Annotated in this window: 114 protein-coding genes, 1 tRNA gene and 2 pseudogenes (2 of these 117 only partly in view); 79 read left to right on the top strand and 38 right to left on the bottom strand. The window is 64.5% G+C overall.

What is annotated here, in order from left to right; all coding sequences use genetic code 11:
* The 4 genes from ACQCSW_RS15745 to ACQCSW_RS15730 form a co-directional block, all read left to right on the top strand.
* Positions 1–225: the 3' portion of an FAS1-like dehydratase domain-containing protein gene (locus tag ACQCSW_RS15745; RefSeq protein ID WP_426987323.1), read on the top strand. Its footprint begins 243 nt before the window's first position; 225 of the gene's 468 nt are visible here — the last part of the coding sequence; the start codon falls outside the window, past its left edge; the stop codon is at positions 223–225.
* A 2-nt stretch (positions 226–227) separates the two neighbouring features.
* Positions 228–665 (top strand): MaoC family dehydratase, encoded by a 438-nt coding sequence (locus ACQCSW_RS15740; protein ID WP_426987321.1) that lies wholly within the window; start codon positions 228–230, stop codon positions 663–665.
* 74 nt (positions 666–739) lie between these two features.
* Complete coding sequence (locus ACQCSW_RS15735) at positions 740–1,966, top strand: MFS transporter (RefSeq protein WP_426987319.1); 1,227 nt, start codon at positions 740–742, stop codon at positions 1,964–1,966.
* Between the two features lie 23 nt (positions 1,967–1,989).
* The gene (locus ACQCSW_RS15730) at positions 1,990–3,057 is read left to right on the top strand and encodes a UDP-N-acetylmuramate dehydrogenase (RefSeq protein WP_426987317.1); all 1,068 of its coding nucleotides are present in this window, start codon (positions 1,990–1,992) and stop codon (positions 3,055–3,057) included.
* A 2-nt stretch (positions 3,058–3,059) separates the two neighbouring features.
* On the opposite strand, the gene ACQCSW_RS15725 is transcribed toward ACQCSW_RS15730, so the two are convergent.
* Positions 3,060–3,560 (bottom strand): hypothetical protein, encoded by a 501-nt coding sequence (locus ACQCSW_RS15725; protein ID WP_426987315.1) that lies wholly within the window; start codon positions 3,558–3,560, stop codon positions 3,060–3,062.
* A gap of 37 nt (positions 3,561–3,597) precedes the next feature.
* Between ACQCSW_RS15725 and ACQCSW_RS15720 the strand changes: the two genes are divergently transcribed.
* Positions 3,598–4,740 (top strand): winged helix DNA-binding domain-containing protein, encoded by a 1,143-nt coding sequence (locus ACQCSW_RS15720; RefSeq protein WP_426987313.1) that lies wholly within the window; start codon positions 3,598–3,600, stop codon positions 4,738–4,740.
* A 33-nt stretch (positions 4,741–4,773) separates the two neighbouring features.
* On the opposite strand, the gene asd is transcribed toward ACQCSW_RS15720, so the two are convergent.
* The 15 genes from asd to ACQCSW_RS15645 form a co-directional block, all read right to left on the bottom strand.
* A complete protein-coding gene (asd, locus tag ACQCSW_RS15715; RefSeq protein WP_426987311.1) occupies positions 4,774–5,916 on the bottom strand; it encodes an aspartate-semialdehyde dehydrogenase in 1,143 nt (380 codons plus the stop codon).
* A gap of 291 nt (positions 5,917–6,207) precedes the next feature.
* Entirely contained in the window at positions 6,208–6,696 is a 489-nt protein-coding gene (locus ACQCSW_RS15710) for a hypothetical protein (protein ID WP_426987309.1), read from the bottom strand.
* Positions 6,686–7,336, bottom strand: a complete 651-nt coding sequence (locus tag ACQCSW_RS15705; protein WP_426987307.1) for a hypothetical protein — start codon at positions 7,334–7,336, stop codon at positions 6,686–6,688. The genes ACQCSW_RS15710 and ACQCSW_RS15705 overlap by 11 nt, the downstream gene beginning before the upstream one ends.
* A 32-nt stretch (positions 7,337–7,368) precedes the next feature.
* Positions 7,369–8,334 (bottom strand): WXG100 family type VII secretion target, encoded by a 966-nt coding sequence (locus ACQCSW_RS15700; RefSeq protein ID WP_426987305.1) that lies wholly within the window; start codon positions 8,332–8,334, stop codon positions 7,369–7,371.
* A 127-nt stretch (positions 8,335–8,461) separates the two neighbouring features.
* Positions 8,462–8,680 carry an NF038396 family protein gene (locus ACQCSW_RS15695; RefSeq protein ID WP_354250515.1) on the bottom strand — a complete coding sequence of 73 codons (219 nt, stop codon included), beginning with the start codon at positions 8,678–8,680 and terminating at the stop codon, positions 8,462–8,464.
* A 1-nt stretch (position 8,681) separates the two neighbouring features.
* A complete protein-coding gene (locus tag ACQCSW_RS15690; RefSeq protein WP_426987303.1) occupies positions 8,682–9,266 on the bottom strand; it encodes a dihydrofolate reductase in 585 nt (194 codons plus the stop codon).
* Positions 9,263–10,066 (bottom strand): thymidylate synthase, encoded by an 804-nt coding sequence (locus ACQCSW_RS15685; RefSeq protein ID WP_426987301.1) that lies wholly within the window; start codon positions 10,064–10,066, stop codon positions 9,263–9,265. The genes ACQCSW_RS15690 and ACQCSW_RS15685 overlap by 4 nt, the downstream gene beginning before the upstream one ends.
* The gene (locus tag ACQCSW_RS15680; protein ID WP_426987299.1) at positions 10,044–10,379 is read right to left on the bottom strand and encodes a hypothetical protein; all 336 of its coding nucleotides are present in this window, start codon (positions 10,377–10,379) and stop codon (positions 10,044–10,046) included. The genes ACQCSW_RS15685 and ACQCSW_RS15680 overlap by 23 nt, the downstream gene beginning before the upstream one ends.
* 27 nt (positions 10,380–10,406) lie before the next feature.
* Entirely contained in the window at positions 10,407–10,511 is a 105-nt protein-coding gene (locus ACQCSW_RS15675; RefSeq protein ID WP_426987297.1) for a DUF1648 domain-containing protein, read from the bottom strand.
* A 74-nt stretch (positions 10,512–10,585) separates the two neighbouring features.
* Positions 10,586–10,975: a GntR family transcriptional regulator gene (locus tag ACQCSW_RS15670; RefSeq protein ID WP_426987295.1), complete on the bottom strand. Its 390-nt coding sequence runs from the start codon at positions 10,973–10,975 to the stop codon at positions 10,586–10,588.
* The gene (locus ACQCSW_RS15665) at positions 10,972–12,630 is read right to left on the bottom strand and encodes a hypothetical protein (protein ID WP_426987293.1); all 1,659 of its coding nucleotides are present in this window, start codon (positions 12,628–12,630) and stop codon (positions 10,972–10,974) included. Before ACQCSW_RS15665 ends, ACQCSW_RS15670 begins: the two co-directional genes overlap by 4 nt.
* Before the next feature lie 98 nt (positions 12,631–12,728).
* Positions 12,729–13,697: an NUDIX hydrolase gene (locus tag ACQCSW_RS15660; protein ID WP_426987291.1), complete on the bottom strand. Its 969-nt coding sequence runs from the start codon at positions 13,695–13,697 to the stop codon at positions 12,729–12,731.
* A 10-nt stretch (positions 13,698–13,707) separates the two neighbouring features.
* Entirely contained in the window at positions 13,708–15,957 is a 2,250-nt protein-coding gene (locus tag ACQCSW_RS15655) for an RNA degradosome polyphosphate kinase (RefSeq protein WP_426987289.1), read from the bottom strand.
* Between the two features lie 148 nt (positions 15,958–16,105).
* Positions 16,106–17,077, bottom strand: coding sequence for a mycothiol synthase (gene mshD, locus ACQCSW_RS15650; RefSeq protein ID WP_426987287.1), 972 nt, complete (start codon positions 17,075–17,077; stop codon positions 16,106–16,108).
* Positions 17,078–17,300: 223 nt separating this feature from the next.
* Entirely contained in the window at positions 17,301–17,999 is a 699-nt protein-coding gene (locus ACQCSW_RS15645; protein WP_056344481.1) for a winged helix-turn-helix transcriptional regulator, read from the bottom strand.
* A 347-nt stretch (positions 18,000–18,346) separates the two neighbouring features.
* On the opposite strand from ACQCSW_RS15645, the gene ACQCSW_RS15640 reads away from it, so the two are divergent.
* The 6 genes from ACQCSW_RS15640 (at position 18,347) to ACQCSW_RS15615 (ending at position 23,807) form a co-directional block, all read left to right on the top strand.
* Positions 18,347–19,114 (top strand): permease, encoded by a 768-nt coding sequence (locus ACQCSW_RS15640; RefSeq protein WP_426990713.1) that lies wholly within the window; start codon positions 18,347–18,349, stop codon positions 19,112–19,114.
* Between the two features lie 170 nt (positions 19,115–19,284).
* The gene (locus ACQCSW_RS15635) at positions 19,285–19,899 is read left to right on the top strand and encodes an FABP family protein (RefSeq protein ID WP_426987285.1); all 615 of its coding nucleotides are present in this window, start codon (positions 19,285–19,287) and stop codon (positions 19,897–19,899) included.
* 74 nt (positions 19,900–19,973) lie between these two features.
* Positions 19,974–20,696, top strand: a complete 723-nt coding sequence (locus ACQCSW_RS15630; protein ID WP_426987283.1) for a flavodoxin family protein — start codon at positions 19,974–19,976, stop codon at positions 20,694–20,696.
* 79 nt (positions 20,697–20,775) lie between these two features.
* Complete coding sequence (locus tag ACQCSW_RS15625) at positions 20,776–21,858, top strand: YgfZ/GcvT domain-containing protein (RefSeq protein WP_426987281.1); 1,083 nt, start codon at positions 20,776–20,778, stop codon at positions 21,856–21,858.
* Positions 21,858–22,298 carry an ankyrin repeat domain-containing protein gene (locus tag ACQCSW_RS15620; protein ID WP_426987279.1) on the top strand — a complete coding sequence of 147 codons (441 nt, stop codon included), beginning with the start codon at positions 21,858–21,860 and terminating at the stop codon, positions 22,296–22,298. The genes ACQCSW_RS15625 and ACQCSW_RS15620 overlap by 1 nt, the downstream gene beginning before the upstream one ends.
* Positions 22,299–22,301: 3 nt before the next feature.
* Positions 22,302–23,807, top strand: coding sequence for a DHA2 family efflux MFS transporter permease subunit (locus ACQCSW_RS15615; protein WP_426987277.1), 1,506 nt, complete (start codon positions 22,302–22,304; stop codon positions 23,805–23,807).
* A 7-nt stretch (positions 23,808–23,814) separates the two neighbouring features.
* Here ACQCSW_RS15615 and ACQCSW_RS15610 read toward each other — a convergent pair whose 3' ends face one another.
* From ACQCSW_RS15610 to ACQCSW_RS15585, 6 genes are all read right to left on the bottom strand, one after another.
* Positions 23,815–24,531, bottom strand: a complete 717-nt coding sequence (locus ACQCSW_RS15610) for a GNAT family N-acetyltransferase (protein ID WP_426987275.1) — start codon at positions 24,529–24,531, stop codon at positions 23,815–23,817.
* Between the two features lie 91 nt (positions 24,532–24,622).
* Positions 24,623–25,648 (bottom strand): ATP-dependent 6-phosphofructokinase, encoded by a 1,026-nt coding sequence (locus ACQCSW_RS15605; RefSeq protein ID WP_426987273.1) that lies wholly within the window; start codon positions 25,646–25,648, stop codon positions 24,623–24,625.
* 97 nt (positions 25,649–25,745) lie between these two features.
* Positions 25,746–27,203, bottom strand: a complete 1,458-nt coding sequence (locus tag ACQCSW_RS15600) for an ATP-binding cassette domain-containing protein (protein WP_426987271.1) — start codon at positions 27,201–27,203, stop codon at positions 25,746–25,748.
* 148 nt (positions 27,204–27,351) lie between these two features.
* On the bottom strand, positions 27,352–27,603 hold the full coding sequence (locus tag ACQCSW_RS15595; RefSeq protein ID WP_426987269.1) for a PspC domain-containing protein: 252 nt from the start codon (positions 27,601–27,603) through the stop codon (positions 27,352–27,354).
* A 3-nt stretch (positions 27,604–27,606) separates the two neighbouring features.
* A complete protein-coding gene (locus tag ACQCSW_RS15590) occupies positions 27,607–27,897 on the bottom strand; it encodes a hypothetical protein (protein WP_354250532.1) in 291 nt (96 codons plus the stop codon).
* 1 nt (position 27,898) lies between these two features.
* The gene (locus ACQCSW_RS15585; RefSeq protein WP_426987267.1) at positions 27,899–29,449 is read right to left on the bottom strand and encodes a PspC domain-containing protein; all 1,551 of its coding nucleotides are present in this window, start codon (positions 29,447–29,449) and stop codon (positions 27,899–27,901) included.
* A 124-nt stretch (positions 29,450–29,573) separates the two neighbouring features.
* On the opposite strand from ACQCSW_RS15585, the gene ACQCSW_RS15580 reads away from it, so the two are divergent.
* Positions 29,574–30,995, top strand: coding sequence for a PspC domain-containing protein (locus ACQCSW_RS15580; RefSeq protein WP_426987265.1), 1,422 nt, complete (start codon positions 29,574–29,576; stop codon positions 30,993–30,995).
* Complete coding sequence (locus ACQCSW_RS15575; protein WP_181577268.1) at positions 30,992–31,675, top strand: LuxR C-terminal-related transcriptional regulator; 684 nt, start codon at positions 30,992–30,994, stop codon at positions 31,673–31,675. Before ACQCSW_RS15580 ends, ACQCSW_RS15575 begins: the two co-directional genes overlap by 4 nt.
* Positions 31,676–31,757: 82 nt before the next feature.
* Here ACQCSW_RS15575 and ACQCSW_RS15570 read toward each other — a convergent pair whose 3' ends face one another.
* On the bottom strand, positions 31,758–32,975 hold the full coding sequence (locus ACQCSW_RS15570; protein WP_426987262.1) for a pyridoxal phosphate-dependent aminotransferase: 1,218 nt from the start codon (positions 32,973–32,975) through the stop codon (positions 31,758–31,760).
* Between the two features lie 275 nt (positions 32,976–33,250).
* On the opposite strand from ACQCSW_RS15570, the gene ACQCSW_RS15565 reads away from it, so the two are divergent.
* The 9 genes from ACQCSW_RS15565 to rplL all read left to right on the top strand — a co-directional run bounded on the left by ACQCSW_RS15565 (position 33,251) and on the right by rplL (position 39,788).
* Positions 33,251–33,323, top strand: a tRNA-Trp gene (locus ACQCSW_RS15565).
* Positions 33,324–33,404: 81 nt separating this feature from the next.
* On the top strand, positions 33,405–33,689 hold the full coding sequence (secE, locus tag ACQCSW_RS15560; RefSeq protein WP_426987260.1) for a preprotein translocase subunit SecE: 285 nt from the start codon (positions 33,405–33,407) through the stop codon (positions 33,687–33,689).
* A 115-nt stretch (positions 33,690–33,804) separates the two neighbouring features.
* The gene (gene nusG / locus ACQCSW_RS15555) at positions 33,805–34,662 is read left to right on the top strand and encodes a transcription termination/antitermination protein NusG (RefSeq protein ID WP_426987258.1); all 858 of its coding nucleotides are present in this window, start codon (positions 33,805–33,807) and stop codon (positions 34,660–34,662) included.
* 130 nt (positions 34,663–34,792) lie between these two features.
* Positions 34,793–35,224: a 50S ribosomal protein L11 gene (gene rplK, locus ACQCSW_RS15550; RefSeq protein ID WP_024365990.1), complete on the top strand. Its 432-nt coding sequence runs from the start codon at positions 34,793–34,795 to the stop codon at positions 35,222–35,224.
* A gap of 129 nt (positions 35,225–35,353) precedes the next feature.
* A complete protein-coding gene (gene rplA, locus ACQCSW_RS15545) occupies positions 35,354–36,061 on the top strand; it encodes a 50S ribosomal protein L1 (protein WP_426987256.1) in 708 nt (235 codons plus the stop codon).
* A gap of 115 nt (positions 36,062–36,176) precedes the next feature.
* Entirely contained in the window at positions 36,177–37,295 is a 1,119-nt protein-coding gene (locus ACQCSW_RS15540) for a GNAT family N-acetyltransferase (RefSeq protein ID WP_426987254.1), read from the top strand.
* 8 nt (positions 37,296–37,303) lie between these two features.
* The gene (locus ACQCSW_RS15535; RefSeq protein ID WP_426990712.1) at positions 37,304–38,422 is read left to right on the top strand and encodes a GNAT family N-acetyltransferase; all 1,119 of its coding nucleotides are present in this window, start codon (positions 37,304–37,306) and stop codon (positions 38,420–38,422) included.
* 296 nt (positions 38,423–38,718) lie between these two features.
* Entirely contained in the window at positions 38,719–39,330 is a 612-nt protein-coding gene (gene rplJ, locus ACQCSW_RS15530) for a 50S ribosomal protein L10 (RefSeq protein ID WP_354250539.1), read from the top strand.
* A gap of 80 nt (positions 39,331–39,410) precedes the next feature.
* Complete coding sequence (gene rplL / locus ACQCSW_RS15525) at positions 39,411–39,788, top strand: 50S ribosomal protein L7/L12 (protein ID WP_160673147.1); 378 nt, start codon at positions 39,411–39,413, stop codon at positions 39,786–39,788.
* Between the two features lie 135 nt (positions 39,789–39,923).
* Here rplL and ACQCSW_RS15520 read toward each other — a convergent pair whose 3' ends face one another.
* Positions 39,924–40,421 carry an aminoacyl-tRNA deacylase gene (locus ACQCSW_RS15520; RefSeq protein ID WP_426990711.1) on the bottom strand — a complete coding sequence of 166 codons (498 nt, stop codon included), beginning with the start codon at positions 40,419–40,421 and terminating at the stop codon, positions 39,924–39,926.
* Positions 40,422–40,438: 17 nt separating this feature from the next.
* Positions 40,439–41,638 (bottom strand): acetyl-CoA C-acetyltransferase, encoded by a 1,200-nt coding sequence (locus tag ACQCSW_RS15515; protein ID WP_426987251.1) that lies wholly within the window; start codon positions 41,636–41,638, stop codon positions 40,439–40,441.
* A gap of 222 nt (positions 41,639–41,860) precedes the next feature.
* On the opposite strand from ACQCSW_RS15515, the gene ACQCSW_RS15510 reads away from it, so the two are divergent.
* The 9 genes from ACQCSW_RS15510 (at position 41,861) to ACQCSW_RS15470 (ending at position 59,711) form a co-directional block, all read left to right on the top strand.
* Positions 41,861–42,331, top strand: coding sequence for a hypothetical protein (locus tag ACQCSW_RS15510; RefSeq protein WP_426987247.1), 471 nt, complete (start codon positions 41,861–41,863; stop codon positions 42,329–42,331).
* Between the two features lie 397 nt (positions 42,332–42,728).
* Positions 42,729–46,238 (top strand): DNA-directed RNA polymerase subunit beta, encoded by a 3,510-nt coding sequence (gene rpoB / locus ACQCSW_RS15505; protein WP_426987245.1) that lies wholly within the window; start codon positions 42,729–42,731, stop codon positions 46,236–46,238.
* Between the two features lie 118 nt (positions 46,239–46,356).
* Positions 46,357–50,256: a DNA-directed RNA polymerase subunit beta' gene (locus tag ACQCSW_RS15500; RefSeq protein WP_426987243.1), complete on the top strand. Its 3,900-nt coding sequence runs from the start codon at positions 46,357–46,359 to the stop codon at positions 50,254–50,256.
* Between the two features lie 335 nt (positions 50,257–50,591).
* Positions 50,592–50,966: a 30S ribosomal protein S12 gene (gene rpsL, locus ACQCSW_RS15495; RefSeq protein ID WP_011692814.1), complete on the top strand. Its 375-nt coding sequence runs from the start codon at positions 50,592–50,594 to the stop codon at positions 50,964–50,966.
* Between the two features lies 1 nt (position 50,967).
* Complete coding sequence (gene rpsG, locus ACQCSW_RS15490) at positions 50,968–51,438, top strand: 30S ribosomal protein S7 (RefSeq protein ID WP_011692813.1); 471 nt, start codon at positions 50,968–50,970, stop codon at positions 51,436–51,438.
* A 69-nt stretch (positions 51,439–51,507) separates the two neighbouring features.
* A complete protein-coding gene (gene fusA / locus ACQCSW_RS15485; RefSeq protein ID WP_426987241.1) occupies positions 51,508–53,622 on the top strand; it encodes an elongation factor G in 2,115 nt (704 codons plus the stop codon).
* 263 nt (positions 53,623–53,885) lie between these two features.
* Positions 53,886–55,076 (top strand): elongation factor Tu, encoded by a 1,191-nt coding sequence (gene tuf, locus ACQCSW_RS15480; RefSeq protein ID WP_111906637.1) that lies wholly within the window; start codon positions 53,886–53,888, stop codon positions 55,074–55,076.
* Between the two features lie 468 nt (positions 55,077–55,544).
* A complete protein-coding gene (locus ACQCSW_RS15475; protein ID WP_426987239.1) occupies positions 55,545–59,555 on the top strand; it encodes a hypothetical protein in 4,011 nt (1,336 codons plus the stop codon).
* Positions 59,556–59,585: 30 nt separating this feature from the next.
* Positions 59,586–59,711 carry a hypothetical protein gene (locus ACQCSW_RS15470; RefSeq protein ID WP_426987237.1) on the top strand — a complete coding sequence of 42 codons (126 nt, stop codon included), beginning with the start codon at positions 59,586–59,588 and terminating at the stop codon, positions 59,709–59,711.
* Between the two features lie 37 nt (positions 59,712–59,748).
* Here the strand turns inward: ACQCSW_RS15470 and ACQCSW_RS15465 are convergent, their stop codons facing one another.
* Positions 59,749–61,200, bottom strand: a complete 1,452-nt coding sequence (locus ACQCSW_RS15465) for a GH1 family beta-glucosidase (RefSeq protein ID WP_426987235.1) — start codon at positions 61,198–61,200, stop codon at positions 59,749–59,751.
* Positions 61,201–61,634: 434 nt separating this feature from the next.
* Between ACQCSW_RS15465 and rpsJ the strand changes: the two genes are divergently transcribed.
* From rpsJ to map, 23 genes are all read left to right on the top strand, one after another.
* The gene (gene rpsJ, locus ACQCSW_RS15460) at positions 61,635–61,943 is read left to right on the top strand and encodes a 30S ribosomal protein S10 (protein WP_038464699.1); all 309 of its coding nucleotides are present in this window, start codon (positions 61,635–61,637) and stop codon (positions 61,941–61,943) included.
* A 17-nt stretch (positions 61,944–61,960) separates the two neighbouring features.
* Complete coding sequence (rplC, locus tag ACQCSW_RS15455; RefSeq protein ID WP_056344391.1) at positions 61,961–62,611, top strand: 50S ribosomal protein L3; 651 nt, start codon at positions 61,961–61,963, stop codon at positions 62,609–62,611.
* A gap of 4 nt (positions 62,612–62,615) precedes the next feature.
* Entirely contained in the window at positions 62,616–63,239 is a 624-nt protein-coding gene (gene rplD / locus ACQCSW_RS15450) for a 50S ribosomal protein L4 (RefSeq protein ID WP_056344389.1), read from the top strand.
* Entirely contained in the window at positions 63,236–63,541 is a 306-nt protein-coding gene (gene rplW, locus ACQCSW_RS15445; protein ID WP_018773664.1) for a 50S ribosomal protein L23, read from the top strand. The genes rplD and rplW overlap by 4 nt, the downstream gene beginning before the upstream one ends.
* A 29-nt stretch (positions 63,542–63,570) precedes the next feature.
* Positions 63,571–64,410 (top strand): 50S ribosomal protein L2, encoded by an 840-nt coding sequence (gene rplB, locus ACQCSW_RS15440; RefSeq protein WP_056344386.1) that lies wholly within the window; start codon positions 63,571–63,573, stop codon positions 64,408–64,410.
* Positions 64,411–64,422: 12 nt separating this feature from the next.
* Entirely contained in the window at positions 64,423–64,704 is a 282-nt protein-coding gene (gene rpsS, locus ACQCSW_RS15435) for a 30S ribosomal protein S19 (protein WP_011775591.1), read from the top strand.
* A gap of 38 nt (positions 64,705–64,742) precedes the next feature.
* Positions 64,743–65,108, top strand: coding sequence for a 50S ribosomal protein L22 (gene rplV, locus ACQCSW_RS15430; RefSeq protein ID WP_056344381.1), 366 nt, complete (start codon positions 64,743–64,745; stop codon positions 65,106–65,108).
* Positions 65,109–65,951: a 30S ribosomal protein S3 gene (gene rpsC / locus ACQCSW_RS15425; protein WP_354250550.1), complete on the top strand. Its 843-nt coding sequence runs from the start codon at positions 65,109–65,111 to the stop codon at positions 65,949–65,951.
* Positions 65,952–66,368, top strand: a complete 417-nt coding sequence (gene rplP / locus ACQCSW_RS15420) for a 50S ribosomal protein L16 (RefSeq protein WP_056344375.1) — start codon at positions 65,952–65,954, stop codon at positions 66,366–66,368.
* Positions 66,369–66,370: 2 nt separating this feature from the next.
* Positions 66,371–66,700, top strand: a complete 330-nt coding sequence (gene rpmC, locus ACQCSW_RS15415; RefSeq protein ID WP_058931719.1) for a 50S ribosomal protein L29 — start codon at positions 66,371–66,373, stop codon at positions 66,698–66,700.
* Entirely contained in the window at positions 66,697–67,005 is a 309-nt protein-coding gene (gene rpsQ, locus ACQCSW_RS15410; RefSeq protein ID WP_056344371.1) for a 30S ribosomal protein S17, read from the top strand. Before rpmC ends, rpsQ begins: the two co-directional genes overlap by 4 nt.
* A gap of 386 nt (positions 67,006–67,391) precedes the next feature.
* Positions 67,392–67,760, top strand: a complete 369-nt coding sequence (gene rplN, locus ACQCSW_RS15405) for a 50S ribosomal protein L14 (RefSeq protein ID WP_024366126.1) — start codon at positions 67,392–67,394, stop codon at positions 67,758–67,760.
* Between the two features lie 3 nt (positions 67,761–67,763).
* Positions 67,764–68,123 carry a 50S ribosomal protein L24 gene (gene rplX / locus ACQCSW_RS15400; RefSeq protein WP_185261221.1) on the top strand — a complete coding sequence of 120 codons (360 nt, stop codon included), beginning with the start codon at positions 67,764–67,766 and terminating at the stop codon, positions 68,121–68,123.
* Positions 68,123–68,704 carry a 50S ribosomal protein L5 gene (rplE, locus tag ACQCSW_RS15395; protein ID WP_185261220.1) on the top strand — a complete coding sequence of 194 codons (582 nt, stop codon included), beginning with the start codon at positions 68,123–68,125 and terminating at the stop codon, positions 68,702–68,704. The genes rplX and rplE overlap by 1 nt, the downstream gene beginning before the upstream one ends.
* Positions 68,705–68,782: 78 nt before the next feature.
* A complete protein-coding gene (gene rpsH, locus ACQCSW_RS15390; protein ID WP_111906629.1) occupies positions 68,783–69,181 on the top strand; it encodes a 30S ribosomal protein S8 in 399 nt (132 codons plus the stop codon).
* Positions 69,182–69,199: 18 nt separating this feature from the next.
* The gene (gene rplF / locus ACQCSW_RS15385) at positions 69,200–69,736 is read left to right on the top strand and encodes a 50S ribosomal protein L6 (RefSeq protein ID WP_426987230.1); all 537 of its coding nucleotides are present in this window, start codon (positions 69,200–69,202) and stop codon (positions 69,734–69,736) included.
* A 2-nt stretch (positions 69,737–69,738) separates the two neighbouring features.
* Positions 69,739–70,122, top strand: a complete 384-nt coding sequence (gene rplR / locus ACQCSW_RS15380; RefSeq protein WP_056344358.1) for a 50S ribosomal protein L18 — start codon at positions 69,739–69,741, stop codon at positions 70,120–70,122.
* Entirely contained in the window at positions 70,119–70,856 is a 738-nt protein-coding gene (gene rpsE, locus ACQCSW_RS15375; protein ID WP_160673099.1) for a 30S ribosomal protein S5, read from the top strand. The genes rplR and rpsE overlap by 4 nt, the downstream gene beginning before the upstream one ends.
* Before the next feature lie 3 nt (positions 70,857–70,859).
* Complete coding sequence (gene rpmD, locus ACQCSW_RS15370; protein WP_056344352.1) at positions 70,860–71,066, top strand: 50S ribosomal protein L30; 207 nt, start codon at positions 70,860–70,862, stop codon at positions 71,064–71,066.
* Entirely contained in the window at positions 71,067–71,549 is a 483-nt protein-coding gene (gene rplO / locus ACQCSW_RS15365; RefSeq protein WP_426987228.1) for a 50S ribosomal protein L15, read from the top strand.
* Positions 71,550–71,767: 218 nt separating this feature from the next.
* Positions 71,768–73,078, top strand: a complete 1,311-nt coding sequence (gene secY, locus ACQCSW_RS15360) for a preprotein translocase subunit SecY (RefSeq protein ID WP_426987226.1) — start codon at positions 71,768–71,770, stop codon at positions 73,076–73,078.
* 5 nt (positions 73,079–73,083) lie between these two features.
* Positions 73,084–73,653 carry an adenylate kinase gene (locus ACQCSW_RS15355; RefSeq protein ID WP_354250610.1) on the top strand — a complete coding sequence of 190 codons (570 nt, stop codon included), beginning with the start codon at positions 73,084–73,086 and terminating at the stop codon, positions 73,651–73,653.
* Between the two features lie 71 nt (positions 73,654–73,724).
* Complete coding sequence (map, locus tag ACQCSW_RS15350; protein WP_426987224.1) at positions 73,725–74,552, top strand: type I methionyl aminopeptidase; 828 nt, start codon at positions 73,725–73,727, stop codon at positions 74,550–74,552.
* A 98-nt stretch (positions 74,553–74,650) separates the two neighbouring features.
* Here the strand turns inward: map and ACQCSW_RS15345 are convergent.
* Positions 74,651–74,881 (bottom strand): annotated as a pseudogene (locus ACQCSW_RS15345) (ABC transporter substrate-binding protein); the annotation flags it as partial.
* Between the two features lie 363 nt (positions 74,882–75,244).
* Between ACQCSW_RS15345 and ACQCSW_RS15340 the strand changes: the two are divergent.
* The 8 genes from ACQCSW_RS15340 (at position 75,245) to ACQCSW_RS15305 (ending at position 80,619) form a co-directional block, all read left to right on the top strand.
* Complete coding sequence (locus ACQCSW_RS15340; RefSeq protein ID WP_426987222.1) at positions 75,245–76,201, top strand: P1 family peptidase; 957 nt, start codon at positions 75,245–75,247, stop codon at positions 76,199–76,201.
* 179 nt (positions 76,202–76,380) lie between these two features.
* Complete coding sequence (gene infA, locus ACQCSW_RS15335) at positions 76,381–76,602, top strand: translation initiation factor IF-1 (protein WP_009358723.1); 222 nt, start codon at positions 76,381–76,383, stop codon at positions 76,600–76,602.
* Positions 76,603–76,671: 69 nt separating this feature from the next.
* Complete coding sequence (gene rpmJ / locus ACQCSW_RS15330) at positions 76,672–76,785, top strand: 50S ribosomal protein L36 (protein ID WP_009358722.1); 114 nt, start codon at positions 76,672–76,674, stop codon at positions 76,783–76,785.
* A 176-nt stretch (positions 76,786–76,961) separates the two neighbouring features.
* Positions 76,962–77,336: a 30S ribosomal protein S13 gene (rpsM, locus tag ACQCSW_RS15325; RefSeq protein ID WP_111906619.1), complete on the top strand. Its 375-nt coding sequence runs from the start codon at positions 76,962–76,964 to the stop codon at positions 77,334–77,336.
* A 51-nt stretch (positions 77,337–77,387) separates the two neighbouring features.
* Complete coding sequence (gene rpsK / locus ACQCSW_RS15320) at positions 77,388–77,789, top strand: 30S ribosomal protein S11 (protein ID WP_018769149.1); 402 nt, start codon at positions 77,388–77,390, stop codon at positions 77,787–77,789.
* 132 nt (positions 77,790–77,921) lie between these two features.
* On the top strand, positions 77,922–78,932 hold the full coding sequence (locus ACQCSW_RS15315; RefSeq protein WP_056344331.1) for a DNA-directed RNA polymerase subunit alpha: 1,011 nt from the start codon (positions 77,922–77,924) through the stop codon (positions 78,930–78,932).
* A 77-nt stretch (positions 78,933–79,009) separates the two neighbouring features.
* Positions 79,010–79,693 (top strand): 50S ribosomal protein L17, encoded by a 684-nt coding sequence (rplQ, locus tag ACQCSW_RS15310; RefSeq protein ID WP_354250557.1) that lies wholly within the window; start codon positions 79,010–79,012, stop codon positions 79,691–79,693.
* Positions 79,694–79,725: 32 nt separating this feature from the next.
* Positions 79,726–80,619 carry a tRNA pseudouridine synthase A gene (locus tag ACQCSW_RS15305; RefSeq protein WP_426987219.1) on the top strand — a complete coding sequence of 298 codons (894 nt, stop codon included), beginning with the start codon at positions 79,726–79,728 and terminating at the stop codon, positions 80,617–80,619.
* A 45-nt stretch (positions 80,620–80,664) separates the two neighbouring features.
* On the opposite strand, the gene ACQCSW_RS15300 is transcribed toward ACQCSW_RS15305, so the two are convergent.
* A complete protein-coding gene (locus ACQCSW_RS15300; protein ID WP_426987217.1) occupies positions 80,665–80,889 on the bottom strand; it encodes a GIY-YIG nuclease family protein in 225 nt (74 codons plus the stop codon).
* Positions 80,861–81,766, bottom strand: a complete 906-nt coding sequence (locus tag ACQCSW_RS15295) for a hypothetical protein (RefSeq protein WP_426987215.1) — start codon at positions 81,764–81,766, stop codon at positions 80,861–80,863. The genes ACQCSW_RS15300 and ACQCSW_RS15295 overlap by 29 nt, the downstream gene beginning before the upstream one ends.
* Positions 81,767–82,021: 255 nt before the next feature.
* Between ACQCSW_RS15295 and ACQCSW_RS15290 the strand changes: the two genes are divergently transcribed.
* Positions 82,022–82,825 (top strand): response regulator transcription factor, encoded by an 804-nt coding sequence (locus tag ACQCSW_RS15290; RefSeq protein WP_426987213.1) that lies wholly within the window; start codon positions 82,022–82,024, stop codon positions 82,823–82,825.
* Positions 82,826–82,829: 4 nt separating this feature from the next.
* Here the strand turns inward: ACQCSW_RS15290 and ACQCSW_RS15285 are convergent, their stop codons facing one another.
* The gene (locus tag ACQCSW_RS15285) at positions 82,830–82,973 is read right to left on the bottom strand and encodes a hypothetical protein (protein ID WP_426987211.1); all 144 of its coding nucleotides are present in this window, start codon (positions 82,971–82,973) and stop codon (positions 82,830–82,832) included.
* Positions 82,974–83,073: 100 nt separating this feature from the next.
* Positions 83,074–83,772 carry a TIGR03089 family protein gene (locus ACQCSW_RS15280; protein WP_426987209.1) on the bottom strand — a complete coding sequence of 233 codons (699 nt, stop codon included), beginning with the start codon at positions 83,770–83,772 and terminating at the stop codon, positions 83,074–83,076.
* A gap of 410 nt (positions 83,773–84,182) precedes the next feature.
* Between ACQCSW_RS15280 and ACQCSW_RS15275 the strand changes: the two genes are divergently transcribed.
* The 3 genes from ACQCSW_RS15275 to ACQCSW_RS15265 are packed head-to-tail and all read left to right on the top strand — an operon-like array spanning position 84,183 to position 89,675.
* Positions 84,183–84,728 (top strand): WhiB family transcriptional regulator, encoded by a 546-nt coding sequence (locus ACQCSW_RS15275; protein ID WP_426987207.1) that lies wholly within the window; start codon positions 84,183–84,185, stop codon positions 84,726–84,728.
* A gap of 29 nt (positions 84,729–84,757) precedes the next feature.
* Complete coding sequence (locus ACQCSW_RS15270) at positions 84,758–88,090, top strand: glycosyltransferase family 2 protein (RefSeq protein ID WP_426987205.1); 3,333 nt, start codon at positions 84,758–84,760, stop codon at positions 88,088–88,090.
* A complete protein-coding gene (locus ACQCSW_RS15265; protein WP_426987203.1) occupies positions 88,083–89,675 on the top strand; it encodes a DUF5719 family protein in 1,593 nt (530 codons plus the stop codon). The genes ACQCSW_RS15270 and ACQCSW_RS15265 overlap by 8 nt, the downstream gene beginning before the upstream one ends.
* Positions 89,676–89,679: 4 nt before the next feature.
* Here ACQCSW_RS15265 and ACQCSW_RS15260 read toward each other — a convergent pair whose 3' ends face one another.
* A complete protein-coding gene (locus ACQCSW_RS15260; RefSeq protein WP_111906290.1) occupies positions 89,680–90,195 on the bottom strand; it encodes a metallopeptidase family protein in 516 nt (171 codons plus the stop codon).
* Positions 90,196–90,316: 121 nt separating this feature from the next.
* Here ACQCSW_RS15260 and ACQCSW_RS15255 point away from each other — a divergent pair, with 121 nt between their 5' ends.
* The 4 genes from ACQCSW_RS15255 (at position 90,317) to ACQCSW_RS15240 (ending at position 93,940) form a co-directional block, all read left to right on the top strand.
* Positions 90,317–90,706: a DUF3499 domain-containing protein gene (locus ACQCSW_RS15255; RefSeq protein WP_426987201.1), complete on the top strand. Its 390-nt coding sequence runs from the start codon at positions 90,317–90,319 to the stop codon at positions 90,704–90,706.
* A 78-nt stretch (positions 90,707–90,784) separates the two neighbouring features.
* Positions 90,785–91,057 (top strand): Trm112 family protein, encoded by a 273-nt coding sequence (locus ACQCSW_RS15250; RefSeq protein WP_426987199.1) that lies wholly within the window; start codon positions 90,785–90,787, stop codon positions 91,055–91,057.
* 93 nt (positions 91,058–91,150) lie between these two features.
* Entirely contained in the window at positions 91,151–92,638 is a 1,488-nt protein-coding gene (ahcY, locus tag ACQCSW_RS15245) for an adenosylhomocysteinase (RefSeq protein ID WP_426987197.1), read from the top strand.
* A 63-nt stretch (positions 92,639–92,701) separates the two neighbouring features.
* Positions 92,702–93,940, top strand: coding sequence for an Ig-like domain-containing protein (locus tag ACQCSW_RS15240; RefSeq protein WP_426987195.1), 1,239 nt, complete (start codon positions 92,702–92,704; stop codon positions 93,938–93,940).
* A 24-nt stretch (positions 93,941–93,964) separates the two neighbouring features.
* On the opposite strand, the gene ACQCSW_RS15235 is transcribed toward ACQCSW_RS15240, so the two are convergent.
* The gene (locus tag ACQCSW_RS15235; protein ID WP_426987193.1) at positions 93,965–94,765 is read right to left on the bottom strand and encodes an RDD family protein; all 801 of its coding nucleotides are present in this window, start codon (positions 94,763–94,765) and stop codon (positions 93,965–93,967) included.
* Positions 94,766–94,832: 67 nt separating this feature from the next.
* Between ACQCSW_RS15235 and ACQCSW_RS15230 the strand changes: the two genes are divergently transcribed.
* Positions 94,833–95,825, top strand: coding sequence for a stage II sporulation protein M (locus ACQCSW_RS15230; RefSeq protein ID WP_426987191.1), 993 nt, complete (start codon positions 94,833–94,835; stop codon positions 95,823–95,825).
* 123 nt (positions 95,826–95,948) lie between these two features.
* A complete protein-coding gene (locus tag ACQCSW_RS15225; protein WP_426987189.1) occupies positions 95,949–97,043 on the top strand; it encodes a TIGR01906 family membrane protein in 1,095 nt (364 codons plus the stop codon).
* 38 nt (positions 97,044–97,081) lie between these two features.
* Here the strand turns inward: ACQCSW_RS15225 and ACQCSW_RS15220 are convergent.
* Positions 97,082–98,503: pseudogene (locus ACQCSW_RS15220) on the bottom strand (AMP-dependent synthetase/ligase); the annotation flags it as partial.
* A 67-nt stretch (positions 98,504–98,570) separates the two neighbouring features.
* On the bottom strand, positions 98,571–100,253 hold the full coding sequence (locus ACQCSW_RS15215; RefSeq protein ID WP_426987187.1) for a dolichyl-phosphate-mannose--protein mannosyltransferase: 1,683 nt from the start codon (positions 100,251–100,253) through the stop codon (positions 98,571–98,573).
* 46 nt (positions 100,254–100,299) lie between these two features.
* Between ACQCSW_RS15215 and rsmI the strand changes: the two genes are divergently transcribed.
* Both rsmI and ACQCSW_RS15205 read left to right on the top strand, forming a co-directional pair.
* Positions 100,300–101,259: a 16S rRNA (cytidine(1402)-2'-O)-methyltransferase gene (rsmI, locus tag ACQCSW_RS15210; RefSeq protein WP_426987185.1), complete on the top strand. Its 960-nt coding sequence runs from the start codon at positions 100,300–100,302 to the stop codon at positions 101,257–101,259.
* A gap of 173 nt (positions 101,260–101,432) precedes the next feature.
* Positions 101,433–102,932: an NAD-dependent succinate-semialdehyde dehydrogenase gene (locus tag ACQCSW_RS15205; protein ID WP_426987183.1), complete on the top strand. Its 1,500-nt coding sequence runs from the start codon at positions 101,433–101,435 to the stop codon at positions 102,930–102,932.
* An 82-nt stretch (positions 102,933–103,014) separates the two neighbouring features.
* Here ACQCSW_RS15205 and ACQCSW_RS15200 read toward each other — a convergent pair whose 3' ends face one another.
* The 3 genes from ACQCSW_RS15200 to ACQCSW_RS15190 are packed head-to-tail and all read right to left on the bottom strand — an operon-like array spanning position 103,015 to position 108,024.
* Positions 103,015–105,501: a transglutaminaseTgpA domain-containing protein gene (locus ACQCSW_RS15200; RefSeq protein ID WP_426987181.1), complete on the bottom strand. Its 2,487-nt coding sequence runs from the start codon at positions 105,499–105,501 to the stop codon at positions 103,015–103,017.
* Positions 105,498–106,901, bottom strand: coding sequence for a DUF58 domain-containing protein (locus ACQCSW_RS15195; RefSeq protein ID WP_426987179.1), 1,404 nt, complete (start codon positions 106,899–106,901; stop codon positions 105,498–105,500). The genes ACQCSW_RS15200 and ACQCSW_RS15195 overlap by 4 nt, the downstream gene beginning before the upstream one ends.
* A 13-nt stretch (positions 106,902–106,914) precedes the next feature.
* Positions 106,915–108,024 (bottom strand): AAA family ATPase, encoded by a 1,110-nt coding sequence (locus ACQCSW_RS15190; protein ID WP_426987177.1) that lies wholly within the window; start codon positions 108,022–108,024, stop codon positions 106,915–106,917.
* A gap of 164 nt (positions 108,025–108,188) precedes the next feature.
* Between ACQCSW_RS15190 and ACQCSW_RS15185 the strand changes: the two genes are divergently transcribed.
* The 5 genes from ACQCSW_RS15185 to ACQCSW_RS15165 form a co-directional block, all read left to right on the top strand.
* A complete protein-coding gene (locus ACQCSW_RS15185; RefSeq protein ID WP_426987175.1) occupies positions 108,189–109,124 on the top strand; it encodes a TatD family hydrolase in 936 nt (311 codons plus the stop codon).
* 258 nt (positions 109,125–109,382) lie between these two features.
* Positions 109,383–110,558 (top strand): ubiquitin-like domain-containing protein, encoded by a 1,176-nt coding sequence (locus ACQCSW_RS15180; protein ID WP_426987173.1) that lies wholly within the window; start codon positions 109,383–109,385, stop codon positions 110,556–110,558.
* 184 nt (positions 110,559–110,742) lie between these two features.
* A complete protein-coding gene (gene rsmA, locus ACQCSW_RS15175; RefSeq protein WP_111906305.1) occupies positions 110,743–111,615 on the top strand; it encodes a 16S rRNA (adenine(1518)-N(6)/adenine(1519)-N(6))-dimethyltransferase RsmA in 873 nt (290 codons plus the stop codon).
* Positions 111,612–112,574 carry a 4-(cytidine 5'-diphospho)-2-C-methyl-D-erythritol kinase gene (locus ACQCSW_RS15170; protein ID WP_426987170.1) on the top strand — a complete coding sequence of 321 codons (963 nt, stop codon included), beginning with the start codon at positions 111,612–111,614 and terminating at the stop codon, positions 112,572–112,574. The genes rsmA and ACQCSW_RS15170 overlap by 4 nt, the downstream gene beginning before the upstream one ends.
* Positions 112,575–112,612: 38 nt before the next feature.
* A protein-coding gene (locus ACQCSW_RS15165) for an ABC-F family ATP-binding cassette domain-containing protein (RefSeq protein ID WP_426987168.1) crosses the window boundary here: on the top strand, positions 112,613–113,434 show its 5' end (the start). 1,005 nt of this gene lie beyond the right edge of the window; only the first 822 of its 1,827 coding nucleotides appear in the window; its start codon is at positions 112,613–112,615; its stop codon lies beyond the right edge, outside the window.

Below are 113,434 nucleotides of genomic sequence, written 5' to 3'. Positions count from 1 at the left end.
TCCCGCGTGGTCCACGCCGACCAGCGATTCATCCACCACCGCCCCATCGTTGCCGGCGACCGCCTCGTTGCCGAACTGCACGTTGACGGCGTCCGCGCCATGGGCGGCGGGGCCATGATCACCACCCGCCAGGAAATCTTTGCCCTGACCGACGGCGGCAACAAGTCGCGCGAGGCAGTCGCCACCACCACGTCATCCATCCTCGTCCGCGGAGAGGGACAGTAACCATGAGCCCCAGCATCCACGAACTCAGCGCCGGCCAGGACATCGGCAGCCGGACCATCGAGGTCACCCGCACCGACCTGGTCAAGTACGCCGGCGCGTCCGGCGACTTCAACCCCATCCACTGGAACGAAGCCTTCGCCACCGGTGTTGCACTGCCCGGCGTCATCGCCCACGGCATGTTCACCATGGGCGCTGCGGTGCAGCTGGTGACCGACTGGGCAGGCGACCCCGCCGCCGTCGTCGATTTCCAGACCCGCTTCACCAAGCCCGTCCTGGTGGCAGACACCACCGGCACGCCGGAACCCGGGGCCACCATCGAGGTCAGCGGCGCCATTGGCAAGCTCGACGCCGATTCCGGCACCGCCCGCGTGGACCTCACCGTGGTCTCGGCGGGCCAGAAAGTACTGATGAAGGCCCAGGCCGTCGTCAGGCTGGCCTGAACAGAGGCAAGCCGCTGACTGCTGGCTCCCCGGCTGTCAGCGCGGCAGCCGAGGTCAGAAGCTGGCGCAACGCCGTGGTGGTTGCCTACGGGGCCAGCGGGTTGGCGTTCGCATCCTGGGTTTCGCGGCTGCCGGCTATTCGCGACGGCCTGGACCTGACCCCCGGCAACATCGGTCTGCTCCTGCTCTGCATGACGCTGGGCTCCTTTATCTCGGTGTCCGCATCAGGTCTGATCGTCCTCCGGCTGGGCTCCAAGCGGACCATCAGGACCGGCAGCATCATGGTGGGCTGTGGCCTCGCCATAGCCGGCTTCGGCACGTCTGTGCTGGCCACCCCGGTGGCAGTGGCAATCGGCCTGGCTATCATCGGTCTGGGCACGGCCAGCTGGAACACTGCGTCCAACGTCGAGGGTGCCGCGGTGGAGCGCGCAGTGGGCAGGCACATCATGCCCCGGCTTCACGGAGCCTTCAGCCTGGGCACGGTGGCCGGCGCCGGGCTGGGAGCCTGGGCTGCGAGTTTTTCGCTTCCGGTCTTCTGGCACCTCGCGGCGGCGGGTGCCGTGGTGGCCGTCTCCGTGACGACGGCGGCAACCTGGTTCCGCGCGGATGTGACCCCCATCGAGGGGGAACGGAAGTATGTCCCCGATCACTTCGAGGATCCCTCCACCGGGCCGCTGCCCATCCTCACCCCGGGGTCCGGGCAGGGCGAGGGCTCCGAGGTTCCGCTGGACAACAAACGAAAGATCGCCCAGGCCTGGCGGGACCGGCGTACCCTGCTGATCGGGGTGATGGTCCTTGGACTCGCGCTGGCGGAGGGGGCGGCCGGCGACTGGGTGGCTTTGGCCCTCGCCGATGGCCACGGGCAGACCGACGCGGCAGGCGCAGCCGGTTACGGCCTGTTTGTCACCTTCATGACCATCGGCCGCTTCGCCGGCACACTGGTCCTGGACCGCTTCGGCCGCGTCCCGGTGATGCGCTGGTGCGCCGCGCTGGCGGTCTTCGGGCTCGGCCTGTTTGTGTTTGCCCCCGTTCCCTGGCTCGCCTTTGTGGCCCTCGCCATCTGGGGACTTGGTGCCTCGCTGGGTTTCCCAGTGGGAATGTCCGCTGCGGCCGACGATCCCGCCAAGGCCGCCGCGCGTGTCTCGGTGGTCTCCACCATCGGCTACGGCGCCTTCCTGTGCGGACCGCCATTGCTGGGCCTGCTGGCAGAACACGTGGGCATCCTGCACTCCCTGCTTGCCGTCATGGTGATGCTGGTGGTGAGCTTCCTGCTCTCGCCCGTTGCCCGGAAAATACCCTAGCTTTCCCCAGTTAAGCTGGAGAGGTGACCCAAATACTGCTCTCCCACCTGACCACGGCCGCCGTCGGAGGCCCCGCTGGCAAATACATCGAGGCCAGGACCGAAGCGGAGATCATCGATGCCGTCCGTTCCGCTGACGCTGCGGGCGAGCAGGTGCTCATCATCGGCGGCGGCTCCAACCTCCTGATTTCCGACGACGGGTTCCCCGGAACCGTGGTCAGGATCGCTTCGGAAGGGTTCGACGTTAACGCCCCGGACTCGTGCGGCGGGGTGGCGGTGGTGGTCCAGGCCGGGCATAACTGGGATGCCCTCGTGGAGCATGCTGTGCTGCACGCCTGGTCCGGCATTGAGGCCCTCGCCGGCATTCCCGGTGCCACCGGCGCCACCCCCGTCCAGAACGTCGGGGCCTACGGCTCGGACGTTTCGCAGACCATCGCCGCGGTACGCACCTGGGACCGGACCCGGAACGCCGTGCAGACCTTCACCAACTCAGAGCTGAAGTTCGGCTACCGGGATTCCATCCTCAAGCAGACCACAGTCAACGGCTCCCCCCGCTACGTGGTGCTGACCGTGGAGTTCCAGCTCCCGCTGGGCCGCATGAGTGCCCCCATCCGGTATGCCGAACTCGCCCGTTCCCTAGGTGTGGAACCGGGCAAACGGGCGTACTCGAACGATGTCCGCCGTGAGGTGCTGAGGCTGCGGGCCTCCAAGGGCATGGTGCTGGACCCTGCTGACCGGGACACCTATTCCACCGGATCCTTCTTCACCAACCCCATCGTCCCGGCGGACGTGGCCGCGGGCCTGCCTGATTCTGCGCCGCAGTATCCGGCAGGGGAGGACGGCCTGGTGAAGCTCTCAGCCGCCTGGCTGATCGACCAGGCCGGGTTCGGCAAAGGCTACGGCCTTGAGGAAGGAAGCATATCCGGCGGCCGGGCCTCGCTTTCCACCAAGCACTCGCTCGCCATCACCAACCGCGGTGCGGCCAGCGCCGAGGACATGCTGGCTGTCGCGCGCGAGGTGCGCGCCGGCGTCGTCGAACGCTTTGGTATTGAGCTGCACCCGGAACCGCTGCTTATCGGCCTGGCGCTGTAGCGTCAGCTGGCTCGTGTGACTGGCGCCAAGGGCCCGTCCACGTGGCCTATCAGCCGGACGTTCGCGGCCATGCCCAGCAGGGCGGCGGCCCAGCCGGTCAGCGCCAAGTATGGACCCATAAACAGCCAGACCAGGAGTCCCGGAACCGCCGGGTTGGTGGCGGCAGCGAGGACGCAGGCCACTAAACCGATCACGGCGGTGGCATGGGCGAGGATCCAGAGCAGCCGTCCGCTGACCGGATAGAGCTTCCAGTCGCGCACAATGTGGACCTTGCCGCGGCCCACCCGGATGCCGGGAAACAGCACCGCGTACCCGCCGCCCAGCGACAGGAACAGGGAAGGCAATAAGAGTTCCAGGGGTGCTTCGCCGCCGCCTCCCGCGGGCTGGAAACCAATGGCCGGGGCCAGCCCGATGGCCACGCCGGCCAGGACCGAAACGGTCCCTGCCACCAGCAATACCTGTGTTTCGCGCGCGAACAACGGCCACAAACTCCCCAAAGTCATGCTTCTACCCTAACGGGCCAAGTTCTACGATGAGGACATGGCAGCGAACCGCGTAAACCGCAAGGTGATGGGCAGGCTCCGGCTGGCCTCCCAAGGATTGCTTGGCCCTGGACTTGGCTCAGTTGAGAACGCGGTCCGCTGGATGACGGCCACGCAGGCGCAGGACCTGCAGGCAGCGCTCTGGGCCATCGGCGTCCGCGTTCCGGGCGCAGGGTTGGCTGACGTGCGCGCTGCACTGCACAGCGGCAGTGTGGTCCGGTCCTGGCCGATGCGCGGCACGCTGCACTTCGTGGCTCCGGATGACCTGCGCTGGATGCTGGACCTCACCACCGAGCGCCTCAGCCGCATCATTGCCGGCCGGCATCGGGAATTGGACATCACGCCGGCGGACATCGAAAAGTGCCGCGACGTTGCCCTGGAGCGGATTGCGGCCGGCGGTCCTGTGAGCCGGACCGAACTCTTCGAGGTGTTTGAGGCGGCCGGCCAGCCAACTACCGGCCAGCGGGGGATCCACATCCTGGGGACATTGTGCCGGCACGGCTGGTTGGTTCAGGGCCCATTGGCCGGGAACCAGCAGTTGCTGGTGGCGTTCGATGACTGGATTCCGGTGTCGCGGGACCTTGAACAGCAGGAAGCGATCGCCGAGTTCATGCTGCGCTACTTCCGCAGCCACGGACCTGCCACCGTCCGCGACTTTGCCTGGTGGACGCAGATTCCCCTGACCGACGTGCGGGCAGCGTTTGAGCTGGTCAGTGGGCAGCTGGTGGAGCTGGAATTCGGGGGTGCCAGCTATTGGATGTCACCGGAGACTGCGTCAATGCTCGACGACGGTGTGCCCGGACAGCGGTCCGTCCTCCTGGTGCCGGGCTTCGACGAGTTTGTGCTGGGCTACATGGACCGGAGCCTTGTGCTGGCCCCGGAGCACGCCAACAAGATCGTCCCGGGCGGCAACGGGGTGTTCAAGAAGACCGTCGTGGCAGGGGGAGCGGTGATCGGCACGTGGGGGCGGGCCGGAACGACCCGGAGCGCCGCCGTCGTGCCTGAACTCTTTGACGAAACCACGCCCCTCGGCGCCGGAGCGCAGGCCGCGTTCAGCAAAGCCGCCGAACAGTACCTCGCATTCCTGGACAGCAACGCGGGGTCACTTTCGGTCCATCCGCGGGTGCGGAATGGGCCGTAAGTGACCCCGCGCTGCTGTTTAGTGGCGGGGGAGTTACAGGTTCCCGGTGGCGATGTTGAGCATGCGGCGCAGCGGCTCGGCGGCGCCCCAGAGCAGCTGGTCACCCACGGTGAAGGCGCTGATGTATTCCGGGCCCATTTCCATCTTGCGGATGCGGCCCACGGGGATGTCCAGCGTGCCGGATGCGGCCACGGGGGTCAGGCCTGCCATGGAGTCTTCCTTGGTGTTCGGGATGACCTTGGCCCACTCGTTGTCCTCGGCGAGAAGCTTCTCGATCTCGGCCACGGAGAGGTCCTCGCGGAGCTTGAGCGTGAGTGCCTGGGAGTGGGAGCGCATGGCGCCGATCCGGATGCACAGGCCGTCCATGATGATCCGGTTTTCGTCCGAGGTGCCCAGGATCTTGTTGGTTTCAACCCCGGCCTTCCACTCTTCCTTGGACTGTCCGTTGCCCAGGTCCGCATCGATCCACGGGATCAGGGAGCCGGCCAGCGGCACGCCGAACTGGGTGGCGTCGATGTCGGAGCGCTGGTGGGCCAGGACCTTGCGGTCAATTTCCAGGATGGCCGACGCCGGGTCGTCCAGTTCCGAGCTGACTTCGGCGTTGAGCGTGCCGAACTGGCTGAGCAGTTCGCGCATGTGGCGGGCGCCGCCGCCGGAGGCAGCCTGGTAGGTCATGGACGTGCCCCATTCGACGAGGCCGTTCTTGAACAGTCCACCGAGGCCCATGAGCATGCAGGAAACGGTGCAGTTGCCGCCGATGAAGTCCTTGGTGCCGTTGACCAGGCCCTTGTCGATAACGTCGCGGTTGATCGGGTCCAGCACGATGATCGAGTCGTCGTTCATGCGCAGCGTGGAGGCGGCGTCGATCCAGAGGCCGTCCCAGCCGCGGCTACGCAGCTCGGTGTGCACGCGCTTGGTGTAGTCCCCGCCCTGGGCGGTGACAATGATGGGCAGCTTCGCCAGTGTGTCGACGTCGAACGCGTCCTCAAGTTTGCCGGCCGCACCAGCGGCAGCACCGGCAACAGTCGGTGCGGCACCTCCCGCGTTTGACGTGGAGAAGAACACCGGGTTGATGTTGGCGAAGTCGCCCTCGTCCTGCATGCGCTGCATCAGGACGGAGCCGACCATGCCGCGCCATCCGACCAGGCCGACGGAGGGGGTAGCTGCTGTAGTCATTCGTACAGTTTAGACTCCGGAACCGGCACGGCGCAGTCGGTTACATCACTGCCAACGTACGACGGCGTGCAGGCAGTCCCAGCGTCAGTCGAACTGCGAGGGGTATAGGCGTGAATCATGTCGCCCGTGCCGTAGCCGTAGAAATAGGGGCGCAGAGGTATGACGGCGTTTTTTCCTTGCGCCAGTCATCGGAGAGAACCAATCCGTCCGTATGTCTTAGTGCACCTGGCGGGAGAGCCCTCGCCCTGGGCCCGCGGCGTTTGATCGCGGGAGCCACGCGATCACACAGCGTCAGTAGTTTGCTTCGTCCGGGAATGGACGCGTGCTGTCGGGAAAGTTTTCGCGGGTGATTGCAATCCCGGACGGGTTTGCTTCGAACCAACTGCGGGCCTTGTCGTCGTTGAGTGCGAAACGGGGCTTGGGCAGGCCCCTGAGGCGCCGTAGCTTGGACGCTTGCCGCTCCCGATGCAGGTTACGGATCCCGAATAGCCAGCCTCCGGTGAAGAGCACGGTGCACACCAGCGCGAGCAGGCCAACAATGAGGTTGAGGCTGGCCACCGCGACAATCAAAAGTAGGGGCGCAAAAATGGCGGGAATGGTCATAAGGATCGTGACGATGTACAGGCCCGTGGCGGTATGGACCGAGTAGTTGCCGGATGGCTGCGACCCGCCGATGCCCCATTCGTCCCTCGTGAAGGCATGGACTTTTCGTTCCATCCCTGTGGCGTAGTAGTAGGGACGGTCCAAGAAGGTTCGCCGCACCGTGGGTTCAGTTGCCATCAGTTGCTCCGGCGTCGGCTCTGAAAGCTGCGAGTGCGGCGGTAAGGTCCTCGTAGCTCTGGACTGATGTATCAGCTCCAACTACGTCATCCAGGGCCACAGCGTGCACCCAGCCGTGATTGTCCTTCCGGATGAGCAACTGTCGTGGGCTGCGGTGCAGTCCTGACCGGATTCGGACGCCACCCTCCGGGTTCTGGGCCAAATGGTCGCGGACGATGAAAGCTTCAGCGGCTTCCGCGGAAATATTTGGGTCCTGCGGAAGGACGAACCAACTCATCATCGTCCTTGGCTGAAGAATCAGCGTTGTTCGATCCGACTCAGCGTGCAGTACTGAGTCGCCTCCTTCAGCATCCAGGAGCAGATCCAATTGTGTCCACCTCAGGGCGTTGGCAAGCGTGTAGACGGCGACATCCACCCGCCTATCGAACCCAACCTCGGAACCATTCACCGTTGCCAGGCCTCGGGCGATGAGCGAGGAAAGGCCGGCACTGATCAGGTCCTGGTTCTCGGATTCTTCGCTGAGACGTAGCCAGGAGGCACTGGCCCGCGATCCCGTCGTCGGTTGCAAGTGCAAGAGGTAGGCCATTTCAGCCAGGCCAAATCCGACAGATGTGTCTGCCTCTGTTTGTGGTGCAGTCATGTTTATCATCCTTTGAGTGAGGTAAGGAGGGGCTAGAAGCCGAAGAAGTCCTTGACGCCCTCGCCGATATTCTCTGCCGCATCTTCGGTAAAGTCTCCGACCGCGTCGAAGGCGTGGTCAATCGAATCCTTGGCCCCCGGGATCAGCTCGACAGCCGCCCATGCGCCGCCGACCACCATGCAGGTAACACCCACCGGTGGCGGAAAGAATGAGCCGACGCCGAGGGCAGTCTTTAGTCCCGACTTGAGGGCATCTCCAGTCTCCCCATTGCGGATTGCATTGACGGTGTCGAGGCCATCCAAGCCGACGCTTATCCCGCCAAGGACGTGTCCCGCAGAGTTCAGGCCAAATTTTGCCCACGGACCAAGGTCAGCTGCCCCGGCCCCACGGGCCATGTCGGTGAAGTCGCCGAATCTGCCGCTGAGCAGGTCAGAGGTACCGGAAAATGCGCCGCGCAGACTGTCCGAGCGGGCCGCTGCTTCCCAAAGGTCCTTGTTGAAGATCCGATTCAATGCGGCCAGGTCGTTCCCGGCTCCGAGCAATGCGTTTACTTCGCCGCCGTGCCGAGCGGCAAACTGAGAGATGTCCCTGAGCCCGAGGGGAACGGTCTTGAGGCCGAGGACGCCATTGTAGGCGTCCCAGCCCTTGCGGAAAGGTGAATCTCCGTCCGACAGCCAGTCCGGGCCCCAGGGAACGAACGGTGTGGCGGGAACGCCTGCGGAGACTCCCGTCCCTCCACCGTTGCTCGCCTTCTCCTGCTCGTTGGCGTTCTCCAGCAGCTTCCTGGACTCCTGCTTGAGCGCGGAAGCCGCTTGCTGAAGCATTGCCTTGTGGGTCCCGTTCCAATCCGACCGGAACACGACGGCGTCCTGGCCCTTCCATGAAGGGTTGTTGTCGATCTGGTTGCCCAGCTGCGTTGACTGCTGAAGCAGCGAGTCGGACGCCTTCCCGAAGTGGTGCGCCAGCGTCCGGAGCTCGGCGACGTCAGCGCCCCACATGTTTCCTGCCACAAGGCATCATCCCCCAAATGTCTCTGCAGCAATCTTCCTCAGGCTGCCCGCACAACTCTAGTCTTGGAACCGGTGGGCTGCGATGGGGTGTCCTGCCCATGTGGTCCGAAAGCGGCTACACGTGGTCGCGCTCCTCCAGCACCGCGGCTTTGCGGAGTCGCAACGCGTAGAAGGCGCCGAAGGCGAACACCTGCGTCACCACCACCAGCACGATGGCGCCGGCGATTTTGTTGCCGCCCAGGATCATGGTCAGGCCAACAATCGCAGACAGCAGCGCGAGCAGCGGCAGCAGCATGTAGCCCAGTACAAACAGTGTTTCTGGTTTCTTCAACATCTCAGCCCTGCGTCCTAACCCATTTGGTAAACCTGTAGCGCGTTCCATTGGCTGCCGTTAGCCACCCGTCTGGCGGGACGGACGCCGCCGCCTCCCAGGTCTCATCGAGCTCCGGAGCGAACGTATCGCCGTCGGCCTCCACATCGATGGTGGTGACCACGGCGACGTTGGCGAGTTTGGTGGACTGGCGGAAGACTTCCCCGCCGCCCAGGATCCACACGGTCCCGCCGCCGTCGACGAACTGCGACTCAAGGAGGGCATCATCCAAGGAGGGGACCACGACGGCGCCCTCCGCCTCAGGCGATCCACCCCAGTTTTTCTGCCGCGTGATCACAATGTTCGTCCGGCCAGGTAGGGGACGGTACTTGTCCGGGAAGGACAGCCACGTCTTGCGGCCCATGATCACCGGGTGCCCCATGGTGAGCCGGTTGAAGTGCTTCAGGTCCTCGGGTAGGTTCCACGGCATGTCGCCGTCCTTGCCGATCACACCCCCGGACGTCTGGGCCCACACCAGGCCGACGCCGGTCACGGAACCGGCAAGCTCATGCGTGAAGTCCTGGGGGTCTGCTGCGTTCTCGGTGCTCATACGGCGATCGGGGCCTTGATCGTGGGGTGGTGCCGGTAGCCCACCACGTCGAAGTCCTCGAGCGTGTAGTCGAAGATCGAGGCCGGCTTCCGGGTGATCCTCAGCTGCGGGTATTCATAGGGTTCCCGGTCCAGCTGCTTCAGGACCTGGTCCATGTGGTTCTCGTAGATGTGGACGTCGCCGCCTGTCCATACAAACTCGCCAGGCTCTAGCCCCACCTGCTGCGCAATCATGCAGGTGAGCAGGGCGTAGGAGGCGATGTTGAAGGGCACGCCCAGGAACATGTCCGCCGAGCGCTGGTACAGCTGGCAGGACAATTTGCCGTCGGCCACATAGAACTGGAAGAACGCGTGGCACGGGGGCAGTGCCATGTCCTTGAGCTCGGAGACGTTCCACGCAGAGACGATGTGCCGGCGCGAGTCCGGGTTCTTTTTGAGGTTGTCCACCAGCTCGGCGATCTGGTCAATATGGCCGCCGTCAGGGGTGGGCCAGCTGCGCCATTGGACGCCGTATACGGGACCCAGTTCGCCTTCCGCGTCAGCCCACTCGTTCCAGATGCTCACGCCCTGGTCCTGCATCCACTTCACGTTCGATTCGCCGCGCAGGAACCACAAGAGCTCCACCGCCACGGACTTGAAATGCACGCGTTTTGTGGTGATCAGCGGGAAGCTCCGGCCAAGGTCAAAGCGCAGTTGACGGCCGAAGACGCTGGTGGTTCCGGTGCCCGTGCGGTCGGATTTGTGCGTGCCATGGGCCAGGACATCGCGCAGGAGGTCTTCATAAGGCGTCGGGATGCTCACGGCTAAAGTCTACCGGCGTGGTTGGGTGGCCGCCGCCGAAGACATCGCCCGAAAAGCCAATGAACGTCATGTATGCCATGAGTGCCACCGCCGGGATCCAGATGACGGCCGGCCCGGTCAGTCCCAGCCAACCCAGCAGGCTCAGCCAGCAGAACAGTGCGGCCAACCCCGGGGCCAGCCAGGCAATGATCCCGCGGCCAGCCCGAGCACTGGCATCCGCAGGCGCAGAATCCTGCACGCCGACGTGCAGGGAGCGCGATGGCAGGATCCGCTGCAGCAGCCACAGGGAAACCACAACGCCGGTCCCGAACATCAGGGGCGAAAAGACTGCGAGTGCCGACTACGTGGCAAACCCGTCCGGCTGGCCGGCGGCATCCCAGTGGACCGGGACGGGGTCCGCCATGCCGGGATACAGCCAGGCGCCAAAGGCCGCGGTGGCAAGCAACAGCAGCAGCGACGGGATAAACCATGTCCTGTAACGGCGCGGGCTTACGGTGCCCGTCGAATCATTCTCCTTCCTCAGCCCTTCCTCAGCTTGCCGCGGACCAGATCGAGCAGCACCTGATCGGTGAGCCGGGCGTCCCGCCCGGCGTTGACCAAAAGGTCGACGGCGGCAGCCACCGCTTCCGGCACCGGCCCGCCTGCGTGCTTGACGCCGCCCGGTGCCGGCTGCGCGACGACGGTGCCGTTCCGCCGTCGGGATTCAATGAGTCCGGCAGCCTCAAGTTCCTTGTAGGCGCGGCCCACCGTTCCGGCGGCGATGCCCAGATCGGCGGCCAGGCTGCGGACGGTGGGCAGCCGGCTTCCGGCGGTGAGTGTTCCGGTGGCGATCAGGGAGCTGATCTGCGAGCGGATCTGCTCATACGGCGGAGTTGCCGAGCGCAGGTCCACGGAGATACCGGCGTTCACCGCACACCTTCCGGGACAGGCCTCACCGGGGCGGCCGGAACCCGGGCAAAACCCTTGACCGGGATAACGGCGATCACCACTCCGGCGGCCGCAAGCAGCGCCCCGGCAATGACTGCCGGCTGCCACGTGGCGGCCCAGGTTGTCGCCGGCAGACCCAGCAGCGGCGGCCAGGCCTTGCTTCCCGTCATCAGCAAGACGCCGCCCTGGGCTGTGCAGTAGGCCGCGAACGTCCGCACCACACGATGGACCGTGATGGCCCGCAGGGCGGCGTCCAGGCCGGTGATGCCGGTGGAAATACTGCGACGCAGCCGGGCCGCAACAACCGGCAGGATCGCGATGATTCCGACGGCCGCCGTCGACACCGCTGCGATCACCCCGCCCCGGGATGCGTCGAGCCCGGCCTCGCGCAGCTTCCACTCGCCCGCAACGGTCACCACCGTGATCGCTGAGAAAAGCGCGACGGCGGCGATCGCCGTGGTGAGCAGCGCCGGGCTGACCGCCTGCCGCGGCCAGGTCCTGGGCACTCCGGGGGAGCCATAGTTGCGTTGCAGCAGGAGCTCGCCTGCCGCTGCCACCAACAGCACGGCTGCTGCCATCAGCGCAACCAGTATGACCGGCTGCCCCGGAAGATTGGCGCCGGGAAGAAAGAATCCCAGCGCGGCGGCGACCAGCGGGGCGAGCCCCATGGCTGCCCCGAGTGAAACCGACAGCCGCGTCGCCGGATGTGCGGCGGCAGGAGATTCCACTACCCCTGTGCCGGCGCCTCCCACCTCCGCGCTCGGTAGTTTCGGTGGAGCCCACCCCCACATGACCAGCAGCACCACGAACGCCACTAGTCCGGCCGGGTTGGTCCAGCTGCTGACGCCGGCTGAAGGATCAGGCCGTGCAGCGAAGTTTCCCGCCACCGCTGCGAGCCCTGCGGCGATGGTTGCGACCGTCCGCAAGAGCCTGTTCATGGCGATGGTCCGCAGCAGGTCGTTCTCCGCCGCGTCCAAGGCCTCGAGCTGACGTCGGCGGCTGATGAGCGTCAGCACCAGGGCGGTGCCCACGGCCAGCGCCAGCCATCCGGCGCCCAGGCAGGCAGCCAGGACCGAACCCTGGATGCGGCCGTCCCCGCCGATCCTGCTAAAACCCTGGTTCCGTTCCTCCAGCACGCTGAACGGAATGGCTTCATACCCGGGAAGCGTGGCCACCCAGCCAATCTGGACAGCCGAGACCGCGAAGACCGCCACCACCGTCCACGCGAGGGCACGCGGCAGGAAGTCCCGGACGCGGCGGATCTCCAACGAGGCCAGCCTGCGGGGGAGCCGGGGTCCGGGATAGCTCAGCTGCCCCACGGCATGGACCGCGAGGCAGCCCAGGACCGGCCACGCCAGGGCTCCGAGGATGCTTGTTGGCGTGGCCAGGGTGGGCGACGTGTTGCCCGCCGGAAGGATGCCCGCAGGCCCCGCGGCCTGCAGGGAGCTCGCCAACCACCCGATCACGCCGATCCACAGCGCATGCTGGGAAACCGTCACAGCGTTGGTCCCGCCGCCCGGGGCCCTGATCACCCACCGCAGCAGCAGGTACAGGCCAGCGGCCAACAGGAAGGGCCACAGCAGGACCATGGGCGGCACGTTGTGGACCGCGATTTCGAAGCCGTCGACGCCAGGCACATCATCCCCCAGATTTTGCGCATCAATGTACTAAGTATTTGATACAAACATCTCCGGGTCAACCGGGGTGAGGGCCTGGCGGCCGGGCGCTGAAAACCTCAGTCGTCGAAGGGCTTGAACTGCTCCACGGCCACGATGCGGTGCTTGTTGTCGACGGCCACGTGGCACACCACCATCTCGCCCGGGGACAGATAAGGCTCCGAGTCCGGCAGGACCGCGCGCAAACGGCCTGGCATGTGCTTGCCCAGCTGGCCCAGGACTGTGGGCAGTGCAGGACGGTGCGTGCAGACGGCGACGGGCCGTGCCTTCTCCAGGAGGGACTCAATGGTGGCAGCGGTTTTTTTGGGCGTCCTGGCGTGCTTGTGTTCTGTCAGCGCGTCCACCAGTTTGACCTTGGCCCCTGTTGCCCTCAGGTACGGCGCCACGGTTGACACGCAGCGCTGCCAGGGACTCGTCACCACGCGCGGCGGCTTCCAGGCCTGCAGCAGCCGGCCGACGGCCCGCGCCTGCCTGATTCCCGTCGCGGCCAGGGGCCGTTCACCCTCGGCTTTGGACCAGGACGAGCGCGGCTTGGCCTTTGCATGCCGCACCACGATCAGCGGCCACGTGTTCAGTTCACCGCGGTTATGGGCCGCCTGCAGGTGTTCCAGGGGAACAACGTCGGACGGGTTGGACAGCAGCCCTGCGGCCGTTTCAGGGGCGCACCACACCACGCGGTCCACCTCCTTGCCGTCGGGAACGAGGCGGGCGCCGTTGACGTGGACCGCCCAGTAGTGGACCACCTTCAGTCCGGACGGCACGTGGTAGTGGATGGGCGGCAGCGGGATGCCCAGCGGCGCGGCAAGTCCGATCTCCTCCTGCACCTCACGTGCCGCGCATTCGGGAATGGTCTCGCCGGCGTCGATCTTGCCCTTGGGCCAGGACCAGTCGTCATACCGCGGACGGTGGATCAGCAGGACTTCAAGACCGTCCGAGTTGATACGCCAGGGCAGCGCCCCGGCCGCGACGACGGCAACTGCTTCGCCGGGATGGTCTGTCTGGTCTGCTACGAGGATGTCGCTCGCCAACGCCGTAGCCCTACCGCCGGCTCAGGCTGCGCTGGCGGGTGCGCGACGCCAGCAGCCAGGACTGGATGTCGTCGAGGTGGCTGCCGTCGTCGGCAATGTGGTGCCGGTTCCACAGGCCCTGGTTATCCAGATGCCAGCTGGCTGTCTCCGGATCCAAGTAGCGCTGCAGCAGGTCAAGGACGTAGCGGATGTCGTCGGGATTGGACAGCTGGACCAGGGCCTCGACCCTGCGGTCCAGGTTCCGGTGCATCATGTCGGCCGAGCCGATGTAAACCACAGGATCGCCGCCGTTGGCAAAGGCGAACACCCGGGAGTGTTCCAGGAAGCGGCCCAGCACCGAGCGCACAGTGATGTTGTCGCTGAGGCCCGGGACGCCGGGACGAAGCGAGCAGATGCCGCGCACAATGACGTCCACCATCACACCGGCCTGGGAAGCGCGGTAGAGGGAGTCGATGATGGCTTCATCCACCATGGAGTTGACCTTGATCTGCACCCTGGCGGCCATCCCGGCCCGGGCGTTACGGATCTCGGTTTCGATGCGGTCGATCAGTCCGGAGCGGACGGAACGGGGTGCAACGAGGAGCCGCTTGAACGTGGACTTCGGCGCATAGCCGGAGAGCTGGTTGAACAGTTTGGAAAGGTCCTCGCCCACCTGGTCGTTGGCGGTCAGCAGGCCAAGGTCCTCGTAGTAGCGGGCCGTGCGGGGGTGGTAGTTGCCGGTGCCGATGTGGCAGTAGCGGCGCAGCCCGTCCACTTCCTGGCGGACCACCAGCGACAGCTTGCAGTGGGTTTTCAGGCCCACGATGCCGTAGACCACATGGACGCCCGCCTGTTCCAGCTTGCGGGCCCAGGAGATGTTGGCCTGCTCGTCGAACCTGGCCTTGATCTCCACGAGGGCCAGCACCTGCTTGCCGGCCTCGGCGGCGTCGATCAGGGCGTCAACGATGGGGGAGTCGCCCGACGTCCGGTACAGGGTCTGCTTGATGGCCTGGACCTTGGGGTCCGCGGCCGCCTGTTCCAGGAACGCCTGCACCGAGGTGGAGAAGGAATCGTACGGGTGGTGGAGCAGGATGTCTCGGCGGCGCATGGCCGAGAAAACGTTGGCGGCCTTGGACGTCTCGGACTCGTTGAGGAACCGGGACGTGTGCGGCAGGTGCTTGGGGTAATGAAGGTCGGCACGGTCAATGCCGGCAATGACGGACAGCCCGCGGAGGTCCAACGGAGCCGGGAGGGAGTACACCTCGGACTCTTCCACTCCGAGCTCACGGATGAGCAGGGCCCGGATGTTGGGGTTGATGTCGTGGGTGACCTCGAGGCGGACGGGAGGGCCGAACCGGCGGCGCAGCAGTTCCTTCTCCAGCGCCTGCAGGAGGTTCTCGGCGTCGTCCTCTTCCACTTCGAGGTCCTCGTTACGGGTGACGCGGAAGATGTGGTGCTCCAGGACTTCCATGCCGGCGAAGAGCTTGTCCAGGTGGACGGCGATGACTTCCTCCAGCGCGATAAAACGCGCCACGCGTCCCGCGACGGCCCCGGCCCGCGGACCGTCGATGGAGATCAGGCGGGGAAGCTGGTCCGGAACCTTGAGGCGGGCGAAGAGTTCCTTGTCGCTCACAGGGTTGCGCACCACCACGGCCAGGTTCAGGGAGAGCCCCGAAATGTAGGGGAACGGGTGTGCCGGGTCCACGGCCAGCGGCGTCAGGATCGGGAAGACCTTTTCGGCGAACATGGCGCTGAGCTGCTGCTTGGCGGCGTCGTCCAGTTCGTCCCAGTGCATCAAGTGGATGTGCTCATAGGCCAGGGCGGGGCGGATCTGTTCGGCGTAGACCTGGGCATGGCGCTGCTGGAGGCGGTGGGCTTCGTCGCCGATCTTCTCCAGCACCTCCACAGGGCTGAGGCCGGCAGGGGAAGGAACGGCGAGGTTGGTGGCGATGCGCCGCTTCAGGCCTGCCACGCGGACCATAAAGAACTCGTCCAGGTTGGACGCGAAGATGGACAGGAAAGCCACGCGTTCCAGGAGGTGGAGCGTGGGATCTTCGGCGAGTTCCAGGACGCGGGAGTTGAAAGCCAGCCAGCTGAGCTCGCGGTCCAGGAAACGGTCCGGCCGGATGTCCCCTTCGGGCACAAGGTTGGGCGCAAACTCGGGGATGTCGATCCGGTCCTGCGTTGCACGCGAGGCAGGGACTTCAGACGAGCCGAAGCGCGCGCGCACCGGCACTGAAGCGCCCTCGGACGTGACTGTTCCGGCGGGTTCCGGTTTCATGGTCTCTCCTCTTACCTGGCGCTTGATGCTGGCCCTTGGCCGGCGCGGTTCTCTATCAACCTTACAATCAATCAGCGTCCACAAGCCCTAGGTTTCGGCCCATCCGAAGCCGTTAGTCATACGAGTGGGCTAACACACCCGGGTGCCACTAGGCGGAGGCCAGCGGGCCGTACATCACGTCCATATCCCAGCGTGTGAAGCCCAAGCCCCGGTAGAGGGTAACGGCCGCGGTGTTGTCGGCATCCGTGTAGAGCATGACGGCGTGAAGCCCCAGGCCCTGCAGATGCCTGATGCCAGCCACTGTGAGGGCTTTGCCCAGGCCCATACCCTGCGCGGCCGGTGTGACGCCCACCGCGTAGACCTCGCCGATCGCCGGGTGGGCGCCGTGGCGCGGATGCACCTTGGTCCAGTGGAATCCCAGCAGCCGGTCCTCGGCGTCCATCGCCAGGAGGAAGCCGGCGGGATCAAACCAGTCCTCGGTTATTCGGGCATCCAGGTCCGCGCGGGACATGGAGCCCTGCTCGGGGTGGTGGGCAAACGCGGCGCGGTTCGCAGCCAGCCAGCGGTCCTCGTCCTTGCCCGGCACAAAGGCGCGGAGCGTGACGCCGTCCGGCAGGCCGACGTCGGGCAGTTCCGCAGTGGCGGTAGTCAGCCTCATCTTCCAGAGTTCGCGCACCGGACCGTAGCCGTAGCGGGCTGCGAGGTCCGCTGCTGCCTCGTGGTTGCCGTGGGACCAGGCCTTCAGTCCGTCCAGGCCGCGCCCGGACTTGAGTGCGCCGACAAGGCGGTCCGCCGCGCCTTGGTTGCGGTAGCTGGGATGGACTGCAATTTCCAGGACTCCGCTGCCGTCCGCGTCCTCCACAACAACCGCAAACCCGGCCAGGTCCTGACCGGAGGAGGGGTCGGAATCCTCGTCCGGCGCGTAGAGCGCGAGGGTCAGGAGGGAATGCTCTGCCGAGTCCCCGGCGCGGAGCGTCACCACTGTTTGCTCGGAAAGCGAGGGATTGCCATCAGACTCCTCGGCAGCTGCCAAGAGCGCCACGCAGTCCTTCAGCAGTTGTTCTTCCACGCCGCCGTGGACAACAAGGACGGGCCATTTTTCCGGGTGCGCAGGACTCATGAGGCTAGGCTATACGCCCCGGCCGGAAGGCGCTCCGATTTGAAGGCCCCGGGGCAGGCACGTATAGTCGATATCTCACCCGCCGGTCACGGTGGGAACGAGGGGGATCCACCAGTGGGGTGGCCTCGATACGTTCGACCCGTATGTCCTCCACCAATTGATCTTCGCTAATACAGGAACAGCCCCGGACCAATGGCCCGGGGCTGTTCCTGTCTGAACGATGTCAGGCTTCCGTCAGTTCGTCTTCCTGCTGCCGTACCAGGGTCAGGCGGTAGCCGACGTTCCGGACCGTGCTGATCAGGTTTTCGTGGTCGGCGCCGAGTTTGGCACGCAGCCGCCGGACGTGGACATCCACGGTGCGCGTGCCGCCATAGTAGTCATAGCCCCACACCTCGGTGAGCAACTGCTGGCGGGTGAACACACGGCCGGGGTGCTGGGCCAGGTATTTGAGGAGTTCGAATTCCTTGAACGTCAGGTTCAGGGGCGCACCGTTGACACGGGCCGTGTAGCTCGCTTCATCGATGACCACGCCTGCCGCCCGGATCTCCGTGGGGGCGTCATCCTTGTCCGGAACTGCCCGCGCCACGGAGAGCCTGATTCGGGCTTCCACTTCGGCGGGACCGGCTGAATCGAGCACGATGTCATCTACAGCCCAGGCCGAAGAAACAGCTGCCATGCCGCCTTCGGTCAGGATCAGGACCAAGGGTGCGCTCAGGCCGGTGGCTTTCAGCAACTGGGTGAGGGAGCGGGCGCCCACCAAGTCCTTACGGGCGTCCAGGAGCACAATATCGCAGGGATCTGTCTCCAGCAGGGCTGTGGGTTCCGCGGCGAGGATATGCACGCGGTGGTTCAGTAATTCCAGGGCAGGCAGAATGTCTACCGAAGAACCGGTGCTGTTCGTCAATAAAAGGATGTGCGACATTGTTCCTCCAAGGGGCGTCCGCGCATCTTCGGGCGACTGAACCGGGTTTTCACCGGCCGGTACTATCTCACTGCAGCGGACTGGCCGACTAAGGATCTATCCGGCCGGCATCCGCAGCAGGAAGCGTAGCTGAACTTTGAGTATACCCATCGGCCTGCACGACGGCATGGATTCCGCCCCTGCAAACCTTCGTTTTGCGACATATCCGGGTCATATAAGGCAGGATTGAGCCGTGGGGCAGAACGCCCTGACGCGGTAGGCAGAGCCGCCGGGTCCACAGCCAGAATGGGATGCCACGAATTGAGTGCAGAGTCGAAGCCGCCGCGACCCGGCCAGCCGGGTCCCCGATGACCGCCGAGGTGGAAGCCCCGGCAAAGTCACTGGGCTCCTGGGTCATCGGTGTTGTCGGGGTGGCGGGTCTCGTGGCGATCATCGCCGGCGTATACGTCTCACGCGAGGCACTTATCGGCGTCGCCGCGGTGATTGCTGTGGCGGTAGGCATCGGCTGGCCTCACTTCCTCCGCATCCCCGCGAAGAAGACCCTGGCCGCCGTCATTGCGCTGTCCGGCGTCGGATCGGCGCTCGCTGCCGGTTTCGTCCCGGCCCCGGGTGTCCTGGACTGGACGCCTGCCTTCATGGCGCTGGGAATGATGGCCGTGTTTGTGGTGCAGCTCATCCGAGGCACTGGCCAGGCCCAACGGCTTGAATCCACCCTCGGCTGCTGCGCAGGTGTGCTCCTCTCGTGCCTGGGAGCAGGCTGGATCGCCGGCGGACGCTTCAACGGCGTGCGCGAGATGCTCCTGGTGGCAGCCATCAGCGCTGCCGTGGCACTGTTGGCCGGCCTGATCCGTTGGCCGGACAGCATCGTGGCCCCCCTCGGCATCGTGATGGCAGGACTTGCCGGGCCGCTCGCTGGCCTGGTCTTCTCCGACATTGCTGTTCTGCCGGCCGCGATCTTCGGCGTTGTGGTGGGCGCCGTACTGGTCAGCTTCCGCCGCCTCGTAACACTCCGCGGCGGTCCGCTGAATCTTTTGGCTGCGGTTAGCATGGGGCTTGCGCCGGTTTCGGCCGTGGGCTCCCTGGCTTACTTCATAGACAAACTACTCATCTACTAACCGGTTAGGATGGCATCATGTCCGTACTTGCAATTGAAATCTTCTTCCTCGTCCTGCTCGGCACCGCCAGCCTGTCCATGGCCTGGTTCGCCGGCTTTGTGGTTTACCGCCTCTTCAAAGGCCAGAAGTAAACGCGTTCAACGAGCTAGCATTTTCCTGAGGTAATTGCCGTGCCGATAGAAATTCCTACAGACCTGACACCGGAACTTGTTCCGCTTTCCTGGCTCATTGGTGAGTGGGAAGGCAGCGGCCGGCTCGGCAGCGGGGACGAGGACTCGGAACACTTCCTCCAGCATGTGTCCTTCAGGCATAATGGCCTGCCGTATCTTCAGTACCGCGCGGAGAGCTGGTTAACTGACGACGACGGCACGCGCCTGCGGCCGCTGACAGTTGAGACCGGTTTTTGGGCGCTGGAGCGCAAACAGCTTGATGCCGATGGCGGACCGGGCCTGATTCCGGCCGATATTGTTCCCGCACTCAAAAGCGCCGACGAAGTCGAAGCGCTGCGCAATAAAGACGGCGGGTTCGATATCTCGGTGTCCATCTCGCATCCCGGCGGGATCTCTGAGCTCTACTACGGGCAGATCAAGGGCCCGCAGGTCCAGCTCACCACCGACATGGTGATGCGCGGCAGCCATTCCAAGGACTACAACGCGGCCACCCGGATCTTCGGTCTGGTGGACGGCAACCTGCTCTGGCGCTGGGACGTGGCCACCGGCGGAACATCCCAGCCTGGCAAGGGCCTCGAAGCACACGCCTCGGCTTTCCTGAAAAGGGTTTCCTGACGGCCTGCCGCGGCACCGGACATCAGTAGACTTGGGATCCTAGGCTTCACCCACAAGTGAATCAAGGGAGCGTCATGGTGGCACCGCAGGACTCCACGGACTACAGCGACCTGAAGGCTGTGTTCTTCAACGGGACCCTTAAACGGTCGCCGGAAACCAGCAACACCGAGGGCCTGATCAACGTCAGCCGCCTCATCATGGAGAAGCAGGGCGTCAGCACCCGCGTGATCCGAACTGTCGATCACGACATCGCCAGCGGTGTTTACCCGGACATGACCGGGCACGGCTGGCCGTCCGATGAGTGGCCGGAACTTTACCCGGCTGTTGAAGAAGCCGACATTGTGGTGTTGGCCGGTCCCATCTGGCTGGGCGACAACTCCTCCCAGACCAAGAAGCTGATCGAACGGCTCTACGCCCATTCGGGGGAACTCAATCACAAGGGCCAATGGGTCTTTTACCCTAAGGTTGGCGGCTGCCTGATCACCGGCAACGAGGACGGCATCAAGCACTGCTCCATGAACGTGCTGTACAGCCTGCAGCACATCGGCTTCACTATCCCTCCCCAGGCCGACGCCGGGTGGATCGGCCCGGTTGGACCCGGCCCGAGCTATCTCGACGAAGGCTCCGGCGGCCCCGAATCCGACTTCACCAACCGCAACACCACGTTCATGACGTGGAACCTGCTGCATTTCGCCCGGATACTCAAGGACGCCGGCGGGATTCCCGCGTACGGCAATCTTCCTGAAGAATGGAAAGCCGGAACACGCTTCGACTTCGAGAACCCGGAATACCGCTGACGCCGCCCCGGTGGTCGAGCTTGTCGAGGCCCGCTGCCCGAGACCGGAATACCTACTGACCTAAGGACGTTCCCCCAGTATGACTACTCCCAGCCCCCTACTGTCGCGCCCTGGCGCCGTCGAGGCCACCGGTGCGGACGCCGGCGTCGCATCCCACTACGGTGAGCCGCTGCGTGAGCAGCGCGCACTCGCGGCAGGCACCGCCGTCGTCGACCTCTCCCACCGCGGCGTGGTGACCGTCAGCGGTCCGGACCGGCTGACATGGCTGAACACCCTGTCTTCCCAGCAGGTCACCGGCCTGCAGCCGGGGGAGTCAAGCGAGCTGCTGTTGCTGAGTATCCAGGGCCGGATCGAGTTTGACGCCTGCGTAGTGGACGACGGCGGGACCACCTGGCTGATTGTTGAGGCTGCCGAGGCTGCACCGCTGGCTGAGTGGCTGAACAAAATGAAGTTCATGCTGCGCGTCGAGATCACCGACGTCTCCGCCGACTGGGCCGTGCTCGGGTCCACAAGGGCTGTGGAGGAATGGTCGGGACTGCTGGCCTGGCGGGATCCGTGGCCGAACGTCGGTGCCGGCGGTTACTCCTACGCTGTGGTTCCGGAGGACGGGCACCCCGGGCTGGAGCGGCCCTGGATCGAGTACCTGGTGCCGGTCGCTGAACTTGAGGAAACTTTGGCGGACCGCCCACTCGCCGGCGTTATGGCGGCGGAAGCCCTCCGCATTGCTGCGTGGCGCCCCAGGCTGGGCGCGGAAACCGACGACAAAACCATTCCGCACGAACTGGACCTCCTCCGTACCGCCGTGCACCTGTCCAAGGGTTGCTACAAGGGCCAGGAGACCATCGCCCGCGTGCACAACCTGGGCCATCCGCCGCGGCGCCTGGTGTTCCTGCAGCTGGACGGGTCGCAGCACACCATGCCCGCGCCTGGCAGCCAGGTCATGCTCGGCGAGCGGAAGGTCGGGACAGTAACGTCCGTTGCCCAGCACTACGAAATGGGCCCGGTGGCGCTGGCCGTCATCAAGCGGTCCGTCGCACCGGATGAGATGCTGACGGTGCTGGACGGCGAGGAGCCTTACATCGCTGCCCAGGAAGTAATTGTTGCTCCCGACGCCGGCCAGGTAGTGGGGCGCCAGACTGGATTCCTGAGGGGGACCCGCTGATGACCGAGAACACCGCACCCGACGCCGCTTCACCCGACGTCGCCAAAGCCGGCGCCACTGCGCCCGACGACGAGGCCGTGGCTTTGGCCCACCGGCTCTTCCAGGCTGCCCGGGAGGGGGACACCGGACTCCTGCGCACGTATCTGGACGCCGGGGCGCCCGCCACCATGACCAACACCGCGGGCGATTCCCTGCTGATGCTGGCCGCCTACCACGGCCACGCGGAGGCGGTGCAGCTGATCCTTGAGCACGGCGGAGAGGCCAATGCGGCCAACGACCGCGGCCAGACACCCTTGGCCGGTGCAGCATTCAAGGGGTATACGGACGTGTCCCGGGTATTGCTGGACGCCGGTGCAGATCCCGACGCCGGCAGCCCCTCCGCCCGGGCTGCCGCGCAGATGTTCGCCCGCACGGACATCCTCGATCTGCTGGGGAACTGACGCTTGGAAAATGTAGCGCGGCCTTGGCCAGCCCTCTGGTCCCTGGTCATCGGGTTCTTTATGATCCTGATCGACACCACCATCGTTTCGGTGGCCAACCCCAGCATCATGAAAGGGCTGGAAACGGACATCAACGCCGTGATCTGGGTGACCAGCGCGTACCTGCTGGCCTACGCGGTACCGCTGCTGATCACCGGCCGGCTCGGCGACCGTTTCGGACCCAAGAAGCTCTACCTATCCGGCCTCGTGGTCTTCACGCTCGCCTCCCTCTGGTGCGGGCTGGCCGGTGACGTCCAGACGCTGATCACCGCACGGATCTTCCAAGGTTTGGGTGCCGCCATCATGACCCCGCAGACCATGGCGGTGATTACCAGGATCTTCCCGCCGGACCGCAGGGGCGCCGCGATGGGCCTGTGGGGCGCCACCGCGGGCCTTGCAACGCTGGTGGGTCCAATCCTGGGCGGCCTGCTGGTCGACAGCCTCGGCTGGGAATGGATCTTCTTCATCAACATACCGGTCGGTATCGTCGGATTTATCCTCGCCTGGCGGTTCGTCCCCACCCTCAGCACGCACCCCCATAAGTTCGACATCCCGGGCGTGCTGCTCAGCGCCGTCGGGCTTTTCCTCCTGGTGTTCGGCATCCAGGAAGGCGAGACGTACAACTGGGGGACCATCGTTGGACCCATCAGCGTCTGGAGTCTCATCATCGCCGGGGTAGTGGTGCTGGGGGCGTTCATTCTTTGGCAACGCTTCAACAAGGGCGAGCCGCTCTTGCCGCTGGACCTGTTCCGGGACCGGAACTTCTCCCTGGCCAACATAGGGATCACCACCGTTGGCTTCACGGTCACCGCCTTCGCGCTGCCACTCATTTTCTACTACCAGTTGGTGCGGGGCATGACGCCCACCGAATCGGCGCTCATGATGGTTCCCATGGCCCTCATCTCCGGTGGCCTGGCTCCCGTGGTGGGCAAAATAATCGACCGGGTCAATCCGAAATACATCACTGCCGGCGGGCTGGTCCTGATGGCTGTGGCGCTGTTCTGGAACTCGGCCCTGATGCACCCGGATACACCCATCCTGCTCTTCCTCCTGCCCAGTGCTGTCCTGGGGTTCGCGAATGCCGGCATCTGGGCGCCCCTGAGCTCCACTGCTACGCGCAATCTCCCGCCGCGCCAGGCTGGGGCAGGTTCCGGGGTTTACAACACCACGCGCCAGATCGGCGCGGTACTGGGCAGCGCGGCCATTGCCGTGCTCATCCAGGCGCGCCTGGCCGCCGAGCTCCCCGCGCAGGGTCCCGGGGCGGGCGGAATGGAATTCTCCGGCGTGCTGCCTGAGGCGCTCCATGAGGGATTCTCGACGGCGATGGGCCAGTCCATCCTGCTTCCTGCCGGTGTGATCCTGGTGGGCGCAGCCGTGGCACTGTTCTTTGCCAAGCCCAAGGTGATGGCGGGCTGGGGCGGTCAGCCGGCGGCTCCTGCGGCTGCAGAGGGCGCCAACCGGGCGTCCTAGGGAGGCGTCAGCCCAGGTGCACGCTCGTCTGGATGCCGCCGGCGGACAGGCCCAGTTGCCGCGCCAGGGCCACTGCCCCGGTGTTGCTGACTTCGGCGCGCCACTGGACGGTAAGGCCTGCCGCGAGGGCCTCATGGGCGGCGATGGATGCGGCCACGGATCCAAGCCCGCGGCGCCGCCACTCGGGGTCCACCAGGACTCCCATCTGCGCGAGAAGTCCTTCCCATTCCCCGTACGCCCCGCATGCCACCGGAAGGCGCCGACCGTCCACCTCGCGGAGGATTGTGTACCGGTTCTCGAGTTCTGACAGATGCACTTCGTTGACGTCGTCCGGCGGGCACAGGCCTTCGAGCTCGATCGCCTCCGGATTTCCGTGGGACACGGTGAGCTCTTCGGGGGGCTGGCGCAGGGGCAGATCGTCGGCGAAGAACAACGCCGCCGCACCCAGGCCGTGGCCTCCGTGGGCCCGGGTCAGGGTCAGGAGGGTCACATGCTGGGCCATCTCCCCATCCGGAATTCCTGCGGCGGCGTCAATGACCCATTGCGGCCCCACCAGTGCCGAGCTGCCGAACAGCCTGACGAACTCCACAGTCTCTGCAGCGTCGTCGGCCCTGACCATCCGCTCGCCGGAACTCAGCGAAGCGGCGAAGGCGCCGTCGTCGAGCCCCAAGTGCCGGGCCCAAGCGAGCTGGATGATGGTGGCGGAACCGGGGTCAAGAGTCATATCCCCAGCCTACCCAGCACAGGGAAGCGCGAACGGACACTTGAGGCCTCACAGCGGAGGGGCCTCAAGTGTCCGTTCGCGCTTAGACGGTTTAGCCGAACAGGACCGCAGCCTCGTCGTAGCGCTTCTGCGGAACAGTCTTGAGCCGGCCCAGGGCCTTATCGAAGCTCACGTGTTCAATGTCGGTGCCCTTGAGCGCCACCATGGTGCCCCAGTAACCCTCCACCACGGAGTCGATGGCGGCCATGCCCAGGCGGGTGGCGAGGACGCGGTCGAAGGCGGACGGGACACCGCCGCGCTGGATGTGCCCCAGGATGGTGGCACGGGTCTCGATGCCGGTGCGGGCTTCAATCTCGGGGGCGAGCCGGTCCGCGATGCCGCCCAGGCGCGGCCGGCCGAACGTGTCCAGGCCGCGCTCGGAGTGCGGGGATTCCATGTGGTCCGGAACAAAGCCCTCGGCCACAACAATCAGCGGCGCGCGGCCACGGTCGTGGGCTTCCTGGACCCATTCGGTGATCTGCTCGATACTGACCTTCTGCTCGGGGATCAGGATGGCGTGGGCACCGGCGGCCATGCCGGCGTGCAGGGCAATCCAGCCCACATGGCGGCCCATGACCTCGGCGATCATGCAGCGGTGGTGGGATTCGCCCGTGGTCCGGAGCCGGTCGATGGCCTCGGTGGCGATCTGCACCGCCGTGTCGAAACCGAAGGTGTAATCCGTGGCGTCGAGGTCGTTGTCCACGGTCTTGGGGACGCCCACAATCTTGAGGCCGGCATCCGTGAGGCGCTTCGCGGCAGCGAGGGTCCCTTCGCCGCCGATCGCGATGATGGCGTCGATGCCGAGACGGTCCATGTGGGCCTTGATGACCTCCGGCCCGCCGCCGTTTTCAAAGGGGTTGGTGCGGGAGGTGCCCAGGATGGTGCCACCCTGCTTGGCGATGCCGCGGACCATGGTGCGGGGGATATCGATGATGTCGCCTTCGACGACGCCGCGCCAGCCGTCCAGGAACCCGACGAACTCGTGGCCGTGGATGGCGATGCCCTTGAGGACGGCTCCGCGGATGACAGCGTTCAGTCCGGGGCAGTCGCCGCCGCTGGTAAGAATTCCAATTTTCATGTTTCGGCTCAAATCCTGGTGTGAGGGTATACAGGCAGAGCGCCACGCTGAGCTCACCTAGATTGTAGTCGGCGGTGTGCGTTACGACACAAACCGGTTACAAAAGACCCCGTTCCATGGCAAGGACCACGGCACGGGTCCTGTCGTCCACGTCCAGCTTGTTGAAGACCCGCAGCAGGTGGGTCTTGACCGTTGCTTCGGCAATGTGGAGCGCGGTGGCCACCTCGGGATTGCTCAATCCCTGTGCCACGCAGCGAAGGACCTCCACCTCCCGGGCCGTCAGTCGCGGCAGTTCAGGCGCGCGCATTCGCGAGACCAGACGTGCCGCCACCGGCGGAGCGAGAACTGTCTCGCCGCGCGCTGCAGCGCGCACGGCCTCGATGATGCGGTCCCCGGCGGTGTCCTTCAGGAGATACCCCACCGCCCCGGACTCCACGGCGCGCATGATGTCGGAGTCGTCGTCGTACGTGGTCAGCACCAGCACCTTGGTGTCAGGAAACCGGTCCCGGATCTGCGCCGTGGCGCCGGCGCCGTCAAGGACGGGCATCCGCAGGTCCATCAGGACGACGGCGGGGCGCAGCCGGCTGACTGCGTCCACCGCCTCCTCGCCGTTGGCCGCGGCGGCCACCACGTCGATGCCGTCCGCAGTGTCCAGCGGCGCAGCAAGGCCGCTCCGGACCACGGGTTGGTCGTCGGCCAGGACCACGGTTACAGTTTCCGGGGCGCTCATGCCGCGGCTCCGGGCATGGTTGCGCCCGTGCCGCGGGTTCCTGGCCCGGCGTCCGTGCCGCCGGGCCCTGGAGCCGCGGTGGGGAGCATCGCCACCAGTCGGGTGGCGCCGGAGGCCCGGGCCGCCGATGTCCTGCGGGCTGCCTTCGGCGATCAGCCGCCCGTGGTTGATGACGCCGATCCGGTCCGCCAGCTGCTCTGCCTCGTCCAGGTAGTGCGTGGTGAGGACAATGGTGGTCCCGCCGCTGCTCAGCTGGCGGATGAGGTCCCAGAACTGCCGCCGGGCCTCGGGATCGAACCCGGTGGTTGGTTCATCCAGGAACAGGACCTCCGGGTTGCCGATGATCCCCAGCGCCACGTCCAGCCGGCGCCGCTGGCCGCCCGAAAGGGTTGAGATCCGGACGCCGCCCTTGCCGCCGAGCCCCACGGCGTCAATGACTTCGTCCACTGGCCGGGGCGCCGGGAAACAGGAAGCAAGCGAACGCAGCGCCTCGGAAACCCTCAATTCGCCGGAGTCGGTGGCCTCCTGGAGGACAATGCCGATCCGGGCACGGAAGGACGGAGCAGCCTTCCAGGGGCGCGTTCCCAGAACCATGACCTCGCCGCTGTCCGGTTTCCGGTGGCCTTCCAGGATCTCGATGGTGGTGGACTTGCCGGCGCCGTTGGGACCCAGGAGGGCGTACGTTTCGCCGGCACGGATGGTGAGATCCAGCTGGTCCACGGCCGTGAGGGTCCCGCCTTTGGGCAGGCCGTACGTTTTGTTGAGGCCGCGGACGGTGATGGCATCAGGGGCTTGCCGCTGCCCGGGGCTGAGGGAAGTGTTCATGCTTCCAGCGTGACAGTCCCGGGGTGCCGGCCAACAGGCCCGGCCGGTTGAACCTGTTGTCCACCGGCCGGTGGACAAGGGCGGCAGAAAGGCCCCCGCTCCCGGGACGATTCCGGGGGAGTGGGGGCCTTGCGGTTCTTGCATGAGGTCAGCTGATGGAGCGGCGGTCCAGGAAGTTCTGCAACGGGATGGAGTTCCGCTGGTCCGGAAGGACCAGCCAGGCCGCGATGTACAGGACGACGGCGGGGCCGGGAAGGAGGCAGAAGACCAGGAAAGCGATCCGCACGAATGCCACATCCACGTTGAGCTTTGCTGCGATTCCGCCGCACACACCGCCCAGCCAGCGTTCGGGTCCACGTTTCAGGCCGAAGCCCCTGACGATGCTGAAGAACTTGTCCATGGTTCAAGACTTCCCTGTTGTGGGTTCGTTGTCACGTTTCCGGGCCGAAAGCAGCCCGCCGATCACCAGTGCGGCGCCAGCGCCGATCATAAGGCCGATCAGTACGTACGTGCCGTTCAGGGTCACTACACCCAACTGGGCGATGATGATCAGGGCGGCCAGCGCCGTCACGATGAGGCCCCAGACCACGGTTCCGACGCGCGTGGCTGACTGTGTTGCGTCGGCCCCCGGGTGGCCGGCCGCCGTCGTGCTTTCCGGAGAGTACGGCTCGGGTGACGGATTGACGTTGCTCATGTCAGTTCCCTTCCTGGATGGTGACGTTGCTGAAGGTGCCGTTGATCTCCACGATCAGCTTGGCGCCGGGCTTGTCGGTGTTGTAGCTGCTCTCGCGTGTGGAGATTCCGCTGCGGTGGTCGCTGCCTTCGGTGAGGTTGCCCATGGTCATGTCGGCCCTGATGTCCACGGGGACGTTGTCCGGGATGGCTACCGTGACGTTGCTGGCAGTGATGTCCAGGGGGACTACGACGTCGGACGCCAGCGGGGCGGTGACGTTCAGCCCCGTGAGGTCAACAGTCCCGCGGCCTGCGGTGACGTCGAAGCCGTCCCTTGCCTGTTCGATGCTGACGGGTGCCCAGTCGACCTGGGTGAAGCGCACCCTGTCGCCGTTGCCCACAACGTTGAAGATGCCGCCGATCACCAGGGCAACAACGGCGAAGAAGCCAAGGATTCCGGACGTCCTGCCGCGCAGGCCCGCGATGAGGATGCCCAGGCCCAGGACTGCTGCGCCGCTGGCCCAGACGATCGCGTTGGCGGCGTCACCGAGGTTGATGACGTTGCCGGCGTCCAGGGCTTTGAGGCTGCCACCCACCAGGAGTGCTGCTCCGGCTGTAATGGCTACGGCAGGGGCGCCGGGGCCGGAGGGGCGGACCTTGGGTGCCCGGGCCGGGCCCTGCGGTGGCTGGTAGCCACCGTAGGCACCGCCGTCGCTACCGCCCCCGCCGTAGTTGGCGCCGCCGCCGTAGCTGCCGCCGCCGTAAGGCGGGTTGACGCCCGACGGCGGGACCGGAAGGTAAGGTGCGCTGCCGGGCATGCCGGGCATGCCGGACGTGCGGGACGTGCCGGACGTGCGGGTCGAGGCGGAATCCGTGGCCGCAAACGGCGAGGCATAGGGGGTTGTGGGGTAGGCGGCCGAGTAACCGGAGTTTCCGCCGGCCGGTTGCGGTGTGGCGTTCATGGGGGCTCCATTCCGGGCCTTGTTGCGTTGGGTCAGGTAGTAGATGAAGTAGATGGCGCCGCCCACCCAGAAGACGGTCCAGAGGAATCCGCCGAAGCCGTTGCGGCTCCAGCCCCAGAATCCGCCGCCGAGCCCGGTGAGCCCCACCACGGTGGTGATCAGCGCGCCTGTCATACCGCTGGACCAGCGGCCGGCGCCGGCTTCCTGGACGTGGATGCGCCCGTCGGGTTCGGGCAGGAATGCCCAAGCCAAGCCGTAGAGCAGGACGCCGATTCCGGCGAAGAGGGTGAGGACAATGAAGATGCCGCGGACAATCAGCGGGTCGATGCCCATCCGGTGCGCGATGCCGCTGGAGACACCGCCGATCCACCGGTCGCGTCCACGCTGGATGCCGTGGCTCCGGATCCAGGTGAAGAAGTCACTGGACTGGCCCGGCACTTTGGCGCTGGCATACGGGCTTGCGTACGGACCGTCATAGGGACCGGCGGCCGGGGGAGTGTCCTGCGGGGAAGCCGGGGGCGGCAGCAGGGGTTCGGTCGGCTGGTCCGGGTCGCGTGGTGGGAGCGGTTCCGTGGGCTGGCCGTCATCGGGGGTGGGGGTCTGGGAGTTCATACTTCGATCCTGCCGTCCGGGGCGGCGGAGCTCTACTGGGGAACACCCTGACTCGCCCCTGAGTTACCCCCGGTTCAGGCCGGAATCTGGTCCGGGGAACCCTGATCCGTGCTTGGATTGACACATGACCACCGCCCTCACCCGCCCACCGCTTGTCCGCAGCAGCGACCGCGTCATCGCGGGCGTATGCGCCGGCCTCGCAGCGCATCTGGGCTGGCCGGTGAAAAACGTGAGGATCGGTATGGCGCTCGCAACCCTCGCCGGCGGCGCCGGGCTGGCCTTCTACGCGTGGCTGTGGATCATGGTCCCCACCGCCGACGAAAGCGCCCGGCGCAACGCCAAGCGCCCGGCGTCGCCCATTGCCCCGGCCGTCACCCTTGACCCGGCATTCAGCGCTGTGCCTCCGCCCGCGTCGCCGTCGCCGGGTCCGCCCGCGGCCGCTCCATGGTGGGGAACTCCCGACGCCGGTGCTTTCGCCCGTGGGGGTGTTTCCGGCGGTGTTTCCAGCGGCGGGCCCGGTGCCGGCTACCGGGACGCCGTGCGGCCGCCGTGGTTCCGGGTCCGCAGCATGCGCCACGGCAAGGAAATGCTGCTGGGCGCCGGCCTCCTCCTGGTGGCGGGCATCATGATAGCCCAGCTCCTGGGCGTGGACGTGCCCCTGGGGACCCTCATCCCCGCCGCTGCCGTGCTGGGCGGTGCAGCCATCGCCTGGATGCAGCTCGACGAAACCCGCCGCGCGGGGCTCGTGGACAAAACCAAGGCCGATCAGGCAGGCGGCTGGGCGCGCCTGGCCGCCGGATTGGCGCTGGTGGTCGCCGGCGTGCTGGTGATGGTGTCCGGCTCCGGATCCTGGGAACAGACCTGGCTGGCGCTGCTGGCATCGGTGGCGGTGCTGGGCGGCGTGGTTCTGGTGCTTCTACCGTGGGCACTCAAATTCTGGCGGGACCTGGAAACGGAGCGTGCGGGCCGGATCCGCGAAACCGAGCGTGCCGAGATCGCGGCCCACCTGCACGACTCCGTCCTCCAGACTCTTGCCCTGATCCAGCGGCGGGCGGGGAACGAGCACGACGTGGTGCGGCTCGCCCGTGCCCAGGAACGCGAACTCAGGAGCTGGCTGTTCCAGGACCCAGGTAAGGAGGCGGGACAGCTTTCGGACCGTATCAAGGCGGTGGGTGCCGAGGTGGAAGACTCCCTGGGTAACGCCGTGGAGGTGGTGAGCGTCGGGGACACAGCCATGACCGAATCCCACGAGGCGCTGGTCCAGGCCAGCCGTGAGGCGATGCTCAATGCGTCCCGGCACGGCGGCGGGACTGTCTCCGTCTACCTGGAAGTTTCCGATGGGCGCACAGAAATCTTCATCAAGGACAGGGGGCCGGGCTTCGACCTGCCGGATGTACCCGAAGACCGGCTAGGTGTCCGCGAATCGATCATCGGACGCATGAAACGCCACGGCGGGACCGCCTCCATCACCAGCACGCCGGACGGCACCGAGGTGCGGCTGGGAATGCCGGCGCTCCAAACGGACAACGCGGAAGGGAAATCATGAACAACGTACAGGGGACCGGGCCCATCCGCCCCGCGCAGCCGGTCCGGGTGGTGATCGTGGACGACCACGCCATCTTCCGTTCGGGACTCAAAGCCGACCTCGATGAGAGCATCCACGTAGTCGGTGAAGCAGCCACGGTTGAGCAGGCCATCGCCGTGATCGCGCAGGAGCATCCGGAAGTGGTGCTCCTGGATGTGCACCTGCCGGGCGGCCTCGGCGGTGGTGGCCGGGAAGTCATCGCGGGTTCCGCGGCCCTCCTGGGCACCACCAAGTTCCTGGCCCTGAGCGTCTCCGACGCCGCCGAGGACGTGGTGTCGGTCATCCGCGCCGGCGCCCGGGGGTATGTCACCAAGACCATCTCCGGTGCCGAAATCACCGACGCCGTGTTCCGCGTGGCTGGGGGCGACGCCGTGTTCTCGCCCCGGCTGGCCGGCTTCGTACTGGACGCCTTCGGCACCGCTCCCGCCGACATTGCCGACGACGAGCTGGACAGGCTTTCCGCCCGTGAGCTCGAAGTGATGCGCCTGATCGCCCGCGGCTACAGCTACAAGGAGGTGGCCAAGGAGCTGTTCATCAGCATCAAAACGGTGGAAACGCACGTGTCAGCGGTGCTGCGCAAGCTCCAGCTCTCCAGCCGGCACGAGCTGACCAAGTGGGCAGCCGAACGCCGCCTGCTCTAGCCCAAAGATGCGCTATCACTTTGAGTCGTTAAACAGCATCCATAACGACTCAAAGTGATAGCGCATCCGGGTTAAGGGAGGGTTACTTGGCCTGGCCCAGGAAGTCCTGGAGCCGGGCGACGCCGGTGGCCAGGTCCTCGTCGCCCAGGGCGTAGGAGAGCCGCAGGTAGCCGGAGGGCCCGAACGCCTCGCCCGGCACCACGGCTACTTCAACCTCATCCAGGATCAAAGCAGCCAGTTCGGCGGAGGTCGACGGCGTTGCGGTACCTGCCGCCGTCGGGAATTCCTTCCCCAGCAGCGCACGGACGTCCGCGTAGACGTAGAACGCACCCTTCGGCGTCGGGCATTCAACACCGTCGATCGCGTTCAGGCCGGCAACGATCGCCTTGCGGCGACGGTCAAACGCCACCTTCATCTCGTCGACGGCGGTCAGCGGTCCGGAGACGGCGGCGAGGGCTGCAATCTGCATGATGTTCGAAACGTTGGACGTGGCGTGTGACTGCAGGTTGGTGGCCGCCTTGATGACGTCGGCCGGGCCGATCATCCAGCCCACACGCCAGCCGGTCATCGCGTAGGTCTTGGCGACGCCGTTGAGGATGACCACTTTGTCGCCCAGTTCTGGGGCGGCCGTGGCGATGGAGGTGAAGGGCACGCCGTCGTAGGTCAGGTGCTCATAGATCTCGTCGGTGACCACCCAGAGCCCCTTTGCGGCGGCCCACTTGCCGATCTCGGCCACCTGCTCCGGGCTGTAGACGGAGCCCGTGGGGTTGGACGGCGAGACAAACAGCAGGATCTTGCTCTTGTCCGTCACGGCTGCCTCAAGCTGCTCAACGGTGACCAGGTAGTCCTGCTCAGGTCCGGCGAACACCTCAACCGGGACACCGCCGGCAAGCCTGATGGCCTCCGGGTAGGTGGTCCAGAACGGCGTGGGAACAATCACTTCGTCACCCGGATCCACCAGCGTGGCGAAGGTGTTGTACACGGCCTGCTTGCCGCCGTTCGTCACCAGGACCTGGGACGGGTCCACGGCGTAGCCGGAGTCGCGGAGAGTCTTCTCGGCGATAGCCTTCTTGAGCTCCGGCAGGCCGGCGGCGGGGGAGTAGCGGTGGTACTTGGGCTGGCTGGCGGCCTCAATGGACGCCTTGACGATGTAGTCCGGAGTGGGGAAGTCCGGTTCCCCTGCCCCGAAGCCAATAACCGGCCGGCCAGCTGCCTTCAGCGCCTTGGCCTTGGCATCAACAGCCAGGGTTGCGGATTCGGCAATTGCGGAAATGCGCTTGGAAACGCGGGCGGCAGACATGGCAGGGTCCGTTCTTCGCTTGCAGCCCGGAAGGCTGAATGGTGGAATTCGACGTGATCTACTCTATGCTGTTCAGCGGATCGTTCGGGCTGCCCGCGTGGATGTGACTGCAGGTCAACTCACCCGCCAGGGCGGATTGGACGGTCCGGAAAGAGGCTGGTTCGACGTAGACGAAGTTGTTGCGTAGACTGGTTCTCCGGTGTTGAAAACACGGATGATGACGTGCGCCCCAGTGAAAACTGCGGAAGTTTGTCAGGATGCTGTTTTCGATCCATAGGGTAGTGGCGCAATTGGTAGCGCAGCGGTCTCCAAAACCGCAGGTTGCAGGTTCGAGTCCTGTCTGCCCTGCGCAAGCTGTTCCGGCGGAATGCCGGAGCAAGCGCAGCAACCATGGTTCTGATCAGGACCGGGTAATCCAACATTGCAAAGATGAGCGAGGACCAGGTGACCGAAACAGCTGCCAGCAGCTCCAAGGGCCGCCCAGCTAAGAAGGACGCCAAGGCAAACTTCTTCGCTCGTATTGCACTCTTCATTCGCCAGGTCATCGGCGAACTGAAGAAGGTTGTTGCACCAACCCGCAAGGAACTGATCAATTACACGCTCGTGGTGCTGGTGTTCGTGGCCATCATGATGGTGATCGTCAGCCTGCTGGACATCGGTTTTGGAACCGCGGTCAGGTGGGTCTTCGGCGGGATCGCTCCCACGGACCGCTAAAGCATATCGTCCGCAGGCCGCGTGGCCTTGTCCGGGTAACCGGAAGAATCCACGCGGTGTGCGGAATTGAGCCATTTAAATAGGCATGTTAGGCAATGAGGAAGCAGGAGACCAAGTGTCTGAGCAGGAGCTCGAGGTAACCGAGACTGAGCTGGAAGAGTCCGCGGACAACACGGCGGCCCCCACGGCTGAAGCCGGTGAAGAGTCCGAGGTTGAGTCCGCTGCGCCCGAATCCGCCGACGCCGATTCCGCCGACGATTCAGAGGATGCCGATTCAGAGGGTGACGCCGCAGAAGGCGAACCTGCTGAGGGCGACTCAGAGGGCGACGACGCTGATGCAGACGCCCTGGCAGCTGCGGCCGCCAAGGCCGAGGTTGACCCCGCCGACGAATTCAAAGCCAAGCTGCGCCGCCAGGAGGGTGACTGGTACGTCATCCACTCCTACGCCGGCTACGAAAACCGCGTCAAGGCCAACCTTGAGACCCGCATCCAGACCCTGGACATGGAAGATTACATCTTCGAAATCCAGGTGCCCATGGAAGAGGTCGTTGAGATCAAGAACGCTCAGCGCAAGGTCATCAACCGCGTCCGGATCCCCGGCTACGTCCTGGTCCGCATGGACCTGACGGATGCCTCCTGGGGCGCCGTCCGCCACACTCCCGGTGTTACCGGCTTCGTGGGCAACGCCCACAACCCGGTGCCGCTGCGCCTCGACGAAGTCTTCTCCATGCTCGCGCCGGTCTTCGAAGAAGAGCAGGCCGAAAAGGGCAAGCCCGTCAAGCACGCCGCCGCCCAGATTGACATCGACTTCGAGGTCGGCGAATCGGTCATCGTCAAGGAAGGTCCGTTCGAGACCCTCCCCGCGACGATCTCCGAGATCAAGGTGGAATCCCAGACCCTCGTGGTGCTCGTGTCGATCTTCGAACGCGAAACCCCGGTCACCCTGGCATTCAACCAGGTCAGCAAGATCTAATAACCCGCACAGAATTCGTTCCGGACTGCCCGCTTAGCAGCCCCGGAACGGCCGGTCGCCTCGCCATGGCGGCCAAAAACCTGAGGCACGCTCCTGTGTCCCAGGAAGATATTGAGAGAAGGACCTTACATTGGCTCCCAAGAAGAAGGTCACCGGCCTCATCAAGCTGCAGATCCAGGCAGGCGCCGCTAACCCGGCCCCGCCGATCGGTCCTGCGCTTGGCCAGCACGGTGTCAACATCATGGAATTCTGCAAGGCGTACAACGCTGCCACAGAAGCCCAGCGTGGAAACGTTATCCCCGTGGAAATCACGGTCTACGAAGACCGTTCCTTCACGTTCATCACCAAGACCCCGCCGGCGGCAGAGCTCATCAAGAAGGCCGCAGGCGTTGCCAAGGGTTCACCCACCCCGCACACCGTCAAGGTTGCCAAGCTGACTCAGGCCCAGGTCAACGAGATCGCCACCACCAAGATGGAAGATCTCAACGCCACCAGCCTTGAAGGCGCAGCGAAGATCATCGCCGGTACCGCCCGCTCCATGGGTATCACCGTAGAAGGCTAAGAGCCTTCACCGTCGGGAAACCGGCACCACTGAAACATTGAAATGTCGCAGGATCCATGCAGGATCCTCGGCTGTGGCAGGGCCCAGCGCGGTCCGCAGACCACAACTGCACAAGGAGAAATAAGCAGCATGGCAAAGCGCAGCAAAGCATATGAGGCAGCAGCCGCCAAGATCGGCGCGGAGAACTTCTACGCGCCGTTCGAGGCAGTAACGCTCGCCAAGGACACCAACCCGTCCAAGTTCGACGCCACCGTTGAGGTTGCCTTCCGCCTGGGCGTTGACCCTCGCAAGGCTGACCAGATGGTCCGCGGCACCGTTATCCTGCCCCACGGCACCGGTAAGGTCTCCCGCGTTCTGGTCTTCGCAACGGGCGACAAGGCTGAGGCAGCAATCGCTGCCGGCGCCGACTTCGTTGGTTCCGATGACCTGATCGAAAAGATCGCAGCCGGCTGGACCGACTTCGATGCAGCCGTCGCCACCCCTGACCTCATGGGCAAGGTTGGCCGTCTTGGTAAGGTCCTGGGTCCCCGTAACCTGATGCCGAACCCGAAGACCGGCACCGTGACCGCAGATGTCGCCAAGGCTGTCAACGACATCAAGGGTGGCAAGATCGACTTCCGCGTTGACAAGCACTCGAACCTGCACTTCATCATCGGCAAGGTTTCCTTTGACGCCCTCAAGCTGGCCGAGAACTACGCAGCAGCACTGGAAGAGGTGCTTCGTTTGAAGCCGTCCGCTTCCAAGGGCCGCTACATCCAGAAGGCCACCGTGGCCACCACGTTCGGTCCCGGCATCGCCGTCGACCCCAACGTCACGAAGGTCCTGACCGAGGTCTAATCCTCAACAGCACTTCGGCCGGTTTATCCCGGCACACTAAAGGACCGTCCGGCACTGCGCCGGGCGGTCCCTTGGTTTAACCCCACTAAGCCGTGCGGATGGTTAGGCTGGGGGCATGACCGGCCAGCAGCTGATGATCACCGCAGTCGCCATTCCTACAGAGCTCGACGCCGGGACAGGCAACACTGCCGGCGGCACCGGTTGCTTGATGGACTTCCACGAGTGCCACGCCTTGCGCGAGAAGCATGAGCTGGAGAAATGGGGCGACCTGGACCGCTGCCCCACGGCCATGGAGAGCCTGGAATACTGGCGCGGCAATGAGTACGAGGAACGCCGGCTCTTCATAGCACGGTTGGGCCAGCAAACCGTGGGAACCTGCTCCGTAACCTTGCCCCTTCGTGAAAACACGTCAACAGCAGGGATCCTGGTGGACGTGTCGGCAGCCTTCCGGCGGCGGGGATGGGGCCGCCAGCTGCTGGAGCACGCCGAGGCTGTGGCCGCGGACAGTGGCCGCATTTCCTTTGATGCCTACTGTGAGCTGCCGGCCGGGACGGTGGAGCAGGCGGCCCGGTTGATCCCCGCCAAATCGGGCGCGGGCGGGCTCCCCGCAGATGACCCTGCCGTGGCCTTTGCGGCCGGTGCGGGCTACGAACTCGAGCAGGTGGAGAAGTCCAGCCGCCTCACGCTGCCGGTCCACGCGAATCAACTTGACGTACAGGAGATGGAGGCGTCGTCACGGGCAACCGGCTACGTCCTGGTGGGCTGGTCTGATACGTGTCCTGACGAACTCGTGGCTGAATACGCAGTCCTCAAGAACCGGATGAGCACGGATGTCCCTATTGCCGGCCTGGACTGGGAAGCCGAGGACTGGGACCCTGCCAGGGTCCGGCAGGAGGAGCAGTCGAACAGCCGCAGCGGCGTGCAGAGCCAGGTCGCAGCAGCGCTGCACAGGCCCACCGGCAAGCTCGTGGCCTACACGGTCCTGAACTGGCGGCCGGGCATTCCTGCGAGCATTACCCAGCAGGACACCCTGGTCTCTTCCGGGCACCGCGGGAAGAGGCTGGGATTGCTGATCAAGGCGGCGAACCTCCGCGCGGCCCAGCATCGATGGCCCGCGGCGCGATCGGTGCTGACATGGAACGCCGTGGAAAACCGGCATATGCTGGCGATAAATAATTTGCTTGGATTCAAACCTGCTGGTTATGAGGGCGAATGGCAGAAACGGCTGGGATGACGCACCTGATGGCAGAAGACGTACGGATCGAGCAGCTGTGGATCCCGGACACCTTGGACGCAACTGACGCAGCGGATTTTCTGGCTGCCGTCGAAGTGGGCCGCAAGGTACGAATGCAGACGTGGGGCAGCGATGACCTCGCGTACTCACCGCTGGAGAAACTCCTGGAGCTGGCCGATCCCTATGAGCGCCAGGTCATCCTGGTGGCCAAAATCGGCGACCAGATCATCGGTACGGTGGACATTGCCCTGCCGCTGACTGACAACCTGGACATGGCGGAGTTCACCTTGGACATCCTGCCGGAATTCCAGCGCCAAGGGGTGGGCCGCAAGCTGCTCCTCGCGGCCGAACACCTGGCGCGCAGCGAGGGCCGCACCTTGATCCTCGTTGACACCAACCATCCCGGCGCGTCCCTGCACGAGTTCGAGAAGGCCCAGCTGGTGCCGGGTTCAGGCCAGGGTTTTGTGCCGTTGGCCAGCCGGGAAGTCGAATTTGCGCGCCGGACCGGCTACACACTTCAACACATCGAACAGTTCAGCTCCTGTGCGCTGCCGCTGGACAGCAAGCTCGTGGCCGACCTCCAGGCCGAGGCAGATGAAGCCAACAACGGGCGGTACCGGCTCCATCACTGGACGGACCGCTGCCCGGATGAGTGGCTGGAAGCCGTGGCGGTGCTCGAAAACCAGGCGGGCGCCGACGTCCACCCTTCCCTGGAGACTCCCGTCGAGCAGGACATGGTGTTCGACGGCGGCATCCTCCGCGGGGCGGAAGAGGTCACCATCGCGCAGGGGAGGCGGACGGTGGTCACCGCCGTCGAGCATCTGGCCACCGGTGCGCTGGTGGGCCTAACCACCATCAGCGTCCTGGCCCACCGGCCCGATGTGGTGTTCCAGGACGACACCCTGGTTCTGCAGGAGCACCGCGGGAACAAGCTGGGGCTGCTGATCAAGGTTGCCAACATGGAGCGGCTCACCGAGCAGTTCCCCGATGCCCGGGTGATCTACACCTGGAACGCGCCGGAGAACAGGTACCTGTTGACGGTCAACCAGCAGCTCGGCTTCACCACGGCAGGCGTGACCGGCATCTGGCAGAAAGAGCTCCCGTACCTGGGGACCAGTAAGAGCTGAGGCCGATTTGGTGGTCCGGCTGCCCGTCGCGTAAGCTTGAAGGACCAAAGACCGTCGGTTGTTGGAAATCCATTCTCCTGAACGCAGCTCAACTCTGCAGTTGTGTGCGGGAGGCCAAATGTATTTCTGGACGAAGGACCCTGAACATAGGGCGGCCGGCGCAGGTGAACGAAGCAACGCTCCACAGTGAAAGCCGTGTTGAGCCAAGCCCCGTGCATCTGCGCGGGGCGTTTTTTAGTTTTAGCTCACCTGAGCGGGGACCGTCGCATACCGGCACTATCCCCGGAAGGAGGGTTATGGCAACGCCTACAAAGGTTTCAGCAGTAGCTGAGATCGCTAACGATTTCAAGGAATCGAACGCCGCTGTCCTGACCGAATACCGTGGGCTCACCGTTGCACAGCTCAAGCAGCTGCGTGTTTCTCTCGGCCAGGACACCAAGTTCTCGGTCGTCAAGAACACCCTGACCGCCATTGCAGCCAAGGAAGCCGGTGTCGAAGCATTCGACGGCCAGCTTGCCGGCCCCACTGCGATCGCGTTCATCAAGGGTGACGCAGTTGCAGCTGCCAAGAGCCTGACGGATTTTGCCAAGGCCAACAAGCAGCTGGTCATCAAGACCGGTTACTTCGAGGGCAAGGCACTGAACGCCAGCGAAGTTTCTGCACTGGCAGCGCTCGAGTCCCGCGAGCTGCAGCTCGCCAAGGTTGCAGGCATCCTCAAGGCACCTGCCGCCGCCGCTGCACGCACGATTGACGCACTGCGCCTCAAGCTTGAAGAAGCGAACGGTGCACCGGCAGCTGCCGAGGCTCCCGCCGCTGAAGAAGCTCCTGCCGCAGACGAAGCCCCCGAAGCAGTTGCAGAAGCTGGTGTTGAGGCACCCGCCGAGGCACCCGCTGCCGAAGAGAACTAGTTTCTCTTCACCCACCAGACTCCGGTGTGAAGGCAATGGCCCAGGCCGCCAAGCACCACCTATAGGAAGGACGCCACACCATGGCGAAGCTCACCAACGAAGAGCTCATTGAAGCTTTCAAGGAACTGACCATCATCGAGCTCTCTGAGTTCGTCAAGCTCTTCGAAGAGACCTTCGAAGTTACTGCAGCTGCAGTTGCTGTTGCTGGCCCCGCCGGTGGCGGCGCCGCTGAAGAAGCTGAAGAGCAGACCGAATTCGACGTTATCCTCGAGCACGCTGGCGAGAAGAAGATCGCAGTGATCAAGGAAGTTCGCGCCATCACTTCCCTGGGTCTCAAGGAAGCTAAGGACGTTGTTGACAGCGCTCCCAAGGCTGTTCTCGAAGGCGTCACCAAGGAAGCTGCCGAAAAGGCAGTGGAGCAGCTCCAGGCTGCCGGCGCAACCGTTACCCTCAAGTAACTCACGCCGCTTCACGGAAAACCCCGTCCACTTCGGTGGGCGGGGTTTTCCTGCATTTAACCCAACGCGGGGTCACCTACGGCCCATGAAGTGCTCACTTATGGGCCGTAGGTGACCCCGCGTTGGGTGGGGTGGCTAGTTCGGTTCGGAGATATCGGCGACGATGGCGCCCAAGGCTGCGGTAAGCGCGTCGGCGTCCACAAAGGCGCTGTAGCCGTGTTCGCCGGCGCCCATGGAGATGCGGCGGCCGGCGATGGTGGCGTCCGCGTATACCGGCCAGGCGGTGGTGCTGCCCAGCGGGGTGATGGTCCCGCGTTCGTAGCCGGTCGCACCGAGCGCCACGTCCGCAGCTGGCAACGAGAGTTTGTTGACGCCCACCAGGGTCCGCAGTTTCGGCCAGGAGATCTGCCGGTCGCCCGGAATCAGCGCGAACAGGAACGTCCCGTCCTTGTGCTTGACCACCAGGGACTTCACGATGTCCGCCGGCGTGATGCCCAGAATCCCGGCAGCTTCCTTGAGGCTCCGAGCGGCTAGCCGCTCCACAAGCTGCACGTCCAAGCCGCGCGCGGCGGCGTCAGCAAGGAAGCGCTGACGTCCGACGGCGGTGCTCCCGTTGTCGGCCTGCCCCACCATCAGTCCCTGCCCCACCTTCAGTCCCGGTACAGCAGGAGCGCTTCGCCCTGACCGCCGCCGCCGCACAGGGAGACCGCGGCCTTCCCGGTGCCCCGCCGTTTGAGTTCGTGGGCCGCGTGCAGCGCCAACCGCGCACCGGACGCCCCGATCGGGTGGCCCAAGGCAATGGCGCCGCCGTGGATGTTGCACTTCTCAAGCGGGTAGTCCAGGTCCTTCAGCGACTGCACCGCGACCGAACCGAAGGCTTCGTTAATTTCGATGAAATCCAGGTCGGTGGTGCTCCATTCCGCCCGGTGCAATGCGTTCATGATGGCGTGGGACGGCTGCGAATGCAGCGAATTATCCGGACCGGCAACCTGGCCGGGCTTCCCCACGACAGCCAGGTATTCTAGGCCGTTGTCCTCCGCGAACCGGCGCGATGCCAGCACCAGTGCGGAGGCGCCGTCGGACAGGGGAGAGGAGTTGCCCGCTGTGATGGTTCCGTCGCTGACGAAGGCCGCCCGCAGCCCGGCCAGGGACTCGATGGACGTGTTCGGCCGTACGCCTTCATCGGTGGAGACAACGATGGGGTCACCCTTGCGCTGCTTGACGCTGATGGGTGCGATCTCGTCGTCGAAGACGCCGTTCTTCGCCGCCAGCGACGCACGCTGGTGCGAGTGGGCGGCCACGTTGTCCTGCGAGGTCCGGTCGATGCCCAGCGTCAGGTTCTTAGTTTCGGTGGACAGTCCCATGGACTGGCCGTCGAACGCATCCGTGAGGCCGTCGTGCGCCGCGACATCCAACGCCTGGATGGCGCCGTACGTCCAGCCCTGGCGCGAACCCGGCAGCAGGTGGGGCGCACGGGTCATGGATTCCTGGCCGCCGGCCACCACCACGGTGGCGTCGCCGCTGCGGATCATCCGGGCGGCGTCGATCACAGCGGTCAGCCCAGACAGGCACACCTTGTTGATGGTGACCGTGGGAACGTTCCAGCCGATTCCCGCGCCAATGGCGCTCTGGCGCGCTGGGTTCTGCCCGGCACCGGCCTGCAGCACCTGGCCCATGATGACGGCGTCAACCTGGCCGGCCTCCACTCCGCTCGCCGCAATCGCGGACCTGATCGCGTGCGCTCCGAGTTCGACGGCGGTGAAGCTCGCCAGTTGCCCGTTGAGCCGGCCATGTGGCGTGCGCGCACCGGCCAGGATGACCACGTCCGTGTTGTCGTTGGAATTGCCCATTGTGATCTCTTCCGCTCTGAATCGATGTACTTCCAAGGCTACCGTGAGGCTTGTCACCTATTTATCCAAACGCTGAAGGGGCGCCGGTGATTCCGTTCGTGCCGGCCGTGGCCCAAAGGGGAGAACTACCCATCTGCCGGATGTGCGCGTGGTCGCGGTGGTGCGTAGGGTGGACGGCGAAGACGAAAGCATCAGGGCAACGCAAAAACAGGGAGCAGCATCTTGAAGAAAATCGTCGCCGCGGCAGCCATTGCCAGCCTCGCCGGACTCACCGCCTGCAGCGTTGCCACTCCTGCCCCGGACAGCACCACATCGACGGCAGCCCCCACTGCGTCCACCACCGCACCTTCCACTGCGTCGCCGTCGCGCTCTTCCAGCCCGTCAGCCGCGCCTCAGGCAGGGGGCGTGAAAGTGGCGTGCGAGACGTTTAACTCCCTCTACGCCGACTACAAGGCGATCCAGAACGATTCGAACGCCTACGAGGACATCTATTTTGCCGCGGACGACGCCCAAGACACTGTGACAGGGAATCTGGTGGGTCTTTTCGCGTCGCTCAAGGTCCTCGCCATTGATCACTCGTCGGCAGTTAATAAAGGTGGCGCGCCCGAGCAGGAATCAAAGGACGCCGTGCGTGACGCGGTGTTCGCCAACGCAGGCGAATGCACCGCAGAGGGCGTTACGCTGCGCCTCTGAGGTCTCCTCCGGTGGTTGCCTGTCCGGTGGTTGAGCCTGGGCCCACGCCCGCCGGGTTCCCTGGCCGAGCTTGCGAGGTGCGGGGGCGGGAGGGGGAGCGAACCCGGGCTGGACGCCAAAAAATCAGTGCTTGCAATAAGTCCGGTTGTGGGGTAGACACGTAATTGGTTTTGCCGTATCGTAGATATTTGCGTCTTCCCTGTTTACCTTCAGCCTTCATATAGCGGTGGGCTTTGCCTGGCAGCTGACCATCAACGTGCCGTCAACAACGTCATTGTATGGAAAGCCCCGGCCCGGGTCATATAGCGGAACCGGATGGTAGCACTGCGGAGTCATTCCGCAGGGTGCACAGCGGGGGAGATCTGAAAACGCCTGAAGGTCTGTGGAAGGATCCCTCTTGGTCGCCTCGAGCACCTCTAATAACGAAACCGCTAACACCGCCGACAGCACTGATGGTGCCACTCGCCGGCTCTCATTCGCAAAGATTCACGAACCGCTGGACGTTCCGAATCTCCTTGCCCTGCAGACGGACAGCTTCGACTGGCTGGTCGGAAACGAACGCTGGCAGGCGCGCGTAGCGAAGGCCGTCGAAGAAAACGATCTCAGCGTCGCCACCTCGTCCGGACTGTCGGACATCTTTGAAGAGATCTCCCCGATCGAGGACTTCCAGGGCACCATGTCCCTGAGCTTCTCCGATCCGGAGTTCGCTGACCCGAAGTACACCATGGCCGAGTGCAAGGACCGGGACGCAACGTACTCGGCTCCGCTGTACGTCAAGGCCGAGTTCATGAACAACAACACGGGCGAAATCAAGCAGCAGACCGTGTTCATGGGCGACTTCCCCCTCATGACGGAGAAGGGCACCTTCGTCGTCAACGGCACCGAGCGTGTCGTCGTCTCCCAGCTGGTCCGTTCACCGGGCGCCTACTTTGAGCGCACCGCCGACAAGACCAGTGACAAGGACATCTTCACTGCCAAGATCATCCCGTCCCGCGGTGCATGGTTTGAACTCGAGATCGACAAGCGCGACCAGGTCGGCGTTCGCCTCGACCGTAAGCGCAAGCAGTCCGTCACCGTTCTGCTGAAGGCCCTCGGCTGGACCGAAGGCCAGATCCTCGAAGAGTTCGGCCAGTACGACTCCATGCGTGCAACGCTGGAGAAGGACGCCACCGAGACCCGCGAAGACGCGTTGCTGGACATCTACCGGAAGCTGCGACCGGGCGAGCCGCCCACAGTCGAGGCTGCCCAGTCCCTCCTGGACAACCTGTACTTCAACTCCAAGCGTTACGATCTGGCGAAGGTTGGCCGTTACAAGATCAACCGCAAGCTTGGCATCGACCGCTCCCTTGGCGACAAGGAAGCTTCGGTCCTGCACGTTGAAGACATCGTGGCCATGATCAAGTTCCTGGTTGCCCTGCATGCCGGCGAGAAGACCCTCACGGGCAAGCGCGACGGCCAGGACCACGAACTTCGCGTTGAGATCGACGACATCGACCACTTCGGCAACCGTCGTATCCGCGCCGTCGGCGAGCTCATCGAGAACCAGGTCCGCACCGGCCTGTCCCGTATGGAGCGCGTTGTCCGCGAGCGGATGACCACCCAGGACGTCGAGGCCATCACGCCGCAGACGCTGATCAACATCCGCCCTGTCGTTGCAGCCATCAAGGAGTTCTTCGGAACCTCCCAGCTGTCCCAGTTCATGGACCAGAACAACCCGTTGTCGGGTCTGACCCACAAGCGCCGTCTGTCCGCGCTGGGCCCGGGTGGTCTGTCCCGTGACCGTGCAGGCATGGAAGTCCGAGACGTCCACCCGTCCCACTACGGACGTATGTGCCCCATCGAAACCCCTGAAGGCCCGAACATTGGTCTGATCGGTTCGCTGGCATCTTACGGCCGCATCAACCCGTTCGGCTTCATCGAGACGCCTTACCGTCTCGTCTCCGAAGGCGTTGTCGCCGATGAGGTCCAGTACCTCACGGCCGACGACGAGGCAGAGGTCCTGATCGCACAGGCCAACGCTCCGCTGGATGAGAACAAGCGGTTCGCCGAAGAGACCGTCCTGGTCCGCGCCCGTGGTGGTGGAGGCGAGCCTGTGCTGGTTCCCGCCGGCGAGGTCGAGTTCATGGACGTTTCCCCGCGCCAGATGGTGTCCGTGGCTACGGCCCTGATCCCGTTCCTCGAGCATGACGATGCTAACCGTGCACTCATGGGTGCCAACATGCAGCGCCAGGCCGTGCCGCTGGTCCGTTCCGAGGCCCCGTTCGTGGGCACCGGCATGGAGCGCGCCGCCGCCGTCGACGCCGGTGATGTCACCATCGCGAAGAAGGCCGGTGTGGTTACCGAGGTCTCCGCTGAGCTGGTCATCATGCTCAACGACGACGGTACGGAAACCAACTACCGCATCAACAAGTTCGCCCGCTCCAACCAGGGCAACTGCTACAACAACCGTGTCCTGGTGAACGAAGGCCAGCGCCTCGAGGTCGGCGGCATCATCGCCGACGGTCCGGCAACGGACCAGGGCGAACTCGCCCTCGGTAAGAACCTGCTCGTGGCATTCATGTCATGGGAAGGCCACAACTTCGAGGACGCCATCATCCTCTCGCAGCGCATTGTTGCCGAGGACGTTCTTTCCTCCATCCACATCGAGGAGCACGAGATCGATGCCCGCGACACCAAGCTTGGTGCCGAGGAAATCACCCGTGACATCCCCAACGTGTCCGAGGAAGTCCTGGCAGGCCTGGACGAGCGCGGCATCATCCACATCGGTGCCGAGGTCGAAGCCGGCGACATCCTGGTCGGAAAGGTCACCCCGAAGGGTGAAACCGAGCTGACCCCGGAAGAGCGCCTGCTGCGCGCCATCTTCGGTGAGAAGTCCCGCGAAGTGCGTGACACCTCCCTGAAGGTTCCGCACGGCGAGTCCGGCACCGTCATCGGTGTCCGCGTCTTCGACCGCGACAACGACGACGAACTGCCCCCGGGCGTGAACCAGCTGGTGCGTGTCTACGTGGCCGCCAAGCGCAAGATCACCGACGGCGACAAGCTCGCCGGCCGTCACGGCAACAAGGGTGTTATCTCCAAGATCCTCCCGATCGAGGACATGCCCTTCCTTGCCGACGGTACCCCCGTTGATATTGTCCTGAACCCGCTGGGTGTTCCGGGCCGTATGAACGTCGGCCAGGTGCTCGAAACGCACCTCGGCTGGGTTGCCAAGACCGGTTGGAAGATCGAAGGCGAGCCCGAGTGGATGAAGCAGCTGCCGAACCTGCCGCGCGAGAGTGGCTCCACCACTGTTGCAACGCCGGTGTTCGATGGTGCCCGTGAAGAGGAAATCACGGGACTGCTGGACTCCACCAACGTCACCCGCGACGGCGACCGCCTGATCAACTCCTCAGGCAAGACCCGCCTCTTCGACGGCCGCTCCGGCGAACCGTTCCCGGATCCGATCTCGGTCGGCTACATGTACATCCTGAAGCTCCACCACCTGGTGGACGACAAGATCCACGCCCGTTCCACTGGCCCGTACTCCATGATCACGCAGCAGCCGCTGGGTGGTAAGGCACAGTTCGGTGGCCAGCGCTTCGGTGAGATGGAAGTGTGGGCGCTGGAAGCTTATGGCGCCGCGTACACGCTCCAGGAACTCCTCACCATCAAGTCGGATGATATCCACGGTCGTGTGAAGGTCTACGAAGCAATCGTCAAGGGCGAGAACATCCCCGAGCCGGGCGTTCCTGAGTCCTTCAAGGTCTTGATCAAGGAAATGCAGTCGCTGTGCCTGAACGTGGAAGTACTCTCCACGGACGGAACCACAATTGAAATGCGTGACTCTGATGACGCAGTCTTCACGGCTGCGGAAGAACTGGGCATCGATCTGTCTCGTGCAGAGCCCAGTTCCGTAGAAGAGGTTTAGCAGGGGACTTACCGGGAAAAGCAAGCGGCCCCGCCGCGCTGACTTTCCCGGTAAGTCACCTCCCTCTTCCCGTAACCAAGACTTCAGAATTTAGAGAACAAGAGAGAACAGGGACCATATGTCCAGCGAATCCTCCTTCGGCCTCATGCAGATCGGCCTCGCCACCGCGGATGACATCCGTGGCTGGTCTTACGGCGAGGTTAAGAAGCCGGAAACCATCAACTACCGCACGCTCAAGCCCGAGAAGGACGGCCTCTTCTGCGAGAAGATCTTCGGCCCTTCCCGCGACTGGGAATGCTACTGCGGTAAGTACAAGCGCGTGCGCTTCAAGGGCATCATCTGCGAGCGGTGTGGCGTCGAAGTCACCCGTGCGAAGGTCCGCCGTGAGCGCATGGGCCACATTGAGCTGGCCGCCCCGGTCACGCACATCTGGTACTTCAAGGGTGTTCCGTCCCGTTTGGGCTACCTCCTTGACCTGGCACCGAAGGACCTCGAAAAGGTCATCTACTTCGCTGCCTACATGATCACCAGCGTCGACGCCGACAGCCGCCACGAGGAACTGCCCAACCTGCAGGTTGAGCACGACATCGAGAAGAAGCAGCTGATCGACAACCGCGACTCCGACATCGCCACGATCGCCCGTGACCTCGAAAACGAGATCGCGCGCCTCGAAGGTGAAGGTGCCAAGGCTGCCGATAAAAAGAAGGCCCGCGACTCCGCGGACCGTCAGATGGCCAACGTGCGTAAGCGCGCCGACGCCGAGATCGATCGCCTCGAGCAGGTCTGGGAGCGCTTCAAAACCCTCAAGGTCGCTGACCTTGAAGGCGACGAAGGCCTTTACCGCGAGCTGCGCGACCGCTACGGCATCTACTTCGAAGGCTCCATGGGTGCCGAAGCCATCAAGAAGCGTCTTGAGAACTTCGACATGCAGGCCGAGTCTGACCTGCTGCGCGACATCATTGCCAACGGCAAGGGCCAGCGCAAGACCCGTGCCCTGAAGCGCCTGAAGGTGGTCAACGCGTTCCTGACCACCAACAACAGCCCGCTCGGCATGGTGCTGGACGCCGTCCCGGTGATCCCGCCGGAACTGCGCCCGATGGTCCAGCTGGACGGCGGCCGCTTCGCGACCTCCGACCTCAACGACCTCTACCGTCGTGTGATCAACCGCAACAACCGCCTCAAGCGCCTGCTTGACCTCGGTGCCCCGGAGATCATTGTCAACAACGAGAAGCGCATGCTTCAGGAAGCTGTTGACAGCCTCTTCGACAACGGCCGTCGCGGCCGTCCGGTCACCGGTCCTGGCAACCGCCCGCTGAAGTCCCTGAGCGACATGCTCAAGGGCAAGCAGGGTCGTTTCCGCCAGAACCTCCTCGGCAAGCGCGTTGACTACTCCGGCCGTTCGGTCATCGTCGTCGGCCCGCAGCTGAAGCTGCACCAGTGTGGCCTGCCCAAGCAGATGGCACTGGAGCTCTTCAAGCCGTTCGTGATGAAGCGCCTGGTTGACCTCAACCACGCACAGAACATCAAGTCGGCCAAGCGTATGGTCGAGCGTTACCGTCCGCAGGTCTGGGACGTGCTGGAAGAGATCATCACCGAACACCCGGTGCTGCTCAACCGTGCACCTACCCTGCACCGCCTTGGCATCCAGGCGTTCGAACCGCAGCTTGTTGAAGGTAAGGCAATCCAGCTCCACCCGCTGGTTTGTGGCGCCTTCAACGCTGACTTCGACGGCGACCAGATGGCAGTCCACCTGCCGCTGAGCCCCGAAGCCCAGGCTGAGGCACGCATCCTGATGCTGTCCTCGAACAACATCCTGAAGCCGTCCGACGGCCGTCCGGTCACCCTGCCTTCGCAGGATATGATCATCGGTCTCTACCACCTGACCACCAAGCGTGTCGGTTCAGCTGGCGAAGGCCGCGTCTTCTCCTCGGTTGCCGAAGCCATCATGGCGTACGACCTCCGCGAGCTGCACTTGAACTCGCAGGTCAGGATCCGTCTCGAAGGCTTCGTTCCGTACGCGGGCTGGGAAGCTCCGGAAGGCTACGAGCCGGGTCAGACCGTGCTCGTCCAGACCTCCCTGGGCCAGGTCATCTTCAACCAGACGCTGCCGGCGGATTACCCCTGGGTTGAGAACGTTGCGGACAAGGGCGAACTGTCCACGATCGTCAACGATCTCGCCGAGCGCTACCCGAAGGTGGTCACGGCGGCAACGCTGGACAACCTGAAGGATGCCGGTTTCTACTGGGCCACCCGCTCGGGCGTTACCGTCGCCATCTCGGACATCGAGGTACCCAAGGACAAGCCGAAGATCCTGGCCGGTTACGAAATCATGGCTGCCAAGATCCAGGGCCAGTACGACAAGGGCCTGATCGACGACGACGAGCGTCGCCAGGAACTGATCGAGATCTGGAACAAGGCAACGAACGAGATCGCCCAGGTGATGCGTGACAACCTGTCGCCGATGAACACCATCAACCGTATGGTGTCCTCCGGTGCGCGTGGTAACTGGATGCAGGTCCGTCAGATCGCGGGTATCCGTGGCCTGGTGGCCAACCCTAAGGGTGAAATCATCCCGCGTCCCATCAAGTCCTCCTACCGCGAGGGCCTGTCGGTGCTGGAATACTTCATCGCCACGCACGGTGCCCGTAAGGGTCTGGCTGACACCGCGCTGCGTACCGCCAACTCGGGTTACCTGACCCGTCGTCTGGTGGACGTGTCGCAGGACGTCATCGTCCGCGAAGAGGACTGCGGCACCGAGCGCGGCCTGATCACGCCAATCGCCGTGCCGGACGCCAACGGCGAGCTGGTCCTGGACGAGAACGTCGAGAACAGCGCCTACGCCCGTACGCTCGCTGTTGACGTTCTGGACTCTAAGGGCAATGTCCTTGCAGCCGGCGGCACCGACTGCGGCGACGTCGTTATCGCTGAGCTGTTCGCAGCCGGCATCACCGAGGTAAAGGTCCGCTCTGTACTCACCTGTGAGTCCAGCGTCGGCACCTGCGCCCTGTGCTACGGCCGTTCGCTGGCCACCGGCAAGACCGTGGACATTGGCGAGGCTGTCGGCATCATCGCCGCACAGTCCATCGGTGAGCCCGGTACCCAGCTGACCATGCGTACGTTCCACACCGGTGGTGCTGTTTCCGCCACCGGTGGAGAAGACATCACCCAGGGTCTGCCGCGTATCCAGGAGCTCTTCGAAGCCCGTACTCCGAAGGGTGTCGCACCGATTGCTGAAGCAGCCGGCCGCATCGCCATCGAAGAGTCCGAGCGTCAGATGCGCCTGGTCATCACCCCGGATGACGGATCTGAAGAGATCGCCTACCCGGTACTGCGCCGTTCACGCCTCCTCATCGAGGATGGCGAGCACGTCACAGTTGGCCAGAAGCTCATCAACGGTCCGGTGGATCCCAAGCAGGTTCTGCGCATCATGGGTCCCCGTGCCGCGCAGAAGTTCCTGGTGGACGAAGTCCAGGGCGTGTACCGCAGCCAGGGCATCGGTATCCACGACAAGCACGTCGAGGTTATCGTCCGCCAGATGCTGCGCCGCGTCACGGTCATCGAGTCCGGCGAATCGGATCTGCTCCCCGGCGAGCTCGCCGAGCGCAGCCGCTTCGAGGAGGCCAACCGCCGCGTTGTGTCCGAGGGCAAGACTCCGGCTTCCGGACGTCCTGAGCTCATGGGCATCACGAAGGCGTCCCTGGCCACTGAGTCCTGGCTGTCGGCAGCTTCCTTCCAGGAGACCACCCGCGTCCTGACGCAGGCGGCCATGGAAGGCAAGAGCGACCCGCTGCTCGGCCTCAAGGAGAACGTCATCATCGGCAAGCTGATTCCGGCCGGCACGGGTCTCCCGCGCTACACCGAGGTCACCGTGGAGCCCACGGAGGAAGCGAAGGCCAACCTGTTCACCGGCCCCAGCGCATTCAGTGACTTCTCGTACGACTCCCTGGGCGGCGACGGAGCTCCTGAGTTCCACGCCATCCCGCTGGATGACTACGATCTCGGCAACGATTTCCGCTAGTCGATTGCGTTTGAAAGGCCCCGCTTCCACTCTGTGGAGGCGGGGCCTTTCGTCTACACCCGATTAAGGGCCCGGGTCCAGCCGTGCTAAACTTTGTGTAATTGTTCTGTGTGGCAGTGGATGAAGGCCGCCGCAGCATCATTTTGGTTTTGTTCTCATGATGCTGGGTGGAGCTTGTTTCCGGGTTGCGGGTAAGGTGCGCAACGAATGCCACGCTTTTGCACGCCTACGCAAGTTTCCAGAGGCCGCAGCTGCAAGGAACAACGCCAAAACCATTGTGTTCAGGCTGGCGCCTGAGCGTGAAGGTAGAGATCAAACCAACGGAGAACACGAGAGTGCCTACGATTAACCAGCTGGTCCGCAAGGGCCGCACGCCTAAGGTCAAAAAGACCAAGGCTCCCGCGCTTAACGGCAGCCCGATGCGCCGCGGTGTTTGCACCCGCGTTTACACCACCACCCCCAAGAAGCCGAACTCGGCTCTTCGTAAGGTTGCACGTGTGCGCCTCAACGGTGGCGTTGAAGTTACCGCTTACATCCCCGGTGTAGGCCACAACCTGCAGGAGCACTCCATTGTGCTCGTTCGCGGTGGTCGCGTGAAGGACCTTCCCGGTGTCCGTTACAAGATCGTCCGTGGCGCCCTCGATACCCAGGGTGTGAAGAACCGTAAGCAGGCCCGCAGCCGCTACGGCGCAAAGATGGAGAAGAAGTAATATGCCTCGCAAGGGTCCGGCCCCCAAGCGGCCGCTCGTACTAGATCCCGTTTACGGCTCCCCGCTGGTTACCCAGCTGATCAACAAGGTGCTGGTTGACGGTAAGAAGTCCACCGCAGAGCGCATTGTTTACGGTGCCCTCGAAGGCGCCCGCGCCAAGTCCGGCGGCGACCCCGTAGCAGCCCTCAAGAAGGCCATGGAGAACGTCAAGCCTTCCCTCGAGGTCCGCTCACGCCGCGTTGGTGGCGCTACCTACCAGGTTCCGGTTGAGGTCAAGCCGGGCCGCTCCACCGCCCTCGCCTTGCGTTGGCTGGTTGGCTACTCCAAGGCCCGCCGTGAAAAGACCATGACCGAGCGCCTCCAGAACGAAATCCTGGATGCCTCCAACGGTCTCGGTGCCGCTGTGAAGCGTCGCGAAGACACCCACAAGATGGCCGAGTCCAACAAGGCCTTCGCACACTACCGCTGGTAATACTTCCCGGACGCCGCCGGCTCGACTGAGCCGGCGGCGAACGCGTAGTCCATCCGAAAGGGAGACACCGTGGCACAGGACGTGCTTACAGACCTTAGTAAGGTCCGCAACATCGGCATCATGGCTCACATCGATGCTGGCAAGACCACCACCACCGAGCGCATTCTGTTCTACACAGGTGTGAACCACAAGATCGGCGAAACGCACGACGGTGCTTCGACGACTGACTGGATGGAACAGGAGAAGGAACGCGGCATCACCATCACGTCTGCCGCCGTGACCTGCTTCTGGGACAACAACCAGATCAACATCATTGACACCCCCGGCCACGTTGACTTCACTGTCGAGGTTGAGCGCTCACTGCGCGTCCTCGATGGCGCAGTTGCCGTGTTCGATGGTAAAGAAGGCGTCGAGCCCCAGTCTGAGACCGTTTGGCGCCAGGCTGACAAGTACAACGTTCCGCGTATCTGCTTCGTCAACAAGATGGACAAGCTCGGCGCTGACTTCTACTACACAGTAGACACCATCATCAGCCGCCTCGGTGCCAAGCCGCTCGTTATGCAGCTGCCGATCGGTGCCGAGAACGACTTCGTTGGCGTTGTCGACATCCTGGAAATGCGCGCGCTGGTCTGGCCGGGCGACTCCAAGGGTGACGTCACCATGGGTGCCAAGTACGAGGTCCAGGAGATCCCCGCGGATCTGCTGGAGAAGGCCAAGGAATACCGGGCTGCCCTCGTTGAGACGGTGGCTGACGCTACCGAAGAACTCATGGAGAAGTACCTCGAGGGTGAAGAACTCACCGTCGAGGAGCTCAAGGCCGGCATCCGCAAGATGACGATCAACTCTGAGCTCTACCCGGTCTTCTGTGGCTCCGCGTTCAAGAACCGCGGCGTTCAGCCGATGCTTGACGCCGTGGTCGACTACCTGCCCAACCCGCTCGACGTCCCGCCGATGATCGGTCACGATCCTCGCGACGAAGAGAAGGAACTCACGCGCGCGCCTTCCTCCGACGAGCCTTTCTCGGCTCTGGCGTTCAAGATTGCTGCGCACCCTTTCTTCGGCCAGCTCACCTTCATCCGCGTGTACTCCGGTCACGTCGAAGCGGGTGCTCAGGTGGTCAACTCCACCAAGGGCAAGAAGGAGCGCATCGGCAAGCTGTTCCAGATGCACGCCAACAAGGAAATGCCCGTTGAGGGTGCTACCGCCGGCCACATCTACGCAGCGATCGGGCTGAAGGACACCACCACGGGCGACACCCTGTGTGACTCCAGCAACCAGATCGTCCTCGAGTCCATGAGCTTCCCGGAGCCCGTGATCTCGGTTGCTATCGAACCGAACACGAAGGGTGACCAGGAGAAGCTCTCACTGGCTATCCAGAAGCTCTCCGCTGAGGACCCGACCTTCCAGGTCTCCCTCAACGAGGACACCGGTCAGACCATCATCGCCGGCATGGGCGAGCTCCACCTGGACATCCTGGTGGACCGCATGCGCCGCGAGTTCAAGGTCGAGGCCAACGTCGGCAAGCCGCAGGTCGCTTACCGCGAAACCATCAAGAATGTTGTTGCGCGTCACGACTACACGCACAAGAAGCAGACCGGTGGTTCGGGCCAGTTCGCAAAGATCCAGATTGCGATCGGGCCGCTGGACACTTCCGAGGGCGAGCTGTACGAGTTCGAGAACAAGGTCACTGGTGGCCGTATTCCGCGCGAATACATCCCGTCGGTTGACGCCGGTATCCAGGATGCACTGAACGACGGCGTCCTGGCCGGTTACCCGGTTGTTGGCATCAAGGCGACGCTGATTGACGGCGCGTACCACGATGTTGACTCTTCGGAGATGGCGTTCAAGATCGCCGGCCGTATGGCTTTCAAGGAAGCCGCACGGAAGGCGAACCCCGTCCTGCTCGAACCGCTGATGGATGTAGAGGTCCGCACCCCTGAGGAATACATGGGTGAAGTAATCGGTGACCTCAACTCCCGCCGTGGCCAGATGCAGTCCATGGAAGATGCACAGGGTGTCAAGGTCATCCGTGCGCACGTCCCGCTGTCCGGCATGTTCGGCTACATCGGTGACCTGCGTTCCAAGACCCAGGGCCGCGCTGTGTACTCCATGACGTTCCACAGCTACGCCGAGGTCCCGAAGGCATTTGCCGACGAGATCATCCAGAAGAACCGCGGCGAGTAGTCTTCCCGACTTTCGCAGCAAAAAACTCGGGTGCGTTTCCGGTTGACGGAAGCTCACCTGGTGCAGGTGGCCGGGTCCCGGTTAGATGCAGTCCGGTCAAGCCGGGCCCCGGCCATCTGCACGAACAGGCTCGAGGGACTAGTATTAGTTCCTGAATCTGCAATTTCACCAATCCAAAGCCCCCCAAGTAGACTTGCCTGAGTTTCTGCCGCGATAAGCGCGGTTGAAGGGTAAGTCATTTGAAAACGTTCTAGGAGGAACCTGTGGCAAAGGCAAAGTTCGAGCGGACTAAGCCGCACGTCAACATCGGCACCATTGGTCACGTTGACCACGGTAAGACGACGCTGACTGCCGCCATTTCCAAGGTGCTGTACGACAAGTACCCGACTCTCAACGAGCAGCGCGACTTCGCGTCGATTGACTCTGCTCCGGAAGAGCGCCAGCGTGGTATCACGATCAACATTTCCCACGTTGAGTACCAGACCGAGAAGCGCCACTACGCACACGTAGACGCTCCGGGTCACGCTGACTACATCAAGAACATGATCACCGGTGCTGCCCAGATGGACGGTGCAATCCTCGTGGTTGCCGCCACTGACGGCCCGATGGCTCAGACCCGCGAGCACGTTCTGCTTGCCCGCCAGGTTGGCGTTCCCTACCTGCTGGTTGCGCTGAACAAGTCGGACATGGTTGATGACGAAGAGCTGCTGGACCTCGTTGAAATGGAAGTTCGCGAGCTGCTTTCGGCTCAGGGCTTCGATGGCGATGAGGCTCCGGTTGTTCGCGTTTCCGGTCTGAAGGCCCTCGAAGGCGACCCCATCTGGGTCAAGTCCGTTGAGGACCTCATGGCTGCCGTTGACGAGTCCGTTCCGGATCCCGTACGTGACCGTGACAAGCCGTTCCTGATGCCGATCGAAGACGTCTTCACGATCACCGGCCGTGGCACCGTTGTAACCGGCCGCGCCGAGCGTGGAACCCTCGCCATCAACTCCGAGGTCGAGATCGTCGGCATCCGCCCGGTCCAGAAGACCACGGTTACCGGTATCGAGATGTTCCACAAGCAGCTCGACGAAGCATGGGCCGGCGAGAACTGTGGCCTCCTGCTCCGCGGTCTGAAGCGTGATGACGTAGAGCGTGGCCAGGTCGTCGTCAAGCCGGGTTCCATTACCCCGCACACCGACTTCGAGGCCAACGTCTACATCCTCTCCAAGGATGAAGGCGGACGTCACAACCCGTTCTACTCGAACTACCGCCCGCAGTTCTACTTCCGCACCACGGACGTAACCGGCGTTATCACCCTGCCGGAAGGCACGGAAATGGTTATGCCTGGCGACAACACTGAGATGACCGTTGCGCTCATCCAGCCCATCGCCATGGAAGAGGGCCTCGGCTTCGCTATCCGCGAAGGCGGCCGCACCGTTGGTTCAGGACGCGTTACTAAGATCGTCAAGTAATTTACTTGTTGATTACGGAGCTGACGGCCCTCTGACGGCCTGACGCGAAGTTTGGAACAGCCCCGCTGCTAGTGCAGCGGGGCTGTTCTTTGTTACAGTTAATCCAATCAATGGATTAACTGTGCAGGCAGGCCTGCCCTTTGGAGAGGGATCGCCGTGAGGGACGAATCTTATGAAGCGGGATACCGCGCCGGTCACCTTCAGGGGTGGCTTGACGCCGTGGCCAAGCAACAGGTGCCAGGCCAGCCGAGTCCGGGGGCCGCACAATCGCCAAGTTCCGTCAGAGTCGACTCGCCGCTGGGGGAGGCCCCGCCCCTGGGGGAGGGTACGACGGCGGCATCCAGCGGTGTGCCCACGCCGGCGGCGCCACTGCCCGCCGAAGTCGGCATCTCCCTGGTGCCGGCGTCGCCTTTGGCGGAAGTTTCTCCTGTGCCGCCAGAATCGTTGCCGGTACCGCCACCTGAACGAATGATCATTCAGACGCCGTCAGCTTCGGCGCCCTTTTCGCCTCGGTCGCCCACCTCATCGGGGCAGCCGGAGTCCCTGGCCGCCTCGTTCCAGACATATCCGGAGACACCGGCCCAGCGCCAGGTCCGGCGTGAAAAGCGGGACCGGCAGAACATCAACATCACGCTGTACGTGGCCAGCCTGCTGCTGGTGGCTGCCGCAGCTCTGTTCATCGGTACCAGCCTTCCGCCCATGTTGCGCTTTGCCGGCGTCTGCGCAGTCACGGCGCTGTTCTATGGCGCGGGCTTTGTACTGCACGCCCGGGTTCCGAGGCTGAAGCCCGCCGCCGTGGCATTCACGGGCACCGGGCTCGCCCTGGTTCCTGTGACCGGCCTGGCACTATACAACTTCGCACTGCATCACAGCCCGTCCGCCTGGCTGATTACATCGCTGATCGGGACCGCTGCCTATGTTGCGGCGGCGGTACGGCTGGAGAGCAGGGTCCTCGCCTACCTGTCCCTCACGTTCGTGGCCTCGACGGCGTTCTCCGGCGTTTCAATCCTGGGTGGGGCGCTCGTCTGGTATTTCGCTGTACTCATAGCCGTCGCCGTGCTGCTGACTGGCATTGCCCTTGCCCGGCCCGGCTGGCTGCCGCCGGTCTATGTCAGGCCGCTGATGGTCTTGCACCCACTGGTGGTACCCGCCGTGGCGGTTGCCGCTACCTTCGTGCCGTTGCTCCTGGATAAGGCGGAGTACGCGCTGATCATCGGTATGGCCGGAGGCTATTTCGCCCTGATGGCCGCTGTACCGGGGCGGTTCCGGCTGATCAACTTCTACGCGGCGCGGGCCGCCCTGACCGTAGCTGCCGCCGTCGAGATCTGGCACCTGACCGGCCGGGGGACCGACGCCCTGCTCGCCGTCGGCGTATTACTTGCCGCCCAGGCAGTGGGGCTGGCCTTCTTGTCGGCCAGGCTGACCGATTGGTTCCCCCAGCAACAGGCAGGCTCGTCCACCGCCGGCAGCAGCCCAAACGCCGCTGGAGAACGCTGGCGGATTGATGGCTCAGTGACCTTTGGCCTGCAACTCGGTGCCACCACGGCGTTCAGCGTTCAGGAGACCGCTGCCGGTTTCTTCCGTGCTGTTGACGGGTACGGTTCAGTCGAACCGGGCACGACGGTGCCGCTGTGGGTGCCGGTGGCCTTATCGCTGGCCACGGGCATGGTGCTGGCCGCCAGGTGGGCCGGCCGGGCCGAATGGGCGCCAGTGGCCGCACTGGCTTTGGCCGGCATCGCTTCTCCTTCGATGGGTGCGTGGCCGCTCGCCGGCATGCTGCTCCTGGCCGCCGGCTTCTGGGCCATCCGCGGGGCCTTCGCGGCAGGTGATTTCCGTGACCGGTTGGTTCTGGGAGCCCGGTTGGGCCTCACATTTGCAGTCCCCGTCACGGTCGCGGCCGTGATGGCTGACGTTCCTGGGCGGGCCGAGTCGTCTGTGTTCGCACTGTTGCCGGCACTCGTGTTCCAACAGCTCCTTACGGCTTTCCTGGAGCGCTTCGGCGTGCGGACCTTAGCGCCGCAGCCCACCTTGGTGGTCTTCGGTGCCGGAGGTGCGCTGGTTCTGGTCGGGCTGCCGTTCATTGAGACTTCGCCGTACCACGGTCTGACGGCCGTCGGCCTGCTTATCCAGCTTGCTGCGGCATTTGCTATCGGAGCCCTGTTGGTTCCACGGCCGGCCACGGAACGGGACTGGGTTGCAACGGTGTGGGAGGCCTTGCCGCTGGGTATGTCCGTGGTGGCCGCGACGGTCGCCTTCCAGGCCGTTTCACAAGGCGCCGGAAACCTGGCGCTGCTGCTGGTGGTGTCGTATCTGCTCATCACGGCGACGCGTCTGCGGCTGCGCCAACACCGCTGGGCCTACTGGTGGTTCGCCAGGGCGGCAGCCACAGTCCTTGCCCTGACAGCTTTTCACCAGCTACAGCAGGACGGAGGTCCGGTGGTCATCGCGGACGAAGCGGTCCGTCCCGCTATGGTGCTCGTGACGGTGCTGGCACTTCAGCTGTGCCTTCCGCTGGTGGCTGCCATCCGCCGTCGTGCCCCCCGGGGGATTCTTGCTGACGCGGGCGCCTTGCTCCTTCTCCAGTTGGCGGGCAGCGCCAGCTTTGCGCAGGGAGGTTCCGCCGACTGGCAGGGAACTTCCGCTGCAGGACTTGTGGCCCTCGGCGCCGCGGCCTCGGGGTACTTCCTCCGCCGGGAGGCGGGTGCGGTCTGGTTGGCCCCGTTTGCATTTGTAGTGCTGCTGGTCCTCGGCGACGGCGATTTCCTTCGCGTTGAACTGATCCTGGGCATCTTCGCTGTGTACTCCACGCTGATGGTGGTGGCCGAGCAGCAGCGGGCCAGGAAGGGCTGGTACTTTGTGGCGGCCCGTGTGCTGACGGCAAGCCTCGCCCTGGTCCTCAGCTACGACATCACTGCCTCGCCCACTGTGGTTTCGGTGACCTTTGCCCTGGTGCTCGCGGCCCAGCACGCCGTCCGCTGGGTGATGCGCTCACGGCTTGCTGACATCCCCTTCCAGCAGGCTGCCGTCTGGATCACACTGACGGGGCAGGCGTTGCTGCCGCTGGCGTACGTGACGAGGCCGGGTGGCGTCGGGCTGCTGGCGCAGGACGACGACGGCGGCCGCTGGGTAGTGCTGCTTGAACTGTTGATGCTCCTGGTCTCTGCTGTGGTGGCCAGGAGACTCTTCAGTGCCCGCGGAGCCCTTTACTTCGCTGTGTATGCGGCGCTGTTCGGAGTGCTCGCCTTGGGCCCGCTGTTCACGTTCGGTGGGACGATCCTGGTGTTCCCGGTCCTGAGCTACACCGGAACTGCGGTGGCTCTGCAGGGTGTCGCGCTGATCGCTGTCGCTGCTGGCATCTTGCGACGGCGGCAGAACGCGGGCCGGCAGGACGGGCGCCGGCAGAACGCTGGCGCCGCGGACGTCGAACACTGGCTGTGGCTGGTTACCGCCGGCTCGTTTGCCGGTGTTGGGCTGCTGATCTCGCCGTTGGCGGCCGACTGGGTGACGGGAGCGGCTGTGCTGGTCCTGTCAGCCGTGTGCTTTACCGCGTCGCACGTCGAGGATCTGCCGGTCCTGTATCCGCCGGCAGCCCTGGCCGCGCTCGGCGGGTCCGTCGCCTTGGCGGCGGAGGCGTATCCGGAAGTCCCCGGCGTTTGGGGAGGATTCCTGCCATGGCTGACCGGCGCGGGCGTGGCTTCGGCCGCCCTCTTTGTCGTGCGGCTCATGCGCAGCGTCCCCTTGCAGGCTGAGCCGGTGCGTCGTTGGTCGCTGGCTGGCGCGGCCTTCCTCGGCCTCGTCCTGGTGGTCTTCGTCGGAATCCGGCACGATGCAACGTCCTGGACGGCTGCGGCCGTACTGGCCGCCGCCGTCGGAATCTCCTATCATGAGGCACTTCCACGGGCGCGACGGATCGCCCTGGAGGTGGGTGCGTTGTTCGTGACTGTGGCGGTCCAACGTGCTGCCATCTGCGAGCTCGACGCGCCGGGTGGAAGCGCGGGCCGGCTATTGACCGACCTTCCCAGTCCGTTCTGGGTTGTTCAGTGGTACGTGGTCCTGGCCGCTGTCCTCGGCGGTTTGCGGTACTTTTCCGGCAACCAAGCTGCCGGCCGGTTCCTGGTGGGCGCGGCGTCTGTGTTGCTCTCCCTGAGCGGACTGGGCGTAGTGTTTGGCGGTGCCGGTGGGCAGCAGCTGTGGGTCCTCGTGCTTCTCGCCCTGTTGCTCACGGCAGGACTTGGCCTGGGGGAGCGGCTGTTTGTCTGGTGGGGCGCAGCAGGGGTGGCCGCCTGCATTCTGTGGGCCATGCGCCAGTACACTTTCCTGCTGTTGGCGTTCATCGCCGTGGGGCTGATCGTCTTTGCCATCTGGCGGCTGAACCGTGGAACGACCGGTCAGGTGCCGGACGCGGGCCCAGGGATGCACCCGGGTCCTGAGTCCAACCCGCCGTCGCGCGACGGCAGGGAACCGTCACGCCGGCACTGATACTGTTGCTGACAGCGAGAGGAGTACATCATGGGATGGCTGATTTTTCTGATCATCGCGGTAGCTGTGGTCGCCGCAGTTTTCTGGGCCAAGAAGCATTTCCGCACGGAGATTGACCGCGCCAAGCGCATCAACCGGGCAAACAAGGACAAGTAGCAGGGACGGTTCGCCTCAGCGGGGCGTTAGCCGGTGTTCAGCCGGGCGGGCCTTCGCCGGCCAGTGATTTCCGGGCCTGGCTGAGCGCCCGGTACCAGTAGAACGATTCCTTGGGTGTGCGCTCCAAGGTGTCGAAATCCACGTGCACCAGGCCGAAGCGCTGTGAGTATCCTGCGGCCCATTCGAAGTTGTCCATCAGCGTCCAGACGTAATAACCGCGGAGGTCCACGTCGTGGGCAATTCCGCCCGGAGCCGTTGCTTCCAGCGCGTGCCGCAGGTGTCCCGCGATGTAATCGATCCGCTGCTGGTCGTGGACGGGGCCGGTGACATGCTCGGGCTCAGGGAAGCTGGCACCGCTTTCGGTGATGTAGATCGGCGGCAAGGCATCCCGGTAGCGGTCCTTCAGCTCGCGCAACAGGATGCCCAGATGCTCCGGAGCCACCGGCCAGCCGAAACCCGTGGTGCCGTATTCGGGAAACGTCTCCTGGTGGAACGGCACCCGCACCATGGCCTCGGCGGGACCCGTGGGGCTTTCGGCCGGACCCCGTCCGGCTGCCACCTTTGTCGGGTAGTAATAGTTCACGCCGTAGAAGTCCAGAGGCTGATGGATGGTGCGGAGGTCGGCGTCGGGGATTCTGCCGAACGACCGGAACCAGGGCTTGGCGATGAGCGGCGGGCGGGGGTACCGGCCCAGGAGGAGCGGATCGGCATATATGCGGTTGAGCATCAGGTCGAAAACCAGCGCGATGTACTTGTCCGTGAGTTTCCGCGTGGCCGGCCGGACGGGGGAATGGAGGTTGGTCACCCCGATGCCGCCGCGGACCCCTTCCGAACGCAGCGCCTGGACGGCCAGTCCGTGGGCCAGCAGCTGATGGTGGACGGCGGGAAAGGCGTCAAACAGCAGGCCCTGCCCGGGAGCGTGGACGCCCAAGGCATAGCCATTCAGCACCACCGAGGCTGGTTCGTTGAGGGTGACCCACTGGTCCACGCGATCACCAAAACGCTCGCCGGCCGCGCCTGCATACTCAGCGAAGCGTTCAGCGGTGGCCCTGTTCATCCAGCCGCCGCGGTGTTCCAAGGGCAGGGGTGTATCCCAGTGGTAGAGGGTGGCCATGGGGGAGATGCCGGCGTCGAGGAGCTGGTCGATGAGGCGGTCGTAGAAGTCCAGGCCCTGCTTGTTGAACGCGCCGCGGCCGTCCGGCTGGATCCGCGGCCAAGAGATGGAAAAGCGGTAGGAATCGACGCCGAGGTCCCGCATCAGAGCCACATCTTCGGGCGAGCGGTTGTAGTGGTCGCAGGCCACTGCGGGCGAGCGTCCATCGATGATGGCGCCGGGTTTCTCAGCGAAGGCGTCCCAGCCGGAGGGACCCCGTCCGTCAGCGGAGAGGGCGCCTTCGATCTGGAAGGCGGCCGCGGCCACTCCCAGGGTGAACGAACTGGGCAGACGGCCGGCCAGATCCTGGACGGAAACGTCATCTTCGACGGTCATTCCCCCATCATCCATTCGGATGTTGCCGAAGGCAATGACCCCAAGCGCCGCCAAGCCCAGATGCCCAGTGGGCAGGACGGGGAGGTGTCAGCCTGCAGATTCGCTTCTGGGCATAATATCCGGCATACTAGATGAGTTGTTCAAGCGCTTCTTCGTGTCCCGATCCGGATAATGCCGGGTGTCAGGGTCCAAGTGGAAGCCCAAACATAACCCACTCCCCATGGAACTGCGGATTTGTATGCGTGCTAAGCGCGACACGCCCGACCGCGGGGGTCGGTTACGTCGGCAGGTTGAGGAACCCGGATTCATCCGGATTCAGCTTGTGCGGCGGGTGGTAGTTCAGACTTCAAATGCTTCGGCAGCCACATGCAACAGGAAAGTGAACAGAGCAGCCCTCACCGGGAGCAGCACTAACTGAAAGAGAGTCAGGCGACATGGCGGGACAAAAAATCCGCATCCGGCTGAAGTCATATGACCACGAGGTCATTGACGTTTCAGCACGGAAGATCGTTGAGACGGTCACGCGCGCAGGCGCAACGGTAGTTGGCCCCGTGCCGCTGCCGACGGAGAAGAACATTTACTGTGTAATCCGCTCTCCGCACAAGTACAAGGACAGCCGCGAGCACTTTGAAATGCGCACGCACAAGCGTCTTATCGACATCATCGATCCCACGCCGAAGGCTGTTGATTCGCTTATGCGTCTCGACCTGCCGGCCGACGTGAACATCGAAATCAAGCTGTAGGGAGGTGCTGAGAGACTATGACCGCAACCCGTAACGTAAAGGGCCTGCTGGGCACGAAGCTCGGCATGACCCAGGTCTGGGACGAGAACAACAAGCTCATCCCCGTCACTGTGGTCCAGGCAGATTCGAACGTCATCACCCAGCTGCGCAACGCAGACACTGATGGCTACGTAGCTGTTCAGATCGGCTACGGCCAGATCGATCCCCGCAAGGTCACCAAGCCGCTGGCTGGTCACTTTGAAAAGGCAGGCGTCACGCCTCGCCGCCACGTCGTCGAACTGCGCACTGCAGATGCTGACACTTACGAGCTGGGCCAGGAGCTTTCTGTTGAGCTCTTCGAAGCCGGCCAGAAGATCGACGTTATTGGCACCACCAAGGGTAAGGGCTTCGCCGGTGTTATGAAGCGTCACGGCTTCCACGGTGCTCCCGCCTCACACGGTGCTCACAAGAACCACCGTAAGCCCGGTTCAATCGGTGGCGCATCCACCCCGAGCCGCGTCTTCAAGGGCATGAAAATGGCCGGCCGCATGGGCGCCGTTCGTCACACCACGCTGAACCTCACGGTTCACGCAGTTGACGTCGAGAAGTCGCTGCTCCTGATCAAGGGTGCCGTCCCCGGCGCCCGCGGCCAGGTCGTACTCGTACGCACCGCCGTGAAGGGAGCCTAGTTCAATGACTAGCACTGTCAAGGTTGACCTGCCTGCAGAGATCTTCGACGTTCAGACCAACGTGCCGCTGCTGCACCAGGTCGTCGTAGCCCAGCTCGCTGCTGCTCGCCAGGGTACCCACAAAACCAAGACCCGCGCCGAGGTTTCCGGTGCAGGTCGCAAGCCGTTCAAGCAGAAGGGCACCGGCCGCGCCCGTCAGGGTTCAATCCGTGCTCCTCACATGACCGGTGGTGGCGTAGTCCACGGTCCCACACCGCGTGACTACAGCCAGCGCACCCCCAAGAAGATGATTGCTGCTGCACTGCGCGGCGCACTCTCTGACCGGGCACGCAACGGACGAATCCACGTTGTTGCTGAACTGGTGGAGGGCACCAAGCCGTCCGTCAAGAACGCACTGGCAACGCTGCGCGGAGTTTCCGAGCGCAAGAACCTGCTGGTTGTCATCGAGCGCGCCAACGATGTTGCAGCACTTTCCGTGCGCAACCTCGCCGGTGTTCACGTTCTGTACGCAGACCAGCTGAACACCTACGACGTACTCGTCTCTGACGACGTTGTCTTCACCAAGGCTGCCTACGAAGCATTCGTTGCTGACCGGGCAGTAGCAAAGAACGAGGAGGATGCCAAGTGAGTGCAGCCACCATCAAAGACCCGCGCGACGTCGTGCTTGCACCCGTCGTATCGGAAAAAAGCTACGGCCTGATCGATGAGGGTAAGTACACCTTCCTGGTGGACCCCCGCTCGAACAAGACCGAGATCAAGCTGGCCGTGGAGAAGATTTTCTCCGTCAAGGTCGAATCGATCAACACCATCAACCGTGCCGGTAAGCGCAAGCGCACCAAATTCGGATGGGGTACCCGCAAGAACACCAAGCGTGCAATTGTGAGCCTCAAAGAAGGCACCATCGACATCTTCGGCGGTCCGCTCTCGTAGCGGAGACCACTTTAACGAGGAAATAAATTATGGGAATCCGTAAATACAAGCCGACTACCCCGGGCCGTCGTGGCTCGAGCGTAGCGGACTTCACCGAAATCACGCGGTCGACGCCGGAAAAGTCGTTGGTACGTCCGCTGCCCAAAAAGGGCGGCCGTAACAACTCCGGTAAGATCACGACCCGTCACAAGGGTGGTGGCCACAAGCGCCAGTACCGTCTGATCGACTTCCGTCGCCACGACAAAGACGGCGTCAACGCCCGCGTTGCCGAAATCGAGTACGATCCGAACCGCACGGCTCGCATCGCCCTCCTGCACTACGTTGATGGCACCAAGCGTTACATCATCGCCCCGAACAAGCTCTCCCAGGGTGACGTCGTTGAGGCAGGTTCCGGTGCTGATATCAAGCCCGGTAACAACCTGCCGCTGCTCAACATCCCGGTTGGTACCGTAATCCACGCAGTTGAACTGCGTCCGGGTGGCGGCGCCAAGATGGGCCGCTCCGCCGGCGCATCGATCCAGCTTGTTGCCAAGGAAGGCCGCTTCGCCCAGCTGCGTCTGCCTTCCGGCGAAATCCGCAACGTTGACGTGCGCTGCCGCGCAACCGTCGGCGAGGTCGGCAACGCCGAGCAGTCGAACATCAACTGGGGTAAGGCCGGCCGCATGCGCTGGAAGGGCGTTCGCCCGACCGTTCGTGGTGTCGCGATGAACCCGGTTGACCACCCGCACGGTGGTGGCGAGGGTAAGACGTCCGGTGGACGTCACCCCGTCAACCCGAACGGTAAGCGGGAAGGCCGCACCCGGCGTCCCAACAAAGAGAGCGACAAGCTTATTGTTCGTCGCCGTCGTACTGGCAAGAACAAGCGATAGGAGCCTGGACACATGCCACGCAGCCTGAAAAAAGGTCCTTTCGTTGACCAGCACCTCTTTGTAAAGGTAGCCAGGGAAAACGATAAGGGCACCAAGAACGTCATCAAGACCTGGTCCCGCCGTTCGATGATCATCCCCGACATGCTCGGGCACACGATCGCCGTACACGACGGACGCAAGCACATTCCGGTGTTTGTCACTGAGTCGATGGTCGGGCACAAGCTCGGCGAATTCGCTCCCACGCGGACATTCCGCGGCCATGTCAAGGACGACCGTAAGGGCAAGCGCCGCTAGGCGCCTGCACTTACGTCAAAGACGAGAGAAGGAAAGCAATGGAAGCCAAGGCAATTGCGCGTCACATCCGCGTAACGCCTATGAAGGCCCGGCGCGTCGTCAACCTTGTTCGTGGTAAGCAAGCGAATGAGGCTCTGGCAATTCTGAAGTTTGCCCCCCAGGCAGCTTCGGAGCCGGTATTCAAGGTAGTACAGTCGGCAATCGCAAACGCCCGGTCCCTCGCGGACCGCGACGGTGTTTCGTTTGACGAAAGCGACCTCATCATCAGCGAAATGTTCGTTGATGAAGGCCCGACCATGAAGCGGTTCCAGCCGCGTGCTCAGGGTCGTGCATTTCAGATCAAGAAGCGCACCAGCCACATCACTGTGGTAGTCGCTACACCTGAGAAAGAGGAGGCTCGCTAAGTGGGACAGAAAGTTAACCCGCACGGGTTCCGACTCGGCATCACCACCGATCACGTATCGCACTGGTTCGCTGACAGCACCAAGCCCGGACAGCGGTACAAGGACTTCGTTCGCGAAGACATCCGTATCCGCCAGCTCATGTCAGTTGGCATGGAGCGCGCCGGTATCGCCAAGGTTGAGATCGAGCGCACCCGTGACCGTGTCCGTGTGGATATCCACACGGCACGTCCCGGCATCGTTATCGGCCGCCGCGGCGCTGAAGCAGACCGCATCCGCGGCGAGCTTGAGAAGCTGACGGGCAAGCAGGTCCAGCTGAACATCCTCGAGGTCAAGAACCCCGAGATGGAAGCACAGCTTGTTGCCCAGGGCGTTGCTGAGCAGCTGACTTCCCGCGTGGCTTTCCGCCGTGCGATGAAGAAGGCAATGCAGTCCGCTCAGCGTGCAGGTGCCAAGGGCATCCGTATCGCCTGCTCCGGTCGACTGGGTGGCGCAGAAATGTCCCGCTCGGAGTTCTACCGCGAAGGCCGTGTGCCCCTGCACACCCTCCGTGCGAACATCGACTACGGCTTCTACGAGGCAAAGACCACCTTCGGCCGCATCGGCGTGAAGGTCTGGATCTACAAGGGTGACGTCACCGCCAAGGAACTGGCTCAGCAGGCAGCTGCTGCTCCGTCCCGTGGCCGCGGTGCCAGCGACCGTCCGGGCCGCCCGGGTGGCGCCGGCGGCGCTGACCGTGGTGACCGCCGCCGTCGTACCGACCGTCCGGCAGCAGAGGCAGCTCCGGCGGCCGTTGCTCCGGCAGTTGAGGCTGCACCTGCTGCAGTAGAAGGAGGACAGGCTTAAATGCTTATCCCACGTCGAGTCAAGCACCGTAAGCAGCACCACCCGGGTCGTTCCGGCGCTGCTACGGGCGGCACCAAGGTCTCCTTCGGTGAGTGGGGTATCCAGGCACTGAGCCCGGCATACGTCACTAACCGTCAGATCGAGTCTGCCCGTATCGCGATGACCCGCCACATCAAGCGTGGCGGTAAGGTCTGGATCAACATTTACCCGGACCGTCCGATCACCAAGAAGCCTGCCGAAACCCGCATGGGTTCCGGTAAGGGTTCACCGGAATGGTGGGTCTCAAACGTCAAGCCGGGCCGGGTTCTCTTTGAGATCTCCGGCGTCGAGGAATCGGTAGCTCGCGAGGCCCTGCGCCTGGCAATCCACAAGCTCCCGTTGAAGGCACGCATTTTGCGTCGCGAAGGTGGTGAATAGAAATGGCAGTAGGATCCAAGGAACTTGCATCCGCACAGCTGGACACGTTCGACAACGAGCGCCTCGTTGAAGAACTCCGTAAGGCTAAGGAAGAGCTGTTCAACCTGCGTTTCCAGTCCGCCACCGGTCAGCTGGAGAACCACGGTCGTCTGCGCGCGGTAAAGAAGGACATCGCACGCATCTACACCGTTCTCCGTGAGCGCGAGCTGGGCATTCGTGCCGAGGTTGCCGCACCGGTTGTGGAAGCCAAGGAAGAGAAGAAGTCCAAGAAGGCTGCAACCAAGAAGGCCGAAACGGCTGAAACGGTTGAGGCCGAGGAGGATGCCAAGTGAGTGAAAAGGACGAGAACGTGACGGAAACTGTTTCCGCAGCAGCTACGGCTGGCGAACGCGGTGACCGTAAGACGAAGCGTGGCTACGTAGTCTCGGACAAGATGGAAAAGACCATCGTTGTCCAGGTAGAGGACCGCGTAAAGCACGCTTTGTACGGCAAAGTCATCCGCCGCAACACGAAGATCAAGGCTCACGACGAAGAGAACAGCGCCGGCATCGGCGACCTCGTTCTCCTCGCCGAGACCCGCCCGCTGTCCGCTACCAAGCGGTGGCGTCTGGTCGAGATCCTCGAAAAGGCCAAGTAACACCCCGCAGCCTGCTTGCAGGTACTGCACCGGAAACCCCCGTTCCCTTTTTGGGAGCGGGGGTTTCCGCATTTCGTGGCGGTTGCGCTGCGGACGCCGCCCTGTGATATGGGAGATGGCCCCAACTGTGCTAGGATATTGAGTTTGTATGGCGCCCTCTGTGCGCCGTCATCAACCTCGTAAACAATCGTGCCACGGCATAGTGCCCCCTCGTGCTTCGGACCTGTCCGGATCCGCCTGGGAAGCAAATGTTTTTGGCACGGGAGTTTAGGCCTGGTCTGGCAAAATCCAGGCAGGTCAAGAGACACCCCGATCAACCGTTCCGCAAGGCTCATTCCGTAGGAAGATTTTCGGTCTGAGAACCGGCGCGACGCAAGGAGTAAATAGTGATTCAGCAGGAGTCGCGACTCAAGGTCGCCGACAACACGGGTGCTAAGGAAATCCTTACCATTCGCGTTCTCGGTGGATCTGGCCGTCGCTACGCAGGCATTGGCGACGTCATCGTCGCTACCGTCAAGGATGCAATTCCGGGCGGCAACGTAAAGAAGGGCGATGTTGTTAAGGCAGTCATCGTCCGTACCAAGAAGGAACGCCGCCGTGCGGATGGTTCCTACATCAAGTTTGACGAGAACGCAGCTGTGATCCTGAAGGCTGACGGTGACCCCCGCGGTACCCGTATCTTCGGACCGGTTGGTCGTGAACTTCGTGACAAGAAGTTCATGAAGATCGTTTCTCTGGCTCCGGAGGTGCTCTAGTCCATGGCTAAGATCAAAAAGGGTGACCTCGTTCAGGTCATCACTGGCGCCAAGGCTGAGCGCGGCGGCGACAAGGGTAAGCAGGGCAAGGTTCTGCGCGTATTCCCCGAGACCAACCGCTTGTTGGTTGAGGGCATTAACCGCGTAACCAAGCACACCAAGGCCGGTCAGTCGCAGCGCGGCACCAAGACCGGTGGCATCGAGGTCGTAGAAGCTTCGATCCACATCTCCAACGTGGCTCTGGTTGACCCGTCCACCAAGAAGCCCACCCGCGTCGGTTTCCGCACCGAGACCGTTGAGCGCGATGGCGTGAAGCGCGAAGTGCGTGTCCGCGTGGCCAAGAGCTCCGGGAAGGACATCTAATGACTGAGACTCTCGAGACTCCGGCAGCGAAGATCGTTCCTCGTCTGAAGACCAAGTACGCCGATTCCATCAAGAGCACGCTCGTTGAGGAATTCAAGTACAGCAACGTGAACCAGGTTCCCCGCCTGGTGAAGGTCGTTGTGAACATGGGTGTTGGAGATGCCGCTAAGGACTCCAAGCTGATCGACGGCGCTGTCCGCGATCTGACCCTGATCACCGGCCAGAAGCCGCAGGTAACCAAGGCCCGCAAGTCGATCGCACAGTTCAAGCTGCGCGAAGGCATGCCCATCGGCGCACACGCAACTCTGCGTGGAGACCGCATGTGGGAATTCCTGGATCGTCTGGTCACGCTGGCTCTGCCCCGTATCCGCGACTTCCGCGGCCTCAGTGGCAAGCAGTTCGACGGCAACGGCAACTACACCTTCGGTCTGACCGAGCAGGTTATGTTCCACGAAATCGACCAGGATTCCATCGACCGCGTACGCGGCATGGACATCACGGTTGTAACCACCGCCAAGACCAATGACGAAGGCCGCGCGCTACTGAAGGCGCTTGGCTTCCCGTTCAAGGCCGAAGACTAATCTAACTACGTAACAGGTCCTTCGCTGATGCTTCAGGCAGCAGCGAGGAAACCGTTATGAGGAAGGGCAAGAGCCCAAATGACAATGACAGATCCTGTCGCAGACATGCTTACGCGTCTGCGCAATGCAAACTCGGCATACCACGATTCCGTGTCCATGCCGTACAGCAAGCTCAAGGCACGCGTTGCCGACATCCTGAAGGCTGAAGGTTACATCGCCTCCTGGAAAGAAGAAGAGGCTGAGGTTGGCAAGAAGCTGACCCTCGACCTTAAGTTCGGTCCGAACCGCGAGCGTTCAATCGCTGGCGTTCGTCGTATTTCCAAGCCGGGCCTGCGTGTTTACGCAAAGTCCACCAACCTCCCGCACGTGCTCGGTGGCCTGGGTGTCGCAATCCTGTCCACCTCTTCCGGCCTCTTGACTGATAAGCAAGCCGGCAAGAAGGGCGTGGGCGGCGAAGTCCTCGCCTACGTCTGGTAACGGGAAAGGAAGAGAATAATGTCACGTATTGGACGTCTCCCCATCACCGTTCCCGCCGGCGTTGAGGTCAAGGTTGACGGCTCTGTCGTCAGCGTCAAGGGTGCCAAAGGCGAGCTGAACCACACTGTGGCCAGCCCGATCGAGGTTTCCCTGGAAGCAGAGACCCTGACTGTCGCCCGCCCGAACGACGAGCGCGCCTCCCGTTCACTCCACGGCCTGACCCGCACCCTGATCTCTAACATGATCGAGGGCGTTACCAAGGGCTACGAGAAGAAGCTTGAAATCGTTGGTACTGGTTACCGCGTTCAGGCCAGGGGATCTGACCTTGAGTTCGCTCTCGGCTACAGCCACCCGGTAAATGTCACCGCACCGGACGGCATCACCTTTGCAGTTGAGACCCCGACCAAGCTCTCTGTTTCAGGTATCAACAAGCAGCAGGTCGGCGAGGTTGCTGCCAACATTCGCAAGCTGCGGAAGCCGGACCCCTACAAGGGCAAGGGCATCCGCTACGCAGGCGAAGTCATCCGCCGCAAGGTCGGAAAGGCTGGTAAGTAACCATGGCCATCTCAATTAACAAGAAGCGTACGAACAAGAGCAAGTCTGCTTCGCGCAGCCGCCGCCAGCTTCGTATCCGCAAGCGCATCTCCGGCACGGCTGTACGTCCTCGTCTGGTCGTCAACCGCTCCGCACGCCACGTATTCGTCCAGGTTGTCGATGACACCAAGGGCCTGACCGTAGCGAGCGCCTCCACACTGGAAGCCGACCTTCGTGCATTCGAAGGCGACAAGACTGCCAAGGCCAAGCGCGTTGGAGAACTCGTTGCCGCTCGTGCCAAGGCTGCCGGTATCGAAGCAGTTGTCTTCGACCGCGGTGGTAACAAGTACCACGGCCGGATCGCCGCCGTCGCTGACGGTGCACGTGAAGGTGGGCTGTCACTGTGACGGAAGCAAACAAGGAAAAGGACACTGTGTCTGCAGATCAGAAGGCGACTGAAGCCGTAGCTGCTCCGGCCACTGAGACCACTGCGCCCGCAGCTGCTGCCGATGACCGCCGTGGTGGCGCTCGTCGTGGCGAGCGTGGCGACAAGGGCCAGGGCGGTCGCGAAGGCGGCCGTGGCGGCCGTGGTGGCCGTGACGGCGGCCGTGAAGCCGAGAAGAGCCAGTTCATTGAACGCGTTGTTACCATCAACCGCGTTTCCAAGGTGGTCAAGGGTGGTCGTCGCTTCAGCTTCACCGCTCTGGTCGTCGTTGGTGACGGTAACGGCATGGTCGGCGTGGGCTACGGCAAGGCTAAGGAAGTTCCTGCCGCTATCGCGAAGGGCGTTGAAGAGGCCAAGAAGTCCTTCTTCCGCGTTCCCCGCATTGGCAACACCATCCCGCACCGCGTTCAGGGTGAAGCCGCTGCAGGCGTCGTAATGCTGCGTCCGGCCTCGGCCGGTACCGGTGTTATCGCCGGCGGTCCGGTCCGCGCCATCTTGGAGTGCGTGGGCATCCACGACATCCTCTCCAAGTCGCTGGGTTCCTCCAACGCCATCAACATCGTTCACGCGACGGTTGCGGCGCTGAAGCAGCTCGAAGAGCCGGCAGCAGTGGCAGCACGCCGCGGCCTGCCGCTGGACGAGGTTGCTCCGCCGGCAATGGTGAAGGCAATCCTGAACCAGAAGGCGGGTGTCTAAGCCATGGCTAAGAACCTGATTCCCTCCGACCTTCAGTTGGAGATCACTCAGATCAAGTCCGCCATTGGCGGCAAGCAGAACCAGCGCGACACCCTTCGGTCCCTCGGCCTGAAGCGGATCGGACACACCGTTGTCCGCACCGCCGACGCCGTGACTGTTGGAATGCTCAACACGGTTCCGCACCTGGTAAAGGTAGAGGAGGCGAAGTAAATGGCAGAGAAAAAGATTGCCGCAGAGACTGCTGAGAAGCAGAACACACTGAAGGTTCACCACCTGCGTCCCGCCCCGGGTGCCAAGACCGCCAAGACCCGAGTTGGTCGTGGTGAAGGTTCCAAGGGTAAGACCGCTGGTCGCGGTACCAAGGGTACGAAGGCCCGCTACCAGATCAAGGCTGGCTTTGCCGGCGGCCAGTTGCCGCTGCACATGCGCCTGCCGAAGCTGCGCGGCTTCAAGAACCCGTTCCGGGTTGAGTTCCAGGTTGTAAACCTGGACAAGCTCAACGAGCTGTTCCCGGAAGGTGGCGCAGTCACCGTGGAGAACCTGGTCGAGAAGGGTGCCGTTCGTAAGAACCAGCCCGTCAAGGTGCTTGGCACAGGCGACATCACCGTCAAGGTTGACGTCACCGTCCACGCATTCTCGGCCAGCGCCGCAGAAAAGATTGCAGCAGCAGGCGGAAGCACCACCGCTCTCTAGTAGACGGTGGGCGAAGGCCCGTTGTGAACTCCCGGTGTGCAAGGCCCCAGGGCCCTGCACGCCGGGAGTTTTTTCGCATCCGCCGGGCGACTATTTCCCCCCGTTCGCCGCATGCGCGCGTTCCCGGATTGTTCGCATGGCCAATCCACCCGTTAGACTCTGTTGTTGGGATTATTGACCCCCATCACACCACGCTTATAAACACAACAGGAGGACGCTTGCTTAGCGCATTTGGCCGGGCCTTTCGCACGCCTGATCTGCGACGCAAGTTGTTGTTCACGCTGGCAATCATCACAATCTTCCGCTTGGGTGCATTCATCCCCTCGCCTGGTGTGAACTACCAGAATGTCCAGCAATGCTTGCAGAACGGTCAGACCGCAGGCGGGCTCTATCAGCTCGTCAACCTGTTCAGCGGCGGTGCCTTGCTTCAGGTGTCCATCTTCGCGCTGGGCATCATGCCGTACATCACGGCAAGCATCATTGTGCAGCTGCTCCGGGTGGTCATTCCCCGGTTCCAGGAGCTGTACGAGGAAGGCGCCTCCGGGCAGTCCAAGCTCACCCAGTACACGCGGTACCTCACCATTGCCCTGGGCCTGCTGAACGCAACGACGCTGGTGTCGCTGGCACGTTCAGGCCAGTTGCTTCCGGGCTGTGCACTGCCGATCATTCCTGACAGCAGCATCATCACCACTATCCTGCTGATCATCACGCTGACCGCCGGTACCGGGCTCATCATGTGGATGGGCGAACTCGTCACCGAAAAGGGTGTGGGCAACGGCATGTCGCTGCTTATCTTCACGTCCATCGCGGCGCAGTTCCCCACCTCGCTCGGTGCCATCTGGAGCTCGCAGGGACCGGGAACCTTCTTCGTGGTCCTGATCATCGGCCTGGTGACGGTTGCCCTGGTGGTCTTCGTGGAGCAGTCCCAGCGCCGTATCCCGGTGCAGTACGCCAAGCGGATGATCGGCCGGCGCACCGTGGGCGGCACGAGCACCTACATCCCCATCAAGGTGAACATGGCAGGCGTGATCCCCGTGATCTTCGCATCGTCCATGCTTTACCTGCCGGGACTGATCTCACAGTTCAACCAGCCCAAAGCGGGCGAGGCGCTCGCGCCGTGGGTTGAGTGGATCAACAACAACCTGACCCGAGGAGACCACCCGATCTACATGGCGCTGTACTTCGCCATGATCGTGTTCTTCACCTACTTCTACGTCGCGATCACCTTCAACCCTGAAGAGGTCTCCGACAACATGAAGAAGTACGGCGGTTTCATCCCGGGTATCCGTGCCGGAAAACCGACCGCGGATTACCTGCAGTACGTGCTCTCCCGGATCACGCTGCCCGGCGCCATGTACCTGGGCTTCGTGGCACTGATTCCGCTGGTGGCACTGGTACTGATCAACGCGAACCAGAACTTCCCGTTCGGTGGCACCTCGATCCTGATCATGGTGGGCGTTGGCCTTGAAACCGTCAAGCAAATAGATGCGCAGCTACAGCAACGTCACTACGAAGGGCTTTTGCGATGACGAAAATGTTGATTATTGGACCCCCCGGTTCCGGAAAAGGAACGCAAGCGGAACGCATTTCCGAGCGCCTCGGCGTCGTGGCGATTTCCACCGGTGATATCTTCCGCGCCAACGTGAAGGGTGAAACTCCTCTTGGCATCGAGGCCAAGAAGTACATGGACGCCGGGGACTTCGTTCCGGACAGCGTCACCAACAAGATGGTCCGCGACCGCCTCAGCGAGTCCGACGTCGAAAACGGCTTCCTCCTGGACGGCTACCCGCGCACTACAGCGCAGGTGGACTACCTCGACGGGATCCTCGCGAACAGCGAAGAAAAGCTCGACGTCGTCCTGCAGCTCACGGCCGACGACGAGGAACTCGTCTCCCGCCTGCTGGGCCGTGCCAAGGAAACCGGCCGGAGCGACGACAACGAAGCCGTTATCCGCCACCGCCTTGACCTGTACCACGAGCAGACCGAGGCCGTCGTGGCCAAGTATGCCGAACGCGGCATCCTGACCCAGGTTGACGGCATCGGCGGCATAGATGAGGTTACCGACCGCGTTATGCAGGCTATCAAGGCAGCCCAGACCGCCTGAGCCACGCAACAAGTTTTTTCGAGGCTCCTCCCGGCATCCGGGAGGAGCCTCAGCCATTGAGAGGACACACCATGGCCTTCGGCCAGCCCCGTATCGAATACAAGACCAACGCCCAGATGCGCATCATGCACGACGCCGGGCTGGTGCTGAACCGTGCGCTGGACGCCGCCGTGGCAGCCGCAGCTCCCGGCGTCACCACCAAACAGCTGGACGACGTCTTCGCTGCGGTGCTGAACGAGGCCGGTGCCAAGTCGAACTTCCTCGGCTACCACGGGTTCCCCGCGACCATCTGCACCTCGGTGAACGAGGAAGTGGTGCACGGCATCCCCGGCGGCAAGGTCCTCAACGACGGCGACATCATCTCGATCGACGGCGGCGCGATAGTTGACGGCTGGCACTCCGACTCGGCACGGACCGTCATCGTGGGCAATGTAGACCCCGAGGACCAGCGGCTCTCCGACGTCACCCAGGCTGCCATGTGGCGTGGCATCGCTGCGTTGGCCACCGGAACCCACGTGGGCGACATCGGCGCAGCCATCGACGACTACGTGTCCTCAGTGCCTGGTATGCCGCTGGGCATCCTGGAGGACTACGTGGGCCACGGCATCGGCTCCGAGATGCACATGGCCCCGGACGTCCTGAACTACCGCACCAGCCACCGCGGCCCCAAGATCAAGCCCGGACTGTGCCTGGCCATCGAGCCCATGCTGGTCCGCGGCAGCATCGACACCGCCGTTCTGGAGGACGACTGGACAGTGGTGACCACCGACGGCAAGCGCTCCTGCCAATGGGAGCACTCGGTTGCCGTCCACGAAAAGGGGATCTGGGTACTCTCAGCCCCCGACGGCGGAGCGGAGCACCTGGTGCCCCTCGGCGTCGTACCAGTCCCCATCCCGTAGGTTTCGACGCGCAAATGCGCCGCCGACGCGCAAAATCCCTGCCGCTACCTGAATACCGGTAGCGGCAGGGATTTTGCGTGTCGCAGGAGGTGTGGGCGTCAGGCCTTGAGCTTGGGCTTGACGTCCTTGGTGTCGATTCCCTCGAGCGTCGCCTTCAGCTCGGTCATGGTGGCCTTCACGTCGCCCTCCTGGGTCAGGATCTTGGCGGCGGCCTTGGCCATCTCCTGGTCGGCGCCGGGCAGGAACGCGCGGGCGTTGTCCTGGACCTTGGTCACGGCCAGCTGGTCCATGGCGATCTTGATCTGCGGGGTCTTGGCCAGCACGGCGGTGAACAGCGGGACGTAGGTGAACACCGCGGTGAGCAGCAGGTTCGGCAGGGCCAGCGCCAGGACAACGAAGAAGTCCGCGCGTTTCCGGCGCGACCAGCGCTTGCGGTTCCGGGGCAGAACGCCGACCTGGTCCTTTGCTCTGACGGTGGCCGTCTGCGCCCGGGAACTACCCGGCTTGGCGGTGAGCTGAGGTGTCATGGGATCGAGCCGGTCGAGATCGGTCGACGCGCAAAGGCGCTGCCGACACGCAAAACCCCTGGCGCTACCGGAATATCGGTAGCGCCAGGGATTTTGCGTGTCGCGGGGAATCCCGCGCATCGTGAAGCGGATGTCCGGTAATGAGGCGCAGGGCACAATGGAGCCATGGGAGCAATCACGGATGTGCCGGGGATCAGGGTTGGCCACGAGCAGAAGACCGGGGACGGCTGGCTGACTGGCGTCACCGTGGTGCTGCCGCCGCCTGGCACAGTCGGGTCGGTGGACGTCCGGGGCGGGGGCCCGGGTACGCATGAGACTGACGCCTTGGATCCCACCACGATGGTGTCCACGGTGGACGCCGTCGTCCTCACCGGCGGCAGTGCGTACGGGCTCGTCTCGGCCCACGGCGCGCAGCGATGGTGCGAGGAGAATGGCCGGGGCTTCGCCGTCACCGGGGGAGTAGTGCCGATCGTTCCCGCCGCGGCGATCTTCGACCTGGGCCGGGGAGGCGACTTCTCAGCGCGCCCCACGGCGGACATGGGCTACGCGGCGACCGTTGCCGCGGCTGCCGAAAAGGACGGGCACGACGTCGGACGTGGCAGTGTGGGCGCCGGCACCGGAGCGATGATCGGACGCGGACAGTTCAAAGGGGGAGTGGGGACGGCATCGGTCACGCTCGAGAACGGCGTGGTTGTGGGGGCGCTGGCCGTGGTGAACGCCCTGGGGTTTCCGATCGATAGTCCGGTGGTTGAGCCTGTCGAAACCGCGGGCGCCGGGGATTTCGACAAGCTCAATCACCGGGATGGCCCATTCGATCACCCTGATGGCCCGCCTGCCTTGAACACGACGCTGGTTGTTGTTGCTACGAACGCTGTCTTGGACCCCGCCGAGTGCAAGCGGACTGCTTCTGCGGCGCATGCTGGTCTCGCTCGGGCGCTGAACCCTTCGCACACCCTTGCCGACGGGGATACTGTCTTCTGCCTCGCCACCGGCGACGTGGCACTGGACCGGAGTACCGAAACTGCCCGGCAGGTGAGCCTCATTACCCTGCAGAGTGCGGCAGCCGACGTCGTACGCTTGGCGATCCTCGACGGGATTTCGGCAAATTCAATTTCCGGGTAGGGTGTGTACTTTCATTTTTAGTTTGGACTTTCTGCACACTTACAGTAAAGTGGCTTGTTGGTTGTCTGCCCAGCTGTGCCCTGTTTGGGGCCGGAGGCGGTAATCGATCCAACAAAAACGTTCGTGGTCTTGTCCGGTGCAATCCGGCAGGGCTGCGACAACAACAGTTAGCGGAGGGTATGGCCAAGAAGGACGGGGTCATTGAGATCGAAGGCGTTGTGACTGAGGCGCTGCCTAACGCGATGTTTCGCGTTGAGCTGACCAACAAGCACATCGTACTCGCGCACATCTCAGGCAAGATGCGCCAGCACTACATCAGGATTCTCCCTGAGGACCGGGTAGTGGTGGAACTGAGCCCTTATGACCTCACTCGGGGTCGTATCGTCTACCGCTACAAGTAAATTCTGGGCGGCCTCAGCATGAGCTGACGGCTGCTCCAGTTGACCAACTGCCACACGCAAAGGAATGCCATGAAGGTCAAGCCGAGCGTCAAGCAGATCTGCGAAAAGTGCAAAGTGATCCGCCGTAATGGCCGGGTCATGGTGATCTGCGAGAACCCGCGCCACAAGCAGCGCCAGGGCTAATTTCCCTCCTGAGGGAAATCCTGGGTTGCTAACCCACGCAAGTAAATAAAAGGCAGCACAAGCTGAATTGGGACGTATGAGCCCGGACAGCTAACCCCCGGTCGGAGGCTGGGGCCGCACAGAACGTGCGGGTGTACTGCCTACGACCTCCGGTTTATTCAAGGAGCACTGCCACTATGGCTCGTCTCGCTGGCGTAGACATTCCCCGCGAAAAGCGGTTGGAAATTGCGCTTACTTACATCTATGGCGTGGGCAAGACCCGTGCACACGAAACCCTGGCTGCCACTGGCATCAGCGCTGACGTCCGCGTTAAGGACCTCACCGATGGCCAGCTGGTTGAGCTTCGTGACTACATTGAAGGCAACTACAAGGTTGAGGGTGACCTTCGCCGCGAAGTAGCAGCTGATATCCGCCGCAAGGTTGAAATCGGCAGCTACGAAGGTATTCGCCATCGCAAGGGCCTGCCAGTGCGCGGACAGCGTACGAAGACGAACGCACGTACCCGTAAGGGTCCGAAGCGCACCGTTGCAGGCAAGAAGAAGGCTCGTTAAATCCCTCGGGATTGACTCGTCTTCCCCCAATAACTTTCTGTAGGAGAAAAAATGCCCCCGAAGACTCGTGGCGCGGTTCGCAAGCCGCGTAAGAAGGACAAGAAGAACATCGCGCTTGGCCAGGCGCACATCAAGAGCACTTTTAACAACACCATCGTGTCCATCACGGACCCGAACGGCGCTGTTATCTCTTGGGCTTCCTCAGGTGAGGTTGGCTTCAAGGGCTCACGCAAGTCCACCCCGTTCGCAGCCCAGATGGCTGCCGAAGCTGCTGCCAAGCGTGCGCAGGAGCACGGCATGCGCAAGGTTGACGTTTTCGTCAAGGGACCGGGCTCCGGACGCGAGACCGCAATCCGCTCGCTGCAGGCCGCTGGCCTGGAGGTTGGCTCCATCCAGGACGTCACCCCCGCAGCGCACAACGGCTGCCGTCCGCCGAAGCGCCGCCGCGTCTAAGGCTTTTCCAGCAGCTTGAGCTTGCCCGGACCGTCAATGGTCCGGGCAAGCCCAGCCGCGTTAAGTCTTCAGACCGAATTTCCACCACCTGTGTTGCGTCATATAGCGGATGCTCGCCGAAAGGAAACCTAAGTGCTCATTGCACAGCGCCCCACCCTCTCCGAAGAGGTAGTCTCCGATAACCGCTCGCGTTTCATCATTGAACCGCTGGAACCGGGCTTCGGCTACACCCTCGGAAACTCCCTCCGCCGTACCCTGCTCTCCTCCATCCCCGGTGCCGCTGTAACCAGCATCCGGATCGATGGCGTGCTGCACGAGTTCACCACGGTTCCGGGTGTCAAGGAAGATGTCACTGAGATCATCCTGAACATCAAGAGCCTGTCGGTTTCCTCCGAGCACGACGAGCCGGTTGTGGCTTACCTGCGCAAGCAGGGCCCCGGAGTCGTCACCGCCGCGGACATCGCTCCGCCGGCCGGCGTCGAATTCCACAACCCGGATCTGCACATTGCCACGCTGAACTCGAAGGGCAAGTTCGAACTCGAACTGACCATCGAGCGCGGCCGCGGCTACGTTTCGGCAGCTCAGAACAAGTCCGGCGACTCCGAGATCGGCCGTATCCCGGTCGACTCGATCTACTCGCCGGTACTGAAGGTTACTTTCCGCGTGGAAGCAACCCGTGTTGAGCAGCGCACCGACTTCGACAAGCTCATTGTCGACGTCGAGACCAAGCAGGCCATCGCCCCGCGCGATGCTGTTGCTTCCGCAGGTACCACCCTGGTGGAACTCTTCGGTCTGGCCCGCGAGCTGAACACCGCAGCTGAAGGTATCGAGATTGGCCCGTCGCCGACGGATGCTGCCCTGGCAGCAGACATGGCACTGCCGATCGAGGATCTGGACCTCACCGTCCGTTCCTACAACTGCCTCAAGCGTGAGGGCATCCACACCGTGGGTGAACTTGTTGCACGCTCCGAGGCTGACCTCATGGACATCCGTAACTTCGGTGCGAAGTCCATTGACGAGGTCAAGGCAAAGCTGGTTGAACTGGGCCTGTCCCTCAAGGACTCGCCTCCCGGTTTTGACCTCGCAGCACGCGCCGCAGCAATTGAAGAGGACGACGCCGCTTTCGGCGACGACGAACTCTAACAAACAGATCTTGGCCGGCTGGCTGGATGCACCACGGTGTGCGCAGCCCACTGGCTTCCATATGAGGAGAAACTATTATGCCTACCCCCGCTAAGGGTCCGCGCCTCGGAGGCGGAGCGGCTCACGAGCGTCTTATGCTCGCGAACCTGTCCGCCGCACTGTTCGAGCACAAGCGGATCACCACCACGGTGACCAAGGCCAAGCGACTGAAGCCGTACGCCGAGCGTCTGGTGACTTTCGCCAAGCGTGGCGACCTGGCTTCCCGCCGCCGTGTACTCGGCCTGATCAGCAACAAGGGCATCGTCCACGAGCTGTTCACCGACATTGCACAGGCAGTGGAGAACCGCAACGGCGGCTACACCCGCATCACCAAGATCGGCAACCGTAAGGGCGACAACGCTCCCATGGCTGTTATCGAACTGGTTCTCGAGCCGGTTTCCGCCAAGCAGGCCGTTGTGGCCGAGGCTACCCAGGCTGCCGCTAAGGCTGCTCCGGTTGCTGAAGAAGCTCCGGTTGAAGCTGCCGAGACCGAAGCTGCTGAAGCCAAGTACGCCGGCTCCAAGCCTGCTACGGCTGACAACGTCGCTCCTGAGGGCTTCGAGGTCAAGGGCAACGAGGACTCGATGAAGTACCACGTTCCCGGCTCACGCTGGTACGACGCCACGGTTGCTGAAGTCTGGTTCGACTCTGCAGAGTCCGCCGCAGCCGCAGGCTTCGTGCCTGCCGGTGGCGAAGCTGCACAGGCCGTCGAAGCTGAGTAATCAGGCTCTGACGCTCAAGTAGACTTATGTCTATGAACGACCAAAAACCCGCTGCCCCCGTTTTCGGGGGCGGCGGGTTTTTGCGTGTCCGGTTTGATTTATCGTACGACGGCGGCCCCTTCAACGGGTGGGCAGTGCAGCCCGGATTGCGGACTGTCCAGGGCATCCTGGAAGAGGCGCTGGCGTTGTTGATCCGCCGGCCCATCCGGGTCACCGTGGCGGGACGTACCGACGCCGGCGTGCACGCCCGGGGCCAGGTGGTCCACCTGGACCTGACCGAGGGCGAGTGGCTGAAGCTGCCGCGCGGGCACGAACTGGATCCCGCCGTCGCGCTCTTACGGCGGATCCGTGGCGCCCTCAGCCGGGGGCTGGGCGACCTGTCCGGGTCTATCGAAGTCCACCTGGTGTCCCTGGCGCCCGTGGGGTTCGATGCCCGGTTCTCTGCGCTTTGGCGGCGGTACAGCTACCGCATCGCTGACGGCCCCGCCCTGTGGGATCCGCTCGAACGGTACTTCACGCTCTGGCACCAAAGCCCTCTGGACGTGGACCTGTTGAACGCGGGCGCCGTGCAGCTGCTGGGGCTACAGAACTTCCTGTCCTACTGCAAGCCGCGGGAGGGTGCCACTACCGTCCGTGAGCTGCAGCGGTTCGAGTTCCATCGCGGTGAAGACGGCGTCATTGTGGCCACCGTCCAGGCCGACGCGTTCTGTCACAACATGGTGCGCTCACTGGTTGGCTCGGCCCTGTTCGTGGGCGAGGGCATCGAGGAAACCGGCTGGCTGCATGAGCGGCTGCTGGCCAAGAAACGGGACGCCAAGTCCGTCCTGGCCGCCCCGCACCCGCTGGTCCTTGAAGAAGTGGCCTACCCGTCCGACGACGAGATGCTGGCCCGCGCCGAACTGACAAGGGCAGTCCGCAAGCACTGACCAGGTCCGGTGGTTGAGCCTGTCGAAACCGAGCTTGTCGAAACCCTACGGAATCGTTCGCCTGCCGCGAGCGGACGAAAGCCCTGGCAAGTCGCCGTATCGCCCGCTTATAAGAGATTCCCTCTTGGCGCGGCTCCAGCCTTGAACCTGCTTCTCCCGCGCAAACGCCTGGTCAACACGGCTGAACTCTTCAATCCAAACCAGCTTCACCGGCGTTCGTCGGCGCGTGTAGGAGGCACCTTCACCCGATTGATGTTGTGCGGGGCGCATTTCCATATTCACCGTGCTGCCCACGTAGTAGGAGCCGTCTGAGCACCTCGATGGCGCGCCGGAGGGGACGTTTGTCCGGCGGCAGGGGAGTCATTTTGTCCTGGGCGAAGACGCGCTGTTCGTTGTGGTCGGCAGGCACGACGCCGGCCGCTGCGGCGGTCTGCTGCCAACACCGCATCATGTTGTTGGCCAGCAGTTGGTCACCGTTCGAATCGACGGCAACAATGCCGACGTCGGTAGCGTCCAGGATGGTCACCAGCAGTTTCTCCCGTTCCCGGCTGGCCGCGAGCAGCTCCCGGAGTTCCTCGCCCATAGCCTGCAGCTCACGCTGCTGCACGCGCATATTGACGCTGGCGAAGCGGATGGCGAGTGAAACGGCCAGCATCACGAGCCGGAAAAGAACGAGGGCCGTGATGTCCGCCGCAGTGAGCTTGGGGAACTTTGCGGCCGCGGAGGGGAGCATGATGCAGAACGGCCCGATGGCGCTCAGTACGAGGCTGGTACGGACCAGCAACCCCGAAGCGGCCAGCCAAATGACCGGGAAAACGACCAGAACCACCAGTCCCGGGAGCAGGGTTGTGGCGCTGTTCCGCAGGAGCCCGATCGCAAGGAGGTCAAGGACCGGAATCAGCAGATAGGCGCTGTGTGGCATCCGCTCCCACGGCGTCAGGAAACAGGCCACGAAAAGAATGAGGGGAAGGGCGAGTCCGGCCATGTAGAGGGGGCTGGCCAGCAGCGAGGGCCCGCCAAAGGGAGTCACCACGCCGAGGATGGCGACAATCAGGGACAACGGAAGCTGGCACAGGGCGACCTGCGTGCGGGGACCACGTTTCTTGAAATAGAGGGCCACTCCACGAAGCGAGGGACGTCGAGCCATGCGGGGTCTCCAACTTTCCTGACGGTCCCCATTCCGTCCCCAATGAATTTATGCACCCGAATTCCTGAAGGGCAAAGCACTCAACCCTCTGAATCCTAATGTGTTTGTGTTGTCATGGTCATTGACTTTCCAAAACTAAACGCGGGAACGCGTGTCATCTGCCGTTGATACTTGTAGCGTATAGAGAGTTGGAGTGGACGAGGGAATTAGCGCTGGGCTGATGGGGGCCTCGTCCACCTGGCAGCGGGGATAGACATGGAAGAACTTGGGGTAGCAGTAGTCATTGAAGACGACGCCGACGTGCGGAACCTCCTCGAGGGTGTGTTGCGCCAGGCAGGATTTGAGGTCCATAGCGCCGCCGAAGGGCGGGAAGGCGTTGAGGTGGTGCGGCATAACAACGCCCAGGTGGTCACTCTGGACATCGGCCTTCCGGACATTGACGGTTTTGAGGTCCTGCGGCGGATCAGGAACTTCAGCGATGCCTATGTAGTCATGCTGACCGGCCGGACCGAGGAACCCGATCTGCTGTCGGCCCTGAACGCGGGCGCAGATGACTACATCGCCAAGCCGTTCCGGCCGCGTGAACTCCGGGCCAGGGTGGCGGCCATGATGCGCAGGCCGCGGCATGAGGTCACCAGTCCACCCCAGGCTGCTTCATGGGCTTCACCTCCGGCCGCGCCGGTGCTCTTCACGCACACAAGCGTTATCCAGCACAACGGGCTCGTTCTGAACTACCGGACCCGCACGGTATTGATTGATGACGTGAACCTTGGGCTCACACGCAGCGAGTTCGACCTCCTGCATACCCTGCTTCGTGGCGAGGGGGCAGTGTGTACGCGGTCGGACCTGGTGCGTGCGGTCCGTGGCGACCTCTATGAGCCCGATGCCTTTATCAGCGAGGCTGACGAGCGGGCCGTGGAAGTCCACGTGGGGAACCTTCGCCGCAAGCTCCGGGAGGATCCGCAGTCACCGCGCTGGCTCCAGACCGTGCGGGGAGTGGGCTACCGGCTCGCACCAAACAGGACCGATTTGCAGGGCTGGCCGTGCGCTGATCACTGAAAGGTTAATCGTTTCTCAGGATGTAGTTCGCCTGGAGCTCTGAGACTGTACGCACGCCGTGCTCGGACACGACAGTCAGCAGTGCCTGGCCTTGGACGAAGTCGCTGCGGCGGATGGCGTCCTCCAGCGCCTGTGCCAGAACGGACAACCGGATCCCGCCCACCATGGCCGCTGCGGCCGCCGCCCAGCGCGGGGAACTGCCGGACAGGGACTCCCCGGGAAGCCGCCGGCAGCCCTGACGCAGGAAGCTATTTGCCGTGGATGCGTTCCGCGGCCAACAGCTTGTCCGTCAGTTCCACGTCGGGATGCGCCAGCACCACTGAGCCACCGCTGTGCCATGCCCCGAGCGAGTTTGCCAGCGCCGGCTCCAGCCCTTCCTCGGCCGGGACCAGGAGCCTGACCCCCTCCTCGTGCGACGCAGCAAAACCAGTGATCAGGCTTTGGTGGGCGTGCTGCTGGCCGTCTCCGGCCCGAACGGCACGGCCGGCAGCTGAAGGTTCTGTGTGCGCCATAAAGACGTCACCATGGGAGCGCACCTCGGCGGCGTAGTCGATGACTCCGGCAGGCAGGTCACCCGGCCACCGCATCGCCAAGGCCGGCAGCGCGACGGCGATAACGGCGTCGTACTTTCCCTCAAAGGTTCCCGGCCGGTCGGTGACGAGGAGCTCCGCCTCCCCGCCGTCGAGGACTGTTTCCATGCCAAGCTGCCAGGCGGCCAGCGCCCAGATCATCGACTTCCAGTGGGCAGGCAGGTCAAAGTTCAGCCGCATGCCGGGCTCGGCGTCGAATTCGTCCTGCAGCAGATTGCTGGTTTTTGCCACCCAGTTGTCCAGCACGCGACCGGAGAGTTCCACTCGCTCGGAGTCTGGGCCGTACCAGGTCAGGCGGGGCGACGTGGCGTGGCCGGAACGCAGGGTGGTCATCAGATTTATCGCCGGGATACTCATGGCTTTATCTTGTCACGGACCCCGTGGGGCGTCCTTGGGGGGAAGCCGCGCGCGGAGTCCTTCAACTGCCCAGCGGATCCGGCCGGAGCTGTGATTTTACTCACAGGAGTTTGTCATCTTATTTGTCTTATTCGGGCTGCGCCTGTATTTTTGGCCGGTATTCAGCGGAAACAGGACCTTTTGGCCGCCGATGTGGACCGTCGGACGTCCGGCGCGGCGAGCCTTCGGAAAACTCCCGGGCGTGGCGTGCCAGCGATTGGCCCGGAAAGTTGATTATTATCCCGTCCACGGCTTGACTCCCCACTAGTTACACACGTGTAATTAGATATCGAAAGTCGCTGCATAAATTCAGGCACACAACCGAGTGTCCTAGGATCCAGGCAGGGACTGCAACTTTCAGGAGGGTCGCCGTGGGGCAAGCAGAGCGTATCCATGAAGATGCCGTCGTCGCCGGCCAGGCAACGGCTAAATACCGCGCACGGGGGGTACCGAGCGACTGGTATGTGGATCCTGCCGATCCTGACGCCGCGGACCGCTATAACCGCAATACCAAAGACTCCCTCCAGGACCAGGCCACAGCCTTCCTGGCGGCGCACGAAGCACTCCTTGACGGCGGACACGACCAGGACGATGACGACCTGGATCCGCCCATGGAACTGCGCATTCCGGCGCAGGGGACAAGCACCCAGCCGGTGTGGATCGGACTGCCGTTCCGGCAGGACTTCGACGACGAAGGTGAACTCGGCTGGCAGACTGATGCATTGTGCGCGCAAACGGATCCGGAAGCTTTCTTTCCGGAGAAGGGCGGATCCACGCGCGACGCCAAGAAGGTCTGCGGTGCATGCAATGTGCGGTCGCAGTGCCTGGAATACGCGTTGGCAAACGACGAACGGTTCGGCATTTGGGGTGGCCTTTCCGAGCGTGAGCGCCGGCGGCTAAGGAAGCGAGCAATCTAATTCTTCAGGAAGTACACGTCACTGCCGTTGTGGTGTCCCACAACGGCAGTGCCTATCTCCCCAGAACCCTGGCTGCCCTCGAGGACCAGACCCGGCCCGCGGACTCCCTCATCGGAGTGGACACTGGATCGCGCGATGACTCCGCCATCCTCTTGGAACGGGCCTTCGGCGCAACCAATGTGAGCACGTTCCCGCACGGCAAGAGCGGCATGGGCGGCGCCGTACGCGACGGGCTCAACACGCACGCGCCCTGGGGAGGGCAGTCCCAGCGCGCCGCCACAGAGTGGGTCTGGCTGCTTCACGACGATGCTGCCCCGGCCCCGGAGGCCCTGGCCGAACTCCTGAGTGCCGTGGAACGCGCACCATCCGTGACCGTGGCCGGCTGCAAGCAACTGGACTGGCACACCGAGCGCCGGCTGATCGACGTCGGACTCTCCACCAGCCGCTGGGCCGAGCGGCTTACCCTAATCGATGCCGACGAACTGGACCAGGGCCAGTACAACGGCCGCACCGACACTTTTGCGGTGAACTCGGCCGGTATGCTGGTCCGCCGGGATATCTGGGAGCTCCTGAAGGGGTTCGACCCCGCACTCCCGGGCACCGGCGACGACGTCGACTTCTGCTGGCGCAACCGCCTCGCCGGGCACCGTGTGGTGGTGGTTCCCACTGCGCGGATGTTCCACGTAGCCCACCGGCCCCATGCCCAGGGAAATGCCTCCGCGGCGCGGAAAGCGCAGGTCCATCTGCGCCTCAAGCATGCCCCGCTCTGGAAGGTACCCGTCCATGCAGCCGGTGCGCTGCTGGGCAGCATCTTCAAACTCGTACTCAGCATTGCAGTCAAGGACCCCGGGCACGGTTTCTCCCAGCTTGTCGCCACGTTCGCTGCCCTGGCCCGGCCGGGTGCCGTGGCAAAGGCCCGCCGGACCGCGGCAAACAGCCGGCGGATCCGGCGTTCCGTCATCAAGAAGCTGCAGACGCCACGTCGTGAAGTCTGGAACCACCGCCGTTCCCTGATGGAGGCCCTGGGCGCCGACACCTCCACGGCCGATGGCCTGGTCCATGACCCCCTGGCGGACCAGCCGACGGGGGACTCATCGGATGACTTCGCTGCGCTGACCACCAGCGAACGGGGTTGGGTGGGGACAGGCGCCCTCGCGGCCGTCATCATCGCGTCCGGGGCTTCCCTCGCGGCGTTCAGCGGCCTGTTCCGGGCAGAAGCTGTTTCCGGCGGAGGCCTCATTCCGGTGTCCTCCACCCTTGGTGAAATCTGGCACCACGCCTCCAGCTGGTGGATCAGCCTGGGGGCAGGGCTTCCGGGCAGGGGAGACCCCTTCGGCTATGTGCTGTGGATCCTTGGCCTGCTCGGCGGGGGAGATGCCAACGCGGCCATGGCCTGGCTCCTGTTGCTCGCCGCTCCGCTGTCCGGCCTGACGGCGTGGTTTGCGGCCGGGGGCCTGACCATCCGGCGCCGCTTCCGCCTCGTTGCCGCGCTCTTCTGGGCGGCCGCTCCAGCCTTGCAGATAGCACTGAACCAAGGCCGAGCGGGTGCCTTGGTGGCCCACGTCATAATTCCGCTGCTGGTCCTGGCACTCCTGCGCGCCACGGGATCCGCTGTGGGCCACGGGCGTTTCATTGTCCCGTCCCCCGGTGACCGGCGTTTCACCGAAAAGCCGCCCGCACGGCCAGGGATCAACGGCATGCCGTCCTGGACCGCGGCTGCCGCCGCAGGGTTGACGCTGGGCGTTGTGACCGCGTCGGCACCTTCACTGCTCGTCCCGGCCGTTGTGGTTATCGTGCTGTGCGGGCTGATGCTTGGCCGTCGTGGCCGCACGGTGTGGTGGGCTCTGTTGCCCAGCGCCGCACTCTTTCTTCCCTTCGGCCTGTCCGTTATCGACAGGCCGAGGGCATTGCTGGCAGACCCGGGTGTTCCCCTGGGATTCGAGGCGGCCCCGCTGTGGCAGCAGTTCCTGGGACAGCCGCTGCTGTTCTCCGCCGAGGGAGGCCTTTCCGGCCTTCCATTCTTCAGCGGCCAGGTTATCCCGTGGGCACTCGTGCTCGCCCTGCTGCTGGCCGTTCCCGTCCTGCTGCTTGCCGTTGCCGCCCTGTTCCTCCCGGGTAAGCGCAGCAGCACGGCATGTGCTCTCTGGGTGGCGGCACTGGTGATCTTCGCCGGTGGCTGGCTGGCAGGGCACGTTGCCACCGGCGCGACTGCTGACACCCTCGTGACACCGTTCACCGGTCCGGCCGTCTCCGCCGCCGGGTTCGCCCTGCTGGGGGCTGCCCTGATCGGTGCCGAGCGTTTGCTTGATGCAGCGGACCGGGCAGCCTCGCCGAGCATTCGGCGGAACGTGGCCCTTCGCTCCGCGACGGCTCTTGCCATGGTGGTGCTGCTGGCCGGTCCGCTGGCCGGCATGGCGGTGTGGTCGGCGCAGAACCTGCTCCGGTCCACAGTCACAGCACTCCCCGCCGAGGTGCCGGCTGGTCCTGCGCTGGGTACGCCGCGGCTGGTGGAGGCAGGCAGTGCACGGACGCTCCCCGCCACCGCCATAGACAGGGGCACCGGGCCGGAGCAGACGCGCACGCTGCTGATCAGCACCCAGGAGAACGGCGCCTTTGACGCGGCCCTGATGCGCGGCGCCGGGACCACCCTGGACAGCATGTCAGCGATTGCCGCGGCCCGGAACATCCGGGGCGCGCCCGGCCAGGAGACGGTAAGGGACGACGACGACGTCACGGCGTCGATCCGCAGCGTGGTGGCCACGCTCGTGGCCGGGCAGGGCGTGGATCCCCGGTCCGAGCTTGAGCGCCTCGGCGCCGGGTTCGTGGTGCTGCGCTCGGCAGACACCGCCGCCCAGCTCACGGCCAGCAGGATGGACGCCGTGCCGGGGCTCGTGGCCGTCGGACAAACGGATGTCGGCTGGCTCTGGCGGATTACGCCGCTGAACCAGCCTGTGCTGCAGCCGGCCGACGTTGCCCATCGCGTCAGGATTGTGGACGGGGCCGGCGCCACGGTGGCACTGGTGCCCTCCAAGTACGACGACGTCGACACCGCCGTTGCCGAGGGATCGGAAGGGCGGCTGGTGGTGCTCGCCGAACGGGCGGACCCGGGATGGAGCGCCTGGTTCGACGGGCGGAAGCTCACGGCAACGACGTCCGGCTCGGCCCAGGCCTTCACCTTGCCGGCCTCCGCCGGACACCTGACCATCCGCTACGACGCCCCCTGGGCCCTGTGGTCGGGAATCGCACAGATCACGGTGATCGGACTCACTGTTATGCTCGCCATTCCCATGCCCGCGCGCCGGCCCAACACTGGGCTCTCGAGGGACGAGGGATCTTTGCGTAAGGAACACCAGAATGCATAAGGACGCAGCCCGCAGGACCCCGCGCAAGCAGATGCTGGCGGGCCTGGTCTCGGCCGTGGCGATTGTGGCCGCGGCCGGTGCGGTACTCGCTGCCGCGTCGGTCGCTCCGCAGCCGGCGGGGAGCCGCAGCATCCCGGCGGTGCTGGCTGCTGTTCCCGCTGGCGCCAGCGCAGGGGTATGTCCTGGCCCGGCCCGCTTGCTCGAAGGGACTGAGGCGGGCACTGACCCCCAGTTCAGCCCCGAATCCGCGACGGCGAAGAGCACTGTCACGGGCGCCGTCCTGAGCGCCCCCGGCGGTGTCCTGCCCGGCAGCAGGCTCGCCGCCCTTAATGGGACGCCCGCCGTCGAGATCGCCAAGGACGGCAGCCAGCCCGGCCAGGGGGCAGGTCCCCAGGATCTGACCGCCGGTGTCCTCGCCGGGCACAGCGTGGATAACGCCACTCTCCTGAGCGCCGACGCCGAGGCAGGCCGGAAGCCCTCAGCCGCCGGTGTTATGAAATTCACTGCCACGGACGGTGACCTGCAGGGCTTGGCGGCCGCCAATTGCCAGCCGCCCGCCAACGACCTCTGGCTCTCCGGTGCCAGCACCACAGTGGGCCGCACATCCGTCCTTGTCCTCAGCAACGCCTCAAGCACACCTGCCACCGTCAGCCTGGAGCTTTTCGGCAGCAAGGGTCAGATCCAGGCCCCGGGCAGCAGGGGTCTGCTAGTCGCACCGGGAGGTACCCGCTCAATCGTCCTGGCCGGCCTGGCCCCTGGCGAAGCTCAGCTCACGGTCCATGTCCGGAGCGCGGGCGGTCCCGTGGCCGCGGCCATCCAGCAGAGTGTCCTGAGGGGATTGACGCCCGGCGGCGTCGACTTCATTGCTCCGGGGGCCGCCCCTGCAGCACGGCAGGTCATGACCGGCGTAGACATCCAGGACGCCGGCGCGATCTCCGCCCTCACGGGAAACAGCGGCTTCAGCGACGCCGGCCCTGCGCTGGCCATCACGGTTCCGGGACCGGCGGACGCGGTAGTGGAGGTCAAGCTCTTCGGCCGGGACGGCCAGAAAGCCCTCCCCGGCGGCGGCGTTGTCACGGCAAAAGCCGGGTCCGTCACCGAGATTTCGCTGGCTGGCGTCCCCGCCGGCCACTACACGGTGTCCACCAGTTCGGACGTGTCCTTTGTGGCCGCAACCCGGGTCACCCGGGGCGTCACGAACGAGAAGGCCTCGGACGTCGCATGGTCTGCCTCCGGTGTCCGGCTGGGAAGCCAGCATGTGGTGCCCGTGCCCCAGGGCGGTGACCGAACCCTCGTGTTCGGCGTCCTCGAGAACAGGGCCACAGTCTCCTATGCTGCCATCACCGCGGATGGCAAGATCCGCGCGGCCGCCACTGCCGACGTCGCCGGCGGCACCACAACGTCCATCAAGGTCCCCGACAAGGTGGAGGAGTCGGAAGTCGTGGCTTACGTTGTCTCCGCGTCCGGTGACGCCGCCTACGGCGCGCTGCTCCTGCAGCAGGAAGGCCGGGACGACGTATCCACCGTGGCCTTTACGCCGGCCGCTTCAGGGCAGGAAAAAGTACCGGTTTCCTTGGGATACTGACCGTTCAGTACCGGCGGCGGTAGACCGGATCCAGGGTTTCCGGCGCTACGCCGAGCATTTCGGCAGTGTGTTCCACCACAACGTCGTGCACCAGGTCCTGGAGTTCCTCCCGGCTGCCGCAACCCTGCTCAACCACCCGGCGGTACAGGGTGATCACCGGGCCCTCCTCAGCTGTGGCGGGAGTGTAAGCGCCCATGGGAGGCGGCGCGGCGTCGGCCACCAACTGCTCCAGCTGCGGGGGTATCTCGTCGACGGCAAACCGTACGCCGTCGAGCGTTTTGCCCCAGATATCGTGGAGTCGCTGCGCGGAATCGAGAACCATGTCATCAAAGCGGTCCGACCGCGTCCGATAACCGGGGTGCGTTGGCAACACCAGTTCCCCGCGCAGGCCACGGCCGTGGCGGTTCCGGCGGCGCATCGCAAAGCTTCGGCCGGGCGAACCCGAACCCGTTTCTGCGGCACGGACATCCGGGTCAGCCAAACGGACCGTAAAAGCTGAATCTTGGTTCGATGACTGCATACCTTGACTGTAAGCCCGGGCGCAAAATTACGCGACATAACCCCCGTTTGAGTGCCAGGGCGCGGCGGTCGTTTCGGCAAATACTCTGAACAAGCAGGGATACGGAGTAGTCTGTGATGTCGTGGGAGCTATCCGTCAATGTTCAAGGTCAGCCTGCCGTCAGTCGGCGGTGGCAACTTTGACGTACGTCTATGCTGACTCCACCGCCGTCCTGGGTCCGCTTGCCACCTACGCCGAGCCGCATTGTTACGATTTGTGCGAGCAGCACGCAGGGTCCCTGACGGTGCCCCGTGGCTGGGAAGTGCTTCGGCTGGCGATGCCGACCAGCCCGCAGCAGCCGGGACCAGACGACCTTTTGGCCCTCGCCAACGCGGTCCGCGAAGCAGCGGCACTGCCGCCCAAGTCGCAGACCATACCGGGCCAGCGTCCCTTGCGTTCAGCGCTGGAGGCCCCGGCCGGGACGGAAGGCGTCCGCCGGGGGCATCTGCGCGTCCTGCGCGAACCTTCCTGAGGAGGATCTGGCGGTAGGCTGGAACCTGCTAATCAGTCAGCCAACGGCGCGAACGCGCCCCTGTCGGGAGCACCAATCATGCCAAAGATCAGTCCTGAACTGTTGTCCGTCCTCCGCTGTCCCGTGACCGGTTCGCCCCTGGTCCAGGAAGGCGAAGAGCTTGTGTCGACTACGGCGGCGGGAGATTCGGGCGTGAAGCTGCGCTACCCGATCGAGGACGGTATCCCGCTGCTGCTGCCGCCGGATCTTCTCCAGGCCGCGACCGCTGCCGGCTCGGACCAGCACGATTCCGCTGTCCGGCCGGCCACGGACCCAAGCCCCGCCACGGACAAAACCGCAGGTACTGCCTAGGCAACGCCTGGACAAGCCCGCACCACCACCAGCAGCCGGCTTTCGCAGACGCTTCAACGCAGTCGCCGCCATCGGACAAAGCAAAGGAACCCCATGACATTTGACTACAAGGTAGCCGACATCTCGCTGGCCGAAGCCGGCCGCCACCAGATCCGCCTGGCCGAGCACGAGATGCCAGGCCTCATGTCACTCCGTAAGGAGTTCGGACCCACCCAGCCGCTGAAGGGCGCCCGGATCGCAGGATCCCTTCACATGACGGTGCAGACTGCCGTCCTGATCGAAACCCTCACGGCCCTCGGTGCCGAGGTCCGCTGGGCCTCCTGCAACATCTTCTCCACCCAGGACGATGCCGCCGCGGCCGTCGTGGTGGGCAAGGGAACAGCAGTGGACCCGCAGGGTGTCCCGGTGTTCGCCTGGAAGGGCGAGACGCTGGAGGAATACTGGTGGACTGCCCAGCAGATCCTGGCCTGGCCCGGCGCGGAAACGAATCCGAAGCTCGGCCCGAACATGATCCTGGACGACGGCGGCGACGCCACCATGCTGGTCCACAAGGGCGTTGAATTCGAAGCTGCCGGCGCTGTGCCGGCGGCAGGCGAAGACGAGTCCGAGGAAGGCCGGATCTTCCTGGACGTGCTTCGCGCCTCGCTGCAGGAAGATCCGCAGCGGTGGACCCGGATCGGGGCCAGCCTGCGCGGCGTCACCGAGGAAACCACCACCGGCGTGCACCGCCTCTACCAGCTGGCTGAACAGGGCAAGCTGCTGTTCCCGGCCATCAACGTCAACGACTCGGTCACCAAGAGCAAGTTCGACAACAAGTACGGCATCCGCCACTCGCTGCCTGACGGCATCAACCGCGCCACCGATGTCCTGATGGGTGGCAAGGTGGCCGTCGTCTGCGGTTATGGCGACGTCGGCAAGGGAGCCGCAGAGGCATTCCGCGGCCAGGGTTCGCGCGTCATCGTCACCGAGATCGACCCCATCTGCGCCCTCCAGGCAGCCATGGACGGCTACCAGGTGGCCAAGCTTGAGTCAGTGCTGAGCGAAGGCCACATCTTCATCACCACCACCGGCAACAAGGACGTCATCCTTGCCGAACACATGGCCGGCATGCGTGACAAAGCCATCGTGGGCAACATCGGCCACTTCGACAACGAGATCGACATGGCCGGCCTGGCGCGGATCCCCGGCATCAAGAAGGTGGAAATCAAGCCCCAGGTGCACGAATGGGTCTTTGAAGCAGACCCGGCCACGGGACAGGGCAGCCGCTCCATCATCGTCCTGTCCGAGGGACGCCTGCTGAACCTGGGCAACGCGACAGGCCACCCGTCCTTCGTGATGAGCAACTCGTTCGCCAACCAGACCATCGCCCAGATCGAACTGTGGACCAAGCGGGACCAGCCCGAAGGCGAACGCGAATACAGCAACCAGGTCTATGTCCTGCCCAAGATCCTGGACGAAAAGGTTGCCCGCCTGCACCTCGACGCCCTCGACGTGGAGCTTACGGAACTCTCCAAGGAACAGGCCGACTACCTGGACCTGGACATCGCCGGACCGTACAAGCCCGAGCACTATCGTTACTGACGTGTGATGCCCCGGGTGCAGACCGCGCCCGGGGCTGTTACGTCCAAGCATTAAGATCGGACTATGGAACCTGTTGTTAAGCCACGCCGGCGGGGGACCGCCAAGAAAATTCTCTTGGTGGCAGCCGTGTGTGTCCTTGCTGCAACGGGCGGCGTTTTCGCCGCCGTCGCGCCGGGTTTTGCGCGAGGTGGTCTGGAGTCCGAAGCCAGCTCCGCAGTCCGGTCCGCGCCGGGAGTCGCATCGCCCGTGGTGGCCCCGGTCAAGGTGGACATCACGCCGGCCAACGCCGCAAAGCAGGTGAACCCGGCCACGCCGGTGTCGCTCAAAGTGGGCAACGGCCGGATCGAGAGCGTCACGCTGACCAGCACCGCCGGTGAAGTAGTCCACGGGACCTTCGCCGGGGATGGCAGCAGCTGGACTGCAACCGACCCCCTGAAATTCAACACCGAGTACAGCTACACGTACGTGGTCACTGACGGTGCGGGCCGGGAGACCAGCACCACACAATCCTTCAGCACGGTTTCCAGCACGCACGAGGCGGATGCCTCCATCTACCCGCTGGACAAGATGAAGGTTGGTGTGGGCCAGCCACTGCAGGTCATCTTCAGCGAACCGGTGGTCAACCGGGATGCCGTGGAGAAGGCCATCAAAATCACCTCCAGCGCGGGGCAGGCCGGAGCCTTCCACTGGTTCAGCGACACCATGGTCCGGTACCGCCCCGAGGCCTTCTGGGCGGCGAACTCCACCGTCACCATGGACATGCAGCTCTTCGGTGTGGACCTCGGCAACGGCCAGATTGCCAACTTCAACAAGAAGGTCACCGTCAATTTCGGCGACAAGAAGGTGGCTATCGCCGACGCCGCCGCACACACCTTCGCGCTCAGCGTCAACGACCAGGTAGTGAAAACCCTCCCGGTCAGCATGGGTGACAAACGCTTTCCTTCAGCGCGTGGCTACGCGGTCCTGATGGAGAAGAACCGCTATGACCACTTCCGGGCTGCCAGCATCGGACTCAAGCCCGGCGATCCCGCCTACTACGGCGAAGTGGACGTCGAATATTCCATCCGCCTCACGCTGAGCGGTGCCTACATCCACCAGGCGCTGGAGTCAGCCTTCCCGTACATCGGCAACACGAACGTGTCGCACGGCTGCATCGGGTTCGCTCCCGACGGCGCCGCCTGGGTTTTCGACAACATGACCACCGGCGATGTGGTTCAGATCATCAACACCGAAGGCGACTACGCCGCCGTCGACGACGGCTATGGCGACTGGAACATCCCTTGGGCTGAGTACAACAACTAGGAACCGTTCGGTCCAGGAACAGGCCTAGGAGCCGAACGGCAGGCGGTCCAACCGTTCTGCCGTGGCCGAGTTCCGGCGCCGGGCCTGCTGCAGCCGCGCGAGTTCGCGGTGACGGCGTTCTGCGGTAACGGCCGCCAGGAACTGGTCCGGGCTGGTTCCCGGGGGCGGCGGAGGGGCCACATGCCCGGCCAGTTCCGTGGCGATCGACGCGGCCATTCCGGCGGCGGACAGCGGTGACATGCGCCCGGCCTGCCGGATGAAATGGGCGGCCTGCCGTGCGGTCGCATCCGGAATCCGTCCGATGTCTGCGGCCGTGGCCCAGGCCTGAAGCTGTGGGGGAACAAAGACGCGGACCGGTGCCTCCACTGGCACGCGCCGGCGCAGGGCATAGGTGCCGGCGAGGATGTCACCCAGCCGCTTGGAGCGGCTGTTGAAAAGGGCGACGCCGAGGGCGAGGCCGCCCAGGGTCAGGTAGATTTCCAGGAATCCGGTCAGCCCCCGGATCACTGCGTGGCGGAACCGGATGGCGCCGCCGTCGTCCCTGACCACCCGCAGTCCGGCCGCCATTTTTCCGAGGGAGAGCCCCCGGGTGAGGGTCTCCACCGCCACAGGGACAATCACAAAGCAGAAGACCACGCTCACCAGCGTCAGCGCCCGCATTGCCGCCTCGTCCAGGTCCTGGCCGGCGGCTGCGACGCCCAGCAGGATCAGGACCAGCAGGATGATGTTGAACAGGACATCCAGCAGCAGGCCCAGGGCGCGGGCGGCGAAGGTTGCGGGGCGCAGTTCCAGGACAACGGCCTCGCCGGTGATTATCGAACTCAAGCGGATACCCAATCCCTCGTCAACCATCCTGCGGACGCTCACAGTCTATGGCGGCTAGGCTGTTGCCGTGGATATGGATGCCTTCTCCGCCGCGAACGGGGACAAGTGGTCAAGGCTGCACCAGCTCGCCCATAAGCGGCGCCTCAGTGGCGAAGAGGCCGATGAACTGCTGCGCCTTTACCAGTCGACTTCGGCCCACCTTTCCTTCATCCGGTCGATTGCCCCGGAAAGCGGCCTTTCCGCGTCCTTGTCCGCCACCCTGGCCCAGTCTCGGACGCGTTTCACGGGCGCACGGTCCAACGCGATGGCGGACCTTGCCCGCTTCTTCGTGGCTGCCCTGCCGGCAGCCCTGTACCGCCTGCGATGGCTGACGGTGGCCTGCGGCGTTGCATTTGTCCTGGTCGCCGGCGCCTACGCGCTCTGGATCGGGACCTCTCCGGAGGCCCTGCGGTCCGTTGCCTCGGAGGCTGCGGTGCGGCAGTACGTCGAGGAAGACTTCATTGATTATTATTCGGAAAATCCTGCGGCCTCGTTTGCGGGGGCCGTCTGGACCAACAATGCCTGGATCAGTGCGCAGGCGGTGGCCCTGGGCATCACCGGCATCTGGGTGCCCATGATCCTGTTCACGAACGCCCAGGGTGTCGGGATCGCCGCCGGAGTCTTCGCTGCCGTGGGCGAGCAGGATGTTTTTTACAGCTACATCCTGCCGCATGGACTGATGGAACTGACGGCTGTTTTTATTGCCTGCGCGGCGGGCCTGCGGATCTTCTGGGCCATGGTGTCCCCGGGACCACGGACGCGGGGACGGGCCGTGGCGGACGAAGGCAGGTCGCTGATCACCGTGGCCCTGGGGCTGGTGCTGGTGCTGTTCGTTTCCGGATTGGTGGAGGGCTTTGTCACGCCCAGTCCGCTTCCGGTATGGGCCAAGATCGGCATCGGCCTGGCAGTGCTGGCTGCCTACTGGGGCTACGTCCTGGTGTGGGGACGGCGGGCCTATGACGCCGGTGAACGCGGCGATTTGATGGCCGGCGACGCTGGATACAGCGAAATCGCCGCATGAATCCGGTGGCGCCGGGGTGGCTCCTCGCCCTCGTGGAGGAGCGGGCGGTAGGCTCGGTATCAGATACACGGCGCTGCCCGGATCAGAGCCGGCGGCGTGGACCCCAACGGAAGTGACGCTGCTGTGAACGACAATTCGCCGACCCCTGCCAAACGCACGGAGCCGCAGCCGGATCCGGACCTGGATACTTCGGCGGACTCGGATGAGCCGGCCTTTGCTTGGCTTAAAGACTCCGGCTCCAGCACTCCCGAGGTGTCCCCAGTAAGTAGTGCCGGGCAGGGCGGTGTCACCCAGCCCGAAAGCCGCGCCGGCCGCAAAGCCGCGGAAGCCGCCGTCGAACCACCCGCCGTACCTTCCGTAGAAGAGTCACTCCGCAAAGAACCGTCCGCCCAGGGCGCCACCCGAAACGGTGGTCACTTCAGCGAGCCGCTGCCCACGTCCGCGCTGCAGGTCCGTCCGCCGCAGGAGGAAGTGGAGCGCCGCAACGCGGAGCGCGAAAGTGCGGCCAACGCCAAGCCCGTTGCCCCGCGCATCTGGCAAGTCCTGCTGGCGCTTTTCTACCCCGTGGTCCTGCTGGTGCTGGCCGTCCGCGCGGTCACCAGCCCGCTGTTTCTGTGGGCCGAGTACAACAGGCCCGGGTTTCCTGGCGACGGGTACGGGTTCAGCACCGACGACCGGATGACGTACGGCTCCTACGCGGTTGACTACCTCAGCAACTGGGCTGGGCCGCGGTATCTCGGCGACCTGGTCAACCGCAGCGGCGGGGACCTTTTCAAGGACGGCGAAGTCAGCCACATGGCCGACGTGAAAGTTGTCATCCTCTCGGCCTTTGGCGGGGGAGCGCTCCTGATCGTCCTCAGCCTCGTCGCCATCGCGTACCTGCGCCGCCGCAGCACCGGCGGAGTGCGCCGCGGACTGTTTGCGGGATCCATTGTTGCGCTGGCGATCATCCTGGGCCTCGGCGCATTGGCCGTGCTCGGCTGGCAACAGTTCTTCACCGAATTCCACCGGATCTTCTTCGCCAGCGGTTCCTGGACGTTCGCCCTGGAAGACACGCTCATCAGGCTGTTCCCGGGCCAGTTCTGGATCGATGCCGGCATTGTCATTGCCGCGATGGTCCTCCTGGCGGCTCTGGTGACGCTGATCCTCACCTGGCCCACCCGCCGCCGTCGCGGCCTGGCCAAGGATGAGCCGAGCGCCGCAGAGGTCCACCTGTAAACAGCTGCCCGTGTTCAGCCGTTTAGTTTGGCGGGCTGCTGCTTGCGTCCGGTGATGGTCAGGAAACCCTCCGGGTCCAGCTCGCCGAGGTCCCCGGTGCGGAAGAATCCGTCCACAAAGGCCTCGGCGTTGGCGGCTCCGTTGGCGTGGTATCCCTTGAACACGCCAATCCCCTTGACCAGCACTTCGCCGTCCTCGGCCACGCGGATGGTAGTGCCCGGCAGGGGGACGCCTACGCTGCCCACCCTGGTCCGGGCGGGCGTGTTGGACGTACAGGGCGCCGTTGTCTCGCTCAGCCCGTAGCCCTCAAGGACCGGGATCCCGGCGCCGCGGAAGAAGTGCGCGTCCTCGAGGGCCAGGGGGCTGGCCGCCGATACGGTGTAGCGGACCCGGCCGCCCAGGAGCTGGCGGAGCTTCGGGTACACCAGCCGGTCAAAGACGGCATGCCGCACGCGCAACGCCAGCCCGGGTCCGCTGCTCCCGCCGCGGGCCACGTGGTCCTGTGCCGTGGAGAAGCGGATGGCGGCGGTTGACGCAGCCCCGAAGATCCTGGCTTTCCCGGACCCGGCAGCCTGGTGCGCGGCGTCCGCCCGGACCTTCGCGAGCGTCCATGGCACCGCCAGGAGGAACGTGGGTTTGAACGTGCCCAGATCCGCCGGCAGATCAGCAGGACGGGTGACGTGGCCCAGGGTGGCACCGGCATGGAGGCACGCCACCTGGGCGGCGCGGGCGAGCACCTGGGCCAGCGGCAGGAACATCAGGGTGCGTGCATTCTGCGCCTTGAGGATCTCCGGGAGAAAAGCGACGACGTTGACGGCCACGAGCGCAAAGTTGCCGTGGGTGATCTCGCAGCCATTGGGACGTCCGGTGGTGCCGGAGGGGTAGACCAGGGATGCGACGTCGTCCAGGCCCGCGGCGGAGCGGTGGCGTTCCAGCTCGGCGTCCGTGACGCCCATTCCGGCAGCCGAGAGGCTGGCGAGGTTCGGGGCCTCACCGTCGTCGTCCATCCTCACTACGGTGACCAGCCGGTCCTTGAGCAGGGCGGAGGTCTCCAGGATGCCTGTCATGAGCGCCACCTTGCCGCGGTCTTCGGCGAACACCCGCCGCGCGCCGGCGTCGTGCAGGATCCACTCCACCTGGCCGGGGGTCGAGGTCTCGTCGATGGGAACACTGACACCGCCGGCGAACCAGATGGCGAAGTCAACCAGCGCCCACTCATAGCGGGTGGCGGACATAACGGCCACGGTGTCGCCCGGCTCCAGGCCGCCGGCGATCAGTCCTTTGGCGAGGGCGCAGACATCGTGCAGGAATTTTTGCGCCGGAACGTCGGTCCAGCCGTTGGTGCCTTTGCGGGCGTAGAGGGCGTGGGCCGGGTTGGCGGCCTCCTGCTGGCGCAGGAGATCGGTGACATTGCTGCCGGGCTCCAGCTCCACCAGGAGTTTTGTGCTTGCTTCTCGCACGGGGGGCGTCTCCGTTCCGCTGCCTCAACGCAGTTCGCGGCTGGTCAGGGTCTGATGCAATCCTGCCTTAGATCCAGGACGGCATCCACATCCGGTAGCGCCATTCCTGGTAGGGGATGGTCTCCGCTGTCCACACCGGGTAGAAAAATGCGGACAACAGGATTGCCCCGGCGACGAAGAGTGCCACCACGTAAACACCGGACCGCCGGCGCCAGAGCGGGTCGGTGTCCCGGCCCAGGACAAGGCCCAGGCAATACACCAGCGCGAGCACCAGGAAGGGCTCAAAGGAGACGGCGTAAAAGAAAAACATGGTCCGCTCCGGGTACAGGAACCACGGCAGATAGCCGGCGCCCACGCCCGCAAGGATCGCCCCTGCGCGCCAGTCCCGGCGCCCGGCCCACCAGAACAGCAGGACCACCAGCGAGATGGCCGCTCCCCACCAGATCATCGGGTTTCCCACCGAGAGAATGGCTGAGGCGCAGTTGGGCACGTCGCATCCAGGGACGCCCTGCTCCGGTTTCTGGTAGAAGAACGACGTCGGCCGGCCCATCACCAGCCAGCTCCAGGCGCTTGCCTCGTAGGGGTGTTCCGAGCCCAGCCCCTGATGGAACTTGTAGGCCTCAAGGTGGTAGTGCGCCAGCGAACGCAGGGAATCCGGCAGCCAGCCCCACTCCGCTGATGGGTTACTCTGGGCCCACCGCCGGAAGTAGGCGCCCTCGGAACGGAACCAGCCCGTCCAGGTGGCGGTGTAGACCACCACTGCAACCGGAACCATGCTGGCAAAGGCCAGCAGGCCATCCTTGATGATTCCGCCGCTGACCCAACCGCGGATTCCCGCGACGCGCCGTGCATTGAGGTCCCAGAGGACCGTCAGCACGCCGAAGCCGGCGAGGAAAAACAGGCCCGACCATTTGGTGCCCACAGCGAGGCCCATGCACACGCCCGCGGCGAGACGCCACCAGCGGATCCCCAACCACGGTCCCGCCAGCAGCTGACTGGCTGAGGGCCGGCCCTTCCGGGACGCGGCCGCGAGCCGCCCGAGCCGTGCGGCCAGCCGTCGTCGACCGTCATCGCGGTCCAGTAGCAATGCTCCGAAGGCCGCCAGGATCCAGAACATCAGGAAGATGTCCAGGAGTGATGTCCGCGACATCACCAGGTGGTGGCCGTCGACGGCGAGCAGCAGGCCCGCGGCGGCAGCCAGCGGCAGTGAGCGGAACAGCTTCAGCACAATCAGCGTGAGCAGCATGATGGACAGGGTTCCGGTCAGTGCGGCCGCGAACCGCCAGCCGAACGGATTATCGGCCCCGAACAGCCACATGCCGCCGGCGATCATCCACTTGCCCACGGGCGGATGGACCACGTACTCGGGAGTGTCCAGGAGGATGGCCGGGTTGCCGGCGTTGAAGGAGTCGTTGGCCTTGTCCGGCCAGCCCCGTTCGTAGCCGCTGACCACGTAGGAGTAGGCGTCCTTGACGTAGTACGTTTCATCGAAGACCAGGCTGTGCGGCGTATCCAGCCGGACAAAGCGGAGGACGCCGCCGATCACGGAGGTCAGGGCAGGCACCAGCCAGAACCAGAGACGCAGCGACGGCGGGCAATCCCGCCAGCTGCGGGTGCTTCCGATCAGGCGCTCGCGGAGTGCTGCAGCAGAGAAGGCCTCCGACGGACTGGCGATCCACGGGCCTCGTGCCGGCGGGATGGTCTGACCGGCCTCGGCAGGCCGCATGGAGGTCTGCGTCACGAGCCCCATGCTACCTTTTGCAGCTTGGGCCGCCTGCCAGCAGTACGCTGGGGGAGTGGACCCTAACCCCAGCACCTTCGCCGATTCCCGCCCTGCAGAACCTTCCGTTGCCGCCGGGGAGGAGCCAGGGACAGAGGTTCACGTGACAGCGCACCCAACTGCAGCGGCACCGGTCGCCACGGGCACCGGCCGGATTGTGCTGGCGGCGACGCCCATCGGCAACACCGGCGACGCGTCGGCGCGCCTGATCGAACTCCTGGGGACGGCGGACATCGTGGCCGCCGAAGACACCAGACGCCTGCACCGCCTTGTCCAGAGCCTCGGAGTCACCGTCGCCGGGCGGGTCATCAGCTACCACGAGCACAACGAGGCCACCAAGACCGCGGAGCTGCTGGAGCACGTCCGGTCCGGCAAAACCCTGGTTATGGTCACAGACGCCGGCATGCCTTCGGTCTCGGACCCGGGGTTCAGGCTGGTGGAAGGCGCTGTGGCAGCTGGACTCACCGTGACCGCCGTCCCGGGCCCGTCCGCGGTACTGACCGCACTGGCACTGTCCGGACTGCCCACCGACCGCTTCTGTTTTGAGGGATTCCTGCCCCGGAAAGCCGGCGAACGGGCGTCGCGGTTGGCGGACCTTTCGGCTGAACGCCGGACCATGGTGTTTTTTGAGGCCCCGCACCGCCTGGAATCGATGCTGCGGGCGCTGCGCGAGCGCTTCGGTTCCGAGCGGCGGATAGCTGTCTGCCGAGAACTGACCAAGACCTACGAGGAAGTCATCCGCGGGACGGTCGGGGAACTGTTGCTGTGGGCCGAAGGCAACGAGGTCCGCGGCGAGATTGCCGTGGTGCTGGGCGGCGCCCCCGAGCAGGCGCCGGGCACCCCGGAGGACCACGTGGCGGCCGTCAACGAGCTGGTGGCCCAGGGAATCCGGCTCAAGGAAGCCGTGGCCGCCGTGGCTGAGGACGTCCGCGTCAGCAAGCGGGAGCTGTACTCGGCCGTCCTCGCGGCACGCTGAGCGAGCGAAAACGCCAGCTGTGCAGCTGCACAACGGTGTCTCGCTTCAGTAGTGCGTCCAGGCGTAGACCCTCTGGCGGCGACGGCAGTAGTGTGACAGTAAATCAGCCAGGAAGGCAGGCCGCCCAGGCCCTGCGTCGCGGCTGAACCAACCTTACTGACGAGGGAGTCACCGTGACTGTCACCGCACAGCCAGCTGTTACCGCGGAGCGCGAAAGCGCGCTGCTGGCCTCTGTTCCCACCGGATTGCTGATCAACGGCGAATGGCGCCCGGCGGCGTCAGGCAAGACGTTCGGCGTCGAGGACCCCGCCACGGGCAAGGTCCTCCTTAGCATCGCTGACGCCGGCGCCGAAGACGGCAAGGCTGCTTTGGACGCGGCCGCCGCCGCGCAGGAGTCGTGGGCGAAGGTCCCGGCCCGTGAACGAGGCGAAATCCTCCGCCGTGCCTTTGAGATGGTTACGGCGCGTGCCGAGGACTTCGCGCTGCTGATGACCATGGAAATGGGCAAGCCGCTGGCGGAGGCCCGGGGCGAGGTCACGTATGGCGCGGAGTTCCTGCGCTGGTTCTCCGAAGAAGCCGTCCGCGCGTTCGGCCGCTACTCGGTCTCACCGGACGGCAAGTCCCGCCTGCTGGTGACCAAGAAGCCGGTGGGCCCGTGCCTGCTGATCACGCCGTGGAACTTCCCGTTGGCCATGGCCACCCGCAAGATCGCCCCTGCTGTCGCGGCCGGCTGCACCATGGTGCTGAAGTCCGCCAACCTCACTCCGCTGACCTCGCAGCTGTTCGCCGCAGTCATGCAGGAGGCGGGTCTGCCGGCCGGAGTCCTGAACGTCATTCCCACGTCCACGGCAGGCGCCACCACCGGTCCGCTGATCAAGGACCAGCGCCTGCGCAAACTCTCGTTCACGGGCTCCACCGAGGTGGGCCGGCGCCTGCTTGCCGACGCGTCCGAGACCGTCCTGAGGACTTCCATGGAACTCGGCGGCAACGCCCCGTTCGTGGTCTTCGAAGACGCGGACCTGGACGCCGCCGTCGCCGGTGCCATGCTGGCGAAGCTGCGGAACATGGGCGAGGCCTGCACCGCGGCGAACCGGTTCATCGTCCACGAGTCCGTTGCCGACGAATTCGCCGAAAAGTTCGCTGCGAAAATGGGTGAGATGACCACCGCCCGGGGTACGGAGCCGGAGTCCAAGGTGGGTCCGCTGATCGATGCCAAGAGCCGGGACAAGGTTCATGAGCTGGTGTCCGACGCCGTGGCCTCCGGCGCCAGGGCCGTCCTGGGCGGCGCCCCGGCCGAAGGCCCGGGCTACTTCTACCCGCCCACCATCCTCACCGGCGTCACCGAAGGCACCCGGATCCTGTCCGAAGAAATCTTCGGGCCCGTCGCACCGATCATCACCTTCGGCACCGAGGACGAAGCGATCCGCCTGGCCAACAACACCGAGTACGGGCTCGTGGCGTACGTCTTCACCCGCGACCTGAACCGCGGTATCCGGATGGGCGAACGGATTGAGACCGGCATGCTCGGCCTGAACGCCGGTGTCATCTCGAACGCCGCCGCACCGTTCGGCGGCGTAAAGCAGTCCGGGCTGGGACGTGAAGGCGGCCTCGAAGGCATCGAGGAATACCTCTACACGCAGTACATCGGCATCGCGGACCCTTACGCCGGCTGAACGCATCGTCCTCCGGCTGACAGGATGATCCTCCGGTCAGCAGGTTCCTGTACCGCCTGTAGGTAGCCGCTGCGGCGAGCCGCTATTGGCTACCTCGCGGCCGGATCAAGCCGCCGCGCGCCCTCGACCAGGAGCGTGCGGCGGCTTTTGCCGTCCGGCGCGCCAGCCTGTTGAGCCCCTTGAACGGGGCAGCCAGGAGCCAGGCCCACCGTCCTAGGACCGACGGCGGGAGCCAGTCGGCACGGAGGCGTCGGGGTAGCGAGGCGTTGGCACGCAGGGACTGCTGCACCGCCTCGATGCGCGGGGCAATCGCCCCGGTCCTGCCGCGGCCGGCTGCGTCGTGGACAGGCGGGCCGTAGTGCCGGCGTTCGAAGTCGGAGGTCAGGCTGCGTATGGCCTGGTGCGCGGCGTCATCCATGCCGCCACTTTCGCCGAGCAGCGATGAATGGCGGAGCCGTGCGGAATACGTTCGGGCTGTTTCGCTGGATTCCGGTGGCAGCCCGTAGTCGGTTCCGAGGTCACGGATTTCAGCCCACGCCAGCGGAATCACGTCCTCCCGCGCCCGGTCCTCGGTGCGGAGCCGCCGGGCACGCCGCCCCATCCTCACCAGCCGTGGCGAGGCCACCAGGAGGACCAGGACCAGCGCGGTCCCTGTCCCCAGCAGCCATGGCAGAATCCGCTGCCCGGGATCCCCCGCGCCGCCACCTGCGCCAGGGAGGGGCACGTCCGTGGCGCTTGGCGTGGGGGCCGGGGCGGTTGCGCCGGGACGGAGGTCGTTGTTGTTTTCCAGCGAACCGGGGTTACCCGGCGTGCTGGTTTCCGTGGCGTACGCGGGTATAACACCACGCGACGGCGTGGGTTCGAAGGGCACCCACCCCAATCCCTGGAAGTAGAGCTCGGGCCAGGCGTGGGCATCCCGGGCGTCCACCTCATACTCCGGCAGTGCACCTTGACCGGCCACTGAAACCGTGGAACCGGTGGTGCGGCCCGGCGCGTAGCCAACCGCGATGCGGCTGGGGATACCCTCCAGGCGAGCCATCACGGCCATCGCGGACGAGTAATGGATGCAGTATCCGCTCTTCTGGGTCAGGAAATCGGCCAGCACCGAGAGCCCGTTACCGTCGTAGCCGCCCTGGACAGGTGACTGGAGCGAGTAGGTGAACTCCCCTGAGCGAAGGTACCTCTGGATGGCCATGGCCTTGGCGAAGGGTGTATCACTGGAAGCCGTCACCGCGTCAGCCGCGCTGCGGACGATGTCCGGGACGTTCCCGGGAACCCTGGTGAAGTCGGCAGGGATTCCCCGCACGGCCTGCGACGACTGTTGGAGCAGGGTGGCCGTGAGCTTAGGCGCCGAGGACACCACAATGTATTGCTGCGCCCGCGAGTTGGTGTTGGATCCCTTGACGGCCAGGGTGGCCGGGTCCCATGTCCAGGCGCCGTTGAGCCCACGGATTGATTCGGGCGCGTAAGGCAATGGCAGGTACGGGCTGGTGAACGTGCCCGTATCCACAGCAGTCACCTGGCGGAGCTGCTCCTCGGCGACGATCTCGTAGCCCGTCTCGAGCTGTCCGGCCACGGGGCGGCGCTCTGCGTCCCGGTCATCAGGTCCCCAGGATTCGCCATCGAAATTGTCAACAGTGACGGACCGCAGATACAGCGGCCCGGCCGCATTGGTGGCATAGGTGATCCGACCGCTTCCGGCCGGTGCCCGCAGGCTGGTTCCCAAGGTAATCATTGGGTTCAAGCCGGTGCCGGAGCCCCAGGGGTTCAGCCGGGAGCCCTGCGGAAACGTGCCGTGGTCGAAACCGGGGATGGCGGCCGGTACCGCCAGGGTTGCCACGAGTGCCACGGTTCCGGTCAGCACGGCCCGCCGGAGCTGGCCGGGATTCCGGCCGCTGTCGGCTGATGTGCGGGAATCCGGCGCAAACCACTGGCTGCATGCGAGGATCAGCAGGTACCCGGCCACCGTGGCCGTGAAGCCCCAAACCCCCACGCTTTGGGGCTTCACGGTGGCGGGGACTACCAGGATGGCCAGCAGGCCCAGCCCGGTTGGTGCCGGCATGCCAAGCGGCACGGCCAGCGCATCGATGAGGATGGCAGTCAGGCCCAGGGCTGCGCAGCTGACCATAACGATTCCTGCGTTTGGAGCCACCGGGGCACTTTCCGCAAGGACCGTCTCGCTCGCCCGGCGGATGAACCTGTCCACTTCGGCCAGGGTTGCCCCGGACGGGATGAAACCGGCAATGCCCGTGCTCCGGAAGAATGTCAGTGTGAGAATCGCGATCAGGGACGCGAAGCCGCCGGCCGCCACCACGAGAGGCTGTGCCCGCAGGGCGCGGAGCATGGCCATGGGCAGGCAGACCGCCACTACCGTGGTCAAGATGGGCAAGTACCAGGCCCAACCGCGCAGGACGCCGTTGAGGGAAATCGCGGCGCCGGCCACGGACAGGGCGACGGCACCGGCCATGGCCCAGGGGTACGCCCCGACCCGCGTCCGTGTCGGGACCTGCCCCGGGGTGCCCGTGGCTGCCCGCTCGCCGGACGCGTTGCGTTCCTGTGCCAGCGTCACCGCCCCACCCCCGCTCCGCGGCGCACGTCTGCCGCTGCCGTGGCAGGCGCAGCACCGCCGTGGTCGAAGTGCGTCCAGGCGTCCGGGACTGAAACCGAGGCTGGCACCGCCACTGCCCTCCAGCCGCCCCGGCGGAGGGTCTCCAAAGAGTCCTCGGAATCCGCCGGCCTGTCGGAAACGATGATGGCGAAGGCATTCGCGCCGTAACCCGCCGCCGGAGCGAGGGCTCTGGCCTCGCTCGGAGAGATCCTGCCGAGCACGGCAATAAGGGGCCCCCGCATCCGGTGGACCGAGAGTTTGTCCATCAGGTGATCGTCGAAGACAGCCGGTCCGGCATCCTGGCCACTGTGGTCCCGGGCAGCGTGGTGCGGTCCGGACAGCTGGATGGCAGCGAGGCTTTCGGCGATCAACTGGAGCCCGGACGCTCCACTGAACTCTTCCGACTCCGGTTCCGGTGCGGACGGGGAGCGGAGGAACGCGGGTTCGCCGCGGGGGTCCAGGAGGCGGAGGGCGTAGTTCCGTTCCGAGAGGTGAGTGCAGATGGAGATCGCGGCCACCACGGCCCATTCGAATGTGCCGCTGGTGATCATCTCGTGGCCGTCCATGGGCGCATTGCCCCCGAAACCGGAGCCGTGCGCTCCGGAAAACGCCGCGAACCGTTGGTCCAGGATGATGGTGGCCTCCGGCGTCGTGACGGATTCCTCCTGGCGCACCATCAGGGCGCCGTGGTGGGCGGTCGCCGCCCAGTGCACCCTGCGCATGGGATCGCCCGGGCGGTATTCGCGGGTCATGACGTCATCGTCGCTGGGGTTGGCGCGGGTACGGGTTGCTGTGATGCCGTCGTTGCCGCGGGCTCCCGCGAGGCCCGTCACGGGAAGCTCGACGGCGGCGGGCGTCACGGTGAGCGTGTCGCCGTCGTCAATTGACCGCCGGTGCAGGGACAACCCGAACGGATCAGTGAACTCAGCTGTTACCGGGCCAATGAGGTACTGTCCCCGTTTGCTGGAGCGCAAGTGGTATTCGTACCTGCTGGTCCCGCCCTTGGCTGAGCGGGCGGGAAAATGGAAAGCCGGGGACTCGCCGAACCGTGGCGGCAGCCGTTCCTCCATGATCGCCCGGCCGCCACCGGAACCTGTCCGCGCCACGGCGAGCCGCACTGTGGTGGCGGCGGAGGTCTCCACCGGGGACGGATTGAACTCACGGTAAACCTGGAACCGGGGCTTGAGGAGCCTGATTCCGGCCAGCGAAACCAGGGGAAGGACGATGAGCAGGACACTCAGGCTCAGCAGATCCCGCCGCCCCATGATCTGCGCAGACAACAGGCAGATGGCGCCGGCGGCCAGGAGCCCCCAGCCACGCTGGCTGAACAGGTGTCGGGGCAGTCGGTCACGCAGCGCCATGTGACAGCCCTGCCTAGTGGTTCCGGCGCAATCCGGCCGGCGGGGCCGATGACCGGGCCGGACTGTTCACCGGGTCCTGGTTCACCGGGAGCCGGGAGAGGACGCCCCGGATGACGCTGTGCGGGGTCTCCCCGGCGCCGGCCGCCTTGCGGTCCAGGATGATCCGGTGGGCCAGCACGGATTCCGCCACGCTGACGACGTCGTCGGGCAGCACAAAATCACGGCCGTCCAGGGCCGCTGTGGCTTTCGCTGCCCGGAGCAGCTGGAGCATGGAGCGTGGGCTGGCGCCCAGCCGGAGCAGGGGGCTTTCGCGCGTTGCCCGCCCCACTGAGACGGTGTACTCCTTGACCGCCTGGGATACGTAAACCTGCTGGACCGTGGTGATCATCGCTGCGACGTCCGCCGCGGTGACCACCGCGGAGACCTTGGCCAACGGGGAGGTTGCCTGATGGGTCTCCAGCATTTCGATCTCGGAGTCCTTGTCCGGGTAGCCCATGGAAATCCGCGCCATAAAACGGTCCCGCTGGGCCTCGGGAAGGGGATAGGTGCCTTCCATCTCGATCGGGTTCTGGGTGGCCACCACCATGAACGGTTCGTCGAGTTTGTACGAGTCCCCGTCCACGGTCACCTGGTGTTCCTCCATGCACTCCAGGAGGGCGGATTGGGTCTTGGCGGAGGCACGGTTGATTTCATCGCCAATGACGATGTTGGCGAACACGGCACCCGGGCGGAACTCGAACAGCCGTGACGCCTGGTTGTAGATGGACACGCCCGTCACGTCTGAGGGCAGCAGATCGGGCGTGAACTGGATGCGGCTGACCGTGCAGTCGATGCTCCGGGCGAGGGTTTTGGCCAGGAGGGTTTTGCCCACACCTGGCACGTCCTCCAGGAGCAGATGACCTTGGGCCAGCAACACCGTCAGGGCGAGCCTGGCCGCATCCGACTTTCCGTCGATGACGGTGTTGATCGAGGCAAGAATCCGCTGGCTGGCCGCGTGGAATGCGTCGGCGTCCATGGCTGCTGCCTTGTGGCCGTTGAGGTGGCCCGCCTGCTCCGTCACGGCGGTAAAGTTCCGACTGGCAGGGGTTACCTCGTTGACGGCGGTGCGGCGGTGGGAGTCCATCTGCAACCTTTCAGCCCGGGCAACGCCCGGAACGGGACAGCAGGCCTGCCTTCGCCCGGCGGTGGGCGTTCGCATCTGTTCTTACCAGCCTACTAACACAACTGCCCTGGCTGACAGAGAGTTCCGGGAATTCTGCGGGGATCCGCCGCCGCTAGGCTTGAGGGATGTGCAATTCGCTGATTCCCGCCGCCTACCGTGCCGCCGGGGCGGACCCTGCAGATGCCGCCCACTCCGTCGCCGACGCCGCAGCAGGTGCCGGGCGGCAGGCTCGGCAGGAGTATCCGCCGGCGCCGGAGCCGCTGCCGGTCCCCGTGATGGACAACCATACGCACCTGGATTTCCCCGACGGCGAGAGTCCGGTGGGCATCGCCGCGGCGTTGGATGCGGCCCAGGCTGTCGGAGTACAGGGGGCTGTCCAGGTGGGCTGCGACCTGGAGTCCTCCCGGTTCACGGTCCGTGCCGTTGACCTTGACAGCAGGTTGCTGGGGGCGGTGGCACTGCACCCCAACGACGCCCCGGACTATGCCAGGCGCGGCGAGCTGGAGGCTGCGCTGACGGAAATTGAGCAACTGGCCGTCCATCCCCGGATCCGGGCCATCGGCGAGACCGGCCTTGATTTCTTCCGCACCGAAGGGGAAGGCCTGGCCCACCAGCGCTATTCGTTCCGGCGGCATATCGATATTGCCAAGCGCCTGGACCTGACGCTGCAGATCCATGACCGCGACGCGCACGACGACGTTGTGCAGGTCCTGCGCGAGGAGGGGGCTCCGGAGCGGGTGGTGTTTCATTGCTTCTCGGGTGATGAGGAGCTCGCCAGGATCTGCAACGCCGCAGGCTGGAACATGTCCTTCGCCGGCACACTGACCTTTAAGAATGCGGCTAACCTCCGCGCCGCGCTGGCGGTGGCAGACCCGGCCCTGGTGCTGGTGGAAACGGATGCTCCGTTCCTCACTCCGCATCCGCATCGAGGCCGTCCCAACGCCAGCTACATGGTGCCGTACACCGTCCGCGCCATGGCAGAATTGACAGGAGCGGACCTCGCTGAGCTCTGCACCCGGATTAGTGAAAATACCGTGCGGGCGTACGGTTCGTGGGACTGATTTGGGTGCCGTCAGATAGCTCGCCACGCATACTTCGTATGTAAAATTCTTGGCCGCTTTATAACGCTGCGGTTACAGTGGAGAACTATTAGCCGGGGTCGGGGAAGGCCTTCGGATAATTCCACTTCATTCGCAGCAGGACCAGGCAGGGCTTTGATGCCCCCTGCCTGCCGCGTGGAGTGTGGCGGCGCAACGGTGCCCGGAGCTGTCCCCAGGGTCATGCGCCGGCTATTTCACTGCGTTTTTCCCCGTGCCCGGATGGATCTAAAGTTACGGGCAATCGTGGTCAAGCTCTTCACAACGGATGGCAAGTTCAGTTTTATCAAGATCGGCACCCAACTTGTGGTGCTGTGCGCGCTGGTGTTGGGCCTCGTGGCCTTCGTCGGAAATAACAAAACCGTTACCCTCAACGTCGACGGAAAAGTGACTTCGGTCCAGTCCTTCGGCGGCACCGTGGGCCAGGTCGTAAAAAGCGCCAACGTAGAACTGAAGTCGGCTGACCGCGTCTCGCCCTCGGCGGACGCCAAAGTGGAGAACGGCACCGTGATCAACGTCAACATGGCCAAGGCCGTGAAGGTCAGCCTGGACGGCTCTGAAAAGACCGTCAACACAACGGCGCCGGATGTTGCCGGCCTCGTCACCGAACTCGGAGTGACCAGCGCCTCTTCCGTTTCCGTCCCTAAGGAAGCCCAGCTCGCGGTGGCCGGATCCTTTGTCTCCATCTCCACGCCCAAGACCGTCAGCATTGTTGCCGACGGCAAGGCCGCCACGGCCACCACCACCGCGGGGACCGTCGCCCAGGTGCTGGAAGACGCCGGCATCACCCTCGGCGTCGACGACCGCACCTCCCAGCCCGGAAACGCGCACGTGGTCAACAACATGGTGGTTAAGGTCTCCCGGGTGGATACCAGCCAGACCGCAGCCACCACTGAAGATGTTGCTTTCGACAGCATGACCACTGAGAGCGCTGAGCTCCTCAAGGGCGAGAAAGAGGTCACCCAGGCCGGCGTGGCCGGCAAGGTGGACAAGAGCTTCAAACTGGTGATGGTTGACGGCCGCGAAGCCTCGCGGACCCTGGTCTCCGAAACTGTTTCCCTCCAGCCCGTGACTGAAAAGGTCACGGTAGGCACCAAGGCAAAGCCAGCAGCCGCCGCCGGAACAAACACCGGCGCCGCGGCCCCGGCCATGATGAACGAGGCCATGTGGGACAAGATCGCCCAGTGTGAGTCCACCGGAAACTGGTCCATCAACTCGGGCAACGGCTACTACGGCGGCCTCCAGTTCAACATCCAGACCTGGATCGGCTCAGGCGGCGGCGCTTACGCCCCCAACGCCAGCCTCGCCACCAAGGCGCAGCAGATCGACATCGCCAACCGCGTATACGCACAGCGTGGCCTGCAGCCGTGGGGCTGTGGCTGGGCCGCTACGAGCTAGGCACCAATGAGCACCTGCGCTGGCGGCAGCTGACCACAGCCGCCAGGCAAGCAGAAGGCAGCGGCCGGTCCCGGATTGTCCCGGGGCCGGCCGCTGCCGTTAAGCGGAAACGCACACCGCGTAACCCGCATGATCAGCCCGGAAAGCGGATGGCCCGTCACGGCGGCCGGGATAGGATACCTAGGTGACTGAACCGACTGCCGCCGCGCCCGCACCCCTCTTTGGTGCCTCCGACATACGCCGGCTGGCGGAAGAAATCGGTATCCGGCCCACCAAGACACTGGGCCAGAACTTCGTCATCGATGGCAATACCATCCGCCGGATCGTCTCGGTTGCCAACATTGGGGCTACCGAGACCGTGCTGGAAGTCGGGCCCGGCCTTGGTTCGCTCACCCTGGGCCTGCTGGACGCCGCGCAGACGGTGGTCGCCGTCGAAATCGATCCTGTCCTGGCAGCGAAGCTGCCCGAAACCGTCAAGGCCTGGCGGCCTGAAGCGGCGGGCGCGTTCCACCTGGTCCAGGCGGACGCCATGAAGGTGACGTCCCTCCCTGTTGAGCCCACCGCCATTGTGGCTAACCTGCCCTACAACGTGGCCGTGCCGGTGGTCCTTCACCTGCTCCAGCACTTCCCCAGCCTGCAGCACGGTCTGGTCATGGTCCAGGACGAGGTTGCCGACAGGCTGGCCGCGGGGCCCGGATCAAAGACCTACGGGGTGCCCTCCGTCAAGGCGGCCTGGTACAGCAGCATGCGCAAGGCCGGGGTGATCGGCATGAACGTCTTCTGGCCGGCGCCGAAGATCCAGTCCGGACTCGTGGCCTTTACGCGGCGGGAACCGCCTGAAACAACCGCCACCCGTGAGCAGGTGTTCGCCGTGATCGACGCCGCCTTCGCCCAGCGCCGGAAAACGCTGCGGGCCGCCCTGGCCGGCTGGGCCGGCGGCGCACCCGAAGCCGAGCGTTGCCTCATCGCCGCCGGAGTGGCTCCATCTGCCCGGGGCGAAGTCCTTGACATCCACGCCTTCGCCCGGATTGCCGAAGCCCGAGAGGCCGGGTCGTGAAGGCACCCGCCGGGAAGTTTCCCGCACGGACGGTCCGGGTGAAGGCGCCCGGCAAGGTCAACGTTTCCCTGGACGTGGGACCGTTGCGCGCGGACGGCTACCACTCCGTTGCCAGCGTCTACCTGGCCGTTTCCCTCTATGAGGAAGTGGCCGCCACCAGTACGGAGGCGCCTGGGATCACCGTCAGCATCAGTCCTGACAGCACCCTGGACCTGGACGGCGTGGATATTCCGCTGGATGAGAAGAACCTGGCCTACAAGGCCGCAGCCATCATGGCGGACGTCTCCGAGCATTCCAGCGGAGTGCACCTTGAAATCACCAAGCGGGTCCCCGTTGCCGGGGGCATGGGTGGCGGCTCTGCTGATGCCGCAGCCACCCTGCTGGCCTGCGATGCGCTATGGAACAGCGGGCTGTCGCGGGACGAGCTGGCACATCTGGCCGCCGAGTTGGGTGCCGACGTCCCTTTTTCCCTCCTCGGAGGAACCGCCGTCGGGCTCGGCGTTGGCGACGACCTTTCGCCGGCCCTGGCCAAAGCCCAAACCGACTGGGTCCTCGTGGCAGCGGACTATGGGCTGCCCACCCCCGAGGTCTACCGCACCCTGGACCGGCTCCGCGAGGCCGAAGGGCTGGACATTGCCGAGCCCACGGCCGTGGATCCGAAGATCCTGCAGGCGTTGCGGAGCGGGGACGCCGATGCCCTGAGCCGGGTCCTGGTGAACGATCTCCAGCGGGCCTCCATTGAACTTGCCCCGGCACTCCGCGATACGCTGGGAATCGGCGAGTCGCACGGCGCCATTGCCGGGATTGTCTCCGGCTCCGGACCGACCGTGGCACTGTTGACGCATAACCCGACAGCCGCCGAAAGCCTGGCCGAGGACCTGCGGCACTACGGTCTGACAGCACTGGCTGTCCACGGGCCCGTGCCCGGCGCGCGCATCATCTCCGATACCCTCCTTTAATAGCCCCCTTCCTTACTGAGTAGCAGAAAGCAGTCCCCTTGGCACACCTTCTTGGCGGCGAAAACCTCACGGTTTCGTACGCAACGCGCACCGTCCTGGACGGCATCACCCTCGGACTCGAGGAAGGTGACAGGATCGGCATGGTGGGCCGGAACGGCGACGGCAAATCCACGCTGATGCGCCTGCTGGCCATGCGCTCAACCCCGGACTCCGGCCGAGTGACCAAGCGCAGCGAAGTCAACATCGGTTACCTGGACCAGAGCGACGTGCTCGACGGCGACCTCACGGTCGGCGCGGCGATCGTCGGCGACCAAGCCGACTATGAATGGGCCCGCAACCCCCAGATCCGCGAAGTCATGGGCGGCTTGGTGTCCGACGTCGACTGGCATGCCAACGTCCACGCCCTCTCCGGCGGGCAGAAGCGGCGGGTGGCGCTGGCCAAGCTGCTGATCGAGGACCACGACGTCATCATGCTCGACGAGCCCACCAACCACCTCGACGTCGAAGGGGTCGCGTGGCTGTCCCGGCACCTGAAGACCCGCTGGCGGGCCAACCAGGGTGCCTTCCTCGTGGTCACCCACGACCGCTGGTTCCTGGACGAAGTCTGCACCAAGACCTGGGAAATCCACGACGGCATCATGGACCCGTTCGACGGCGGGTACGCGGCCTACGTCCTGGCCCGCGCCGAGCGTGACCGCGCGGCGAATGTTATGGAAGGCAAGCGCCAGATGCTCGTGAAGAAGGAGCTCGCCTGGCTCCGGCGCGGTGCCCCGGCCCGCACCGCCAAGCCCAAATTCCGGATCGAGGCAGCCAACGCCCTGATCGCCGACGTCCCCGAGCCGCGCGACTCCACGGCCCTG

Origin of the sequence: Pseudarthrobacter sp. Y6, assembly GCF_050156205.1 — a bacterium.
In the GTDB taxonomy this organism is placed as follows: domain Bacteria; phylum Actinomycetota; class Actinomycetes; order Actinomycetales; family Micrococcaceae; genus Arthrobacter.
Note: the sequence above shows the minus strand (reverse complement) of the source record. Positions and strands in the feature narration are given on the sequence as shown.

Bases quoted from the DNA above. Each gene is read 5' to 3' on its own strand.
- ACQCSW_RS15640 (WP_426990713.1), top strand. From the start codon at position 18,347: ATGACCGCCGAGGTGGAAGCCCCGGCAAAGTCACTGGGCTCCTGGGTC.
- ACQCSW_RS15680 (WP_426987299.1), bottom strand. From the start codon at position 10,379: ATGTTCGGGACCGGCGTTGTGGTTTCCCTGTGGCTGCTGCAGCGGATC.
- rplX (WP_185261221.1), top strand. From the start codon at position 67,764: ATGGCTAAGATCAAAAAGGGTGACCTCGTTCAGGTCATCACTGGCGCC.
- ACQCSW_RS15190 (WP_426987177.1), bottom strand. From the start codon at position 108,024: ATGGACTCCCACCGCCGCACCGCCGTCAACGAGGTAACCCCTGCCAGT.
- ACQCSW_RS15700 (WP_426987305.1), bottom strand. From the start codon at position 8,334: ATGTGGGGCGCTGACGTCGCCGAGCTCCGGACGCTGGCGCACCACTTC.
- ACQCSW_RS15305 (WP_426987219.1), top strand. From the start codon at position 79,726: ATGAACGACCAAAAACCCGCTGCCCCCGTTTTCGGGGGCGGCGGGTTT.
- ACQCSW_RS15540 (WP_426987254.1), top strand. From the start codon at position 36,177: ATGACCGGCCAGCAGCTGATGATCACCGCAGTCGCCATTCCTACAGAG.
- rpsM (WP_111906619.1), top strand. From the start codon at position 76,962: ATGGCTCGTCTCGCTGGCGTAGACATTCCCCGCGAAAAGCGGTTGGAA.
- ACQCSW_RS15465 (WP_426987235.1), bottom strand. From the start codon at position 61,200: ATGACCGTCGAAGATGACGTTTCCGTCCAGGATCTGGCCGGCCGTCTG.
- ACQCSW_RS15630 (WP_426987283.1), top strand. From the start codon at position 19,974: ATGGTGGCACCGCAGGACTCCACGGACTACAGCGACCTGAAGGCTGTG.
- rplA (WP_426987256.1), top strand. From the start codon at position 35,354: ATGGCAAAGCGCAGCAAAGCATATGAGGCAGCAGCCGCCAAGATCGGC.
- ACQCSW_RS15705 (WP_426987307.1), bottom strand. From the start codon at position 7,336: ATGACTGCACCACAAACAGAGGCAGACACATCTGTCGGATTTGGCCTG.
- rpsG (WP_011692813.1), top strand. From the start codon at position 50,968: ATGCCTCGCAAGGGTCCGGCCCCCAAGCGGCCGCTCGTACTAGATCCC.
- ACQCSW_RS15620 (WP_426987279.1), top strand. From the start codon at position 21,858: ATGACCGAGAACACCGCACCCGACGCCGCTTCACCCGACGTCGCCAAA.
- ACQCSW_RS15590 (WP_354250532.1), bottom strand. From the start codon at position 27,897: ATGAGCAACGTCAATCCGTCACCCGAGCCGTACTCTCCGGAAAGCACG.
- secE (WP_426987260.1), top strand. From the start codon at position 33,405: ATGAGCGAGGACCAGGTGACCGAAACAGCTGCCAGCAGCTCCAAGGGC.
- ahcY (WP_426987197.1), top strand. From the start codon at position 91,151: ATGACATTTGACTACAAGGTAGCCGACATCTCGCTGGCCGAAGCCGGC.
- ACQCSW_RS15215 (WP_426987187.1), bottom strand. From the start codon at position 100,253: ATGGGGCTCGTGACGCAGACCTCCATGCGGCCTGCCGAGGCCGGTCAG.
- rplE (WP_185261220.1), top strand. From the start codon at position 68,123: ATGACTGAGACTCTCGAGACTCCGGCAGCGAAGATCGTTCCTCGTCTG.
- ACQCSW_RS15535 (WP_426990712.1), top strand. From the start codon at position 37,304: ATGGCAGAAGACGTACGGATCGAGCAGCTGTGGATCCCGGACACCTTG.
- ACQCSW_RS15610 (WP_426987275.1), bottom strand. From the start codon at position 24,531: ATGACTCTTGACCCCGGTTCCGCCACCATCATCCAGCTCGCTTGGGCC.
- map (WP_426987224.1), top strand. From the start codon at position 73,725: ATGGCCTTCGGCCAGCCCCGTATCGAATACAAGACCAACGCCCAGATG.
- rpmJ (WP_009358722.1), top strand. From the start codon at position 76,672: ATGAAGGTCAAGCCGAGCGTCAAGCAGATCTGCGAAAAGTGCAAAGTG.
- rpmD (WP_056344352.1), top strand. From the start codon at position 70,860: ATGGCTAAGAACCTGATTCCCTCCGACCTTCAGTTGGAGATCACTCAG.
- ACQCSW_RS15695 (WP_354250515.1), bottom strand. From the start codon at position 8,680: ATGTTGAAGAAACCAGAAACACTGTTTGTACTGGGCTACATGCTGCTG.
- ACQCSW_RS15500 (WP_426987243.1), top strand. From the start codon at position 46,357: ATGTCCAGCGAATCCTCCTTCGGCCTCATGCAGATCGGCCTCGCCACC.
- rpmC (WP_058931719.1), top strand. From the start codon at position 66,371: ATGGCAGTAGGATCCAAGGAACTTGCATCCGCACAGCTGGACACGTTC.
- ACQCSW_RS15475 (WP_426987239.1), top strand. From the start codon at position 55,545: ATGATCATTCAGACGCCGTCAGCTTCGGCGCCCTTTTCGCCTCGGTCG.
- ACQCSW_RS15655 (WP_426987289.1), bottom strand. From the start codon at position 15,957: ATGAAACCGGAACCCGCCGGAACAGTCACGTCCGAGGGCGCTTCAGTG.
- ACQCSW_RS15625 (WP_426987281.1), top strand. From the start codon at position 20,776: ATGACTACTCCCAGCCCCCTACTGTCGCGCCCTGGCGCCGTCGAGGCC.
- ACQCSW_RS15470 (WP_426987237.1), top strand. From the start codon at position 59,586: ATGGGATGGCTGATTTTTCTGATCATCGCGGTAGCTGTGGTCGCCGCA.
- rplL (WP_160673147.1), top strand. From the start codon at position 39,411: ATGGCGAAGCTCACCAACGAAGAGCTCATTGAAGCTTTCAAGGAACTG.
- ACQCSW_RS15520 (WP_426990711.1), bottom strand. From the start codon at position 40,421: ATGGTGGGGCAGGCCGACAACGGGAGCACCGCCGTCGGACGTCAGCGC.
- rplO (WP_426987228.1), top strand. From the start codon at position 71,067: ATGGCAGAGAAAAAGATTGCCGCAGAGACTGCTGAGAAGCAGAACACA.
- ACQCSW_RS15295 (WP_426987215.1), bottom strand. From the start codon at position 81,766: ATGGCTCGACGTCCCTCGCTTCGTGGAGTGGCCCTCTATTTCAAGAAA.
- rplF (WP_426987230.1), top strand. From the start codon at position 69,200: ATGTCACGTATTGGACGTCTCCCCATCACCGTTCCCGCCGGCGTTGAG.
- ACQCSW_RS15690 (WP_426987303.1), bottom strand. From the start codon at position 9,266: ATGAGCACCGAGAACGCAGCAGACCCCCAGGACTTCACGCATGAGCTT.
- rplR (WP_056344358.1), top strand. From the start codon at position 69,739: ATGGCCATCTCAATTAACAAGAAGCGTACGAACAAGAGCAAGTCTGCT.
- mshD (WP_426987287.1), bottom strand. From the start codon at position 17,077: ATGAGTCCTGCGCACCCGGAAAAATGGCCCGTCCTTGTTGTCCACGGC.
- ACQCSW_RS15580 (WP_426987265.1), top strand. From the start codon at position 29,574: ATGACCACCGCCCTCACCCGCCCACCGCTTGTCCGCAGCAGCGACCGC.
- rpsJ (WP_038464699.1), top strand. From the start codon at position 61,635: ATGGCGGGACAAAAAATCCGCATCCGGCTGAAGTCATATGACCACGAG.
- ACQCSW_RS15575 (WP_181577268.1), top strand. From the start codon at position 30,992: ATGAACAACGTACAGGGGACCGGGCCCATCCGCCCCGCGCAGCCGGTC.
- ACQCSW_RS15595 (WP_426987269.1), bottom strand. From the start codon at position 27,603: ATGGACAAGTTCTTCAGCATCGTCAGGGGCTTCGGCCTGAAACGTGGA.
- infA (WP_009358723.1), top strand. From the start codon at position 76,381: ATGGCCAAGAAGGACGGGGTCATTGAGATCGAAGGCGTTGTGACTGAG.
- rplP (WP_056344375.1), top strand. From the start codon at position 65,952: ATGCTTATCCCACGTCGAGTCAAGCACCGTAAGCAGCACCACCCGGGT.
- ACQCSW_RS15585 (WP_426987267.1), bottom strand. From the start codon at position 29,449: ATGAACTCCCAGACCCCCACCCCCGATGACGGCCAGCCCACGGAACCG.
- asd (WP_426987311.1), bottom strand. From the start codon at position 5,916: ATGACTACAGCAGCTACCCCCTCCGTCGGCCTGGTCGGATGGCGCGGC.
- ACQCSW_RS15280 (WP_426987209.1), bottom strand. From the start codon at position 83,772: ATGAGTATCCCGGCGATAAATCTGATGACCACCCTGCGTTCCGGCCAC.
- rplD (WP_056344389.1), top strand. From the start codon at position 62,616: ATGACTAGCACTGTCAAGGTTGACCTGCCTGCAGAGATCTTCGACGTT.
- ACQCSW_RS15570 (WP_426987262.1), bottom strand. From the start codon at position 32,975: ATGTCTGCCGCCCGCGTTTCCAAGCGCATTTCCGCAATTGCCGAATCC.
- rpsS (WP_011775591.1), top strand. From the start codon at position 64,423: ATGCCACGCAGCCTGAAAAAAGGTCCTTTCGTTGACCAGCACCTCTTT.
- ACQCSW_RS15240 (WP_426987195.1), top strand. From the start codon at position 92,702: ATGGAACCTGTTGTTAAGCCACGCCGGCGGGGGACCGCCAAGAAAATT.
- rpsH (WP_111906629.1), top strand. From the start codon at position 68,783: ATGACAATGACAGATCCTGTCGCAGACATGCTTACGCGTCTGCGCAAT.
- ACQCSW_RS15265 (WP_426987203.1), top strand. From the start codon at position 88,083: ATGCATAAGGACGCAGCCCGCAGGACCCCGCGCAAGCAGATGCTGGCG.
- ACQCSW_RS15600 (WP_426987271.1), bottom strand. From the start codon at position 27,203: ATGAACACTTCCCTCAGCCCCGGGCAGCGGCAAGCCCCTGATGCCATC.
- ACQCSW_RS15515 (WP_426987251.1), bottom strand. From the start codon at position 41,638: ATGGGCAATTCCAACGACAACACGGACGTGGTCATCCTGGCCGGTGCG.
- rpsK (WP_018769149.1), top strand. From the start codon at position 77,388: ATGCCCCCGAAGACTCGTGGCGCGGTTCGCAAGCCGCGTAAGAAGGAC.
- ACQCSW_RS15605 (WP_426987273.1), bottom strand. From the start codon at position 25,648: ATGAAAATTGGAATTCTTACCAGCGGCGGCGACTGCCCCGGACTGAAC.
- ACQCSW_RS15180 (WP_426987173.1), top strand. From the start codon at position 109,383: ATGGATCTAAAGTTACGGGCAATCGTGGTCAAGCTCTTCACAACGGAT.
- ACQCSW_RS15250 (WP_426987199.1), top strand. From the start codon at position 90,785: ATGCCAAAGATCAGTCCTGAACTGTTGTCCGTCCTCCGCTGTCCCGTG.
- ACQCSW_RS15720 (WP_426987313.1), top strand. From the start codon at position 3,598: ATGGCAGCGAACCGCGTAAACCGCAAGGTGATGGGCAGGCTCCGGCTG.
- ACQCSW_RS15185 (WP_426987175.1), top strand. From the start codon at position 108,189: ATGTGCAATTCGCTGATTCCCGCCGCCTACCGTGCCGCCGGGGCGGAC.
- ACQCSW_RS15195 (WP_426987179.1), bottom strand. From the start codon at position 106,901: ATGGCGCTGCGTGACCGACTGCCCCGACACCTGTTCAGCCAGCGTGGC.
- ACQCSW_RS15645 (WP_056344481.1), bottom strand. From the start codon at position 17,999: ATGTCGCACATCCTTTTATTGACGAACAGCACCGGTTCTTCGGTAGAC.
- ACQCSW_RS15260 (WP_111906290.1), bottom strand. From the start codon at position 90,195: ATGCAGTCATCGAACCAAGATTCAGCTTTTACGGTCCGTTTGGCTGAC.
- ACQCSW_RS15355 (WP_354250610.1), top strand. From the start codon at position 73,084: ATGTTGATTATTGGACCCCCCGGTTCCGGAAAAGGAACGCAAGCGGAA.
- rplV (WP_056344381.1), top strand. From the start codon at position 64,743: ATGGAAGCCAAGGCAATTGCGCGTCACATCCGCGTAACGCCTATGAAG.
- ACQCSW_RS15710 (WP_426987309.1), bottom strand. From the start codon at position 6,696: ATGGCAACTGAACCCACGGTGCGGCGAACCTTCTTGGACCGTCCCTAC.
- ACQCSW_RS15340 (WP_426987222.1), top strand. From the start codon at position 75,245: ATGGGAGCAATCACGGATGTGCCGGGGATCAGGGTTGGCCACGAGCAG.
- rplC (WP_056344391.1), top strand. From the start codon at position 61,961: ATGACCGCAACCCGTAACGTAAAGGGCCTGCTGGGCACGAAGCTCGGC.
- rplJ (WP_354250539.1), top strand. From the start codon at position 38,719: ATGGCAACGCCTACAAAGGTTTCAGCAGTAGCTGAGATCGCTAACGAT.
- ACQCSW_RS15300 (WP_426987217.1), bottom strand. From the start codon at position 80,889: ATGCGCCCCGCACAACATCAATCGGGTGAAGGTGCCTCCTACACGCGC.
- rplQ (WP_354250557.1), top strand. From the start codon at position 79,010: ATGCCTACCCCCGCTAAGGGTCCGCGCCTCGGAGGCGGAGCGGCTCAC.
- ACQCSW_RS15290 (WP_426987213.1), top strand. From the start codon at position 82,022: ATGGAAGAACTTGGGGTAGCAGTAGTCATTGAAGACGACGCCGACGTG.
- rplB (WP_056344386.1), top strand. From the start codon at position 63,571: ATGGGAATCCGTAAATACAAGCCGACTACCCCGGGCCGTCGTGGCTCG.
- ACQCSW_RS15740 (WP_426987321.1), top strand. From the start codon at position 228: ATGAGCCCCAGCATCCACGAACTCAGCGCCGGCCAGGACATCGGCAGC.
- ACQCSW_RS15725 (WP_426987315.1), bottom strand. From the start codon at position 3,560: ATGACTTTGGGGAGTTTGTGGCCGTTGTTCGCGCGCGAAACACAGGTA.